The 100,026-nt window shown below is 73.5% G+C and carries 82 protein-coding genes, 2 tRNA genes and 4 pseudogenes; 21 read left to right on the top strand and 67 right to left on the bottom strand.

The genetic code is table 11. From position 1 onward, the window contains the following. Positions 1-271 precede the first annotated feature (271 nt). Positions 272-1,582, top strand: coding sequence for a hypothetical protein (locus Acit_RS06330; protein ID WP_248107041.1), 1,311 nt, complete (start codon positions 272-274; stop codon positions 1,580-1,582). Positions 1,583-1,598: 16 nt separating this feature from the next. On the opposite strand, the gene Acit_RS13590 is transcribed toward Acit_RS06330, so the two are convergent. From Acit_RS13590 to Acit_RS06370, 8 genes are all read right to left on the bottom strand, one after another. Beyond that, positions 1,599-3,035 (bottom strand): sensor histidine kinase, encoded by a 1,437-nt coding sequence (locus tag Acit_RS13590; RefSeq protein WP_248107043.1) that lies wholly within the window; start codon positions 3,033-3,035, stop codon positions 1,599-1,601. A gap of 15 nt (positions 3,036-3,050) precedes the next feature. Next, on the bottom strand, positions 3,051-3,806 hold the full coding sequence (locus tag Acit_RS06340) for a response regulator transcription factor (protein ID WP_248107044.1): 756 nt from the start codon (positions 3,804-3,806) through the stop codon (positions 3,051-3,053). 148 nt (positions 3,807-3,954) lie between these two features. Then, on the bottom strand, positions 3,955-6,633 hold the full coding sequence (locus tag Acit_RS06345; protein ID WP_248107046.1) for a beta strand repeat-containing protein: 2,679 nt from the start codon (positions 6,631-6,633) through the stop codon (positions 3,955-3,957). Positions 6,634-6,771: 138 nt separating this feature from the next. Then, the gene (locus Acit_RS06350) at positions 6,772-9,852 is read right to left on the bottom strand and encodes a beta strand repeat-containing protein (RefSeq protein ID WP_248107048.1); all 3,081 of its coding nucleotides are present in this window, start codon (positions 9,850-9,852) and stop codon (positions 6,772-6,774) included. Between the two features lie 968 nt (positions 9,853-10,820). Continuing rightward, the gene (locus Acit_RS06355; protein ID WP_248107050.1) at positions 10,821-11,174 is read right to left on the bottom strand and encodes a hypothetical protein; all 354 of its coding nucleotides are present in this window, start codon (positions 11,172-11,174) and stop codon (positions 10,821-10,823) included. Between the two features lie 37 nt (positions 11,175-11,211). Next, a complete protein-coding gene (locus Acit_RS12990) occupies positions 11,212-11,703 on the bottom strand; it encodes an RloB family protein (RefSeq protein ID WP_312709957.1) in 492 nt (163 codons plus the stop codon). Positions 11,704-11,872: 169 nt separating this feature from the next. Further along, positions 11,873-13,183 carry an AAA family ATPase gene (locus tag Acit_RS06365; protein WP_248107054.1) on the bottom strand — a complete coding sequence of 437 codons (1,311 nt, stop codon included), beginning with the start codon at positions 13,181-13,183 and terminating at the stop codon, positions 11,873-11,875. Between the two features lie 222 nt (positions 13,184-13,405). Beyond that, a tRNA-Thr gene (locus tag Acit_RS06370) sits at positions 13,406-13,478 on the bottom strand. 187 nt (positions 13,479-13,665) lie between these two features. On the opposite strand from Acit_RS06370, the gene Acit_RS06375 reads away from it, so the two are divergent. Beyond that, a complete protein-coding gene (locus Acit_RS06375) occupies positions 13,666-14,667 on the top strand; it encodes a tyrosine-type recombinase/integrase (RefSeq protein ID WP_248107056.1) in 1,002 nt (333 codons plus the stop codon). A 348-nt stretch (positions 14,668-15,015) separates the two neighbouring features. On the opposite strand, the gene Acit_RS06380 is transcribed toward Acit_RS06375, so the two are convergent. Both Acit_RS06380 and Acit_RS06385 read right to left on the bottom strand, forming a co-directional pair. Beyond that, a complete protein-coding gene (locus Acit_RS06380) occupies positions 15,016-15,330 on the bottom strand; it encodes a plasmid mobilization protein (RefSeq protein WP_248107058.1) in 315 nt (104 codons plus the stop codon). 414 nt (positions 15,331-15,744) lie between these two features. Further along, positions 15,745-17,352, bottom strand: a complete 1,608-nt coding sequence (locus Acit_RS06385; protein WP_248107060.1) for a flavin-containing monooxygenase — start codon at positions 17,350-17,352, stop codon at positions 15,745-15,747. A 188-nt stretch (positions 17,353-17,540) separates the two neighbouring features. Here Acit_RS06385 and Acit_RS06390 point away from each other — a divergent pair, with 188 nt between their 5' ends. Next, positions 17,541-18,008 (top strand): peroxiredoxin, encoded by a 468-nt coding sequence (locus Acit_RS06390; protein WP_248107062.1) that lies wholly within the window; start codon positions 17,541-17,543, stop codon positions 18,006-18,008. A 46-nt stretch (positions 18,009-18,054) separates the two neighbouring features. Here Acit_RS06390 and Acit_RS06395 read toward each other — a convergent pair whose 3' ends face one another. The 22 genes and pseudogenes from Acit_RS06395 to Acit_RS06510 form a co-directional block, all read right to left on the bottom strand. Continuing rightward, the gene (locus tag Acit_RS06395; protein WP_248107072.1) at positions 18,055-19,128 is read right to left on the bottom strand and encodes a DNA polymerase III delta subunit-related protein; all 1,074 of its coding nucleotides are present in this window, start codon (positions 19,126-19,128) and stop codon (positions 18,055-18,057) included. Further along, a complete protein-coding gene (gene tmk / locus Acit_RS06400) occupies positions 19,125-19,802 on the bottom strand; it encodes a dTMP kinase (RefSeq protein WP_248107075.1) in 678 nt (225 codons plus the stop codon). Before tmk ends, Acit_RS06395 begins: the two co-directional genes overlap by 4 nt. A 1-nt stretch (position 19,803) precedes the next feature. Continuing rightward, a complete protein-coding gene (gene topA, locus Acit_RS06410; protein WP_282436446.1) occupies positions 19,804-22,635 on the bottom strand; it encodes a type I DNA topoisomerase in 2,832 nt (943 codons plus the stop codon). Between the two features lie 58 nt (positions 22,636-22,693). Further along, a complete protein-coding gene (locus Acit_RS06415; protein ID WP_248107077.1) occupies positions 22,694-23,632 on the bottom strand; it encodes a LysR family transcriptional regulator in 939 nt (312 codons plus the stop codon). Between the two features lie 125 nt (positions 23,633-23,757). After that, positions 23,758-24,084, bottom strand: a complete 327-nt coding sequence (locus Acit_RS06420) for a DUF190 domain-containing protein (RefSeq protein ID WP_248107078.1) — start codon at positions 24,082-24,084, stop codon at positions 23,758-23,760. Further along, entirely contained in the window at positions 24,081-27,239 is a 3,159-nt protein-coding gene (locus Acit_RS06425; RefSeq protein ID WP_248107087.1) for a DUF2309 domain-containing protein, read from the bottom strand. Before Acit_RS06425 ends, Acit_RS06420 begins: the two co-directional genes overlap by 4 nt. Further along, entirely contained in the window at positions 27,224-28,000 is a 777-nt protein-coding gene (locus Acit_RS06430; RefSeq protein WP_248107089.1) for a hypothetical protein, read from the bottom strand. Before Acit_RS06430 ends, Acit_RS06425 begins: the two co-directional genes overlap by 16 nt. A gap of 3 nt (positions 28,001-28,003) precedes the next feature. After that, on the bottom strand, positions 28,004-29,692 hold the full coding sequence (locus Acit_RS06435; RefSeq protein WP_248107091.1) for a proton-conducting transporter transmembrane domain-containing protein: 1,689 nt from the start codon (positions 29,690-29,692) through the stop codon (positions 28,004-28,006). 25 nt (positions 29,693-29,717) lie between these two features. Further along, on the bottom strand, positions 29,718-32,051 hold the full coding sequence (locus Acit_RS13595; protein ID WP_248107093.1) for a nitric oxide reductase activation protein NorD: 2,334 nt from the start codon (positions 32,049-32,051) through the stop codon (positions 29,718-29,720). 38 nt (positions 32,052-32,089) lie between these two features. Further along, entirely contained in the window at positions 32,090-32,896 is an 807-nt protein-coding gene (locus Acit_RS06445) for a CbbQ/NirQ/NorQ/GpvN family protein (RefSeq protein ID WP_282436461.1), read from the bottom strand. A 308-nt stretch (positions 32,897-33,204) separates the two neighbouring features. Then, the gene (locus Acit_RS06450) at positions 33,205-33,456 is read right to left on the bottom strand and encodes a hypothetical protein (RefSeq protein ID WP_248107094.1); all 252 of its coding nucleotides are present in this window, start codon (positions 33,454-33,456) and stop codon (positions 33,205-33,207) included. Next, complete coding sequence (locus Acit_RS06455; RefSeq protein ID WP_248107095.1) at positions 33,453-33,908, bottom strand: ferritin-like domain-containing protein; 456 nt, start codon at positions 33,906-33,908, stop codon at positions 33,453-33,455. Before Acit_RS06455 ends, Acit_RS06450 begins: the two co-directional genes overlap by 4 nt. A 23-nt stretch (positions 33,909-33,931) precedes the next feature. Further along, positions 33,932-34,249, bottom strand: a complete 318-nt coding sequence (gene csoS1, locus Acit_RS06460) for an alpha-carboxysome major shell protein CsoS1 (RefSeq protein WP_248107096.1) — start codon at positions 34,247-34,249, stop codon at positions 33,932-33,934. A 37-nt stretch (positions 34,250-34,286) separates the two neighbouring features. Continuing rightward, entirely contained in the window at positions 34,287-34,544 is a 258-nt protein-coding gene (locus tag Acit_RS06465; RefSeq protein ID WP_248107098.1) for a carboxysome peptide B, read from the bottom strand. Position 34,545: 1 nt separating this feature from the next. After that, entirely contained in the window at positions 34,546-34,797 is a 252-nt protein-coding gene (gene csoS4 / locus Acit_RS06470) for an alpha-carboxysome shell vertex protein CsoS4 (protein WP_248107100.1), read from the bottom strand. 34 nt (positions 34,798-34,831) lie between these two features. After that, positions 34,832-36,391, bottom strand: a complete 1,560-nt coding sequence (locus Acit_RS06475; RefSeq protein ID WP_248107110.1) for a carboxysome shell carbonic anhydrase — start codon at positions 36,389-36,391, stop codon at positions 34,832-34,834. A gap of 86 nt (positions 36,392-36,477) precedes the next feature. Continuing rightward, complete coding sequence (locus Acit_RS06480) at positions 36,478-37,977, bottom strand: alpha-carboxysome scaffolding protein CsoS2 (protein WP_248107112.1); 1,500 nt, start codon at positions 37,975-37,977, stop codon at positions 36,478-36,480. After that, positions 37,977-38,318, bottom strand: a complete 342-nt coding sequence (locus Acit_RS06485; protein ID WP_248107114.1) for a ribulose bisphosphate carboxylase small subunit — start codon at positions 38,316-38,318, stop codon at positions 37,977-37,979. Before Acit_RS06485 ends, Acit_RS06480 begins: the two co-directional genes overlap by 1 nt. A gap of 102 nt (positions 38,319-38,420) precedes the next feature. Then, on the bottom strand, positions 38,421-39,842 hold the full coding sequence (locus Acit_RS06490) for a form I ribulose bisphosphate carboxylase large subunit (protein ID WP_248107117.1): 1,422 nt from the start codon (positions 39,840-39,842) through the stop codon (positions 38,421-38,423). A 140-nt stretch (positions 39,843-39,982) separates the two neighbouring features. Beyond that, positions 39,983-41,114: pseudogene (locus tag Acit_RS13900) on the bottom strand (phosphoglycerate kinase). Then, on the bottom strand, positions 41,115-43,475 hold the full coding sequence (locus tag Acit_RS06505) for a sodium-translocating pyrophosphatase (RefSeq protein ID WP_248107129.1): 2,361 nt from the start codon (positions 43,473-43,475) through the stop codon (positions 41,115-41,117). 180 nt (positions 43,476-43,655) lie between these two features. Beyond that, a complete protein-coding gene (locus Acit_RS06510) occupies positions 43,656-46,166 on the bottom strand; it encodes an amino acid permease (protein ID WP_248107138.1) in 2,511 nt (836 codons plus the stop codon). Positions 46,167-46,321: 155 nt separating this feature from the next. Between Acit_RS06510 and Acit_RS06515 the strand changes: the two genes are divergently transcribed. From Acit_RS06515 to Acit_RS06525, 3 genes are all read left to right on the top strand, one after another. Next, on the top strand, positions 46,322-46,999 hold the full coding sequence (locus Acit_RS06515; RefSeq protein ID WP_376746019.1) for a potassium channel family protein: 678 nt from the start codon (positions 46,322-46,324) through the stop codon (positions 46,997-46,999). Then, a complete protein-coding gene (locus tag Acit_RS13600; RefSeq protein WP_248107141.1) occupies positions 46,996-47,691 on the top strand; it encodes a potassium channel family protein in 696 nt (231 codons plus the stop codon). The genes Acit_RS06515 and Acit_RS13600 overlap by 4 nt, the downstream gene beginning before the upstream one ends. Before the next feature lie 61 nt (positions 47,692-47,752). Beyond that, positions 47,753-48,655: an HAD family hydrolase gene (locus tag Acit_RS06525; RefSeq protein ID WP_248107143.1), complete on the top strand. Its 903-nt coding sequence runs from the start codon at positions 47,753-47,755 to the stop codon at positions 48,653-48,655. Positions 48,656-48,740: 85 nt separating this feature from the next. Here Acit_RS06525 and Acit_RS06530 read toward each other — a convergent pair whose 3' ends face one another. From Acit_RS06530 to Acit_RS06540, 3 genes are all read right to left on the bottom strand, one after another. Next, the gene (locus Acit_RS06530; protein WP_248107145.1) at positions 48,741-49,679 is read right to left on the bottom strand and encodes a sigma-70 family RNA polymerase sigma factor; all 939 of its coding nucleotides are present in this window, start codon (positions 49,677-49,679) and stop codon (positions 48,741-48,743) included. Between the two features lie 245 nt (positions 49,680-49,924). After that, positions 49,925-50,593: a hypothetical protein gene (locus Acit_RS06535; RefSeq protein WP_248107147.1), complete on the bottom strand. Its 669-nt coding sequence runs from the start codon at positions 50,591-50,593 to the stop codon at positions 49,925-49,927. Further along, on the bottom strand, positions 50,590-52,410 hold the full coding sequence (locus tag Acit_RS06540; RefSeq protein WP_248107149.1) for an NAD+ synthase: 1,821 nt from the start codon (positions 52,408-52,410) through the stop codon (positions 50,590-50,592). Before Acit_RS06540 ends, Acit_RS06535 begins: the two co-directional genes overlap by 4 nt. A 38-nt stretch (positions 52,411-52,448) precedes the next feature. On the opposite strand from Acit_RS06540, the gene Acit_RS06545 reads away from it, so the two are divergent. After that, positions 52,449-55,268 (top strand): bifunctional [glutamine synthetase] adenylyltransferase/[glutamine synthetase]-adenylyl-L-tyrosine phosphorylase, encoded by a 2,820-nt coding sequence (locus tag Acit_RS06545; protein ID WP_248107151.1) that lies wholly within the window; start codon positions 52,449-52,451, stop codon positions 55,266-55,268. Here the strand turns inward: Acit_RS06545 and Acit_RS06550 are convergent. Next, complete coding sequence (locus Acit_RS06550; RefSeq protein WP_248107153.1) at positions 55,241-56,854, bottom strand: MFS transporter; 1,614 nt, start codon at positions 56,852-56,854, stop codon at positions 55,241-55,243. The two genes, Acit_RS06545 and Acit_RS06550, sit on opposite strands and share 28 nt — an antisense overlap. A gap of 216 nt (positions 56,855-57,070) precedes the next feature. Between Acit_RS06550 and Acit_RS06555 the strand changes: the two are divergent. Next, positions 57,071-58,264 (top strand): annotated as a pseudogene (locus tag Acit_RS06555) (TrpB-like pyridoxal phosphate-dependent enzyme); the annotation flags it as partial. 61 nt (positions 58,265-58,325) lie between these two features. Here the strand turns inward: Acit_RS06555 and Acit_RS06560 are convergent. Further along, positions 58,326-58,925 carry a MarC family protein gene (locus Acit_RS06560; RefSeq protein WP_248107155.1) on the bottom strand — a complete coding sequence of 200 codons (600 nt, stop codon included), beginning with the start codon at positions 58,923-58,925 and terminating at the stop codon, positions 58,326-58,328. A gap of 265 nt (positions 58,926-59,190) precedes the next feature. Between Acit_RS06560 and Acit_RS06565 the strand changes: the two genes are divergently transcribed. The 3 genes and pseudogenes from Acit_RS06565 to Acit_RS13905 all read left to right on the top strand — a co-directional run bounded on the left by Acit_RS06565 (position 59,191) and on the right by Acit_RS13905 (position 60,935). After that, complete coding sequence (locus Acit_RS06565; protein ID WP_248107157.1) at positions 59,191-59,457, top strand: hypothetical protein; 267 nt, start codon at positions 59,191-59,193, stop codon at positions 59,455-59,457. 102 nt (positions 59,458-59,559) lie between these two features. After that, a tRNA-Lys gene (locus Acit_RS06570) sits at positions 59,560-59,632 on the top strand. Between the two features lie 917 nt (positions 59,633-60,549). Continuing rightward, a pseudogene (locus Acit_RS13905) lies at positions 60,550-60,935 on the top strand (PIN domain-containing protein). Positions 60,936-61,176: 241 nt separating this feature from the next. On the opposite strand, the gene brnA reads toward Acit_RS13905, so the two are convergent. The 6 genes from brnA to Acit_RS06605 form a co-directional block, all read right to left on the bottom strand. Further along, the gene (gene brnA / locus Acit_RS06580) at positions 61,177-61,413 is read right to left on the bottom strand and encodes a type II toxin-antitoxin system BrnA family antitoxin (RefSeq protein ID WP_376746020.1); all 237 of its coding nucleotides are present in this window, start codon (positions 61,411-61,413) and stop codon (positions 61,177-61,179) included. A 936-nt stretch (positions 61,414-62,349) separates the two neighbouring features. After that, positions 62,350-62,784 carry a PIN domain-containing protein gene (locus Acit_RS06585; RefSeq protein WP_248107163.1) on the bottom strand — a complete coding sequence of 145 codons (435 nt, stop codon included), beginning with the start codon at positions 62,782-62,784 and terminating at the stop codon, positions 62,350-62,352. Next, positions 62,781-63,047 carry a hypothetical protein gene (locus tag Acit_RS06590; protein WP_248107165.1) on the bottom strand — a complete coding sequence of 89 codons (267 nt, stop codon included), beginning with the start codon at positions 63,045-63,047 and terminating at the stop codon, positions 62,781-62,783. Before Acit_RS06590 ends, Acit_RS06585 begins: the two co-directional genes overlap by 4 nt. A gap of 159 nt (positions 63,048-63,206) precedes the next feature. Beyond that, positions 63,207-63,854 carry an LmeA family phospholipid-binding protein gene (locus Acit_RS06595; protein WP_248107166.1) on the bottom strand — a complete coding sequence of 216 codons (648 nt, stop codon included), beginning with the start codon at positions 63,852-63,854 and terminating at the stop codon, positions 63,207-63,209. 103 nt (positions 63,855-63,957) lie between these two features. Next, positions 63,958-65,082, bottom strand: a complete 1,125-nt coding sequence (locus Acit_RS06600) for an MBL fold metallo-hydrolase (protein ID WP_248107167.1) — start codon at positions 65,080-65,082, stop codon at positions 63,958-63,960. A gap of 91 nt (positions 65,083-65,173) precedes the next feature. Continuing rightward, entirely contained in the window at positions 65,174-65,467 is a 294-nt protein-coding gene (locus Acit_RS06605) for a rhodanese-like domain-containing protein (RefSeq protein WP_248107169.1), read from the bottom strand. 223 nt (positions 65,468-65,690) lie between these two features. On the opposite strand from Acit_RS06605, the gene Acit_RS06610 reads away from it, so the two are divergent. Together Acit_RS06610 and Acit_RS06615 are read left to right on the top strand one after the other, a co-directional pair. After that, positions 65,691-66,773, top strand: coding sequence for an NAD(P)/FAD-dependent oxidoreductase (locus Acit_RS06610; RefSeq protein ID WP_248107171.1), 1,083 nt, complete (start codon positions 65,691-65,693; stop codon positions 66,771-66,773). Continuing rightward, positions 66,770-66,907, top strand: a complete 138-nt coding sequence (locus Acit_RS06615; RefSeq protein ID WP_248107173.1) for a hypothetical protein — start codon at positions 66,770-66,772, stop codon at positions 66,905-66,907. Before Acit_RS06610 ends, Acit_RS06615 begins: the two co-directional genes overlap by 4 nt. Positions 66,908-66,939: 32 nt before the next feature. Here Acit_RS06615 and Acit_RS06620 read toward each other — a convergent pair whose 3' ends face one another. The 8 genes and pseudogenes from Acit_RS06620 to Acit_RS06645 all read right to left on the bottom strand — a co-directional run bounded on the left by Acit_RS06620 (position 66,940) and on the right by Acit_RS06645 (position 76,556). Further along, a complete protein-coding gene (locus Acit_RS06620) occupies positions 66,940-68,382 on the bottom strand; it encodes an amino acid adenylation domain-containing protein (RefSeq protein ID WP_248107175.1) in 1,443 nt (480 codons plus the stop codon). Between the two features lie 41 nt (positions 68,383-68,423). Then, on the bottom strand, positions 68,424-70,136 hold the full coding sequence (gene cydC / locus Acit_RS06625; RefSeq protein WP_248107177.1) for a thiol reductant ABC exporter subunit CydC: 1,713 nt from the start codon (positions 70,134-70,136) through the stop codon (positions 68,424-68,426). Continuing rightward, positions 70,133-71,881, bottom strand: a complete 1,749-nt coding sequence (gene cydD / locus Acit_RS06630) for a thiol reductant ABC exporter subunit CydD (RefSeq protein ID WP_248107179.1) — start codon at positions 71,879-71,881, stop codon at positions 70,133-70,135. The genes cydC and cydD overlap by 4 nt, the downstream gene beginning before the upstream one ends. A 79-nt stretch (positions 71,882-71,960) precedes the next feature. Further along, positions 71,961-73,049 (bottom strand): cytochrome d ubiquinol oxidase subunit II, encoded by a 1,089-nt coding sequence (cydB, locus tag Acit_RS06635; RefSeq protein WP_248107181.1) that lies wholly within the window; start codon positions 73,047-73,049, stop codon positions 71,961-71,963. A gap of 81 nt (positions 73,050-73,130) precedes the next feature. Next, positions 73,131-74,543 (bottom strand): cytochrome ubiquinol oxidase subunit I, encoded by a 1,413-nt coding sequence (locus Acit_RS13910; RefSeq protein ID WP_376746021.1) that lies wholly within the window; start codon positions 74,541-74,543, stop codon positions 73,131-73,133. A gap of 109 nt (positions 74,544-74,652) precedes the next feature. Next, positions 74,653-74,793 carry a hypothetical protein gene (locus tag Acit_RS13915; protein ID WP_376746022.1) on the bottom strand — a complete coding sequence of 47 codons (141 nt, stop codon included), beginning with the start codon at positions 74,791-74,793 and terminating at the stop codon, positions 74,653-74,655. 59 nt (positions 74,794-74,852) lie between these two features. Further along, positions 74,853-75,983 (bottom strand): annotated as a pseudogene (locus tag Acit_RS13920) (dihydrolipoyl dehydrogenase); the annotation flags it as partial. Between the two features lie 111 nt (positions 75,984-76,094). Next, positions 76,095-76,556: a hypothetical protein gene (locus Acit_RS06645; protein WP_248107192.1), complete on the bottom strand. Its 462-nt coding sequence runs from the start codon at positions 76,554-76,556 to the stop codon at positions 76,095-76,097. Positions 76,557-76,728: 172 nt separating this feature from the next. Here Acit_RS06645 and Acit_RS06650 point away from each other — a divergent pair, with 172 nt between their 5' ends. Together Acit_RS06650 and Acit_RS06655 are read left to right on the top strand one after the other, a co-directional pair. Next, entirely contained in the window at positions 76,729-76,986 is a 258-nt protein-coding gene (locus tag Acit_RS06650; protein ID WP_248107194.1) for a YgaP family membrane protein, read from the top strand. A gap of 88 nt (positions 76,987-77,074) precedes the next feature. Further along, positions 77,075-77,929, top strand: a complete 855-nt coding sequence (locus tag Acit_RS06655; RefSeq protein WP_248107196.1) for a sigma-70 family RNA polymerase sigma factor — start codon at positions 77,075-77,077, stop codon at positions 77,927-77,929. On the opposite strand, the gene Acit_RS06660 is transcribed toward Acit_RS06655, so the two are convergent. From Acit_RS06660 to Acit_RS06675, 4 genes are all read right to left on the bottom strand, one after another. Continuing rightward, positions 77,907-79,172, bottom strand: coding sequence for an NAD(P)/FAD-dependent oxidoreductase (locus tag Acit_RS06660; protein ID WP_248107198.1), 1,266 nt, complete (start codon positions 79,170-79,172; stop codon positions 77,907-77,909). The two genes, Acit_RS06655 and Acit_RS06660, sit on opposite strands and share 23 nt — an antisense overlap. Positions 79,173-79,217: 45 nt before the next feature. Continuing rightward, positions 79,218-79,571 (bottom strand): DsrE family protein, encoded by a 354-nt coding sequence (locus tag Acit_RS06665; protein ID WP_248107200.1) that lies wholly within the window; start codon positions 79,569-79,571, stop codon positions 79,218-79,220. 103 nt (positions 79,572-79,674) lie between these two features. Then, on the bottom strand, positions 79,675-79,962 hold the full coding sequence (locus Acit_RS06670) for a hypothetical protein (protein ID WP_248107202.1): 288 nt from the start codon (positions 79,960-79,962) through the stop codon (positions 79,675-79,677). A 64-nt stretch (positions 79,963-80,026) separates the two neighbouring features. Beyond that, the gene (locus Acit_RS06675; RefSeq protein WP_312709998.1) at positions 80,027-80,677 is read right to left on the bottom strand and encodes a response regulator; all 651 of its coding nucleotides are present in this window, start codon (positions 80,675-80,677) and stop codon (positions 80,027-80,029) included. An 86-nt stretch (positions 80,678-80,763) separates the two neighbouring features. Here Acit_RS06675 and Acit_RS06680 point away from each other — a divergent pair, with 86 nt between their 5' ends. After that, positions 80,764-81,912, top strand: coding sequence for a GAF domain-containing sensor histidine kinase (locus Acit_RS06680; RefSeq protein ID WP_248107204.1), 1,149 nt, complete (start codon positions 80,764-80,766; stop codon positions 81,910-81,912). Between the two features lie 16 nt (positions 81,913-81,928). Here Acit_RS06680 and Acit_RS06685 read toward each other — a convergent pair whose 3' ends face one another. The 5 genes from Acit_RS06685 to Acit_RS06705 all read right to left on the bottom strand — a co-directional run bounded on the left by Acit_RS06685 (position 81,929) and on the right by Acit_RS06705 (position 85,215). Continuing rightward, positions 81,929-82,357: a hypothetical protein gene (locus Acit_RS06685; protein ID WP_248107206.1), complete on the bottom strand. Its 429-nt coding sequence runs from the start codon at positions 82,355-82,357 to the stop codon at positions 81,929-81,931. Between the two features lie 187 nt (positions 82,358-82,544). Continuing rightward, complete coding sequence (locus Acit_RS06690) at positions 82,545-83,153, bottom strand: hypothetical protein (RefSeq protein WP_248107207.1); 609 nt, start codon at positions 83,151-83,153, stop codon at positions 82,545-82,547. 122 nt (positions 83,154-83,275) lie between these two features. Further along, complete coding sequence (locus tag Acit_RS06695) at positions 83,276-83,803, bottom strand: hypothetical protein (protein WP_248107209.1); 528 nt, start codon at positions 83,801-83,803, stop codon at positions 83,276-83,278. Next, on the bottom strand, positions 83,800-84,237 hold the full coding sequence (locus tag Acit_RS06700; RefSeq protein ID WP_248107211.1) for a universal stress protein: 438 nt from the start codon (positions 84,235-84,237) through the stop codon (positions 83,800-83,802). Before Acit_RS06700 ends, Acit_RS06695 begins: the two co-directional genes overlap by 4 nt. A 96-nt stretch (positions 84,238-84,333) precedes the next feature. Continuing rightward, positions 84,334-85,215 carry a PaaX family transcriptional regulator gene (locus tag Acit_RS06705; RefSeq protein ID WP_248107213.1) on the bottom strand — a complete coding sequence of 294 codons (882 nt, stop codon included), beginning with the start codon at positions 85,213-85,215 and terminating at the stop codon, positions 84,334-84,336. Between the two features lie 81 nt (positions 85,216-85,296). Between Acit_RS06705 and Acit_RS06710 the strand changes: the two genes are divergently transcribed. From Acit_RS06710 to Acit_RS06725, 4 genes are read left to right on the top strand one after another with little or no spacing between them, the layout of a single operon-like run. Next, a complete protein-coding gene (locus Acit_RS06710; protein ID WP_248107215.1) occupies positions 85,297-86,883 on the top strand; it encodes an FAD-dependent monooxygenase in 1,587 nt (528 codons plus the stop codon). Next, complete coding sequence (locus tag Acit_RS06715) at positions 86,880-88,583, top strand: (2,3-dihydroxybenzoyl)adenylate synthase (RefSeq protein WP_248107217.1); 1,704 nt, start codon at positions 86,880-86,882, stop codon at positions 88,581-88,583. Before Acit_RS06710 ends, Acit_RS06715 begins: the two co-directional genes overlap by 4 nt. Further along, a complete protein-coding gene (locus Acit_RS06720; RefSeq protein ID WP_248107219.1) occupies positions 88,580-89,680 on the top strand; it encodes a cupin domain-containing protein in 1,101 nt (366 codons plus the stop codon). The genes Acit_RS06715 and Acit_RS06720 overlap by 4 nt, the downstream gene beginning before the upstream one ends. After that, the gene (locus Acit_RS06725) at positions 89,677-90,381 is read left to right on the top strand and encodes a maleylpyruvate isomerase family mycothiol-dependent enzyme (protein WP_248107225.1); all 705 of its coding nucleotides are present in this window, start codon (positions 89,677-89,679) and stop codon (positions 90,379-90,381) included. Before Acit_RS06720 ends, Acit_RS06725 begins: the two co-directional genes overlap by 4 nt. 28 nt (positions 90,382-90,409) lie before the next feature. Here the strand turns inward: Acit_RS06725 and Acit_RS06730 are convergent, their stop codons facing one another. The 4 genes from Acit_RS06730 to Acit_RS06745 form a co-directional block, all read right to left on the bottom strand. After that, positions 90,410-91,777, bottom strand: a complete 1,368-nt coding sequence (locus Acit_RS06730) for an NAD(P)/FAD-dependent oxidoreductase (protein WP_248107227.1) — start codon at positions 91,775-91,777, stop codon at positions 90,410-90,412. 22 nt (positions 91,778-91,799) lie between these two features. Beyond that, a complete protein-coding gene (locus Acit_RS06735) occupies positions 91,800-92,390 on the bottom strand; it encodes a TetR/AcrR family transcriptional regulator (RefSeq protein ID WP_248107229.1) in 591 nt (196 codons plus the stop codon). A gap of 172 nt (positions 92,391-92,562) precedes the next feature. Beyond that, complete coding sequence (locus Acit_RS06740) at positions 92,563-93,201, bottom strand: TetR/AcrR family transcriptional regulator (protein ID WP_248107232.1); 639 nt, start codon at positions 93,199-93,201, stop codon at positions 92,563-92,565. After that, the gene (locus tag Acit_RS06745; protein WP_248107234.1) at positions 93,188-94,129 is read right to left on the bottom strand and encodes a diiron oxygenase; all 942 of its coding nucleotides are present in this window, start codon (positions 94,127-94,129) and stop codon (positions 93,188-93,190) included. The genes Acit_RS06740 and Acit_RS06745 overlap by 14 nt, the downstream gene beginning before the upstream one ends. A gap of 364 nt (positions 94,130-94,493) precedes the next feature. On the opposite strand from Acit_RS06745, the gene Acit_RS06750 reads away from it, so the two are divergent. Beyond that, positions 94,494-96,419, top strand: a complete 1,926-nt coding sequence (locus tag Acit_RS06750) for a CocE/NonD family hydrolase (RefSeq protein WP_248107243.1) — start codon at positions 94,494-94,496, stop codon at positions 96,417-96,419. A gap of 52 nt (positions 96,420-96,471) precedes the next feature. On the opposite strand, the gene Acit_RS06755 is transcribed toward Acit_RS06750, so the two are convergent. From Acit_RS06755 to Acit_RS06765, 3 genes are read right to left on the bottom strand one after another with little or no spacing between them, the layout of a single operon-like run. Beyond that, positions 96,472-97,431, bottom strand: coding sequence for a D-isomer specific 2-hydroxyacid dehydrogenase family protein (locus Acit_RS06755; RefSeq protein WP_248107245.1), 960 nt, complete (start codon positions 97,429-97,431; stop codon positions 96,472-96,474). 48 nt (positions 97,432-97,479) lie between these two features. Next, positions 97,480-98,799 (bottom strand): hypothetical protein, encoded by a 1,320-nt coding sequence (locus tag Acit_RS06760; RefSeq protein ID WP_248107247.1) that lies wholly within the window; start codon positions 98,797-98,799, stop codon positions 97,480-97,482. A gap of 25 nt (positions 98,800-98,824) precedes the next feature. Beyond that, entirely contained in the window at positions 98,825-99,829 is a 1,005-nt protein-coding gene (locus Acit_RS06765; protein ID WP_248107248.1) for a DUF5666 domain-containing protein, read from the bottom strand. Positions 99,830-100,026 lie beyond the last annotated feature (197 nt).

The following is a 100,026-nucleotide window of genomic DNA, read 5'->3' on the forward strand; positions in this document are numbered from 1 at the left end:
GCCCGGATCCGCTCCAGGGCCTCGGCCCGCTCGACCCCCAGCACGTCCAGCTCCGGCAGGTCCAGCTCGTCGACCCGCCGCACCGTCCCCGACGTCGTCACGCCTCCCACCCCCTCTCGTTCCCCCCGCTCCCACTTCACCACAGCCCGCCCCCGGGCCGCAGCTCGGGACGGAACCCCCGGGGGGTCGTGCGCTTCGGGCCCGTCCTCTGGCATCCTGGCCTCGTGCTCGTCCTGCTCGTGCCCCGCGGCCCCTCGGAGTCGGACCCGGCGTGAGCCCCGCCGACCCCCCGGCCCCGGCCCCGGCCCTGGCGGTCCTCGCCCCGCCCCCCGACGCGCCGCCGACCGCGGGGATCGAGCCGAGCGAGGACGAGGTCGAGGACGAGGGCCCCGAGCCGGCCGGCCCGCCCCCCGGGGACGGCTGGGCCCGGCGGGCCAGCGCTTGGCCCTGGTTCCCCCCCGCCGTCTACCTCGCCAGCCGGGCCCTGCTCCTCGGCCTGGCCGTCGTGGTCACGGCGCTCCGCCACGAGCAGCTCGCCCAGGCCCTCTCGGCCTTCGACGGCGCCTGGTACCTGCGGACCGTCGCCCACTGGTACCCCCACCGGGTGCTCCGCACCCAGTCCACCCTCGGGTTCATGCCGCTCTACCCGGTGGTCATCTGGCTCGTGGCCAAGCTCCTCCTCGTCTCGGCCCTCGTCGCCGCCCTGCTCGTCTCCTCCATCGGGGGCCTCGTGGCCACCTTCCTCGTCTGGCGCCTGGCCGGGCGCTGGTGGGGGCCCGAGGCGGCCGCGAAGGCGGTCCTCGTCTTCTGCCTCTTCCCCGGCTCCATCGTCTTCTCCATGGTCTACGCCGAAGGGGTCCTCGTCCCCCTGGCGGTCGGCTGCCTCTTGGCCCTCGCCACCCGCCGCTGGGTCCTGGCCGGGCTCCTCGCCAGCCTGGCCGCCACCGTCGAGCCGGTCGGCCTCGTCATGATCCCGGTCTGCCTCTGGGCCGCCTGGCGGGAGCTGCGGGGCCCGGGGACCGAGGAGCCCGCCCCGGCGCGCCGGCCCGCCTCCCGCCGGGTGCTCGTCGCCCCGCTGCTCTCGGTCCTCGGCATCGCCGGCTACGCCAGCTTCCTCTGGGCCTGGACCGGCACCCCCCTCGCCACCTACCTCGCCCAGGCCGACGGCTGGCACCAGCGCGGCACCCCCTTCCAGCTCATCGGCCACGCCCTCGTCGTCTTCGTCCGGGAGCTCGAGCGCATCAGCCGCACCCACCACGTCCCCCACCTGGCCTCGCTCAACCTCAACCTCGTGAACGGCCTGGTCGGGGCGGTCTTCCTGGTCCTCGCCCTCGTGGCCCTCCACCGGCACCGCCGCACCCTCACCCCCGGCACCGGGGTCTGGGCCGGGGGCATCGCCCTGCTCACCTTCTGGTCCATCCGCACCCCCCCGAACGCCCGCATGCTCATCGCCGCCTTCCCGGCCGTGCTCATCTGGGCCCGTCACCTGGCCGGCCGCCGCTTCGGCTGGTTCCTCGCCGGGGAGACCGTCCTCTTCGTCGCCATGTCGGCGGCGACCTTCGCCCTGCTCATGCGTCCCTGAGGGGCGCCGCCCGAGCTCAGGGCGCGCCCGGGAACCGCACCACCATCGCCGTGCCCGGGCCCCCCGGCGCCTCGAGCAGCCGGGCCAGCTCGGGGGGAACGGGCGAGCGGGCCTCGATCCGCCCGCCCATGGCGCCCACCAGCTCGGCGCAGATCGCCAGGCCCAGGCCGGTGCCGACCCGCCGGCCGGGGGCCTGGCCGCGGTAGAGGGGCTCGAAGACCCGGGGCAGCTCCGCGGGGGCGATGCCCGGACCGTCGTCGAGCACCGCCACCGCCACCACCCCCGGCGGGGGGCCCGGTTCCCGCCAGGCGGCGAGGGCCACGCTACGCCGGGCGTAGCTGGCGGCGTTCTCGAGGAGGTTGGCGAGCACCTGGCGGGCCCGGTCGGGGTCGAGGACGCTCGCCAAGGGGTCCTGGTCGGGGAGGGCGAGGCGGAGGGTGAGCCCGAGACCCTCGATCGTGGGCCGCAGGGCCTCGGCCGCCGCGGCGGCGAGGGGCCCGAGGCCGAGGCGCTCGGGCCGCAGCGAGAAGCGCTTGGCCCCGAGCCGGGCCAGGTCCAAGAGGTCCTCGACCAGGCGGGCGAGGCGCCGGGCCTCGGCGTCGATCACCGCGGCGGCCTGGGCCGGGTCGGGGGCAACCCCGTCGGCGATGGCCTCGGCGTAGCCCTCGATGGCGGTGAGCGGGGTCCGCAGGTCGTGGGAGACGGCGAGCAGGAACTGGCGCTCCCGGTCTTGGGACTCGGCGAGGGCCGCGGCCAGGGCGTTGATGGAGGATCCGAGGGAGCCGAGCTCCGGGTAGCGCTGATCGGGGGGCAGGCGCACTGAGAGGTCCCCGGCGGCCAGCCGCTCCGTGGCGGCCACGGCGGCGGCGAGGGGCCGGGTGACCCGGCGGCTCAAGAGGGCGGCCACCCCGGCCGCCACGAGCAGCACGGCGGCCGAGACGAGCAGCAGGTAGCCGCCGCCGAGGCCCGCCCCCCGGATGCGGCGCACCGCGGCGACCACCACCACGGCGTTCGGCCCGGCCCGGGCGAAGCGGGGGGCGCCGCTCGTGGCCAGGGCGCTGGCCGGCACCCCGGGGAGGCTGGTGGCGGCGTAGACGTCGCCCTCCAGGCTGCCCGAGACCACCGCCCCGGCGAGCAGCCGCCTGACCGGGAGGTCCGAGAGCCGGAGGGGGGCGGGGAGGTGCCCGGCGACGAGCGCGTCGGGAGGCTGGATGGCGGCGAACTCGACCCCGGCGGCCACCCGCACCGCGGTGCTCAGACGCCGCCGGAGGGCGGGGCGGCGGACGGCGAGGACCACGGGGGCTTCGGCGGCCACCCGCCGGACCTGCTGGGCGAGGACCCGGGCGTCGTCGGTGGCCGCCCCAGCCGAGGCGAGGAGGAAGGTGCCGACCCCGGCGAGGACGAGGGCCCCGAGGACCGTGCCGAGCAGGGCAGCGAAGAGGGCCCGGCGCACCGCTGGCCGACCGGTTCAGCGCCCCGAGGGGCCGGGGGCGGGGGGCTCGTCGAGGCGGTAGCCGACGCCCCGGACGGTGGCGAGGGGGAGGGCGTCGCCGAGCTTGCGCCGGAGCTGGGCGACGTGGACGTCGACGGTCCGCTCGTCCCCCACCCAGGCCGGGCCCCAGCAGGCGTCGAGGAGCTGGCGTCGGCTGAGCACGAGGCCCCGGTTGGCGAGCAGGTGGGCGAGGAGGGCGAGCTCCCGGGTGGTAAGGGCCACCGGGTCGCCCCGCAGCCGAGCCTCGTGGCGCCTGAGGTCGACGGTCAGCTCCCCGAGGCGGAGGACCGCCGGGGCCGGGGCAGCGACCGGGTCGGGCGGGGCGGCTCTCTGCGGTTCGGTCCGGGCGGCCCGGCGGAGGATCGCCTTGCAGCGGGCGACGAGCTCCCGGGGGGAGAAGGGCTTCGTCACGTAGTCGTCGGCTCCGAGCTCCAGGCCGAGGACCCGGTCGGCCTCCTCGTCCCGGGCCGTCAGCAGCAGGCACGGCACTCCGCGCTCCGCCAGCGCCCGGACCACGGCGAACCCGTCGAGCCCCCCGGGCAGGCCGACGTCCACCACCGCCAGGTCCGCCCCGGTGCTCGTCACCAGCTCCAGGCCGGTCTCCCCATCCGTGGCCCGGTGCAGCGCCCAGCCCTCCCGGGTGAGGTAGAGGGCGACGAGGTCGGCGATCGCCGGGTCGTCCTCCACGAGCACCACGGTGGCCCGGGGACGGGGCTGGGCAGCGGGGTCCATGGACGACAAGCGTGGCACGGACCGTGCCCGTGGGGGCGACCGTCCGAGTCGAGAACATCCTGATCGCGATTCGTGGCACGGCACTCCCCGACGAGTGTGAGGAGCGCCGTGCCACGAACTCGGCTGACTCGAAAGGGAGGTCCGGGCCTCAGGGCTCCTCGCCTGTGAGGGTGCCTCCCACGAACACGGTGCCCGGCCCACCAGGCACCGTGTTCGCCCCACCGTGGTACTCCGCGTCCCCGAAACTGAACACCGCACCATCCGCCCCGACCAACCAATACCCCCCACTGGGAGCCGCGGAGGAGGTCTCGTAGGTGAAGGGCAGGGCGTTCGTGGTGTAGCCGGGACCGTGCACGGTCACCGGGACGCTGGCCCCCGGCGTCCCTGCGGGCGCCACCGCCTCGATGGTTCCCGAGGACAGCACCTGGAAGGACGCCGCCGGGGTGGTCCCGAAGGTCACGGCGCTGGCGCCGTTCAGGTTGACCCCGGTGATGGTGACCGTGGTGCCACCCGTCGCGGGACCCTCGTCGGGGCTGAGCGACACGAGGACCGGTCCGACCGCCCCACCGCCAGCGCCGCTCACGACGGTGAGATCGGTCAGGGTGATGTCGTGACCCGAGTCCCCGCCGTCGTAGCTGACCAAGTACTTCTGCCCGAGGATCGTGACCTGTTCTCCCTGGGTCAGTGGAGCGCCGTCGTAGGAGAGCTGCCCCGCAAACGCCGACGAACTCGTATCGCCGAGAATGGTGTAGACCGTGCCGAACGGGGCGCTGGCAGCCCCGAGCACGTCCAGGCTCAGCCCGCTGATCGAACCGCCGTCCGCCACCAACTCGGTCGAGCTGGCCTGCGACGAGCCGAGGCTGATCGCCAGGGTGGAGCCGCTCGTGAAGGAGACCGTTCCCGTGGCCGTCAGGGCCCCAGGGGCGTCGCCTGGCGAGACCGTGCAGGGGTCGCTCGTCGAGCAGCCGATCGTCGAGATCTGCGACACGGTGCCGTTCCCGGCAAGGGTGGCGCCCCCGTCGATGGTCACCCCGGTGCTGGCGTCGCTCGAACCGTTCACCGTGAGCGTCCCGCTCGCCACCGTGGTCGAGCCGGTGTAGGTGTTCTGCCCGGCCAGAACCACCGGGCCGTTCACCGTGAGCGGCTCGCTCCCGCTGATCGCGCCCGTGATCTCGAGGGGAGCGGTGGCCCCTTGGTAGTTCGCCGCGAAGCTCGTGGCGCCGATCAGGTCGATCGGTCCGGACCAGGTCACGGGTTCCGAGCCGGCACCGAAGGTGCAGAGCACCCCGCCGCAGTAACTCGACCCCTCGATCGTGGCAGCGTTCGGCAGGGTGATCCCCGGGGAGAGGAGCAGCGGTCCTTCGTTGGGGTCGTCGACCGGCCCCGTCCCGAGTCCGTCGCTCGCCTGCACCACGAGCGTGCCGCCGCTGGTCACGATCGTGCCGCCGGTGTAGGTGTTCGGGGCAGCGAGGAAGAGCGTGTAGGGGCCGATGGTCTCCAGGCCACCGCTCCCGCTGATCTGACCGGTCAGGTACAGGTTGTCGTCGGTGCCGACGTCGACGATCACGTTGCCCGGCCCGTTCAGCACGATAGGACCCGAGAAAGTGCCGTCCACGTGGTACTCCAGGGTCGACAACGTCGCACCGGCCAGGGCCGTCACCGGGTTCGGGATGGTGACCGACACCGGGTTTCCGTTGGAGCCGCCGCTCTTGTAGAGCTCGACGGTCCCGAGCCGGTCGACGGTGACCTGCCCGCCGGAACCAGGAGTGCTGGTCCCGCCGAGGGCGTTCGTGCTCGAGAGCTCGAGGGGACCGGCCTCGACCGTTGTCGTACCGGCAAAGTTCGGGCTCGGTGCTTCGAGCACGACCGGCTGGCCGCTCAACGACTCGACCTCCAGCGAGCCTGCACCGTCCAGGGCACCGCTGACGACGAACGCCCCGGACGACGACCCGTTCTCGAGAAGCTCGGTCGATCCGCTCGTCAGGGTGATCGGGCCAGCCCAGGTGTCGCCGCCACCGAGGTCCTCGAGGTTGTCCTGGCCGCCATGGCCCGATCCGAGGGTGAGGGGCACGTCCACCGTGATCGGCGTCCCAGAGTTCTCCAACTGGACCGACCCAGCAGCGGCCACCGTCACGCCACTGGTCTGCCCGAAGGACTGGCTGTTCCACGCCACCACGTCGGCACCGTCGTCGATCAGCGTCGACCCGCTGTAGTTGCTCGATCCGGTCAGGCTCAACCGACCGTTCGCAGTCACGGTGAGACCAAGGTTGCCGGCGAGCGCACCCGCGTAGGTGCCGCTCCCTGCGACGGTCAGCACCGGCGTTCCGCTCGTCGCCTCGATCGTCGCTGACGGTGTCCCTCCGTCCAAACCGGCCACGGTCTGGTCGTCCCCGGCGAGGCCGATGGTCGGCGAGCCGTTGACCACGAGGACGGTTGAGGACGGGAGGGCGTCAGCCACCTCGAGGTTCACGCTGAACGACGTGACCTCAGGAGCGATGGTCGTTGATCCCTGGTAGGTGGAGGCAGCATCAAGGTTGACCGTGCCTCCCGCACTGGTGCTGGTGGTGATGCCGAAGGCGAACGACGACGAGCCTCCGGTCAGGGGCACCTCCAGGTCGAGGGTGCCGCCGCCTCCCATCAGGATGCTTGCAACGGTTCCGGCCAGGTCGATCGTGCTCGTGGAGGACGCTCCGCTGATCGTGACCGTCCCCGCGCCCGCGTCGTCGATGGCAGCGTACGGTGACGAGCCGTTGCCGCTGTCGTAGGGGTCCAGCGTAAGGGTGGCGCCGGCGGCGATCGTCAGGGTGTAGGCAGCGTCGAAGCTCACGCTGACGACGCTCTCATCCTGGTCCACGACCGGCGAGCCACCGCCGCTCGGGACCGTCGCGGGGAACACCACGGCGTCGGCGCTGGTCGGTGGCCCATTGCTGGTGCCGGTCCCGCAGTCCCAGTTCGCCGCGGTGCTCTAGTCCTCGTTCCCGCCCGCTGCGGTCCAGGTGCAGGTGGTGATGGCGGTCTGTGCACCCGCGACGCCGCTCGTGAGGAGGCCGATGAGCCCGGCCCCGAACATGCTCGTCATGCCGAGCAGGAGGCCGGTGAGGAGCCGTAGGGCCTGGCGCCGACCCTCCGGTGCACCGGGTCCCCGACGAGCCCACCGTGAGCGTCCTCGAACCCCCAGCATCCCTCGCCCCTCCCCTTCTGCCTGGGGCCCGAGCACCGCCTGTTCGGACCTGACGCCTTCTCGGCCCGAGCCCGGTGACGCGCCCCCGTCCCTGCGTTGTTCTTCCGTTGGAAGCTCACACCGTATCCGTCTGCATCGGTGGATCACCACCGTACTCGGAGGACGCATCCCTTGTAACGAGGGAAAACGCGACAGTGGGCGGGGCCCCGAAGGGCCCCGCCCACTGCGATCGGCGTCGTGCCGGTCGGTGGACCAGCTCAGCCGTTCAGGTCGTTCTCCATCGCCGAGATGGTCGACGGCTGGACGGCCTCGGGGCCACCGAAGACCCCCGACCGTACCCGCACCGTTCAGGAACGTGGTGAGGTACTGGCCGACCGTCGACGGGTTCTCGGTCAGCAGCTGCGGGATCGGCGTGTCCGTCGTCGGTGCGGCACCGTCCACCACACCACCGGTGATCGGCGAGCCGGCGAGGGCGTCGGTGTAGAAGTCGCCCCGGGCGACCGCCACGGTCGCGATCTTTCCGTAGTCCACCGTTGCACCGCTCGCAGAGTTGCCGAGCCCTTCGGCTTCCCCGGCGCTGTTCAACGAGGCGTTCGCCTCGAAGTCCGCGAGCTCAGTGGCGGTCGCCGTGTAGTCCTGGCCGGCGATCCGCAGCACGGACACGCCCGTCGAGGACTCCAGGTCGCTCACGACCGTGTTGCTCACGGCGTCGGGGCCACCGACCACGATCACCTGCTTGATACCGAGGTCGTTGATGGCAGCCTCGAGGTCGTTCATGCCGGTGGTCTGCAGGCTGGCCGGCATGGTGCTCGTCGGGGCCAGCAGGATCGGCAGGTGCTCGGCGTAGGCCAGGCCGGAGGCCGAAATGGCGTCCTGGAACCCGCCGCCCGTCGCCACGATGGCCGTCGGCAGGGCAGCCGTGGTGTTCGGCGCGCTGGTCTCGTTCCCGGCCGGGGTGGTGTTGTTGTACATGCCGTAGGCGCCATCGATCGACAGGCTGCCCACCGCCCCGCTGCCGAAGTACTCAGCGATGTCCTTCGACGTGCCGAACAGGGTCTGCCCGTAGGTCTGGCCCTCGGTCTGGACGACCTTGAGATCCTGCGTCGCACCTGATGCGAGTGTCCGCTCCGACGTTCCACCGCAGGTGTACGACGGTGTGGACTCGAGCTGGTTCACCACTGCCGAGCTCACCGCGTCCGGACCACCGACCACGTACACCGTCGTGATGCCCTCGAGGCGCAGGGCGGTCAGCGCCGAGCTCGAGAGGGTGTTCGTGTCGGTGAGCAGGATGCCGGTGCCCAGGTTCTCGGCCATGTAGCTCGCCACGAGGGCGTCCGAGTAGAACTGCGAGGTCGCGAGGACGGCAGCGCCGGTGGCCGGGCAGTCACCCTTGCCGTAGGGGAAGGCCGTCTCGAACTCCGCGGCGGCCGTGGCGTTCGCGGTCTGCCCGTAGATCTGGGTCGCCTGCCCGACGGTGAACGCCGTCACCGGACCGATCGGCGACGTCGCGGTCGGGGTCCCGCTGCCGGCCGTGAAGGTGACCTTCACGGTGACGGGGCCGGCGCCGGTGCCCGAGGTGTCGACCGCCAGGTTCGACAGGGTGTAGGTCGCCGGGCCGGTGCTCGAGGGCGCCGTCACGGTGAAGCTCAGGGCGTCAGTCCCCGTGCCGGTCACCGTCGTGCCGACAGTGGCCGCGCCGCCGCTCACACTCACCGTCGGCGAGCCCACGAACGTCGGCGTCGTCCCGCTCGTTGCCGCGAGCGTGGCCGTCACCGTCCCGCTACCCACCTGGTCAGCCGCGGACTCCTTGATCTCGATGTTGCTGATCGAGCCGCTCAGGAGGTTCGACGCCAGCACGACCGGCGGGGTGTTCGCCACGAGCGCCACCGGCGAAACATCCGCGTTCGACGGGCCCGTCGTGGCGGCGACCGCCAGGCTCGTCACTGCCACATCCGCGCCGTCAACGACCGTGGTCCCGGTCGAGGTCGCCGTGATCGGCACCAGGCCACCCGGGGTCGCTGTGGTCACGTCGTACTCCACGCCGCTCAGCGTGATCGTGGCCGAGGGGCTCGAGTACGTGGTCGCCGTCGAGTTGGTGAGCGTCCCCGAGTTCGTGAACTTCACGACCAGCTCGTCGTCGTTGCTGGTCCCCGAACACGCCGAGCTCTGGGCCAGCGAAACCGAGACGGTCGGCGTGGTGCTCACGTCGCCGCTGACCGCCGTCACCGACGCCGTCGGCGTGGTCGCGAACCCGACCTCCTGCGGAGCGGTGAACGTCCCGGTGCAGTTCGTGGTGGTCCCCGGCACCTCGGCGGCGATGGTCACGGTCTCACCGGCCGTCCACGATTCGCCGTCGGCACCGTAGAGGCCGAGGTTGAAGTTGCCCGCGGCCTGGTCGTTGACACCCGACGAGATGGTCGGTGTCGAGCCCGCCGTGAGCACGAAGCCGGTCGGCACACCCGGGAAGGTGGCGTTCGCCACGCCGGTCGACGGGCTGAACGTCCCGACGAGGACGCCACTACTGGTACTGGTGTAGAGCCCCGCCACGACGGTCCACGACCCCTCGGCACCGCTGGTGTCGTACACGACGTTCGACAGGTCGATGGTCGCCGATCCGCCCGAGGGCAGCGCCCCGAGGGTGAGGGCCTCCGTCGACGATCCGGCGCCCGTCTCCGCGGTCACGGTGATGCCGTTGGCCGAGACCACCGGGTTCGACGCCCAGTCCACGGTGCCTGCGGAGGTCGTTCCGGGTGTGAGGGTGAGCTCGATGGTGTCGCCGGAGGAGATCGTCGAACCGCTGGCGATGCTCAGGTCGAGGTTGCCGGCTTGGTTCGTCCCCGTCGAGGGCAGCGACGGGGCGCTCACCGCACTGATCGTCGACCCGACCGCCAAGCTGTCTGCCGCGAACGCCACGCCGCTCGCCAACCCGGCGCCGACGACACCTCCGATGGCGCCGATGCCGAGCAGGAGCGCGGTTGCGCCTCAGCGATATCTGGACAATCTGTCTTTCAAGGCTCTGCCTCCTCGGGGGCTTGCTGTTGTCGTCACGGCACCCGCCGACAGCCGCTGCCCGCGCCACGCGCCGACACCGCCTCGACGAGGCACCCTGACCCTACCCCACTCCAACCCTCGGGAGGCCGCTTTCGTGACGCGCGTTCTTCGATCCCGAGCTTTCAGCACCCTCAGTGAGCGGTGGTGGCACGGCAGAGCTGCTTCAGGTCCTCGTCGCCACTGTCCGTTGCTTCGAGGGGAGGAGCTCGATGCCGGGTGGGATCACGCCTGGCCGGGTCCAGGGTCGGGGGGCGCCCCCACGAGCGAGGGACGGCACATCGGTACCCCCCGTCGAGCCGGCCAGACGTCAGGGAGAAAAAACAAGGTGGGTCTCCCTCTCCTGCACGACCCGGGCCCCTGGGGCCTCGCAAGCCGGACCGGAGCTCGGGGGAGGCGGCGGCGCGAAGTCAGGGCCGGGGCCCTCGGCCAGGTGCCTCCCGGGCCCGCTCCACCCCGACCCCGGCACCAAGGACCGTCCCGGGCTCGTCCCCAGCCAGAGTGCGACGGGTCCGGGCCCGGTCGACCTGAGCCGACGCCCGTCGGCACCCTGGGGTCCCGACCCTCGGCGGCCTGGGCAGCCGGCCGACGCCCTCGCCCACCGAACGTGACCTGCAGGTCGGCACCCATCGGGCCCGGGCGACCAGGTATCAGGTCGCCGTCGGGAACCGGGGGGAGGAGGATCCCGAGGTCCTGGTCCTCGCGGTCAAGGAACCCCAGGTGGGTCTCCTGGGGGATGCCCGCCGGGGTCGGGGAGGTGCTCGAGCACGTCGGCCAGCACCACGTCAGCGATCGGCCGGCCCCAGAGCGCATCCTGCAGGAACCCGAGGCGGGCGGGGGCCTCGCCCAGGCCGGTCCGGAGCCTTTCGTGCCCCCGGCATCGGCTGGGGGAGCTGGGCGGCGGCCAGGGCGCCCTGGGCCACGAGCGAAAGCGGCTCGGGCGAGCAGTCCCCGACGCGCACCACCGCCTCCCGCAGCCGCCCCTCGGCCGTCGCCACCTCCAGGGCCTGGGCGAGGGCTGGGGCCCACCGCTCGGCCAGCCACCGGGGGTCCTGGCCGTAGCGGACGGTCTGCACCGCCACCCCGACCGGCCCCGTCAGCCCCTCGTGCCCGCCCGTGGGCGCCGTGGCCTCGCTCACAAGCCCGGCAGCGTAGGCGGCCCGGGCCGAGGGCGGCTCACGACGGCGGGGAAAGCTGCTGGGGGTCGAGCCCGCAGGAGGCGAGAAGCTCGGACATCCCTGAGGACGGGTTGTCCTCCGGGAAGGTCGTCCCGTTGTCCCGGTGCGTCGCCGCTAGGTCGCGGGCTCGCTGCAGCGCCGCCGCGAGCCGCTCGGGCATGGCGTAGCAAGCGGCATCGACCTTCTTCCCGGTCGAGCGGTCCAGCTCGGCCCGAAGGGCAGTCGCCTGCGCGCTCGTGAGGTAGCTGTTGTGGGTCTTGTGGTGAAGGATCAGCCACAGCTCGAAGCACGGGTTCGACACGGCCAGGCAGATCTTCTCTTGGCGCGCACGCTGCACCGCTTCGCGCAGGGTCGGGTGTGGCTCGGGGCACTCGACGTCGAAGACGCACCAGATCTCGTCGTCCTGCCCGTCACCGTCCCGAAGGTTCTCACGGGCGCGTTGGACCATCTCCAGCGGCCCACCGGCCCCGGAATGGCCAGGGGGCACCACCTGAGTGCCACGGCCTGTCGTACCTCGGGCAGGCGTCGGAGCATCGCAAGGTACTGCGGCTCCGTCACGGCTCCCTCGCAGTACACGGTGACGGTCCGACGAGGCTGCCGTCGACCGACGGCGGACCGGCGCAGTTCCGACCGCCCGGGCCCTCGCCTCTGCCGACCGGTCACCGCGGCCCGACGAGGGCTGGCGACTCTCGGAGCTGGGCGAGGACCTCCTCAAACCGGGGGTCGTCGAGGAGGGGCTGGGCCCCGAACCGACCGCGGAGGTAGGCCCGCTCGAGGTCGGTGGAGCGGCGGACCTGGTCGCCGCCGAAGTCGCTCAAGGCCACGAGGCTGGTCGTCCCCTGCGGGGTTCGCTCGGTGAACCAGACCTCGTCCCGATTGAGGCTCCGAAGCAGGCTCGGGTCGTGCGCCGTGCAAAGGAGCTGGGCACCAGCGGGGTTCGTCCTCCGGTCCTGGAAGAGCTGGACGAGCCGCGCCGAGAGGTCCGGGTGCAAGCTGGCGTCCAGCTCGTCGAGGAGAACCACGGCTCCGGACCGGAGCGCTTGGAGGACTGGACCGACGAGGCTGAACCACGTCTGAGTGCCACTCGACTCCTCGAGGAGGTCCAGCTCGACCGTTCGACCCTCGACCTGGTGCACGAGCACCGGGTGCCGGGTCTGCCACCACCGCAAGCCGTCCCGTGGCGGGGCGTGCTCGACGACCGTGGCGTCAGCCACGCCGAGGTCCGCCGCCGTGAGGAACCCGACCACCGCCTGCCGAAATTGCGGTTTCTCCTCGGTCTCAAGGCCGAGGAGCTGGGCCGTGGGGACCCAGGGGGGGTCGAGGACGACGATTCCTTCTGGCGGGAACCCTGCAGGCACCGGTAGCCGTCTCGGCACCCGGTAGGTGAAGCCCTGGAGGGCGCGAGCGACGCCCACCACCGCCGCAGCCTCGGTCCCTGCCGCAGGTTCGGGGAGCTGCAGGACGGCTGAGAGGACCAGGCTCGTCCGCCTGAGCAGGGGTCGAATCCCCGCTGCCAGCTCGCCCAGCCCGCGCCGGAACCGCACCTCGTCCCGGGTCCGCTCGAAGAGGACCCGTCGACGGCGAAGCGGGTAGACAGCAAGGGCTTCTTCCAAGACGCGCTGGTCGTCGACGACGAGCCGGTACGCGCTGTGGACCCCGTCGACCAACAGCTCCACCTCGAAGGTCGACGGCCTCGTCGGCCCATCCCCGAAGCGGCACGGCTCCCGGGGCACGCTCTGCTCCCAGAACCGCAGCGACTCCCCGACCGCCGCCGCAAGCCACACCAGGCCCCGGAGGACGTTGGTCTTCCCCGAGGCGTTCGGCCCGAAGAGCACGGCTGTGGTGAGCACCCGCTCCGACCGGCCGGGCAGCGGCCGGGCAGCGGGTCGGTGCCGGTCGACGGCCACCATGCTGAGCTCCACGCGCTCGAGGACGGAGCGATGGTTCTCCAGCCCGAAGCGGAGTAGCACGGTGTCATCGTAGGCGAAGCGCGTGTTCATGGCCAGATCCGTTGCCTTCTTCCGCAATCTGGGATGAACGTGCGTTTTCGCGACCAGTGGGGCGGCCCCCGAGCACCCCGGGACACTGAAGAAACCCGGCCCTGTGGTCGCGGACGGCTCGCTCGAGGGCCTCGGCAGCGGACGATGGGCGGATCCGAGGCGGGCGCAGAGCGCCGCGCGCCCCCTGGCCCGAGCCTGGGAGGGGACTCGAACCCCTGACCTGCGCATTACGAGTGCGCTGCTCTACCGGCTGAGCTACCCAGGCCTGTCCCGGCCACGCGGCGAAGAGCCCCTTGTCGGGCCGGGCAGCACAACCTAGGGTGCCAGCGGCGGGCATGCAAGAGGCGGCGGGACGAAGCGGCGGGGGCTCCAGGGCCGAGGCGCCTGGGGCGGCGGACCCCGGGGCTGGACCGGGGCACCGGGCGGGAGCCGGGGCCCTGGGTGAGCCGACCATGACCGTCGCCGACCTGCTCTGGGCGTGGCTGGCGTCCCTGGAGGGCCGACGGCGTCCGAGCACCCTGGCGACGCACCGGGGCTACGTGACCAACCGCCTCGTGCCCCGCCTCGGCGCCCTGCGGCTCGGGGAGCTGCGGGCCTTCCACCTCGACGCCGCCTACGGGGCCTGGCTCGCCGAGGGCCTCGCTCCGGGCACGGTGCGGCGGCTCCACGCCATGATCCGGGCGGCCCTGGCCCAGGCGGTCCGCTGGGACCTGCTGGCGACCAACCCGGCGACCCGGGCCTCGCCGCCCTCGGGCCGCCCCCTCCAGACGCCAGGGGTGCCGGACCCGGCCGAGGTGCGGGGCTGGCTGGCAGCCGCTCGGGCCGAGGACCCGGTGCTCGCCTTGGCGGCGTCCCTGGCCGCGCTGAGCGGCGCCCGGCGGGGAGAGCTCTGCGCCCTGCGCTGGTCGGCGGTCGACCGGTCCGGGGGGACGCTGCTGCTCGGCGCCAGCCTCGGCCGGCACGAGGGGCGGCTCGTGGTCGGGCCGACGAAGACCGGCCGGGTCCGCCGGATCGCCCTCGGCCCAGCGGCCCTGCGCCTGGTGGAGGAGCACCAGGCCTGGCAGCGGCGCCGTGCCGCGGCCGCTGGCCTGGCCCTTCCGCCTGACCCCTACCTCCTCAGCTACGCCCCCGACGCCAGCCGGCCGGTGAGCCCCGACACCCTGACGCATCGCTGGCGGACCCTCTGCGGCGGCCGGGCCCGCTTCCACGACCTGCGCCACTTCGCCGCCACCGTCGCCCTCGGGGCCGGGGTCCCGGTCCGGGACGTGGCCGCCCGGCTCGGGCACGCCAGCGCCAGCACCACCCTGGACCGCTACGCCCACGCCCTGCCCGCCGGCGACCAGCGAGCGGCCGCCGCCCTCGAGGCCGCCCTCGAGCCCGACCCGGGCGGGAACGACCAGTCGGCACGACACCGCCGCTCACAAGCCTGGACCCGAAACGGAGGAGCACCGTGATGACAGAGGGCACTGACGAGCGGCCTTGGCGGGCCGGTGCGTCGGCGGAGGTCACGGCGTGGGCGAACCGGGAAGACAACACGGCGGCAGCGCTGCAGGCTCGCCAGGCCAAGCTGCGCTGGCTGCGGGACCATCCATGTCGGCTCCCGGATCCGACCTTGATGCGACGGCGCTCCGCCCCGACCCTCGACCTGATCAATCAGGACAAAGCAGGCCCCGCCGACACTGCCTCGCTTGCGCGCCTTCCTTGCTGCCCGTGCTTCTCCCCGTGCTCCACGGTCCGGTACAGCCGGTGACTGTTCGGAGGGCACGGTCGGGGTGGGCGGCACGCCCTGTCCCCACCCCGCCTCACGCAGGACGCGAGAACACCGCCTGCTCGAGCCGGGCGAGACGCTCCGCCACCGTCCCGGAGCTTCCTTCTTCTTCGGCACGCAGTCGGTCGAGCGCCCAGAGACGGAGAAGGGTCGAAACCGGGAGGTTCGCCCGCGCCGCAGCCGCCTGCAAGGACGCGTGCTCGGCGGCCGACAATCGGACCGAGACCACCGTCGATCGACCCAGGTTGGGCCGACTGACCTTGACGTGTGCCGGCAGCGCATCCGGGACCTCACTGTTCTCGGACGCTGCCCCCTCCTCGGCCAAGATCTCGTCGACGGTCCTGCTCATCGCTCACTCCTCTCTGCCATACAGGCGTCGGTCTCGGGGGCTCGCTACCCAAGCGTTGCTCCCCCACCACTCACCGTCGGGCCGCTCCTCTCCGTCTACCTCAGCGTCGACCAAGATGACGGTGAGCACCTCCCGTGCCGACGACGAGTACCCGATCACCCTCGCCGCGTGTCCACTACGGCTCGCTGGGTCGGGAACGAGCCACACAGCATGAGCATCGTCGACCGCCTCATCTGCCCAGGTCGGTTCCACGCCGTGACGCAAACGCACGTACTCCGCACGCTTGCTCCAGTCCACCCGCACGGGTGGCTACGATATTAGCCTACAAAGCACTACAAGCGCAGGCTCGCCGCGGCACCCCGGCCCTGCATACGGCAGGAGCCACAGCCGCCTCGTCCGCCGGCTCCGGCCTGCTCACGAGCAGCGGAACCCCGGGTACCCGGCATCCGCCTCGGCCCGGCAGGCCGCCAGGTAGCCCGGCAGGCCCCCCGGCCAGTTCAGCATCTCCCGGGGCTTGCCCGGCACGTTCGCCCCCATGTACCACGACTCGGCCCGGGGGAACAGGGTCAGCGCGGCGATGGCCTGCACCTGGGCCCGCCAGGCCTCCTCGGCCGCCTCGGTGGCCTCGATGCGGCCCACCCCCCGTTCGAGGAGGTGGGCGAGCAGCTCGACCACCCAGTCGCCTTGCGCCTCGGCGCAGGTCGGCCCGTTGCAGAACCCCGAGGGGCTCTGGGGACCGTAGAGGAAGAACAGGTTCGGGAAGCCCGAGCAGGCCAGGCCCAGATGCGCCCGCACCCCCCTCGCCCAGTGCTCGGCCAGGGTCCGCCCGTCCCGGCCGACCAGGTCGATGGCGGTCAGGCTGCCGGTCACCGCGTCGAACCCGGTGGCCAGCACCACCAGGTCGAGCTCGACCTCCCTCGCCCGGGTGCGGATCCCCCTTGGGGTGAAGGCCTCGATCGGCTCGGTCCGCAGGTCGACGAGCTCCACGTTCTCCTGGGCGAAGGCCTCGTAGTAGCGCTGCTCGAGGGAGCAGCGCTTCACCCCGAAGGGGTGGGGCGGCTCCGCCGGGGCGAGCAGTTCGGCGAGGCGCGGGTCCGGGATCCGGGGCAGGGTCTTCGACCGCCAGAACTCGTAGGCGAGCCGGTTCGCCCGCTCGTCGACCAGGACATCGGAGAAGTTGCCGGCCCAGAACGCCAGGCCGCCGTGCTCCCAGAGCTCCTCGAAGACCGCCTCGCGCTCGGCGGCCGGCACGGCAAGGGCCGAGTCGCCCCGGTGGGGGAAGTCGAACCCGGCGGCGGTCTGGGTCCGCCGCTCGAAGATCGCCGGGTAGTGGGCCTTGGCCGCTGCCTGCTCCTCCTGGCTGAGGCGGCGCTGGCGCATCGGCAGCGCCAGGTTCGGGGTCCGCTGGAACACCACGAGGCGCTCGGCCAGCGCCGCGGCCTCCTGGATCACCTGGACCCCGCTCGCCCCGGTGCCGATCACCCCGACCTGGCGGCCCGAGAGGTCGACCCCCTCCTGGGGCCACCAGGCGGTGTGGTGCCACGCCCCGCCGAAGCACGCCAGCCCGGGCAGGGCCGGCAGGTAGGGCCGGGCGGCAAAACCCGGGCACAGGACGAGGAAGCGGCAGGTCAGGGGCTGGCCGCCGGCCACGAGCTCCCACCGGCCCCGTCGTTCGTCGAACCGTCCCCCCTCCAGGCGGGTGTCGAACCTGATGGCCGGCCTGAGGCCCCACACCCGGTCCACGTGCTCGAAGTAGGCCCGCATGGCCCGCCAGTCGGGGAACCGCTCCTCCCACCACCAGTCCCGCCAGATCGCCTCGTCGGAGAACTCGTACACCGGGACGTGCGAGTCGACCCGCGCCCCGGGGTAGCAGTTCCACCACCAGATCCCCCCGAGGCCCGAGCCGGCCTCGAGGAGGGTCACCGGCACCCCGAGGGACCGGAGCCGGTGCAGCTGGTAGAGCCCGGCGAAGCCGGCCCCCACCACCACGACCTCGACGTCCACCTCGGTCGATCCGCTCATGCCCCTCCCTCCCCCGGCCCCCGGGGACCGGCTGGTCGGACCGGATCCGGGACGACCCCTGCCCGGCCGCCCCGCTGGCCACACCTGACCGACTGATGCATCAGTCTAGAACGATGAGCCCGAGGGGTCGGTGCGGCCGGTCCTCGCCAGCTCGAGCCCGGTCCCGGTTTCCTCGGTAGGCTCCCGGTGTGCTCGGCCCCGGCGACCTGGTGGAGGACTTCGAGCTGCCCGACCAGCAGGGCCGGCCCTGGCGGCTCAGCCAGGCCCTGGCGAGCGGCCCGGTCGTGGTGTTCTTCTACCCGGCGGCCATGACCTTCGGGTGCACCCGGGAGGCCTGCGCGTTCCGGGACCTGGGCGCCGAGTTCGCTGCCCTCGGGGCCACTCGGGTGGGCATCTCGGCCGACCCGGTCGACAAGCAGCGCCAGTTCACCGAGCGCCACGGCTTCGACTACCCCCTGCTCGCCGACCCCGAGCGCCGTGTGGCCAGGGCGTTCGGGGTGGTGAGCGGCTTCAAGCTCGGGCCGGTGAAGCGGGCCAGCTTCGTGATCGGCCCCGACCGCCGGGTGCTCGCGGCCTTCAGCGCCGAGCTGCGCTTCAGCTCGCATCCCGAGCGGGCCCTCGAGGTCCTGCGCCGGGCCCAGGCCGCCGCCCCCTGAGCCCCCGGGCCGGGTCCCGACCTGCTCGAGAAGGACCCGATGGGGCTCAGCCGAGCGCGGCCAGGCGGGCGAGGAGCGCCTCGAGCCAGACCTGCTCGGCGGGGTTCCGCCGCAGGTCCCTGGCCGCCTCGGCCAGCAGCTCGAGGGCAGCGGCGGCCCGGGTCGCCCCTCGGCCCCGCGGGTCGGCCAGCGCCTGGTCCCTGTAGGCCTGGGCGAGGGCGGCGAGGCCCCGGCGCCACTCCTCGACCCGCCAGCGCCGCTGGGCCCGGTGCTGGCGCTCCTCGATGGCCTTGCGCAGCGGCCCGGTCCGCTCCCCGCTCCCCTCGACCCGGGCGAGCGCGGCGGCCAGCTCCTCGGCCTGCTTCGCGGCCAGGGCCCCGAGGGCCTCCTCGACCCCGCCGGCCAGCTCCCTGGCCAGGGCGGCGAGCACGTGCCCCTCGGGGGCGAGGCGCCCCGGCAGGGAACGCCAGCGGGCCAGCCGGGTCACCAGGCCCTCGTCGGCCGCGAGCAGCCGGGCCGTCCCCGGGCTGCCCCCCGCCGCCTGGGCGGCGGCCCGGGCCCGGTCCTCGGGGACCCCCTGCTCGGCGAGCCAGGCCGCCAGCTCCTCCTCGGGGACCGGTCGCAGCCGCAGGACCACGCAGCGGCTCTGGATGGTGGCGAGGGCGGGGGGGAGACGCTCGGCCAACAGGAGCAGCACGCTGCCCGGCGCCGGCTCCTCGACGGTTTTCAGCAGCATGGGGGCGACCCCCACCCCGAGGTGGAGGTCCGGGACCACGATGACCTGCCGGGGCGCCACTCGGGGCTTGCGCTGGGCGGCCCGGACCGCCTCCCGCACCTCGGCGGCCTGGAGCTGGGGGCCCTCCCGGGTCACCCAGACGAGGTCCGGATGGAAGCCGCCCAGCGCCTCTTCGCAGGCCCGGCACGCCCCGCAGCCCCCCTCGGGGCAGAGCAGGGCGGCGGCCATGCCCCGGGCCAGGGCTGCGGTGCCGGCCCCCTCGGGGCCGATGAGCGCATAGGCATGCACCGGTCGGCGCAGCAGCCGCCGGAGCTGCTCGACGAGGGGCCCCTGGCCGACCGCCTCGGCGAAGAGGGCCGGGACCGGGCGTTCCTCCTCGCTCACCGCCACCCCCCTGGGGGGTCCCCGAGGCGTGCCGCCACCTCGGCCCGGATCGCCCGGGCCACCTCGTCGACCGGGCCCCGCCCGTCGACCACCACGACCCGCTCCGGGTCCTCCTCGGCCAGGGCCAAGAACCCCTGGCGGACCGCTTCGGCGAACGCCGGGCGCTCGGCCTCCAGCCGGTCGGCCAGGACGGGGCCGCCCGGTCCCGGGTCGCCCGGTCCCGGCCCGGCCTCGGCGAGCCGGTGCGCCGCCAGCCGGGCGCGGGCCTCGGGCACGGGCAGGTCGACGACCACCACCAGGTCGGCTGCGAGCCCGCCGGTGGCCGCCTCGGCCAGCTGGTCCAGGAGGGCCCGGGGCACCCCCCGACCAGTCCCCTGGTAGGCGAGGGTGGAGGCCAGGTAGCGGTCGGTCACCACCCACTCGCCGGACGCCAGGGCCGGGCGGAGCACCTCGGCCACGTGCCGGGCCCGATCGGCGCTCACCACCAGGGCCTCGGCCAGGGGTCCGAGGGGGGGCAGGGTCGGGTCCAGGAGCAGCCGCCGCAGCAGGGCTCCCGCTGGGGTGGCGCCGGGCTCGAAGGTGAACCGGGCCCCGGTCGCCGCCGCCAGCAGCTTGGCCTGGGTGGTCTTGCCCGACCCGTCGATGCCCTCCAGGGCGATCAGCCGCCCGGCCACCTCACTCGCCGCTCGCCCGCCGCCGGGTGCTGCCCGTCCCCCGGGACCCGGCGGCCCTCGTGGTCTTGGCGGCCTTCGTCACCTTTGTGGCCTTCGTGGCCTTTGCGGCCTTCGTGGCCCGGGTGCTGCGGCGGGCCGGGGGGCCGGCCGCCCGGCGCTCGGCGAGCAGCTCGGCGGCCCGCTCCAAGGTGACCGTCTCGGGGTCGTCGCCGCGGCGCAGCGAGGCGTTCGTGGTGCCGTCGGTGACGTAGGGGCCGAAACGACCCGAGCGCAGGACGATCGGCTGGCCGGTCTCGGGGTCCTCCCCGAGCTCCCGCAGCGGGGCGGCCGCCTGGCGGCCCCGGCGGGTCTTCGGCTGGGCGAAGAGGGCCAGGGCCTCCTCGAGGCCGATGCCGAGCAGCTGGTCGTCGCGCTCGAGGCTCCGGGTCTCGCTGCCCCGCTTCAGGTAGGGGCCGAAGCGGCCGTTGTGGGCCCAGATCTCCTCGCCGCTCGCCGGGTCCACCCCGACCAGGCGGGGCAGGGCGAGGAGGGCCAGGGCGTCCTCCAGGGTCAGGGTCTCGGGCCGCATGCTGGCAAGCAGCGACGCGGTCCTCGGCTTCTCCCCGCCCTCCTCGGCCTCCCCGAGCTGCACGTAGGGGCCGAAGCGGCCCGAGCGGAGCAGCACCGGTTTGCCGCTCTCCGGGTCCTCGCCGAGGACCCGGTCCCCGCTCGGGGCGGCCAGGAGCTCCCGGGCCCGCTCGACGGTCAGCTCGTCGGGGGGCAGGTCCTCGGGGACCGACGCCCGCTCCTCGCCCCGCTGGAGGTAGGGGCCGTAGCGGCCGACCCGGACCACGATCGGCTCGCCGGTCTCCGGGTCCTCCCCGATGGGGATGGAGTTGATCTCCCGGGCGTCGATGGCCGCCAGGTGCTCGGCCACCAGGCGCCGCAGACCCAGGGCCGAGATCCGCCCGGCCCCGTCCTCCTCGGGCGCCTGGCCCTCGGGAGCCCCGAAGTAGAAGCGGGTCAGCCAGGGCAGGGCCTCGCGCTCCCCCGAGGCGATCCCGTCGAGGTCGTCCTCCATGGCCGCGGTGAACCCGTAGTCCACCAGGTCGGCGAAGTAGCGCTCGAGGAGGCCGACCACGGCGAAGGCGGTGAAGGTCGGCACGAGGGCCGAGCCCTTCTTCCACACGTAGCCCCGGTCGAGGATGGTGGCGATGATCGAGGCGTAGGTGGAGGGCCGGCCCACCCCCTGCTCCTCGAGGGCCTTCACCAGCGAGGCCTCGGTGAAGCGGGCCGGGGGCTGGGTGAGGTGGGAGCGGGCCTCGACCGCCTCGGCCCGCACCACGTCGCCGACCGCCAGGCGGGGCAGCCGGACGTCCCGCTCGGCCAGGTCGGCCTCGGGGTCGTCGGAGCCCTCCACGTAGGCCCGGAGGAACCCCGGGAAGGTGATGACCGAGCCGCTGGCCGCCAGCTCGACCGCCGGCCGGCCCGCCTCGGGGGTCCCGACCAGCCGGACCTGGGCGGTGGTCCCCGTGGCGTCCGCCATCTGCGAGGCCACCGTCCGCTTCCAGATGAGCTCATAGAGTCGAAGCTCGTCGCCCGAGAGGCTGGCGGCGGCCTCCTCGGGGGTCCGGAACCGCTCCCCCGCCGGGCGGATCGCCTCGTGGGCCTCCTGGGCGTTCTTCACCTTCTTCTCGTAGCGCCGGGGGGCGGGGGGCACGTGGTCCGGGCCGTAGAGCTCGGCGGCCTGGGCCCGGGCGGCGGCCAGGGCCTCGTCGGAGAGGGTGGTCGAGTCGGTCCGCATGTAGGTGATCCAGCCCTGCTCGTAGAGCCGCTGGGCCACGGCCATGGTCCGCTGGGCGGAGAAGCGCAGCTTGCGGGCCGCCTCCTGCTGGAGGGTCGAGGTGATGAACGGGGGGGCCGGGCTGCGCCGCAGCGGCCGCTCCTGGACCTGGGTGACCTCGAAGGGCCGGCCGACCAGGGCCTCGGCCAGGGACTGGGCCTCGGGGCCCTCGAGGACCCGGACCCGGGCTCCTGGGGCGAGGGTCCCCTCGGGGCCGAAGTCCCGGCCGTTGGCGAGGGCCTGCCCGTCGACGGCCACGCTCTGGGCCTCGAAGCGCGGCTCGCCCTCCCCCGGGTCCAGGCTGGCCTGGAGATCCCACCATTCGGCCGCCCGGAACCGCATCCGGGCCCGTTCCCGCTCGACGATCATCCGGGTGGCGACGCTCTGGACCCGGCCGGCCGAGAGGCGGGGCATGACCTTCTTCCAGAGCACCGGCGAGACCTCGTAGCCGTAGAGCCGGTCGAGGATCCGCCGGGCCTCCTGGGCGTCGACCAGGCGCCGGTCCAGCTCCCGCCACTCCTGGACCGCCCGCTGGATGGCCTGGGGGGTGATCTCGTGGAACACCATCCGCTTCACCGGCACCCGGGGGTGGAGGACCTCCATGAGGTGCCAGGCGATGGACTCCCCTTCGCGGTCCTCGTCCGTGGCGAGGTAGACCTCGCTGGCCTCCTCCACCAGGCGGGCCAGCTTCTCGACCACCTGCCGCTTCTCGGGGGCCACCACGTAGAGGGGCTTGAAGCCGTTCTCGACGTCGACCCCGAGGCGGGCCCAGGACTCGGCCTTGTACGCCTTCGGGATCTCCTCGGCCCGCCTCGGCAGGTCCCGGATGTGGCCCACCGAGGACTCGACCACGAAGTCCGGGCCGAGCATGGCGGCGATCGTGCGGGCCTTGGCCGGGGACTCCACGATCACCAGGGGCTTGCCGGCGGCCTGGCCCGTCGCGGCGCGGGCGGAGCGCCCCCTCGGCGAGGAGGACCGGTCGGTGCGGGCAGCGGAGCGGGCGGTCGGCATGGCTGGAGGGAGCCTCCAAGAGGCCGGCCCCTCTTGTCAACCCCGGGGCGCGGGGCCCTCAGCCGGTGCGCCGGGGCCGGCGGTCGACCGGCGAGGCCGAGGCCGCCCCCTCGGCCTCCAGGTAGGCGAGGAACGCCCGGGCGATCGGCGAGGGCCGCTTGCCCGCCGGGTGCAGCGCGTACCACCAGCGGACGAGGGGGAAGCCGACGACGTCGAGGACCGCGAGGTCCCCGCAGGCCAGCTCGGGCCCGATGGCGTGCGCCGAGAGCACCGCCAGCCCGAGCTCGCCGGCCACGGCCTGCTTGATCGCCTCGGTGCTCCCCAGGGTCATGCGCACCGTCACGTGGACCTTGTGGCTGGCGAAGAAGCGTTCGGCCGCCAGCCGGGTGCCCGAGCCCGGCTCCCGCATGACGAAGGGCTCCCCGTTGAGCGCGGCGGGGGGCAGGCCGGCCCGGCCAACCAGGGGGTGCGTGACCGGGGCCACCACCACCAGGCGGTTCTCCATGAAGGGGACCGCGACCACCTGCAGGTCCTCTGGGGCGCTGCCCATCACGTAGAGGTCGTCGAGGTTCTGGGCCAGCCGCTCGAGGAGGCCGTGGCGGTTGTCGACCTCCAGGCTCACGTCGATGCCCGGGTGCTGCTTGCAGAACCGCCCGAGGAGCCTCGGGACGAAGTACTTCGCGGTGGTCACCACCGACACCTTGAGCGTGCCCCGCTCGAGCCCCCGGTCCTCCTCGAGCGCCTCGTAGAGGGCCTCGAGACGATCGAGGATGTCCTGCGCGGCGAGCTCCACCTGGCGACCGGCCCCGGTCAGGAACAGCTGCTTGCCCACCTGCTCGTGCAACGGGGCGCCGACGATGGCCGCCAGCTGCTTCACCTGGACCGAGAGGGCGGCGGTCGACATGTGGAGCTCCTTCGCCGCCTGGGTCATGTTGCGGTGCCGGGCCAGCACGGTCATGATCTCGAGCTGGTGGAGCGTCGGGTGCCGACGGGTCACCGGGAGCCCCTCGGACCGGGGCCCGCGCTGCCCGAGCGGTCGCGACCAGCCCGCACCATGGCGGACCCGATGCTACCGACGGCCCGGGGCACCAGTCGAGGGAACCCGAGCGGGGGGAAACCGGCTCACCCGGTGAACTTCGTGAGCCGGCTGACCTGGACGTCCGAGACGAACATGACCCCGGGGTGCTGGTCGAAGAACGGGGTGAGGCCCTCGAGGATCGGGGCCACGAGCTCCTCGGGGACCACCACGACGACCATGATGAGCACGTCGTCCTCGTTGAACATGAGGTGGCTTGGGTACAGGCCGTGGCTGCCCTTGCCCGACACCCCGCCGAGGACCGTGTAGCCCTTCACCCCGGCCCGTTCGAGCAGGTCGGTGGCGAAGTCCCGGTGGGCCCCCTCGAGGACGAGCTCGATCTTCTTCAGCGAGTGCAGCTGGGCGCTGGTCATCGGGCCTCCTCCAGCACGGTCGGGGTGCACGGCTCGGACGTGGGGTCGAGGTGGTCCACGAGGCGGCCGTCCTCGAGGACGAGGACCCGGTAGCCGTCCTCGGGGTCGAGGACGACGACCCGGATCCACTCCCCGAACACGAGGCTGCGCACCTTGGGCAGGCGCTGGACCACGGCCAGGACGAGGCGGACCGGGGCCTCGACCAGGGCGACGAGCCGCATCGGCTCGTGGTAGGGCCGGCGGTCCTTGTAGAGGGTCTGCAGCGGCAGGCCGGTGCGCAGGTCGCTCTGGTTCCCGGTCATGACCCCGAAACGGCCGGCGACGTTGTGGTACACCTTGCTGCCGCTGCCGAAGCGGTGGGGGTCGACGGTGGAGAAGTAGTGCTCGAGGTTGATCCACTCCCCGACCACCACCGGCGCGGAGAGCAGGTTCTCGAGGAAGCGGCCGTCGGGGTCGAAGCGGTGGTCGTAGGAGAGCAGGAAGGCCCGTCCCCCGAGGTCGACCCCCTCGGTGAGGTGACGGCCGCCGACGATCCCGTAGAGGTTCCGGGACAGGCCCCACTCGGGGCGGACCTGGGACCAGTCGTTCGCCTGGCGCCGGGCCGCCTGGGCGGCCGCCTGGGGGCTGCGCTCGGCACGGGACCCGAGCCCGAGGGTCCTGACCCGCTCCGCTGCGCAGCGCCGGCCCGCGGCGGCCAGCCCCGCCTGGAGGCGCTCGAGGTAGAGGAGGTGGCGGCTCGGGAGCTGGTCGAGGTCGGCGAGGGTCACCTCGTCGGTGGTGGTGGTGTGGCTGCCCGGCACGAACCAGGTGTCCTCGGGCACGACGATGCCGAGCTCCCGGAGCCGCAGCCGCACCTCGGGCTTGTTCGCCATGGCGCAGAAGGCCCGGGCGTTGGGCAGCCCGTGGGCGCCCCCGGCCGCCCCGCAGTCGAGGGCCGACTCGTAGGGGTTGTTCCGGCTCAGGCTCTCGTGCCCGACGATGAGCACGAAGCGGGAGAAGTTCGACGTGAGGCCCGTCGAGGTGAGCGCCCGGGCCACGAACTGCACCTGCTCCTCCAGGCTGAAGCCCAGCCGGCCGAGCCGCTCGAGCTGGCGGGCGGCCTCGCGGCGCTCCACCCGGTAGACGGAGCGGAGGGTCTCGACGAACCGGGCCTCGGCCGCCTCGCTGAGACCGAGGCGAGTGGCCAGCGCCGAGGGCCCCTCGGCGTTGCCGAGGGCGATCTCCCGGAGCTCCCGCACCTCGTCGTCGGTCACCTGGTCCCGGGCGACCCGCAGCTCCCGGGCGAGGGCCTGGACGATCATGGCCCGCTGCACCGCCCGCACGATCGAGTCGGCCTGGTCCGCGCTGAGCTTGTCGACGAGCAGGCGGGTCGGGGGCTCGCCCCCGTGGAAGCGGTCCCGGAGCCGGTGGTACCCGACGGGCCAGAGGGTCCTCCCGACGAGTCCCAGGCCGAAGAGGAGGCCGACGGCCTCCACGGCCACGAACGGCGCCATGACCGACTGCTTGAGGCCGTGGGAGACCTCGCTGAGCGCCCCGAAGAGGGGCTCCTCCTCGAGTCGGAGCCCCGCGGGGATCTCGGCCACCAGGTTCTTCGGGGTCATGATGGCCGGGCACAGCGGCTGCTCGCTCCCGTTGCCGTACTCGAGGAACGCCATGGGCACGCCGAAGAACCCGGCGATGCCGAAGGTCTCGTAGTCGCCGAGGGCCTCCAGGTGCCGGCGCAAGGGTTCGGAACGGACGTCGATGCAGAAGAACGCTTGGGCGAAGGGACGCCGGGTGGGTCGGGTCGGGGTGCCGGGCTCGGGGACCCGGACCCGGCGGACCAGGTCGGTGATGGCCCGGGACTCCATGGCCACAAGGAAGGCGTAGCCCTCCTCGCGTTCCCAGGCCCGGAGCGCCCCGAGGAGCCGGTCGAGCTCGTGGGGCCCGAGCTCCTGGAGCACCGTCGGCGCCCCGCCCCCCACCTGCTCGGCGAGGCGTCGCAGCGCCCCCGCCTGCTCGGCCGCCTCGTGGTGGGCTTTCGCCTCGATGTAGCGGGCAGCCAGCCGCTGCCATGCAGCGGGCCGGCGCCGGGCGAGGGCCTGCTCGACCCGCTGGGCCCAGCCGGGGAGCACCGTGCCGCCGTGGAGCTCGGTGCGCAGGTAGGCCCCGGCGGGATCGGCCGCCACCAGCTCGGCGAGGGCCTGGGCGTCGGCCGGGGAGCGGTGGCGGCGGGCCGCCTCGAGGACGAGGATCCGCTCGACGACCAGCCGGACGGCCAGGAAGTCGACGAGATCGGCGGGGAACCGCGCCGCCCAGTAGTACCCGGGGGCCTGCTGGCGGAACCGGACGAAGCCGGCCCAGCCGTGGAGGTGGGTGAGCTCCCGCAGGATGGTGGCCTGCCAGTGCTCCTCGGGGATCCCGAGATCGGCGAGGATGCTGGCCACCACCGCCTCGGGATCGGCCTCCTCGGCGAGCAGGCGGCCCGAGGCCCGGCCGTGGATCAGGAGCCGCAGGTCCCGCCGGGCGACGTCTCGCCAGGCGGGGAAGAAGCCCCGTTCCCGGCCGGGGACCCCCCAGACCGACTGCCCCTCGTCGAAGAAGTCCAGGCACGCCTTGATCACCAGCTCGTCGACGGCCGGTCCGATCCCGGTGCCGAAGAGCGCGTCGACCCGCTCGTGGAACGGCGCGTCGGGTGGAAGGCGCCGCTCGAGGATGGCCAGCAGCCGCGCGTGGCGCTCCTCCTCCGCGACCTCGGGTCGTCGACCTCTGAGCGCGGCGGCCAGGGCCGCGCCGTCGAGCCAGTCGGCCGGGGGACAGAGCTGTGCCAGGTCGGCGTCCACCGCCAGGCACCAGAGCCACCGCTCGAGGTCGACCCCCGGCACCCCCGGGTCGTGGGCCGCGGCGAACGCCCCGATGCGGCGCGCCAGGGCCTCGTCGTCCACCCGGCCCGCTCGCCGGTACTCCTGGTACTGCTGGCGGGTCAGGTACCCCCGAGCGTGGAACAGGCTCGTCCCCTCGGCGACCGCCTCGGGGAAGGGCCGGTGCTCGAGACCGAAGAGGGGGTTGTGGTGGATGAAGGTCCGCATCGGCCAGAAGCGCGCGATCGGCTCGCTCGCCACGTAGACCATGGCCCGGATCTTCAGGCGTTCGCCGAGGCTCAGATCCCGGTCCATCGCCCGCTCCAGAGCACCCCGAGGACCACGAGCCCCGCGAGGACCACGACGCCGAGCGACGCCGGGACGACCGGGAGGTCCGCGACCGGACCGGCCCCGGGCGTGCCGAACAGGAGGTGCCCGAGGAACCGCCCGGTGGCCCACGCCCAGAGGAAGAGCACCCCGAGCACCGCCCACAGTTGCGAGAGGGGGAGCACGTCGACCACGTGGAGGAGGCCGAAGAAGCTCGGGAACAGCGGGGTGGCGACGAGGGCCAGGGCGCTCAGGGCCACCAGCCACGACAGCCGCGGCAGCCGAGCCGCCAGTCCGCCCCGAAGCCCCAGGTACGCGCCCCCAAGGCGCGCCGAGAAGAGCCCGGCCCACACCATGAGCAGGGCGGCGGGCACCGACCAGGCCAGGGCGAACAGCTCGACCGAACGGGCCGGGGCACCGGTCCCGACCAGCAGCCAGTCCAGCGACAGGCCAGAGGTGGCGACCAGCCGGGCCCACAGGGTCACCTCCCGGACGCTCAGGGCCCGCAGCGCGTAGAGCAGCGAGGTGAAGAGCACGAGGGCGACGACCGCCGGGCTGTGCACGACCCCGCGCACCAGGGTGTGCCGGGGCAGTCCCTCGAGGAGGGCGGCGCCGGCCTCGGGGAGGCCGAGCACGGCCAGCGCCCGGGCAGCGGGGTGCCGGACCTGCTCGACCAGCTGGTTGAAGAGCGCGCTGAGCGGGAACACCGGGAGCAGGCAGGCGGCGGCGAGGACCCGGAGGTCGACCATGGCTCAGCTCCACCAGGTCACGAGGTTGAGCCAGCGGGACAGGCGCACCATGGCGTCGGCGACGCGCCCGGCGAGGTCGTTCAGGTAGAGCTCCCGGGTGAGGAGGGCGTAGCCGGCCATGGCCGCCGCGTGCCAGCGCGCCAGAAGCCAGGACCACAGGCGCTCCGTGCCGACCAGCACCGCGAGGGCCCAGCCGGCGGCGAAGAGCAGCGCCAGGACGGCCACCAGGGCGCCGGTGGGGACGAAGCCGAGGCTCGCCGCGCGATAGAGCCGGGTGCTCGCCGCCCCGGGCTCGAGGAAGCTCCCGAAGACGTGGGTCACGAGGGTGTAGCCGACCACCACGAGCACGAAGGAGACCAGGATCCCGCCCATGACCTTCCACGGGTTGGCCCGGCTGAGCCGGTGGGCGCGGAGCAGGGCCTGTCCGCCGGTGACCCACGCGAAGAACAACAGCACGATGACCCCCTGCTCGAACAGCAGGTGCCGGGCCACGGCCGCGTGGGCGAGCGAGAAGACCACCACGGGGACGACGAGGATCAGCGACCCGGCGATCCAAAGGGGCAGGCGGGGGAACCGGGTCGGTCGGCGCGCCACGATGGCGCTGTAGACGAGGTCCGGCGGCACGCCGTCGTGCGCCCGGGCTTCCCCGATGGCGTCCCCGGCGCTGAGGAAGGACGAGGCCTTGAAGAAGCCGTGGGCGATGAGGTGGAACACGGCGAGCGGCAGCGCGCCGAGCCCGCACTCCATCACCATGAAGCCCATCTGCCCCATCGTCGAGTAGCCGAGGGACCGCTTCACGTCGTTCTGGATGAGCATGAGGCTGGAGCCGATCAGCGCGCTCAGCAAGCCGACGACCAGGGCCAGGTGCAGCCCGAGACCGTCGATCTCGAACACCGGCGCGAACCGGTTGAACAGGAAGCCGGCGGCGTTCACGATCCCGGCGTGCATGAGCGCCGACACCGGTGTCGGACCATCCATCGTGTAGGGCAGCCAGCTGTGCAGGAGGATCTGGGCGGAGCGGGCGAACCCCGCCAGGGCCACGAGGATCCCCGTGAGGGCCGGGGCGGACAGCCCGCCGAGGGTGGTGGCGTGCGGATCGGCGCCCATGCGGGCGAAGAGCACCGGCAGGGAGATGCTGTGGTAGGCGCGGAACAGCACGATCGCCGCCAGCCACAGGGGGAGGTCGCCGAGCCGGTAGATCACCTTCGTCCACAGGGCGTAGCGCCCGGCCGCCGGGCGCTCGAGGTCGTGGCCGAGGAGGAAGTAGAGGAACACTCCCACCAGGAACCAGGCCGCCAGCAGGGTGATGAGGTCGGCCGCGGCCACGAGGAACAGGATCGTGGCGGTCATGGCGTTGAGCAGGGCGAAGAACCGGCCGTAGCCGGCCTCTTCGGCCATGGCCCGCACCGAGTAGCGGTGCACGATCACGCTGATCCCCGAGACGAAGGCCCAGAGCACGAGGCTGAGCGGGTCCAGCCAGAGGCTCCCCCAGGACGAGCCGAGGTGGACCACGACCGTGGTCGGCTGGGCGAGGAAGCCCCCGAGGGCCACGAGCGAGCCGACCAGGGCGAGCACCACCCCCGCGACCCCGATGGTGGCCGCCAGGCGTCGCCGGTGGCGGGCGACGAGCACGACGAGCGCCGCGGAGGCTGCCGGCACGAACGGCACGGCCGTGCCCACGTCCCTCAGCATCGATCCCACCTCCGGCTCCTCACGCTCATCGGGTCAACCCCATGTACAGCAGGGGCAGCCGCTCGGGCAGCCGCTCGACCCGGTCGACGATCGCGGCGTTGCGCACCCCGAAGATGCGCGAGACCCACTCGTCGGAGCGGGGGTCGAGGCTGATGCAGTACGGCTGGATCCCGGCGGTCGTCGCCTCCTCGACGGCCTTCTTCGCGTCCACCCGCAGGTACTGCGGGTCGCGCACGTCGTTGTCCGCCGGCTCCCCGTCGGTCACGACGAACAGGAGCTTGCGCTCGTTCGGCTGGCGGCGCAGGAGCGACACGGCGTGCCGGATGGCTGCGCCCATCCTGGTCGAGAGCTGGCCGGTCATCCCGGCCAGGGAGGCCTTGACCCGGTCCCCGTAGGCGACGTCGAAGTCCTTGTACCGGAAGTACTCGACGTCGTGGCGCCCGTTGGAGTGGAAGCCGTGGATGGCGAAGGGGTCACCCAGGCGGTCGAGGGCGTCCGCGAGGAGCACGGTGGCCTCCCGGGCCAGGTCGATCACCCGGAGGTCCGCGCCCTCGACGGGGTCGTTCGTGGACTCAGAGACGTCGACGAGGACCAGCACGGCGAGGTCGCGCTCCCGGCGCAGGGTCCGCTGCATGACCCGGGGATCGGGCTCTCGTCGGAGCCTGAGCTCGGTCATGGCGAAGACCAGGGCGTTCAGGTCGAAGTCGTCCCCCTCCTCCTGCTTGCGGAGCCGCTGGACCCCGACGGGCTGCATGGCCTCGACGATGCGGCGCAGACGGGCGACGAGGGGCCGGTGCTTCTCCAGGATCCGCTCCACCTCCGACGGGTCCCCGGCCGCCGGGCGCGTCTCCAGCACCGAGCACCAGGCCGGGCGGTAGAGCTGCATCTGGTAGTCCCACTCCGGATAGCGGAACACCTCGGCCGGTTGGGCCCGGCCCTCGAGCTGGTTGAAGCTCACCCCCTCGTCCTCGTAGGGGAACAGCTCGGTCGGCAGGACCCAGACCTCCTGGGCGTCGTCCCCGGCGGTCTCCACGTCGAGCTCGTTCACGAACTCCATGAGGCTCACGGTCCGACGGACCTGCTTCTGCACCCAGGGAGCCAGCTCGAAGAACGCCGCGGGGTCGAACTCCTCCCAGAGGTGGCGGTTGTCGTCGCGGTAGGGGGCACGAACGTGGTCGAGGCCCGGCCGGAACTCGACCCCGAGCTCGGCGAGCTCCTGGGCCAGCTCGAGGCCGATCTCCCAGGACAGGGTGCTCGAGCCCAGCTCGGCGCGGGCCTCGGCGAAGCGCTTCCTCGCCACCTCGACCACCCGAGCGTCGTCCTCGTAGTCCGGGTCGACGAGGGACCGGGCGATGCGGCCCAGGTAGTCGCCGACGCTCGTGGCGTCCTGCGGGGTGGCGTCGTGGAGGCGGCGCCAGAGGACGCCGAGCCCAGGGAAGCGGTCGACGGCGAGCTGCTCGACGCGGGCGTCCTCCACCACCCCGATCACCTCCCGCTGCAGCGCGCTCAGGCCCTCGGGGCGCAGGCCCCGGTCCCCGAAGAGGAGGTGCGCCGCCGCGTGGCAGCTGGCCGCCCGGTAGAGGTCCATGCCGCCCACGGTCCGCTCCCCCACCACGTGGTCGTCGTAGGCGTCGGGGAGGTGGACGACGAACCCGGAGATGAAGGGTCGGGGTCCTTCGCCCCGCTCGGGGTCGCCGCTCGTCGGGCGGAGGAAGAAGTCCTGGCCCCACAGGGCCCGCAGGTAGGCCCGGAGGCGCCGCTGGACGTCGACGAAGAGCGTGCCCCGCCGTTCCCGCTGGAACATCGCCCGGGCGTCGGCGCTCTGGAGGCCGAAGTACGCCTCCTGGGCGTCGAAGTCGTTCCGGTGGGCCTGGACCCCCCACGTCGCCCACCGCCGCAGACCGCCGAGGGTCAAGTTGGACAGCAGGACGTCGAGCTTCTCGAGCATCGGCCGGAGTCCCCTCGGGGCCTGGGCGACCAGGGTGTGGAGCAGGCGGAGGTAGTCCTCGAACAGCTCGGGGTCCCCGAGCCGGGCGGCCGCCACCGGACTGGTCGAGAGCACCAGGGCGATCACCGACGCGCTGGTCTTCGAGTACATCGTGATGGCGGTCGAGAGCAGCTGGCCGAGCGCGTCCTCCCCGACCTCCCGGACCACCGCCGGCGCGCTCTGCAGGTACGAGGCGACGAGGTCGGAGCCCCGCTCGAGCAGCTTCAGGTCGAGGGCACCCCGGAGGTAGGTGTCGAGGGCCCGGGGGCTCATGACCCGGGTGGCTTCGGCCCACGAGGACCGGAGCACCTCCTCGAGCTCCGGGCCGAGCTCGGCGAGCACCTCGGGGTGGTCCTCGAGCTCCACGCTCACCGGCCCCGCCCTCCTCGGCGTGCTGGGGCGACCATGGCCTAGAACACCGTGGCGACCGCGGCGTCGAGGGCGTCGCGCATGTCCGGGTCGTCGCTGACGGGTCGCACCAGGGCCATCTGGCAGGCGGCCAGGGGGTCGACCCCCTGGACGATCAGGCTCCCGGCGTAGACGAGCATGCGAGTCGAGATCCCCTCGTCGAGCCCGTGCCCTTTCAGGTTCCGGGCACGCTCGGCGATCGAGACGAGCTTGTCGGCGAGCTGCAGCGACACCCCGCTCTCGTGGGCCACGATCTCGGCCTCGACCCCGTGCTCGGGGTAGTCGAAGTCGAGGGCCCCGAAGCGCTGCTTCGTGGAGGGCTTCAAGTCCTTCATCATCGACTGGTAGCCGGGGTTGTAGGAGATCACGAGCTGGAAGGCCGGATGGGCCCGCACGAGCTCCCCTTTCTTCTCCAGGGGCAGGGCTCGTCGGGTGTCGGTCAGGGGGTGGATGACCACGACGGTGTCCTGGCGGGCCTCGACGATCTCGTCGAGGTAGCAGATGGCGCCGTGGCGGGCGGCGAGGGTGAGCGGGCCGTCCTGCCACCGGGTGCCCTCGGCGTCGAGCAGGAACCGGCCGATGAGGTCCGAGGCGGTCATGTCCTCGTTGCAGGCCACGGTCACCAGCGGCCGGCCGAGCCGCCAGGCCATGTGCTCCACGAAACGGGTCTTGCCGCACCCGGTCGGCCCCTTCAGCATGAGGGGCATCCGGACCGAGTAGGCAGCCTCGTAGAGGGCGATCTCGTTGCCCGTCGCCCGGTAGTAGGGCTCGCTTCGGATCCGGTACTGCTCGATCAGGTCCTCGCCCATCTCCACCTCTCGACCTTCCTCGCGCCCTGGGCGCCGGCAGCCGTGGTCCGCCGGCCTGCCCGGCTCAGTCGGGCCAGACCTCGCAGCCGATCTGGGAGGGGAGCACCCTGACCGACGGGCCGGACGCCGTCGTGCCCCCCGACGGCGCGGTCCGGCGCGGCTCGGGCGCAGGGCGCGCCTCGCCCCCCGAACCGGGCCCGCCGACGGTCGTGCCACGCTGCTCCGGCGCCGACCCTCGCTGGTCCGATGCGGGGACCTGGCTGGTGGCCGGGCGAGTTCCCCGTTCCCGTGTCGGCATCCCGTCTCCTTCAGCGTTCCTCGGCTCGCGCCCGCGCGAGCGCTTCCATGGCCGGGACGAACGGGGAGCCCTGCTCGGCGAGGGTCCGGCCGTCCTCGGGCTCGATCGACACCCGGACGCTCCTCGAGTCGAAGTGCAGGTTCGGGTAGAAGCCGCAGCGCTCGCTCAGCGCCGCGAGGTCAGCCAGGAACGCCCGGACCTGGCCGTAGCTGCCGAGCTCGTAGGTGAACGACGTCCGTTCCTTGACGCTGTCCCCGTTCATGCGCTGCTCCCTTCCGTCACGGTGGCCGAGGGACCCCAGAGGGCCTGTTCGATGCTGGCGAGGTGCTCGAGCTCCTCCCCGAGCAGCTCGAGGAAGAGCGCGGCGCTCGCCTCGTCGCCCACCTGGGCGGCGTGGTGGGCGGCGTCGTCGTAGGTGCGGACCACCTCCTGCTCGAGGGCCCGGTCGATCAGGAGCATCTCCTCGACGGTCCGACCCAGGCGAACCGGTGGCACCGGGCCGCCCCGGGGGACCACGCCGAGGAGGAGCGACCGTCGGGTGAGCCGCTCGAGATGGCCGAGCTCCTCGGCCGCGTCCCGGCGGAACCGTCCCGCGACCTCGTCGAGCCCCCAGAGCTCGGCCAGGCACCCCTGAGCGACGTACTGCTGCGCGGCACCGAGCTCGTGCAGCACCGCCTCCTGCAGGTAGCCCCGCAGCCGGAGGTCGACGGCCACCGTCCCCGCCCTCGACGCCCGGCTCACCGCGGCGCCGCGACGACCTGCTCCGGCCCGGTGGGCAGGATCCCCTCGACCTCGCTGTGCACCCGAGCGATGATGTGGGCCGCGACCAGGCCGTCGCCGACCCGCTCGCACGCATCGGCACCGGCTCGGACCGCGGCGTTCACCGCGCCGGTCTCGCCCCGCACCAGGACGGTGACGTACCCCCCGCCCACGAACTGGCGACCGATGAGGCGGACCTCTGCAGCCTTCGTCATCGCGTCCGCCGCTTCGATCGCCGGCACCAGTCCCCGGGTCTCGATCATCCCGAGGGCGATGCCCGTCACTGTCTCAGCCATTGCTCTTTCTCCTTTTCCTTTCCGGGCCGACGGGGCCTCACGCAGGCTGGCCGTCGTCCCAGGTGTCGATGATTCCGCAGATGGTCAGATCCGTGAGGATCTCGTAGCTCCCGGCCGCGTAGCGGGCGGCCGTGCCGCTCGTGGCGATGACCCATGTGCCTGGCGGGGCCCCGACCGGGTCGCAGGCCACGGAGAGCTTCCCCTTCCGGTCGGCGAGGACCTTGAGCGGCATCGTCCGGAGTCCCTCGATCCGCCGGGTGGCGACCAGGTCCGAGCGCACCTGCAGGACGTCCATGTCACGCCGGGGGCCACTGGTCGATGATCCCCACGATGGTGAGGTCGCTCGGGAAGTCCTTGCTGCCGGCGGCCTCTCGAGCGGCCGAGGATCCCACGCAGATCACCCAGTCCCCCGGGATGCACCCGACGGCGTCCACGGCGACCTGCCCGTCGCCGTCGGGTTTCTCCTTCACGACCAGCAGGGGGCGGTGACCCAGCTCCTTGATGCGGTTGGTCGAGACCAGGGTTCGGTCGACCCGGCAGATCTTCATGCCTCCCTCCAGCCGTCGCAGCGTCCAGGTCCGCTCATCGGACGTCTCCGTCCTGCCCGAGCACAGGGACGTCGGTAGGCTCGACTGCTTCGATAGGGCTCCTTTCCTTGGTGTCCTGCACGGTCATGCCGCACACCAGCAGGCCGCGTCGCTCCAGGTGGGCGTAGCGGGAGCGGATGGCCGAGCGCACCCGCTTGCACTTCAGGATGGTTCGCTCCCGGCTGCCAGGGACCCGGCTGTCGTACCGGAAGTGGACGGCCACGACGATCGGGCGGCCCTCGCTGGCGTGGAGCTTCTCGAAGATGCGGATCCCGACGTCCATGTCGTCCGCGCCCTCCTCGAGGGTCTGGAGGTGCGCGAAGTAGGCCAGGTTGCGCAACTGGAACTCCTCGAAGCCGTCGCCGACGCTGATGAAGCGCTCGTCGTGCCCGATGTCGGGGTACCGCCCGCCCCAGGTCCGGCAGACGTACTCGATCTGGGAGAGGTTGTTGATGAGCAGGGTGGCCACGAGGCGTCGCATCCCGTCGTGCGGGGGCCCCTCCGCCGCTCCCCAGCCCTGACGGGAGCAGGACTCCTCGATCGCCCGGTAGACCGCCATGCGGGCCTCGTCGGCGTCGACGTCGAGGGTCTGGCGGTAGAGCTCGAGGTTGTCGATCGCCCGGTGCAGGCTGAGCTCGCCCCTGCCGTCGGGCACGTGCACCTTGATGGCGTCCGTGTCGGTGTCCACGCCGATGAGCAGCAGGTCCACGCTGGCCCCGCAGCAGAAGCGGTTCTCCACGGCCTGCCGGAGCTCCCGCAGCCGGTCCAGGGCGGCGGCCGCGGCGCGCCGTTGGTTGGAGCCGTGCGCCGCGCACCCCTGGTGCGCCGGGTCGGAGCTGCTCCAGTGGTAGACGGCGATCTTCAGGAAGCGGGTGCCGGCATCGGGCGGGACCGGGTGGTGCTCCCGGTAGCGCTGCAGCTCGGCCTCCATCCAGCGCTGGACGCTCGCCTCCACGTCGAACAGGGCCCCGGCGTAGGCCCGCCGCCAGCGGATGGCGGCCTCCGGGAGGCGCAGGACGTAACGGACCAGGCCCTTCAGCCGACCGTCGGAGCAGGGCGAGATGTCCACCGCGTGGTACCCGCAGTCGAGGAGGAACGACGTCGCTTCCGGCTCCGTTGCGCCGCTCCCCGCCGCCTGGACCTGGTGGATCTCGTTCGCCAGCTGGGTCACCGTCTTGAGCACCACCTGGCCGTAGAGGGCCCGCATGTCGAGGCCGCCGAGCCACGCCCGCTCGAGCAGCTCGGTCGGCGGCTCGATGCCGAGCTCGGCCTGGGCGATGCGGCGCGCCGCCTCGACGAAGCCCTCGGCGCGCTGCTCCCGGGCGATGCGCTGGAGGACGGGCACGATGGCGGCGAAGCGTGCCCGCACCATGCGCTCGTGCTCGCCCAGCACCTGGTTCGCCTCGACGTCGGTGAGGGGATGCGGGCAGGACCGTTCCCCGACCGCGCTGCAGGCGAGGTTCTCCGCTCGACTCGCGCTCCCGCCGATCGCCGCGAGGCGCCGGGCCGCCGGCGTCGAGGGGTGGCGGCGTTCGGCTGGGACGGGACGTCGCAAGGCTCGCTGGCGAGTGTTCAGCGCTCCTCCTCTCCGAGGTCGGCAGGCACTGCGTCGGGTTCGGCTCGTGGCGGTCACCGGGTCACCTAGCCCCTCGCACCGCCCGAGTAGGTGATGACCGCGCCGCCCGGCGTGTTGCCACTGCTGCCCGTGATCCTGCTGAGCGGGATCTCGGGTCGCTCCCGCTCCCGGTTCGCGTGGGCACCGGGCATGGCACCGCGGGGCCCTGGACCCCGCAGCGTCGGGTTCCGCCGGGTGGAGAAGCCCTCGGTGCCGGTGACCGCCCGAGCAGGCCGCCAGGCGGCGGCGCCGGTGACCGGCACCCCGTCCTCGGCGCCCTCCCCGGTGATCGGGCTGCTTCGCCGGACCTCGCCCGGCACTGCGCCGGCGAGAACCTCCCGGGCGCGGAACTCCGGCGTGCCCGACACCAGGCCCTCCGCACGCCCGACCGGTCCGGTGATGGCCGGCCCGCCGTACGCGGTGCCCGTGATCCGCACCGCCCGGCGCGTCCGCGCCAGGGCCGCCGGGGAGTGGACGCTGAACCCTCCCCGTCCGGGCGCCAGGGGGACGGGGGACTCGCCGTGGTCATCCATCGTCGGGCCGGCCAGACGGCCGGGCAGCTCGGGGCGCCGGGCCGAGAGGACCGTGGCGTAGGGCGTGCCGCTCACCACCACGTCCTCCCCCCGGTGCACCCCGGTGAGACGCTCGCCCCCGTCGGCTCTGGTGCCGCTCGGCACGATGCCCTGCCCCGGCTCCCGGACCCACTGGCGTTGCGCCGTCTCCTCCAGGTCCGCCGGGTCGCACGCCTCGTACTGGTCGGGCCCCACGTACTGGTCGCCGGAGACCGGCTGGCACTCGCCCCGCTCCGCGCCGGTCACCTTCGGGTTCGGTTCGAGCACCGTCCCGGTCACCGGTCGGCCCCGGACCGTGCTCATGACGCTCACCTTGTGGGGCGTGCCGCCCCCGCAGAGGTGCTCGGGCAGGTCACTGGTCACGTACTGGGTCCCGGTGATCCGGGCGCACGCCCCGGGCTCGTCCCCGGTGACCTTGGGGCTGCGGCCGACCTCGGTGCCGGTCACTTCCTGCCCGGCCGCCGTGGTTGCCGCCCCGACCTTCGGGGCAGCCGCAGGGGGCACCTCGCCGCAGAGCTCCTCGTACTGCTCGGCCCCTGCGTACTCGGTCCCGGTCACCACCTGGCACACGCCCGCCTCGCTCCCGGTGACCACGGCCGTGGGATCGACGGCGGTTCCCGTCACCGGAGCCCCGGCCAGGGTCGTCCCGATCGCCACCTTGGGCGGGGCCGGCCGGGGGGTGCGGCTCCGGCCGCGGGGCCGGCAGGCGGGCGCCTCCCCTCGACCGCGCTCGCAGCGCTCCCGGCGGCGCTCCATGGCCCGCAGACGTCCCTCGGGCACGGTGCTGGTCCCGTTGGTGCCCTGGGCCTCGCCACGGTCGTCGCCGTGGATGCAGCCGCACCCCTCGCCCGGCGGATCCGGCACGGCGACCACCGCGGCCGAGCCGTTGCGGGCCAGCGCCCGGCGGCGCTCGAGGGCCAGCTCCCGCCCTGCGAGTGCTCGCCGCGTGGCCATCACGCCTCTCTCCCCCGGTAGACGACGAAGGCGCTGCCTTGGCTCTGGGTGTAGTTGTCGTAGCCGATCAGCCGGACGAGGTGGGTCGGGTGCGCCCGACGACAGGCCTCCAGTTCGTCGAGGACCACGTGCACGTCGGTCTCCCCGAACAGCGGGAGCTTCCACATGTACCAGAAGTGGCTGAAGGCCCGCTTGGTCGGTTCGACGTGCTCGACGGCGAGGTTCCAGCCCTGGGCGATCATGTACTCGACCTGGCGCCGGACCTGCTCGGCGTCCATGGCCGGGAGGTACGAGAAGGTCTCGTAGCGACGCCCGCCTTGGTAATCCTGGATGTCACTCATGCCTGTCTCCTGCCCTTCGGCCCGCCAGCGACCCAGCGGGCCGCTCGGCGGGGCCCCGACGAGGGCCCGGGCCGGGAACCGCGACCCGACCAGCGAGCGGGGTCATCGGTTCACGACGTCGAGCCTGTCGACGGTGTCGAACTCGAACTTGATCTCCTTCCAGGTCTCCATGGCGGCGCGCAGCTCGGGCGAGTGGGCCGCGGCCCTGGTGAGGATCTCTTTGCCTTCCCGCTCCACGTCCCGACCCTCGTTGCGGGCCTGCACGCAGGCCTCGAGGGCGGTGCGGTTGGCAGCCGCCCCCGCCGCGTTGCCCCAGGGGTGCCCGAGGGTGCCGCCACCGAACTGGAACACGGCGTCGTCCCCGAAGATGCTGAGGAGCGCCGGCATGTGCCAGACGTGGATCCCCCCCGAGGCCACCGGGAAGACCCCGGGCATGTACCCCCAGTCCTGGTCGAACATGATGCCCCGGCCCCGGTTCTCCGGGATGAAGGACTCGCGCATGATGTCGATCCAGCCCAGGGTCGCCTCGCGGTCGCCCTCCAGCTTGCCCACCACCGTCCCGCTGTGGAGGTGGTCGCCGCCCGAGAGCCGCAGGGCCTTGGCGAGGACCCGGAAGTGGATGCCGTGCATGGGGTTGCGGTCGATGACCGCGTGCATGGCCCGGTGGATGTGGAGCAGCAGGCCGTTGCGCCGGCACCAGCGGGCCAGGCCGGTGTTGGCGCAGAACCCCCCGGTCAAGAAGTCGTGCATGATGATCGGCGCACCGAGCTCCTTGGCGAACTCCGCCCGCTCGTACATCTCCTCAGGAGACGGAGCCGTCACGTTCAGGTAGTGCCCCTTGCGCTCGCCGGTCTCCTCCTCGGCCAGCTTCACCGCTTCCATGACGAACAGGAACCGGTCCCGCCAGCGCATGAACGGCTGGCTGTTCACGTTCTCGTCGTCCTTCGTGAAGTCCAGCCCGCCCCGGAGGCACTCGTAGACCGCTCGTCCGTAGTTCTTCGCCGACAGGCCGAGCTTGGGCTTGATGGTGCAGCCGAGCAGGGGACGGCCGTACTTGTTCATCTTGTCCCGCTCCACCTGGATGCCGTGGGGCGGCCCGTTGCAGGTGGTCACGAAGGCGAGGGGGAACCGCACGTCCTCGAGTCGAAGCGACCGCACCGCCTTGAAGCCGAAGACGTTGCCCACCAGCGAGGTGAACACGTTGACCACCGAGCTCTCCTCGAAGAGGTCGAGCGGATAGGCGACGAAGGCGTAGAACGCCTGGTCGTTGCCGGGCACGTCCTCGATCCGATAGGCGCGGCCCTTGTAGTAGTCGAGGTCGGTGAGCAGGTCGGTCCACACCGTGGTCCAGGTCCCGGTGGAGGATTCGGCGGCGACTGCGGCCGCCGCTTCCTCGCGGTCCACGCCGGGCTGCGGCACCACCTTGAAGCACGCCAGGATGTCGGAGTCGAGCGGGACGTAGTCGGGCGCCCAATAGGTCTTTCGGTACTCCTTGACCCCCGCTTCGTACTTCTTCACAGCCATTCGACCTCTCCTGACATGGTCGGCCCGGTCGGACCCGGGTGGCAATCGCTGCGGTCAGTGTACGAACGGGAAAAACAGAAGTGAATCGAAACTTTTCGAACGAGACGTTAAAGCTTCGTTGAAGGTCCGGGTTCGCCGGGTCAGCGACGAAGGGGGGCCCAGCGCCGCAGCGCGGCGAGGCCGGGCAGGTCGCCCTTCTCGAGGAGCTCGAGGGTCGCCCCGCCGCCGCTGGAGAGGTGGTCGACCCGCTCGGCGAGCCCGAAGGCGGCCATGGCGGCCGCGCTGTCCCCCCCGCCGACCACGGTGAAGGCCGGGCTGGCGGCCATCGCCTCCGCCACCAGCCGCGTCCCGGCCGCGAACCGGGGGTCCTCGTACGCGCCGAGCGGCCCGTTCCACAGGACGGTCCCGGCCGACTCGATCAGTGTCGCGAACCGTTCGCCGGTGCGCTCCCCGATGTCCATGCCCCGCCAGCCCGAGGGGAGGTCGGGACCGCTCGTGGCGAGCTCCTCGGGGCGGTCGCTGCGCTGGGCGACCAGGTCGACGGGCAGCTCGATCCGCCGGCCCGACTCGAGCAGGGCCCGGCACTCCTCCAGGGCGTCCTCCTCGACCGGGGAGTCCCCGACCTCGCGCCCGGCTGCCCGCAGGAACGTGAAGCAGAGCGCCCCCCCCGACGGCGAGGGTGTCGACCTGGTCGAGCAGCGCTCGAAGCAGCGGCAGCTTCTCCTTGGCCTTGGCCCCCCCGACCACGACCACCAGGGGCGGCTCGGCCCGTTCGACCAGCCGGGAGAGCACGGCCACCTCACGGGCGAGGAGCCGGCCGGCCGCGCTCGGGAGGGTGGCGGGGGGACCGACGATCGAGGCGTGAGCCCGGTGCGCGGCGCCGAACGCGTCGTTCACGTAGAGGTCGTGCCCGGCCACCAGGCGGGCGACGAAGGCCGGGTCGTTGGCCTCCTCCCCGGGGTCGAACCGGAGGTTCTCGAGCACCTCCACCGGGCCGTCGCCGAGCAGCTCACGGAGCCGGTCCCGCACCGGTGCCACCGAGAGCCGCGGGTCGGGGCGGCCGGCCGGGCGGCCGAGGTGGGTGCAGAGGGTGACCCGGGCTCCCCGCTCGATCAGCCACTGCACCGTCGGGAGGCTGGCCCGGAGACGGAAGTCGTCGGCGACCGTCAGCCGGCCCGCGGCGTCCTCGACCAGGGGCACGTTGAGATCCGCGCGGACCAGGACGGAGCGCCCTGCGACCTCGGGCAGGTCCTCGAGGGCGGGCAGGCGCACTCAGGCCTCCGGCGACCCCCCGGTCCCGGCGGCAGCTGGCGCGGCGGCCGGCTCCCCGGCGGCCAGGGGCTCGGGGGTGGGCTGCTCCCCGAAGCCCTCGGTCTTGCGCTTCGAGAAGGCGATGGCCGCCATGAGGACCACGAAGGCGGCAGCGGCGATGCCGTAGCGGGCGTCGTTGTGCCGAAGGTCGATGACCGCCGGGAGGATCAGCAACGAGACCAGGTTCATGACCTTCAGCATGGGGTTGAGGGCCGGGCCGGCGGTGTCCTTGAACGGGTCGCCCACGGTGTCCCCGATGACCGCCGCCTTGTGGGCCTCGGAGCCCTTGCCGCCGTGGTGGCCGTCCTCGATGTACTTCTTCGCGTTGTCCCAGGCCCCCCCGGCATTCGACAGGAACACCGCCATGAGCTGACCGGTCAGGATGACGGCCGCGAGGAACGCCCCGAGGGCCAGGTAGTTGATGCCGAAGCCCACGATCACCGGGGTCAAGATGGCCAGGAGGGCCGGGGTGGCCAGCTCCCGCTGGGCGGCCGCGGTGCAGATGGCGATGACCCGCCCGTACTCGGGCTTCTCGCTGTAGTCCATGATCCCCGGGTGCTCCCGGAACTGCCGGCGGACCTCCTGGACCACCGTGCCGGCGGACCGGCCCACCGCCCGGATGGCCAGGGACGAGAACATGAAGGCCACCGACCCTCCGATGAGCAGGCCGATGAAGATGGTCGGGTTCGCCACGTCCAGCTGGGTCAGGGGGTTCTGGAACAGGCCGGCGCTGGCCAGGTGGAGTCTCGAGCCGACGGTCTCGACGAAGGCGGCGAAGAGCGAGACCGAGGCGATGACCGCCGATCCGATCGCCACCCCCTTCGTGATGGCCTTCGTGGTGTTCCCCACGGCGTCCAGGGAGACCATGATCCGCTCGGCCGGACCGGTGAACTCCCCGGACATCTCGGCCACCCCTGCGGCGTTGTCCGAGACCGGCCCGAAGGAGTCCTCCGAGACCACCATGCCGGCGGTCGAGAGCAGCCCGATCCCGGTGAGGGACACCAGCCAGAGGGCCAGTTCGACGTTCCCGTGGGCCATGCCGACCGAGATGGCCACGGCCACGGCGATGCAGAGGATCGCCCAGACCGAGGACTCCAGGCCAACCGAGATCCCGGCCAGGGTCAAGGTGGCCGGGCCGGTCCGGGCCGACTCGGCGATCTCTTGGACCGGGGCCCGCTCGGTCGAGGTGAAGTGCTCGGTGAGCAGGCTGGCGGCCAGGGCCAGGGCCACCCCGGTGAGCACGGCGTAGAAGGCGTCGAGGTAGTGGAGGTAGAGCCCGGCGACCAGGCCGGCGGCCAGGACGGTCAAGGTGGCCGCCGACCAGAAGCCGCGGTTGATCGGGGCCATGGCCGTCCGGTCCTTCTCCCGGGCCCGGACCAGCATTACCCCGATGGCCGAGGCCACGATCCCGAAGGCCGGCACGATGAGCGGGAAGATCACTGCCCGGGCCGAGTGGGCCGCGTGGCTGCCGCCCAGGGACCGGAAGGCGTCGTAGCCGAGGATGATGGCGGCGATGATGGTGATGACGTAGGACTCGAAGAGGTCCGCCGCCATCCCGGCGCAGTCCCCGACGTTGTCCCCGACGTTGTCGGCGATGGTGGCCGCGTTGCGAGGGTCGTCCTCGGGGATCCCGGCCTCCACCTTGCCCACCAGGTCGGCCCCCACGTCCGCGGCCTTCGTGAAGATGCCCCCGCCGACCCGCATGAACAGGGCCAGCAGCGAGGCCCCGAACCCGAAGCCGGTCAGGACCGCGGTGGCGGTGTTCTGGAAGGTGAAGACGATGACCGTGGCCCCGAGCAGCCCGAGGCCCACGCAGAGCATGCCGGTGATGGCGCCGGTGCGGAAGGCCACCCGTAGCGCCCCGGCCAGCTTCCCGCCCCGGGCCGCGGCCGCCGTCCGGACGTTGCCCCGGACGGCCAGGCTCATGCCGATGAATCCGGTCAGCCCCGAGAGGACCGCCCCGAAGAGGAAGCAGAGCACCCGGAAGCCCCCCGCCGCCCCGAAGGACAGGGCCACCGACCCGTTCGCCCGGGTCACCTTCGTGGCAGTGAAGAAGATGAGGACCGCCAGGGGCACGACGATGATCCCGATGGCCTTGAACTGCCGGGCCAAGAAGGCCTCCGCGCCCTCCTGGATGGCCCGGGCGATGTCCCGCATGGAGGGGGTCCCCTGATCCGCTCGGAGGACCCCGCGCATGAGCACGAAGCCGGTCCCGATGCCGAAGAGGGCAGCGACCAGGCAGATCACCAACCAGACCTTCTCCGCCGAGGTCAGCACGAAGCCCTGGTATCCGCCCTGTGCTGCGGCAAGCAGGTGGATCATGGTCCACTGCTCCTTCCCAGCCCCTCCCCCAAGGACCCGCCGGTCGGGGACGGCGAGCTGGGCCCCCACCCAGCCGCCCCGACGGGCCGCCCGCACGATACCGACCAGGCCCCCCGTCGGCAACCATTCCCCCGAGCCCGGCCCCAGCCGGCCCGCCCCCTGGCGCAGGCCGGGTCCGGCTCAGTCCCCGCCGTCGTCCTCGCCCTCGGGCTCGGCCACCAGCTCGTAGACCGGGTTCACGATGGCCAGCCGGCGGTCCCGCTGCCCGACCATGCCCTCGGCCACGAGCCGGGTCCCCGGCCGGATCCCCGGCACCCGCCGGCGGCCTTGGAAGACGAGGAGGATCCCCCCGGTGTCGTCGGTCAGCACGCACTCCACCGAGGCCACCCCGGCCCGGGGCTGGACCCGGACGGAGGAGACCCGGCCGGCCACCTTCGCCCGGCGCCGCCAGGTCACCGACCCGATGGGCACGGTCCCGACGGCCAGGGGCGAGCCGGCCACCGAGCGGTCGGGCCGGCCCTGGGCCGCCTTGTCCTGGTCCTTCTCCGAGACCTTGCGGCCGGCGGCCTCCTCGGCGGCGACCCGCCCCTCGAGGGCCTCCTGCTCGGCCCGCCGGCGGGCCTCGGCGGCCTGGGCCCGGGCCTTCGGGGGCTTCGGCACGTGGAAGGGCACCAGGGTGGCGTTCACGTGGGCCAGCCGGCCGAGGGCCGAGACGATGCGGTCGGCGGTGCGGTCGTGGAGGATCCGGGCCCAGCGGCTCGTGTAGGCCCGGCGGGGCAGGAGGACGGTGAGCTCGGTGTCCCCGTCGGCCACCGCCTGGGCGGCCAGCTCGAGCGCGGCCCGCCCGAGGCGCCGGTCGGGACACTCCACGAGATCCAGGGGGAAGCGGCTGAGCCCGAGCTGGGTCCAGCGGTCCTCGAGGTAGGCGGCCCGGCGGGAGTCGACCACGAGGTGGACGGCCCGCAGCTCGTCGGGCATGAGCGTCCGGGCGTACTGCATGGCCCGGGCGGTGGCCAGGTCGAGACGCTCCACCATGACGATGACCGCGTGGCGCCGCAGGATCGGGGCCTCGCAGGCCTGGGCTGCGCCGGCCTCGAGGAGGGCCGCCTCGTAGCGGTACTGGCGGTTCAGGCGGATGAGGAGCAGGTAGAGCAGGGGGCCGGCGACGGCCACGAGCCAGGCCCCCTGGGTGAACTTCACGGTGAGGAAGATGAGGACGACGGCGAGGGAGAGGGCCCCGGCGAAGCCGTTGATGACCTGTCGCCACTGCCAGCCCGGTTCCCTCAGGGTCCGGTGGTGCTTCACCATGCCGAACCCGGCCATGGTGAAGCCGGTGAAGACCCCGATGGCGTAGAGGGCCACCAGGCTGTTGAGGTTGGCGTCGGTGCCCACCACGAGGGCCAGGGCCACGATGGTGAGGACGATGATGCCGTTGGAGAAGGCCAGCCGGTGGCCCCGACGGGTCAGCTGGCGGGGCAGGAAGGCGTCCTGGGCGACGAAGCTCGTCAGGTAGGGGAAGCCGTTGAAGCTCGTGTTGCCCCCGGTGAAGAGGATGAGCATGGTGAAGACCACCACCAGGTCGGCCACCACCTTGCCGGCAGTGGTCGACCCCCAGACCCAGCCGGCGACCTGGGCCACCACCGTCGGGGTCTCGTCCACGTAGGGGGTGGCGTGACTGAAGTGGGCGAGGACCGTCACCCCGAGGACCAAGAAGCCCAGCACGCAGCTCATGGCCACGAGGGTCCGTCGGGCGTTGCGGGCCTGGGGCTGGCGGAAGCTGGCCACCCCGTTCGAGATGGCCTCGAGGCCGGTGAGCGACGACCCGCCGTTGGCGAAGGCCTTCAGCAAGGTGAGGATGGCGGCGAACTCGATGAGGCCGCTGTGGTGCCCGAAGGCGACCATGCCGTGATGGAAGTGGAGGGGGGCGGCGGCCGTGCCGGTGGCCACCCGGGCGTAGCCCACCACGACGGTGATGCCCAGGCTGACGACGAAGAGGTAGGTGGGCAGGGCGAAGATCTTCGCCCCCTCCCGGATCCCCCGCAGGTTGCCGTAGCACATGAAGAGGATCACCCCGACGGTGATGGGCAGGGTGTAGGGGGTGAGCGAGGGGACGATGGAGGTCAGGGCCTCGGTGCCCGCGGTGCACTGGACCGCCACCGTCACCGTGTAGTCGATGAGCAGGGCCACCGCCGCGATCTGGGCCACCCTCAGGCCGAAGTTGTCCCGGGCCACCACGTAGGAGCCCCCGGCCTTCGTGTAGGCGGCGATGACCTCCCGGTACGAGAGGGTCACGAAGAACAGCACGGCCAGGATGGCCAGGGTGACCGGAACCACGAGCATGAAGGCGGCCGCCCCGAAGAACGGCACGAGCTGAGTCAGCATCTCCTCGGTGCCGTACGCCGAGGAGGAGATGCAGTCCGGGGAGAGCACCCCGAGGGCGGCGATCTTCCCGAGGCGCTCCGAGGCCAGCTTGTCGGTGGTGAGGGGAGGCCCGAGCAGCTTGTTCTTGATGCGGTACGACAGGGGCTCGGGCAGGTCGAAGGACTCAGGCGTCGGGATGACCGGCGGCGGGGTGGCGAAGGCCGGCCGGTCCTCGCCGGCAGCCGCCCCGTTGCGGGGGGCTGGGGCGGCCAGCGCCGCGCCGGCTGCTGCGGGCCGGTCGGCGGGGGCGGGGTCAGCGGGCGAGGGCACCGGTCGGGGACCTCCGGCTCGTGCGCAGGGTCACAGGCCCCTATTCAACTCGCCTGGGCCGCTCCCCGGCGAACCCTCCCCCGAGGGATCGGCCGGTGGTCGGACCACCGGGCCTCAGCTTGTCCACGGCGCCCCGAGCGGCTTCGATGGTGGGGGTGCACGTGATCGTGGTGGGTTGCGGCCGGGTCGGCTCCGGGCTGGCCGTGAGCTTGGTGGCGCAGGGCCACAGCGTGGCCATCGTGGACAAGCAGGCCGCGGCGTTCCGGCGCCTGCCCGAGGACTGGCCGGGGACGACCGTGGTCGGTTCGGGCTTCGACCGCAGCGACCTGGAGGCCGCCGGGGCGAATAGGGCCGGGGCGCTGGCTGCGGTGACGAGCGGGGACAACTCGAACATCCTGACCGCTCGGATCGCCCGGGAGACCTACGGCATCCCGAACGTCGTGGCCCGGATCTACGACCCCCGCCGGGCCGAGATCTACCAGCGCCTGGGCATCCCGACGGTGGCCACGGTGCCCTGGACCATCGACCAGGTCACCCGGCGCCTGCTGCCCGAGGCGGCCATCGGGGAGTGGACCGACCCGAGCGGCCAGCTGCTGCTGCTCGAGCGCAGCCTGCCCGAGGTCTGGGCCGGGCGGCGCCTGGCCGCCCTGACCGAGCCCGGGGCCATCAGCCTGGCGGCGGTCAGCCGGGCCGGGGTGCCCCGCCTCGACGTGGACGAGCTGATCGGCCAGGAGGGTGACGTGCTGCACGTGCTGGCCCGCAAGGACGCGGTGGAGCTCCTCGAGCAGCGCCTGGCCGCCGGCCCGGCCCAGGCGACCGGGAGCGCCCGGTGAGGGTGGCGGTGGCAGGAGCCGGGTCGGTCGGGACGGCCATCGCCAAGGAGCTCTCGGCGAACGGCCACGACGTGGTGCTCTTCGAGAAGGACCCCGAGGTGGTGGCCCGCCTGCGGCCCCACTTGCCGGTCCGCTGGGTGACCGCCGACGCCTGCGAGGTGAGCTCCCTGGACGCCGCGGGCCTCGCCGAGGTGGACGTGGTGGTGGCGGCCACCGGGGACGACGAGGACAACCTCGTGGTCTCCCTGCTCGCCAAGCAGGAGTTCGCCGTCCCCCGGGTGGTGGCCCGGGTGAACCACCCGGCCAACCAGTGGATGTTCACCGAGGCCTGGGGGGTCGACGTCTCGGTCTCCACCCCCCAGCTCATCACCGCCCTCGTCGAGGAGGCGGTGTCGGTCGGGTCCCTGGTCCGCCTCCTGCAGTTCCAGGGCGGCGAGGCCCACCTGGTCGAGGTGACCCTGGCCGAGGACTCGCCGGCCGCGGGTCGGTCCATCGCCGACCTGGGCATCCCCCGGGACGCCACGGTCGTGGCGGTGGTCCGGGAGGAGCGGGTGGTGGTGCCCCGGGGCGACACCACCCTCTGCGCCGGCGACGAGGTCCTCCTGCTGGTCATGGGCAGCGCCGAGCCCGAGGTCCAGCGCCTCCTCGTCGGGGCCCAGGCCCCTGGCCCGGCCCACCCGGCTGCGCCCTGAGCCGCGGTTCCGCCTCGCCCGGTCCCCGGCGGGCCACGTGGGGGTCGGTAGGCTGCGCCCGGTGGAGGCCGCCTTCTTCGACCTGGACAAGACGGTCATCGCCCGGGCCTCGGTCGCGGCCCTCGGCCGTCCCCTGTACCGCCACGGCCTGGTCCGCCGCCGGACCCTGGTCCGGGCCCTCGTCAGCCAGTTCGTCTACCTCCACCTGGGCGCCAGCGAGGACCGCTTGGAGCGCATCCGGGACTCGGTGCTCTCCCTGGCCCGGGGCTGGGAGCAGGCCCAGGTGGCCCGCCTGGTGGAGGAGAGCCTGGCGGAGGTGGTCGAGCCCCTCATCTACGCCGAGGCCCTCGAGCTCTTCGCCGAGCACCGGGCAGCCGGCCGGCGGGTCTACCTCGTCTCGGCGTCCCCCGAGGAGATCGTCCGGCCACTCGCCGCCCGCCTCGGGGCCGACGGGGCCCTCGCCAGCCGGGCGGTGGTGGACGCCGACGGCCGCTACACCGGAGCCCTGGCCTTCTACTGCGCAGGGCCCTACAAGGCCCAGGCCCTCCTCCGCTTGGCCGAGACCGAGGGGATCGACCTGGCCCGCAGCTTCGCCTACAGCGACTCGCTGAGCGACCTGCCCATGCTGGAGCTGGTCGGCCGGCCGGTGGCGGTGAACCCCGAGCGGGCCCTGGCGAAGCTGGCGGCGCAGCGGGGCTGGCCGATCCGGCGCTTCACCCAGCCGGTCCGGCTCCGGGACCGCCTCCCGGTGCCGAGCGGCCAGCAGGCTGCGCTGGCCGGTGCCGCGGCCGCCGGGGTGGTCGCCGCGGTGCTGCTCTGGCGGACCCAGCGGGTCCGGGGATGGCTCCCCGGGGCCCAGGCCGGGCTCCAAACCCTCGGGGCCTGGACGGCGCTGGCCTGGGGCTCCGGCTGGAGTTGGCTCAGGCCTGCCGGAGCCGCTTGGCGGCGAGCAGACCGAGGCTGACGAGAACGGCGACGATGAGCAGCTTCTTCATGGGGGGGATCCTAGGGGGCGGCCCGGGCCGAGGCCAGGCCGCGTCGAGCGAGCCCTAGACCGTGAGGAGGTCCCGGGCCCCGGTGTCCGAGGAGGGGTGCCGCAGCTTCGACATGGCCCGGGCCTCGATCTGCCGGATCCGCTCCCGGGTCAGGTTGAAGTACTCCCCGACCTCCTCCAGGGTCCGGGGCTCGCCCCGGTCCAGGCCGAACCGGAGCCGCAGGATCTCCCGCTCCCGCTCGTCGAGCGGGGAGAGCAGCCGGTTGATCTCCTCGGGCAGCAAGGCGGTGGCGGCCACCTCGAAGGGGGACTCGGCCGAGCGGTCCTCGACCACGTCCCCGAGCTCGGCGTCCCCGTCTTCCCGCAGCGGTTCGGAGAGCGAGAGGGGCTCGGCCCGGAACCGCAGGGCCTCGACCAGCTTGTCCTCGGGCATCTCCACCTCGGCCCCCAGCTCGGCCAGGGTGGCCGGCCGGCCGAGCTTCAGCTCCAGACGGGCCTGGGCCTTTTGCACCCGGGCCAGGGTGTCCCCGGCGTGGACCGGCAGCCGGATCGTCCGGCCGGTGTTCGCGATCCCCCGGGTGATGGCCTGGCGGATCCACCAGGTGGCGTAGGTGGAGAACTTGAAGCCCTTGCGCCAGTCGAACTTCTCGACGGCGTGCATGAGGCCCAGGTTGCCCTCCTGGATGAGGTCCAACAGGGGCAGGCCCGAGGCCTGGTACTTCTTGGCGATCGAGACCACGAGCCGCAGGTTGGACTGCACGAAGGTCTGCTGGGCCTGCTCGCCCTCGGCCACCTTGCGCTTCAGCTCCCGCCGCTTCGCCGCCGAGAGGTCCTTGCCCTTCTTCGCCAGCTCGGCCTCGGCTTCCCGACCGGCCTCGATCTGCTGGGCGAGGCGGACCTCGTCGTCCTTCGTGAGCAGCGGGTACTGCCCGATGTCGGTCAGGTACAGCCGGACGAGGTCTTCCTCGTCCCGCTCGACGCGCTCCTTGGCCAACGTCCCAACCCTTCGTCCCGGAGACGCCAGGCGGGCTCCGCCTGGCGCGACTGCCAGCTCATCTCGCCCATCGCGGGTGCCCGCCCCGCCGGTCGCCGTCCGTCCCGTCCCCGGGGATCGACCAGTGCCGGTCGGAACCTGTCGGCCTCCAGGCAGCGGACCCGGCCCTCGGCCCCGTGCCGGCCCCTCGAAGCGGACCGCCCGGCTCCCTGCGATGTGCTCGTGCACTGATTCTACCGGCCCCGTCAAGCGCCCCCGCTGGCCCCTGGCAGGAAGCCAGCCTCGACCCGGGCCTGGGCCCCGGCCGCCACCTCGGCGCTGGCCCGGTCGAGCTGGTGCCGCTGGCAGAGGGCTTCGAAGACGAGGTGGGCGGGGTCCAGGTCGACCAGGACGTGGCGCAGGGCCCGGACCAGGGGGCCGTCGGCCCCGGCTGCCCCGAGCGCCCAGGCCAGCTCGACCCGCAGACGAGGCAGGACCCCTCGGGCCAGCCCGGCCAGGCGGGCCACGGCCGGCGCCGGGGGCAGGGCGGCGAGGCCGTCGAGGGCCACAGCCCAGCGGGGGTCGGGAACCAGAAGGTCGGCCGGGTCGAGGGTGGCCAGGACGGGCAGGCGCTCGAGGAGCAGCTGGGCGTGCCAGGCCAGCTCTCGGGCCAGGGCGGCGTAGGCCACGGCGGTCTCGTCGCAGACCGGGTCGGCAGCGAACGCCCCGACGACCTGGAAGAGCCGGTCGAGGGTCCAAGCGGTCCTCCCCACGAAGCGGGCCTGCTCGGCGAGGGGCCAGGTGCCGGTCGGCTGGGCGTCCCCCGGGTGCAGGCCCCCGACCAGCCAGGGCGGGCCGGGCCGGTGGGGACAGGCGGGGGTCGGGGGGTCCGGGAGGCTCGGGGGACGCTGCGGCGGGGTGGTCTCGGGGCTCACCGGCGGCTCTCCTCCGGGAGGGGTTCGCGGTAGCGGTGGGTGATGGGGACCCGACGGTCCTTGCCGAAGGCCCGGGCGGTGATCCGGATGCCCACCGGGGACTGGCGCCGCTTGTACTCGGCCTGGTCGACCAGCCGGGCCACCTCCTGGACCACCGCCGGGTCGTAGCCGGCGGCCACGATCTCCTCCAGGCTCCGGTCCTCCTCGACGAGCATCGCCAGGATGGGGTCGAGGACCTCGTAGGGGGGCAGCCGGTCGTCGTCCCGCTGGCCGGGGCGCAGCTCCGCCGACGGGGGCTTCTCGAGAACGCTGCGGGGCACCAGGTCGGTGCCGGCCAGGCGGTTCCGGAAGGCGCAGAGCCGGTAGACGAGGGTCTTCGGCACGTCCCGGATCACCGCGAAGCCCCCGGCGCTGTCCCCGTAGAGGGTGGAGTAGCCGGTGGCCAGCTCGCTCTTGTTGCCGGTGGTGAGGACCAGCCAGCCCCGGGCGTTCGACGCCGCCATGAGCAGGACCCCCCGGATGCGGGACTGGAGGTTCTCGTCGGTGGTGCCCTCGCAGGGCACCTGGGCGGCGGCCAGGGTGGCGGCGAGGGCCTGGTGGGCCGGCTCGATGGGCACCACCTGGAGGTCGATCCCGAGCCCCTCGGCCAGGGCCCGGGCGTCCGCGAGCGACCCCTCGCTCGAGTAGCGCGACGGCATGGCCCAGCCGTGGACCGCCTCGGGCCCGAGGGCGTCGACCGCCACCGTGGCCACCAGCGAGGAGTCGACCCCGCCGGAGAGCCCCACCACGACCTCCCGGAAACCGTTCTTCCCGAGGTAGTCCCGGGTGCCGAGGACCAGGGCGGCGTAGACCTCCTCGACGGCCGGGTCCTCCACCAAGGGCTGGTCCGCCGACCCGTCGGTGGCGCCGAGGGGGCCCCGCAGCCCGACCGCCCGGCTCGGCGAGGGGGGCCGCCCGCCGGCGGCAGCCGGAGGGGGGCCGGTAGGCCCCGGCTCGAGGGACAGGTCGCAGAGGACCAGGGCCTCGGCGAAGCGGGGTGCGGCGGCCAGGACCCGGCCCTCGGGGTCGACGACCATGGAGCCCCCGTCGAAGACCAGCTCGTCCTGGCCCCCGACCTGGTTCACGTAGCAGATCGGGCAGCCGGCCTCGGCGGCGCGGGTCCGCAGCACCGCCAGGCGGTCGGCCTGGCGGCCCACGGAGAACGGGGAGGCGTTCACGTTGCAGACCAGCCGGGCACCCAGCCGGCCGAGGGCCGGGACCGGCCCCTCGGGGAACCAGAGGTCCTCGCAGATCGACGCCCCGACCGGCACCCCGGCCACCGCCAGCAGCTCGAGGGGGCCGCTGCCCGGCCCGAACCAGCGCTCCTCGTCGAAGACCCCGTAGTTGGGCAGCAGGCGCTTGTGGACCACCCCCTGGACCCGGCCCTCGGCGCAGAGGGCCACGGCGTTGCGCAGCCGCCGGGCCCCGCCCCGGAGGGCCTGCTCCCGGGCCACCCGGCCGAGGCCGAGGCCGAGGGACCCCTCGGCCTGGTCCTCGGGGGGCACGAGGTCGACGAAGCCCACGAGCAGCGCGCAGCGGCCGGTCCGGGCGGCCAGCTCGCCGAGGGCCTCGAGGTTGGCGGCCACGAAGCCCGGCTTGAGGAGCAGGTCCTCGGGGGGGTACCCGGTGAGGGCCAGCTCGGGGGTCACGAGCAGGTCGGCCCCGGCCGCCTCGGCCTCCTCGAGGGCCCGGGCCACCCGGGCCAGGTTGCCCGGCAGGTCGCCCACGGTGGTGTCGAGTTGGCCGAGGGCCAGGCGCAGGCGGGCGGGGGGAGCCACGGCGGTCAGCCTAGGGCCTGGCCTGGCAAGCTCCTCGTGTGGCGCGCCTCCCCGCCCGGCTGGACCGGCTCGTCCAGCGCTCCGCCGACCCGGCGGCCACCGGGCCGGTCCTCGAGCGGCTCCTCGAGGCCGACCCGACGCGCCTCTCGCTCCTGGTGGACGGGCAGGAGCCAAGCCCCCTGGCCGAGGCCCTGGTCACGGTGGTGGCCGCGAGCAGCGTGCTGGCCGGCATCCTGCTCCGGGACACCCCGGCCCTCGGGCTCGTGGCCGAGCTCCTCGCCGGGCCGCCCGGGGGCCCGCTCCCGGGCCTCCTCGAGGCGCTGGCCGCCGCCCCCTCCCCCGAGGCGCTCGACACCCTGGCCGACCGGGCCCTGCTGGTCGTGGCGGCCGACGACCTGCTGCGCCGCTCGACCCTGGAGACCGTGGGGGCCGCGGTGGCCGACCGGGCCGGCGCCCTGCTCCAAGGAGCCCTCGGCCTCGCCGGGGGACCCTCGGGCCTGGCGGTCATCGGCATGGGCAAGCTGGGCGGGGCCGAGCTGAACTACGCCTCGGACGTCGACCTGCTGCTGGTCGGGGAGGACGAGCGCCGGGCCCGCCAGGTCCTGGAGCTGGCCCGGCGGCGCCTGCGGGTGGACCTGGACCTCCGGCCCGAGGGCCGCTCGGGGGCGCTGCTGCGCTCGCTCGACGGCTACCGGGCCTACTGGCGGCGCTGGGTCCGGGCCTGGGAGCGCCAGGCACTTTTGAAGGCCCGGCCGGTGGCCGGGGACCCCGAGCTCGGCCAGGCCTTCGCCGAGGCGGCCGCCGACGTGGTCTGGGGCCAGCCCTTCAGCGCCGACGACCTGGCCGAGGTCCGGGCGATGAAAGCCCGGACCGAGACCCTGGTGGGCCGCCAGGGCCTCGGCCTGCGGGACCTCAAGCGGGCCCCGGGGGGGATCCGGGACGTGGAGTTCTCGGTCCAGCTCCTCCAGCTGGTCCACGGCCGCCTGGACCCGACCATCCGCTCCCCGGGCACCCTGCCCGCCCTGGCCGCCCTGGCCGAGGCGGGCTACGTGGCCCCCGAGGACGCCGTGGTCCTCGCCGAGGGGTACCGCTTCCTGCGGACCGTCGAGCACCGGCTCCAGCTCCGCCAGGGCGAGCAGGTCCACGCCCTGCCGAGGGACCCCGCGGGCCTCCAGCGCCTGGCCCGGGTCCTGGGCTTCGCCGACAGCCCGGCCCAGGGTGCCGCCGACGCGTTCCTGGAGGCGCTGCGCCGGGAGCGCTCGGCGGTCCGCCAGGTCCACGAGCGCCTCTACTTCCGACCCCTCCTCGAGGCCTTCGCCGCGGTCGGCGAGGACGCCTCGGGGGACCGCCGGGTGCTGCCGGCCGAGGCGGTGGCCGAGCGCCTGGAGGCCTTCGGGTTCCCCGACGCCGACCGGACCCGACAGCAGGTGCAGAGCCTGGCCCGGGGACTGACCCGGAGCTCCCGGCTCATGGGCCAGCTGCTCCCGCTGCTCCTCGACTGGCTCTCGGCCTCCCCCGACCCTGACCTCGGCCTCGGCCAGCTCCGGGACCTCGTGGCCCGGCCCCACCACCGGGGCCTGCTCGTCCGGGCCTTCCGGGACTCCCCCGAGCAGGCCCGGCGGCTCTGCCTGGTGCTCGGCACCAGCCGCTTCCTCGGCGAGCTGCTGCGCCGCCAGCCCCAGCTCCTGCCCGAGCTCGGCGCCGCGCCCCCCGGGCCCGGCCCGGAGCCGGCCCACTGGGCCGAGGACCTGGCCCGCCGGCTCGAGCGCCTCGGGGACCCCGGGGCCCAGCGGGAGCTGCTGGCCGGGGTGCTGGCCGCCGAGCTGCTCGAGACCGCCACCGCGGACCTCCTCGGGCAGCTCGACCCCGAAGGGGTGGCCCGGGCCCTGACCCGGGTCGCCGAGGCGGTCCTCGGGGCGGCCATGGCGGTGGCCGGGCCGGGGCTGCGCTGGGCCGCCATCGGCCTCGGGCGCTTCGGGGGCGCCGAGCTGTCCTACGCCAGCGACCTGGACCTCGTGCTGGTGGCCGACGACCGGGCCGACCCCGAGGAGGCCCGGCGGGCCGGCGAGCGGCTCCTCGGGCTGCTCCACGGCCGGGCCCCGGTGGAGCGGGTCGTGCGCCTCGACCTGGCGCTTCGCCCCGAGGGCGGCCAGGGCCCGGTGGTGCGCAGCCGCGCCAGCCTGGCCGGGTACCTGGCGCGCTGGGGCCAGACCTGGGAACGCCAGGCCATGCTGCGGGCCCGGCCGGTGGCCGGGGACCCCGAGCTCGGGGCGGACCTCGCCGCCCTGCTCGCCGACTTCGCCTTCGAGCCGCCCCTCGGACCCACCGAGGAGGCGGCCATCCGCCGCATGAAGGCCCGGGTGGAGCGGGAGCGGGTGCCCCCCCACGAGGACCCCGAGTTCCACCTCAAGCTCGGCCCCGGCGCCCTGGCCGACGTGGAGTGGACCGTCCAGCTCCTCCAGCTGCGCCACCAGGTGGCGTCCCCGGGCACCATGGCGGCCCTCGAGCGCCTGGAGGCCGTCGGCCACCTCCCGGCGGCCGACGCCGCCGCTCTCCGGGCCGCCTACCGGTTCTGCGAACGGACCCGCAACCGCTGGTTCCTCGTCGGGGCCCTGCCCGGGGGCGAGCCGCCCGGCGACGCCTTGCCCAGCCGGCCCGAGCAGCTCCGGGCCCTGGCCCGCAGCCTGGGGACCACCCCCCGGGACCTGCGGGAGGACTACCGCCGGGTGACCCGCCGGGCCCGGGCGGTCGTGACCCGCCGCTTCTACGGCATGACCGAGCCCCTCGCCTTCCCTTTCGCCCCGAGCCCGCCGACCCGCCGCCCCCGAGGTCAGCCCGAGCGCCCGCCGGGGTGGTGAACCGCCGAGGCACCCTCGGCCACGAGGGTCGCTGGCTGACGCCCCGGCGCTGGCTTTCGGTCCCCCCGGAGGAGGGTCACCGCCAGCAGGAAGGCCAGCGCACCGCCCAACGCCCCGGTCCGGAACGCCGTGTCGTAGCCTTGCACGGTCGCGCTGAGCAGCAGCGGGTGCAGATGCGACCCGGCGACCGACAAGGCGCCCTGCGCCGCCTGGACGGGGCCCTTGAGCGTCCCTGGGCCCCGCAGGAGGTGGCTGCGGGTGGCGCTGGCCGCCACCGTCACCAACGCGGCCAGGCCGAGCGAGCCGCCGACCTGCTGGCTGGTGTTCAGCAGGGCTGAGGCCAGGCCCTGCTGGTGGCTCTGGACGGAGGAGACGGCGTTCAAGGTGAGGGGAACGAACGCGAGGCCCATGCCCACCCCGACGCTCACCAGCGGGCCGAAGACGTCGAGGTAGGTGGCCGTGGCGTTGATCTGGGACAGCCACAGCAGGCCGCCGCCGACGAGCAGCGGGCCGACGATCACGAAGGGCCGGACGCCGTGGCGGCGGACCAGGCGGGAGACGACCGCGCTGGTGAGGGCCACGCTGACCGGGATGGGCAAGTAGGCGACCCCGGCGAGCACGGGACTGTAGTGGAGCACGTCCTGGAGGAACTGGGTGAGGAAGTAGATCAGCGAGAGCATCGAGGCCCCGAGCAGCAGCATGACGCCGTAGCCGGCGGCCCGCCGACGGTGGCGGAGGAACCGAAGCGGGATCAAGGGCTCTGCAGTCGCCTGCTCGATCAGCACGAACGCGGTGAGGACCACCGCCGCGCCGACGAAGGCGCCGATGGTCCCGGGGGAGCCCCAGCCGGCGCTCGGTGCCCGGACCAGGCCGTAGACCAGGAGGGCCATGCCCCCCGAGATGGTCAGGGCCCCGGGCAGGTCCAGGCGCCTGGCCCCAACGGCCGGGCGGAGGCTGCGGGGGATGGCGCGCGGGGTGAGGGCCAAGACCAGGGTGGCGATGGGCACGTTCACGAAGAGAACCCATCGCCAGGAAGCCAGCTCGACCAGCAGACCCCCGAGGAGCAGGCCCAGGGCCCCGCCGGCGGCCGACATGGCGGCGTAGACGGCCATGGCCCGGTTCCGCTCATGACCCTCCTCGAAGGTGCTGGCGACGAGGGCCAGGGCGGTGGGCGAGGCGATGGCGGCCCCGATGCCCTGGACGGCCCGGGCGCTGATCAGCCAGGCCTGGTCGGTGGCCAACCCCCCGAGCAGGGAGGCGGTGGCGAAGGCGGCGACGCCGACGGCGAACATGCGCCGGCGGCCGAAGAGGTCCCCCGTCCGACCGCCGAGCAGGAGCAGTCCGCCGAAGACCAGGACGTAGGCGTTGATCACCCAGGTCAGGTCGGTGCTGGAGAAGTGCAGGGCCCGCTGCATGGCCGGCAGTGCCACGTTCACGATGGTCAGGTCCAGCATGACCATGAGCTGGGCGGCGGCGATCACGACCAGCGCCAGCCGGTGGGGCCGCTCTGACCCGGCCGCCGTGGTCTTCTGCTCGGACGCCAGGGATCCTCGGGACGGGATCTCCAGCGGGTTGGATCGGCTCATCGGGTCTGCGCTCCTTCGCCAGGGTCAAGGCCCGCCGCCTATCGGTGGCAGGCCCGCTGCCCATCAAACCGTAGACTTGCCTACGGTATTCCGGGGTGGTCGCCAGGGACCCGGGCCGGTCCCGTCGCGACCCGGGACAGGACGAGCCGAGTCCTCTAGGGTGAGCGGCCAAGCGCAGGCGCCCGGACCCCGGGCCCGAGCACCCAGGAGCAGCCCATGCGGATCGTCCTTCCCCCCGAGGCGGTACCGAGCGCCTGGTACAACGTGGTGCCGGACCTCCCGGCCCCCCTCGAGCCCCCCTTGCACCCCGGCACGAGGCAGCCGGTGGGACCCGAGGACCTCGCCCCGCTGTTCCCCGAGGCCCTGATCCTCCAGGAGGTGACGAGCGACCCCTGGGTGGAGATCCCCGGGCCGGTCCTCGACGTGCTGCGCCTGTGGCGGCCCACGCCCCTGGTCCGGGCCCGGCGCCTCGAGGCGGCCCTCGGCACCCCGGCCCGGATCTACTACAAGGACGAGTCGGTCTCCCCCGCCGGGTCCCACAAGCCGAACACGGCGGTGGCCCAGGCCTTCTACAACCAGCAGGCCGGCACCACCCGGCTCACCACCGAGACGGGGGCCGGCCAGTGGGGCTCGGCCCTGGCCTTCGCCTCGGCCCTCTTCGGGCTGGAGTGCAAGGTCTACATGGTCCGGGCCTCGTTCCAGCAGAAGCCCTACCGCCGGGTCCTCATGGAGACCTGGGGGGCCTCGGTCGTGCCCTCGCCGGTGGCCGACCCCGAGCACCCCGGCTCCCTGGGCACGGCCATCTCCGACGCCGTGGCCGACGCCGCCGGCCGGGCCGACACCCACTACGCCCTGGGCTCGGTCCTCAACCACGTCCTGCTCCACCAGACGGTCATCGGCCTGGAGGCCAAGGAGCAGCTGGCCAAGGCCGGGGAGGCCCGACCGGACCTCGTCATCGGGTCCTGCGGAGGCGGCTCGAACCTCGGCGGCCTGGCCCTGCCCTTCGTGCCCGACCCCGAGGTGGCGCTCCTGGCGGTCGAACCGGCCTCCTGCCCGACCCTGACCGCCGGCCGCTTCGACTACGACTTCGGGGACACCGCGGGCCTCACCCCCCTGCTCAGCATGTACACCCTGGGGCACGACTTCGTGCCGCCCGCCATCCACGCCGGCGGCCTGCGCTACCACGGCGACGCGCCGATCATCTCGAACCTGGTCCGGCACGGCCGCATGGGGGCCGTCGCCTACCCCCAGGGCAAGGTCTTCGAGGCCGCAGTGCTCTTCGCCCGGACCCAGGGCTCCGTGCCCGCCCCCGAGACCGCCCACGCGATTCGGGCGGCGATCGACGAGGCCCTGCGCTGCAAGGAGACCGGTGAGGAGCGGGTCATCCTGTTCTCCTACTCGGGCCACGGCCCGCCTGCCCGACGCCTAGGCCGCCCGGTCCCCCAGCCGGGAGCGTGCGAGCCGGGTCGGCTCAGACCCCGTGCTGGGCCCAGTAGAGGGCGCCGGTGGCCGTCATCTGCACGGCGATGGCCGCGAGCAGCAGCCCGACGATGCGGGAGAGCAGCTCGATCCCGTTGTCGCCCAGCAGCCGCCCGACCCCATGGGCGAAGCGGAGGGCCAGGTAGACCGCCACGAGAACAGCCAGGACGGCGAGGAGCACCTCGGCCACCTGGCCCGCCCCTCGGGCCCGTTGGACGTAGACCATGGTGGCGGCGATGGCCCCCGGCCCCGCCAGCAGGGGCGTGCCGAGGGGGACCAGGGCCACGTTCACCCCGTCGGCCTCCGGGGCGTGCCCCTGGCCCCGAGGCTGGAGGAGCTCCAAGGCGGCGAGGACCAAGATGAAGCCCCCGGCGACCTCCAAGGAGGCCACCGAGATCCCAAGGGCCCGCAGGATGGCCTGGCCGAAGAGGGCGAAGGCGTAGATGACCACGCCGGCCACCGCCGAGGCCTGCCAGGCGGCCTGCCGGCGGGTCTCGGGTCGGCGGCGGGTCAGGGCCAAGAAGACCGGCACGTTCCCCACCGGGTCGGTCACGACCAGCAAGGTGACCAGGGCCTCGGCGAAGAGCTCCACGCCGGGCAGTCTACGGACGCCCCTCAGCAGCCTCAGGGAACCAGGCGTCGTCGACCGGAGGGCCGAGCTGCCAGCAACTTCGAAGGCCCGTCACAGGGCCGCCTCAAGGCCACCCGGTTGGATGGGCCGTGGCCACCCCAGATGGGTGGCCCCTCGCAGGGCCGGGACCGCCGGCGCCTCCCGACCCCATCGTCCGGCGGCCCCACCCTGCGAGGCGGTCCACGACCCAAACCGCCCACGACCCGAAAAAAGAAGGGAGCAGCCCATGCGTCTTCGACCCACCCACCTGCTCAGCAGCCTCGCCGTCGCCGGCGCCCTCGCCGGCGGCATCGTGGCCGGCGCCCAGAGCGCGCCGGCCGCCGCCACCGCGTCCCAGGTCCTCTCGACCAGCTCGGGCACGACCTCCAGCGGGACGAGCAGCACCGGCTCGAGCACCTCGAGCGCCGGTTCCAGCGGCTCGAGTTCCTCCAGCTCAGGCTCCTCGAACTCGGGTTCCTCGACCACTCCGTGTTCGCAGCACACCGCCAGCTGACCCAGCTGGCTCGACCGGTGGGGCCGGCGCCGGGGACCCGGGCGCGGCGCCGGCCCGCCGGCAGGGTTCGACCCCTGCCGGGCGGCTCGCTAGCGTGACGCCGGGCCGCTAGCTCATCCGGTAGAGCAGGGGACTTTTAATCCCAAGGTGCGGGGTTCGAGGCCCCGGCGGCCCACGGGTGAAAGCCCAGGTGAGCGGCTCGGAGGAAGTGTGTCGCCCTTTGGGCGTAGGGTGGGATCCAACACCAAACCCAACAACCTTGGGGGCGGGGGTGCCAGGGAGCCTGCGCCAGCGACAGGCGGGCGTGTGGGAGCTGCGGGTCTCCCTCGGACGGGACGCCAGTGGCCGGGTGCGGCACGTCGCTGGGGGCCTACCACGACGGTGAACGACGCCCTGGCAGGCTGGGTGCTTGACGCACCGAGCCGGCGACCGGGCCGTGGGGTTCCACCCGTCTGCCGAACACCGGTTTACGGGAGGAAGTCCGAGCCGTCCTCCGGAGGCTGCTGGACGAGCTCGAGGACGAGCTCGGTCCGCCGGACCCCACCATGGTGGACGAGGTGGAGGCCATGCTGGCGAACCTGGAGCAGCGGGCCCGCCGCGCTCCGAAGCCCCGTGCCGCGGGATGAGCCGCCGGTCGGTCCGGTAGCCGCCCTCGACGCCGAGGCGGTCGCGGTGCTCGCCAGCCCGATGGAGCGCGGCTCCGCGTCTCGGCGGACACGGGCCGTCCTCCAGGCCATCGAGCGTCGGGGGGCGTCGCCGTCGTGCCGGCGGCCGCAACACAAACGGCCGCAGCGGTAATCCTCAGCGGGGACGCCCACGACCTCGGTCGCTTGTCGTCCAGCTTCACGAACGTGGCCATACGAGGGCTCCGAGAGCATCGGAACACGCTCGACGGGGGCATCGGCTTTCGCTCGTTCATGAAAGAGCTCGAAACCACGACCCCGGCCAGGCGGTTCGTGGGGACGTGTACTTCTCCTTGGCCGCCTTCAAGCGGAACCGGAACCGGCCGGGGACAACGGCGGACCTCCAGGCGGGCCGGGGCTGGACCACCCTGACGCCGCTGCCGGAGGTTCCCTCTCGCGGCGCCGACCGATGGCAGCGACCGACGTGAACTCGTCCGCACTCGTGAAGCTCGCCGTCCGTGAGCCGCAGTTCGACGCGCTCTGGAAACATCTCCGCCGGCGGCGACCACTGGTTTCGAGCGCCCTGGCACGCACGGGAGCGCTGCCAGCCCTCCTGCCCGGCGGCGGGCCTGCCGTGGCGGCCGAGTCCTCGCTCGGGTGAGCCTCGTGCGGATCAACGACCGGATCCCCAAGCTGGCTGCGACGCTCCTTTCTCTCGACCGGCGTTCCCTCGATGCCATCCACCTGGCCAGCGCCACCCGCCTCGGCACCGATCTCGGCGACATCGAGACCGACGACGAGCGGCTGGCTCCCGCGGCCCAGTCCACGGGGTACACGGCGTCCTCATCACACTGACTGGCTTCTCCGGCACGAGGGGCTGACAGGATGCCCCGACACGCTGGCGGGACACTCGTCGAGCCCGGGCACGGGGACCGCCCCCGGCGACTGGAAGAAGGCCGGACGCAGCACGCATCTCGGCGATCTCCGTCCAGGGTCCTGGCCTGCACACAAACCCCGGTCACCGACCACGGTTTCGCTCGATGGGCGGGTGCCGCTTCGCCATCCCGAGCGCGGGAGACTGACCGACGACCCCCGGTCACGTCGCGGTCCCGCTCCGATGCCCGAGCCGCTCAGCGATCCAGACCTTGATGACCGACTGACGGGTCAGCCCGAGGCGCTTCGCCTCTCGGTCGAGCTTCTCAACCATCCACGCGGGGAAGTCGACATCCACCCGCCGTTGCTCCAAACCGGCGCGCCGCGCGGCGGGAAGGTCGAGGACCGGCGTCACGTCGTCGCCTGCATCGAAACGCTCGTCGAACTCCTCGGTGCTCATCTTCTTCATCGATCTTCACCTCTTCGCTCCGTGAGCGCCGCACCGAGATGATCCGGACTCGGGTCCCGCGGTAGGCGACCACCGGACCTCGATCCACCGCGGAGCCGCGTGCTGATCGGGGTCGTGCATCCAGCAAAAAGGGCCCCGTGTCCAGTTGGGGGGATAGCTGTGTTCTCGGAAGCGTTTCCCACGAACAGAGGGGCGCTTTCTGTGAGGTCAGTATCGCGCGGGTTCGGTCGGCTGGCGGCGACCTTCGACGAACCGAACCTGGTGGCCAACGCCGTCCTGCTGCCAGCAGCTTCTCGGTCAAGATCGCACCGACGGACCCGGTGGCGTCGATGACGACCACTGTCGTCGCGGCGGCAACGACCGCGAAGTTGTGGGTGGCGGGTTGGTATCCGCACCAATGACGAACTCCAACTCGTCTGACACGGTAAGACTGATCGCAACCACTCCTTCTTGAGGGGGACGTCGTGATCGGCGTCGACCCGGGAAGCTCACCTCGAGGCAGGCCTGGAGCGGGCCACGACTCCAAGCCACGTGCCGGGCAAGCTTCTCATCAAGCCAGCGAGGTGGACAACCGGGTCGATTCCGTCAACTACGCACCTGGCGACGCCGCACCCTGTCGCAGCCAGCCCCAGGCCGGCCACCACCAGACTCACAGGCGATGCAATCAATGCGTCAATCAGCCCTATGGACAACCACGTGGGGATGCGACGGACGGCATGCATGCCCAGGACGGTCAGCCCGAAAGGCGCGAAGATCCGAAGCTTGCGGTGGAGGTGACATCGTGTGTTCGAGCGGCTCCGCTCCACAGATCCGGCGTTTGTCCTGGTCAAGGGCTCTGCGGGGGGCCGTGCATGGGGGCACGCGCCTACTCAGGTGCTGCACTCTGGCGATACTCGCTACGTCCTCCCGTCAGGGGGGTTACGACGCTCACCGTGGTCCCAGCTCGGCCAAAAGCGTCTCGACCGTCCAGGTCGGGCAGCCACAGCCCAAGAAGTCATGGTCGCCGGTCAGGATCCCAATGCCAAGCGCAAGGGCTAGGGCGACCGGTGCCCAGTCCGCGGGGTCGCGTGGGACACGGCGCCGGGCGGTGGCCTCCATGTGCTCGTAGAACCGGCGCGCCACGATCTCGATGGCGTCACCTTCGACGAATGCACGAACCACACCCGGCAGCTCCTCTCCCTGGACGTCGGTCAGCCGGCCTTGGTCGACGATCACCGCGACGCGCTTTTCGATCTCGTGGCGCGCTTTGTCCCACTGGTCTTCGGCCACCAGGCAGTGCAACTCTGGCCGAGCGAAGAGCTCGCGGCCTCGACGGCGGAGTAATTCGGCCACGAGCACGCTGGCATCGACGACGACGATCACCCCGGGAGTGCCCGACGCAGATCGAAGAGCGCGGACAGCTCGTCTTCGGTCATGCCCGTCTGGGCGAGAATCGCTTCGACTGAGCGCCCGAGCTGCTCGAGGGCTCGCGTCGCCTGTTCCCTGTCGGCTTCGACGGGGATGTAGAAACCGATCACCTGGCCGTGCTTGCTCACCGCCACCGGATCGGGTCCCGAAAGGTACATGGTGGCGTGATCCCGGAACTCCCGGACGCCGACGTTCTTCAACTTCGCCACTGTGGTCACCTCGTGGTCACATGATAGCGTGCGCCGGGTGCTCCGAGCCATGTCGTCGCCCGTGCCCCACCCATGGCCTTCTTCGTCGGGGACGCCTCGCCGGAGCTGTGAACCACCCTGGGCCTGGTGGAGGCTCCGAGCTCCCAGGAAAGACGGGCAGACGACCCCCTACGACGCGAGCGCCGCCACGACCCCGGCGGGCACCGGGTCCATGGCGCAGGTGGCCACGACCTGGCCGACTTGGACGCTGAGGCCCAGCTGGCAGGCCGAGAGGAACGGGTCGATCCCCAGGTCCACCCGGAGCAGGGGCAGGACCGGGGTCTGGAGCACCAGCTGATCCCCGTCCTCGACCGCCACCTGGACGGCGACCGGCACCCCGAGCACGTCGGTCTCCGCGACCCCCCGCCCGGGGAGCTCCACCGGGTGGCCGAGGGCGGCGCTCAGCTCGTCTTGGGTGACCACGGCCCTGGCGTCGGCCGACCCGATGGCCTCGATGGAGAGCCGGTGGTCCTCCAGGAGCTGTCGGCGCCCGATCCGGACGTCGTGGAGCTGCACGGTGACCTGCTCGAGGGTCAGGCCGTGGACCGGCACGTCCTCGAGCGTCGCCCGCACCTCGGGCACCTCGCCCTGGACGAGCAGGTGGCCGAGCACCGGGAACCCCCCGAGGTCGACCGTCGCCCGGGCTGCCCCCGTCGCCTGCTCAGCCCGGCGAGCGAGGACCTGGTCAGCCAGGTGGGTAGCCACGGCGTTTCCGGCGACCAGCAGCCCGCCGAGCAGCACGACGACGAGGACCAGCCGGCGCAGCAGGCGGCTCACGGCCGTCCGGCCGGTCCGGGGCCGACGGGCGCCGGGACCGTGGGCACCGGGTCAGTGTGCCACGGCCCCCAGGGAGCGCCGGGGCGCCGCCCGAAGAAGTCGGTCAGGCCGCGCAGCGGTTCGGTCCGGCCTCGAGCTGCCGGAGCGCGTCCTCGGCGAGGGCCAGGCGGCCCATGTTCGCCTGGACGATCCGGACGTAGTTCGGCGGCCGGGGGGTGGTCCGGGCGGCGGCCCAGGCCACGAACTCGTCCTCGGGGAGGCCCAGGGCCTCGAGGCGCTGGCGCAGTTCCCCGAGGGTCGCCCCGACGGGCTGCTCGGGGTGGACCCGGACCTGCTCGGAGTAGTGGGCGGGCAGCACCAGGGCGTCCTCGGGGAGGCTCAGGACCCGCTGCTGCAGGGACCGGTGGAGGTTCCGGGCGAACTCCTCGGCCCGCTCGGCCAGGTCCGGCCGCCCGACCCCGTCGACGAAGAGGGTGTCCCCCGTCAGGACCACCTGGTCGCCCAGCAGGTAGAGCGTCGACCCCTCGGTGTGCCCGGGGGTGTGGATGGCCGCCACCGACAGGCTGGCCCCACCGGGCAGCTCGAAGCGCTGGCCGTCGGCCAACGGCTCGAAGGGGAACTCGAAGGCGTCCGCCGGGTTCAGGTGCAAGGTCGCCCCGGTCTCCTCGGCCAGGCGCCGGGCCCCCGAGAGGTGGTCGGCGTGGAGATGGGTGTCGAAGACGTCGCTGATCCGCCAGCCCTCCTCGGCCGCCAGGTCCTCGTAGACCCAGGTGTCCAAGGAGGGGTCGATGACGAACGCCCGGTCACCGGCGCCCACGAGGTAGGACAAGCAGCCCTTGCCCCGCCGGCGGACCTGGATCACCCGGGCCCCGGCCCGCTCCAGGGCCACGGCGTCGTAGACCTGGCCCCAGGCGCCCATGCCCCCGGCCAGGCTGGCCGCCTCGACCCCTACCGAGCGCAACCACTCGGCCGCCACCGTCGAGCGGCCCCCGGCCGCGCAGATGGTCACGACCGGCCGGTCCCGGGGCACCTCCTGGTGCCGGGCCGGCAGTTCCCCCAAGGGGATGTGGACCACCCCGGGGATCGCCCAGGCCTCGACCTCCTCGGCCTCTCGCACGTCCAGCAGGAACGGTTCTCCCTCCGTGCCCAGCAGGCGGGCCAGTTCGTCGGCGCTGATCTCGGGGACCCCTCGGGTCCCACCGGGCCAACCACCGAACCGCTCGGCCATGGCCCCTCCCTTCCTCTTGTCGGCCGTCATCGGCTCATCTCTCATGGTCCTCGTTCGTCGGGCGCTGCCCTACCGGTGGCCCGCGCCTGCCTCAGGCCCGGCGGGCCGCGGCCAAGCCTCCCGCCACGCTGAACACCCGCCGGAACCCCCGCTGCACCAGGAGCTCCGCCGCCTGGGCGCTGCGGGACCCGCTCTCGCAGATCACCGCCACCGGCCGGTGCGGGTGCAGTTCGTGGAGGCGTCTCGGCAGCTCACCCAAGGGGATCGACACGGCGTCGGGGTGCCGACCCGCGGCGTACTCGTGGGGCTCCCGCACGTCGACCAGCTGCACGCCTCGGGCCACCAGCTCGCTCACCCGGGCAGCCGGGAACGTCTCGTAGCGCATCACCATCACCTCCAGCCGTCAGTATACCCCTAGGGGTACGTGGACGCGCCGATGTCGGCCCCCGGCCCGTCGTCGCAGGTCGTCGCCGTGGGCGGTTCGGGACCTTCGACCCTTCTCACCACTCGACCCGCTCCGGAGCATGGACCATGGGTGGGAAGCCACCCATGGTCACATTGCTCGGCTCCATGGCGGGGCTCGACAGGCGGAGCAGAGGGAGGCGAACATGGCAACGGTCGTGGTCCTCGGTGGCAACTTCGCAGGTTGTACGAGTGCCCTGGAGGCCAGACGGCACCTTCGCAAGCTCGATCCCGGCGGATCTCACGAGATCATCGTCGTCAGTCGCAGCCAGGACTTCCTGTTCGTGCCGTCGCTGACCTGGGTGCCCTTCCGAGAGCGGGAGATCGCCGACATCTCCTTCCCCGTCGGGCCGGTGCTCGAGGCACACGGGGTGCAGTTCGTCCACGACACGGCCGAGCGGGTCGACCTGGACGAACAGGTCGTGACGACCGCTGCAGGTCGGCACCTCCCCTACGACTTCCTGGTCGTGGCCACCGGGCCCAAGCTCGACTGGTCCATCCCCGGCTTGGGCCCGAGCGGCTTCACGAGCTGCATCTGCACCCCGCCCGATGCCCTGGCGGCCCGGGAGGCGTTCGAGCGGCTCGTCGACGAGCCGGGACCGGTGGTCGTGGGAGCCACTCAGCGGGCCGGTTGCATCGGAGCGGCCTACGAGTTCCTCCTCAACCTTGAGTTCCAGCTCCGCCAGCACGGGGTTCGGGACCGTGTCGAGCTGACCTGGGTCACACCGGAGCCCTTCCTCGGCCACTTCGGGATCGGTGGGCTGCCCCACGCCCAGAGCCTCATGGAACGCTTCTTCGAGCACCTCGGGATCCGCTGGCGAACGGACACCACCATCGACCACGCCGAGGAGGGCACCTTGGTGCTCGGCGACGGCAGCCACCTCGAGTTCGCGTTCGCCATGATCGTGCCACCCTTCGTCGGCCAGGACGTCGTCGCCGCCTCGCCCGGGCTCGGCAACGACCACGCGCTGGTCCCGGTCCGCGACACCTACCAACACCGCGCGCACCCCAACGTCTTCGGCGCCGGGGTGGCCATCGACGTCCCCTCCCCGTTCAGCACCCCGGTCGCCGTGGGCGTCCCCAAGACCGGTTACCCGGCTGATGTCGAAGGGAAGGTGGTCGGCGAGAACATCGCCCGGCTCGTTGCTTCGCGAGTGGACCTCCGGAGCGTCCCTTCAGCCAGATCCCCGGCCTCTGCGTCCTCGACGCCGGCCACAAGGAGGTCGTGATCGTCGCCAACCACCTCTTCCCGCCACGGGACCACGCCATGATGATCCCGAACCCCCTCTACGACGAAGGCAAGCGGCTCTTCGAGCACTACTACCTCTGGAAGGCCCGACACGGCTACTCCTGGCTGCCCTGAGCGCAGCCGGGCCGTGGCCGATGGCCGGATCGTCACCCCTCGGTGCGGCGCTCCTGCGGGGGCTCGGCCTGGGACGAACCGTCGGTGGGAGGGCGGCCCGGTGCCGAGCCGCCCTCCGGCACCGCCTCGCCGCTGGTACCGGGCTTGACGGGGACCAGCGGGGCGTCGCGGTAGGGGGCGGGGGGCCGTTGGGGTGCCAGCCAGCGCTGCACGGGGGTGTCCGCCCAGAAGTCCTGCCACTGGTCGACGAAGTGGAAGACCCTCCGCAGGACCCGGCTCTGGGGGTACCGGGCCAGGAGGGGATGGACTCGGGTGGGGGCGCCCTCGGCCCACAGGGCCATGCGCAGGGCCAGGACCGAAGGGCCTTCGCTGTGCCAGGGCCAGGCCACGTCCGCCAGCGGGGAGGTGAGCGTCCGGTACTCCTCGGGCCCGAGGCGGGACAGCACCGCCCCGACGTCATCGCCTTCGGTCGCCTCGTGGACCTCGAAGCTCGCGGCCAGTTGGGCCACCAGATCCTCCAGCTCGCTGCGGACCGCGTCGTCGGGTGTCTTCGAGCTGCCGAGCAGCCGCTCGACCCGTGCCAAGAGCTCGGCCCGGGCGTCGCAGCCCTGGCGGAGCTCCGCGGCGGCCCGCTCGGCCCCGGGAAGGGAGGTCAGCAGCGGGCAGAGCACCCCGGCGAGCACCGAGTCGTGCACGGTGATGGCCGCCGCCATGCGACGGGCCGCGTCGACCAGGCCGGCAACCGCCCGGTCGTAGCCGGCCAGCAGGTCCCGCACCGTCGGCTGGTCGCTGCCGGCGGCGGCCCGCAAGGTCTCGCTCTGCAGTCCCCGGGGGGTGGGGCGCTGGCGCCAGGGGTCGAACCAGCCGTGGTGGGCGTCGACCCAGTCCGCGACCTGGTCCCGGAGCCGCCGGAGCCTGCCGAACGCCCCGGATCCGGCCCCTGGGTGGGCCCGGGTCGGGGCCCGGCGCGCCTCGATGGCCATCTTCGCCGCCAGGACCGCGGGGTCCACGCTCGCCCCGGCCCGCTCCAGGAGGTCACCGACCTCTCGGGTCTCCTCCTCGACGTGCCGGGCCACGCTCTCCTCGAGAGCCTCCACCAGCGTCTCGATCTCCTGGCCGGACGCGGCGTAGACGTTGCGAGGCGCCACCCCGCGCACCAGGTGGTCGAAGCGGCCGAGCAGCTCCCCTCGCGCCGCCACCCCTTCCCGCAGCCGGGCTGCCAGGGCAGCGCCGTCGGGCAGCTCCTCGAGCAGGGGGCAAAGGGCGTGGGCCACGATGGCGTCGTGGACCGCGAGGACCCGCTGGGCCTGGAGCAGGGCCCGGACCCGCTCTTCCCCGCTCGTGGCCCCGTCGACCGCCGCCAGGGCCTCGTCCACCTCCCGGTCGTAGGCGGCGAGCACCTCCCGCAGCGATATCGATCCGGGACCCGTCCCGGCGTCGGTGTCGCTGCCCGGGACCTGCGCTGGCACGCTCATCTCGCCACCTCCTCGCTCGTGGCCCTGGTGGCACTCCCACGCTACTGGGGACCGGCCCAGAGGGCGCCGGCCAACCGCTGCACCTCGGGGGCCGGACTGCACCGGCCGTCCTCCAAGGCGATCACCTCGTCGAAGGCGTCCAGCCCGGCCAGCTGGTGGGTGATCCAGACGAGACTGGCGCCTCGGGTGGCTTCGAGCACCGTGGCCCGCACGACGTCCTCGGTCCGGTCGTCGAGGTGGGCCGTGGGCTCGTCGAGGACCACGAGGGGACGGCGGGCGAGCAGCGCCCGGGCGATCCCGAGGCGCTGGCGCTCCCCGCCCGAGACCCTGACCCCCCGTTCGCCGAGCTCGCTCGCGAGCCCCGCGGGCAACCGCTCGAACCAGGGGCCGAGCCCGAGGGACACGAGGACCGCCAGGAGTTCCTCGTCGCTGGCCTCGGGACGGGCCAGCCGAAGGTTGGCGGCCAGGGAACCCCGGAAGACGTGGGGGTCCTGGGGGGCGTAGGCCACCCGTTGGCGGACCGCCTCGGGGTCGAGCCGAGCCGCGTCGATCCCCCCGACCACGAGCCGGCCCGCCTCGGGTTCGACGAAGCGCAGCAGCACGAGTGCGAGGGTGCTCTTGCCGGCCCCGCTCGGGCCGACCACCGCCAGCCGCCGACCAGGGGGCAGGGCGAGGCTGACCTCCTGGAGGGCGGGGCTGCGCCGACCCGGGTAGCGGACAGTCACGGCGTCGAGCTCGACGCTCAGGGGCCCCGGGGGGAGGGGCACCGGCTCGGCGGGCGGGTGCACCGGGGGCTCGAGGTCGGCCAGGGCCCGCAGGCGAGCCGCCGAGCCCGCTTCGGCCCCGGCCCTCGCCAGGGCGTCGGGCAGGGGAGCCAGGGCGTCGAAGGCCGCCAGGGTCGTGAAGGCGAGCACCGCGAGGCCCACACCGCTCAGTCCCGCCCCGCCGTCGGGGCTCCGCACCGCCCCAAGACCCAGGGCGAGGACCCCGGCGAGGGTGCCCCCGGCAGCGAACGCCCAGCCGGCGAACCCCCCGCCCCGCACCAGGGCCTGGCGCCGCAGGGCCTGGGCGCTCCTCGCCTCGGTGTCGTTCAGGGAGCGGGCCACTTGGGCAGCCGCCCCGAAGGCCAGCAGGTCCGGGGCGCCGGCCAGGGTCTCGACCACCCGGGCCGTCACCTCGGCCCGTGCCGCCCCGAGCGTCCCCGCGACCCGCCGACCCGCCACCAGTGTCCCGACGCTCACCAGGACGCCGCCGAGGAGCAGACCGCCGGCCACCACCGGCGCCGCCGCCGGCAGCACCAGCCCGGCGAGGGCCACGGCCAGGGCGGCGCTCACCACCCCGGTCACGCTCGGCACCAGCACCCCGACCAGCAGGTCCAAGACAGCGTCGACGTCCCCGACCACTCGGACCAGCACGTCCCCTTCCCGCACCCCTCCCAGCCCGCCGGGCACGAGGGGTTCGAGGTGCCGGTAGACCCAGACCCGGAGGCGGGCCAGCACCCGCAGGGCCGCGTCGTGCCCTGCCAGGCGCTCCCCATACCGACCCAGGCCCCGCGCCAAGGCGAAGAACCGCACCGCGGCGATGGCCACGCTCAGGGTGAGGATCGGGGGGCGCAGCGACGCACGGGTCAACAGCCACGCCGAGGTGGCCAGCAGACCGAGGGCGCTCACCTGGCCGGCCAACCCCACGCCCACCGCCAGCGCGCCCCGACCGAGCTCCCCCCGCCAGCGGCCCGCCGCGTCGGCGGCCCTCATCGGACCGTCCTCTCGCCGACGGGAGCCACGACGGTCGTGGCCGACGCGGCACAAGGAGCATCGACCAGCTCGGCCGTGACCGGGGCCGGACGGACCTGCCCGTCGGCCACGACCAGAACCCGCCCCACCAGGGTCAGGACCTCGGGACGGTGGGTCGCCACCAGCAGGGCCCGCTCGCCCAACCAGCCGTCGAGGGCGTCGAGGAGCCTCGCCTCGGTGGCCCGGTCCAGGTGGGCGGTCGGCTCGTCCAGGACCACCAGGCTGGCCGACCCTCGGCAGAGGGCTCGAGCCAGCGCGACCCGCTGGCGCTCCCCGGCGCTCAGCCGCGCCCCGCCCTCCCCGATCGGCCCGTCCCACCCTCCAAGGGCCACTGCCACCTCGTCGAGCTGGGCCACGCGGATCGCCGCCGCCACGAGGTCTTCCGGCAGCCCGCCGGGCGGGGCCCCCAGTTCGAGGTTGTCCCGCAGACTGCCGCTGAAGAGCTGGGGTCGCTGGGGGAGGTAGGCCACCTGGTCCGCCCACCAGCCCGGCGGCGCCTCGGCCTGGGGCACCCCGTGGAGGGAGAGCTCGCCGGCGCTCGGCGGGAGCAGCCCGACCACTGCCTCGAGCAGACTGGACTTGCCCGCGCCGCTCGGCCCGACGAGCGCCACCCGCTCCCCCGGCCGGAGCGCCAGGGCGACCTCGCGGAGCACGGGCGCGTCCCGACCGAGTCGATGGACGGTCAGGCCCCGCGCCACGAGGCCCTCGGTGCGTCGAGCTGCCGGCGCCGCGACCGGCGTCGGCGCGGGGCCTGCGCCGACCCCGCCAGGGGGCGCCCCGGGCTCGCGGGCGTCGGCGGCGTCCACCACGTCCAGGACCCGCTTCGCCGCCGCCAGGCCCTCGCTCGAGGCGTGGAAGTCCGCCGAGGCCCGCCGGATCGGCGCGAAGACCTCGGGGGTCAGGACCAAGACCGCGAGCGAGGGGGCCAGCAACGCCCGGCCGTCGAGCAGCTCGAGCCCCAGGGGAACGGCCACGAGCGCGGTGCCCACCGCGGCCATGGTCTCGAGCACCAGACCAGAGAGGAACGCCTGGCGGAGCACCGAGAGGGTCGCTCGGCGCAGCTCGTCGCTCACCCGGGCCAGCTCCCCTTCCTGCCGGGCCGCCCGCCCGAAGGCCCGGAGGGTCGCCAGACCCTCGAGTACGTCCAGGAAGTGCGCCCCGAGGCGCCCCAGGGCGTCGCTGCGCCGCCGCACCCGTGCGGCACTCAACCGCCCCACCAGACCCAAGAAGAGGGGGACGATGGCCAGGACCACCACCACGGTCACCATCGAGAGCCAGTTCAGCCAGCCGATCGCCCCGAGCAGCACCAGCGGGGAGGCCACGGCCAGCACCGCGCGGGGCAAGGCGTCGGCCACGGCCGTGTCGAGGGCGTCCAGGCCCGGGCCGAGCCGCACCGCCAGCTCGCCCCGGCGTTCCTCGGCCAGCCACCCCGGCCCGAGGCGCAGGGCGGCCAGCAGGCCGTCGCGTCGCAACCCGACCCGGACCCCCTCGGCTGCCCGGGCCCCCCACCAGGGGCCGAGCACCCCGAGCCCTGCCCGCAGCGCCGAGACGCCGACCAGGGCCACGAGGGCCGGGGCGAGGTGACCCACCGCCTCGGGGCCCCGGAAGGCCTGGGCGACCAGGTCCCCGAGGAGGACGGCCTGGGCGACCAGGCAGGCGGTCTGGCCCAGCCCAGCAGCCACGGCGACGGCCAGGGGGCCCCGCACCGACGCCACCCGAGCGCGCAGCCGGGGATCACCCCAGCCGGACCGGTCGGCCCCAGACCCGCGCACCGGTGACACGGGCTCAGTGCCCGAGGACCGACCCCGAGCCGCCACCGCCGGCTCCTCGGGGCGTGGGCGGCGCGGCGAGGGGTGGGCGCTGGAGCCGCTGGCGGAACACCCAGTAGCTCCAGGCCTGGTAGGCGAGGACGAAGGGGGTGAAGATGGCCGCCACGACGGTCATGACCAGCAGCGTCTCGTGGGCGGAGGCGGCGTTCCAGATGGTCAGGCTCCGACCCGGGAGGGTCGAGACCATGACCCGCGGGAACAGCAAGGTGAAAACCGCCCCCGTGGCCGCCAGGATGGCCAGGGCGCTCACCCCGAACCCCAGGCCCTCGCGGCCCGCCACGAGGCTGACGCCGACCAGGACGACCCCGAGCACGCTGAGGGCCAGGAGGGCCGCGGGGACCGCGCCCGGCAGCGACCCGGGCCGCGGCGTCCCGGCCACCGCCACCCCGACCCAGCCACCCACCCCGGCCAGGAGCAGGGCGCTCGGGGCGACCAGCCACCGGGCGGCCCGCTTCGCTCGCTGCTGCAGCGCACCGGTGGTCTTGAGCGCCAAGAAGACCGCCCCGTGGAGGCAGAACAGCACGAGGCCAGCCAACCCGCCGACGATGGCCACCGGCTGGAGCAGGCCGCCGAAGCCACCCAGGTAGTGGCCCTCGGCCCCGATCCGCAGGCCCCGGACGAGGTCGACGAAGGCCACCCCCCAGAGGAGCGCGGGGACCAGGCTGCCGAGCGCGTGCGCCGCCCCCCAGGTCCGTCGCCAGCTGGCCGAGGCTCGCTTGGCCCGGAACTCGAAGGCCACGCCCCGGACGATGAGCCCGACCAGGATGAGGAACAAGGCGAGGTAGAACCCGCTGAACATCGTGGCGTACCACTGGGGGAACGCTGCGAAGGTCGCGCCGCCGGCCACGATGACCCAGACCTCGTTCGCGTCCCAGAACGGCCCGATGCTGTTCAAGGTAATCCGCCGGTCCACGTCGTCCCGGGAGAGGAGCGGCGAGAGGATCCCGACACCGAAGTCGAAGCCCTCCAGCACGAAGTACCCGGCCCACAGCACCCCGATGAGGGCGAACCAGACCGTATTGAGGCTCGCCACCGGCCCGTTCACCGCACCACCACCTCCTCCTCGTCCACGCTCGCCTCGGTGGGCCCGGTCACCGCCTCGGACACGGCGGTCCTCCTCGAGGGGTCAGTAGACAAGGCCGACGACCTCGTTCGCCGACCCGGGCCCGCCCTCGGTGCCACCCTCTTCGCCCGCCCCCTCGTCGAGGGACTGCCGGGCCGCTCGGCGCATGAGGACGACGTCCACCACGCCGAGCACGGTGTAGAGCACGGTGAACCCGGCGAAGGTCCCGAGGACCGCCCCGGTGCTCACCGTCGGGGAGATGGCCTCGGAGGTCTTCATCAGGCCGTACACGATCCAGGGCTGGCGGCCCATCTCGGTGAACAGCCACCCGCAGGTGTTGGCGAGGAACGGGGCGGCCATCATGGCGACCAGCACCCAGAGGGTCCGCCGGCTGTCCTCCAGCCGCCAGCGGGACCGCTTCAAGGAGAGCCACCACGCCCAGGCGACCGCGGCCAGCATCAAGAAGCCGAGGCCCACCATGAGTCGGAAGCTCCAGTAGGTCACCCAGATCACCGGCACGTAGCTCCCCGGGCCGTAGCGCTTGGCCTCTTGGCGCTGGATCTCGTCGATGCCCTGGACCTTGCCGTCGTAGGAGAGGTCCGCGATGAGGCTCAGCAGGTGGGGGACCCGGATCTGGAAGATCGGCTGGCCCGAGAGGTTGCCGATGGTGAGCAGCGAGAAGCTCGCTCCGTCCGCGCTGCGGTAGAGCGCTTCGGCGGCTGCCATCTTCATGGGCTGCTGCTCGTCCATCAGGCGGGCTTGGAGGTCCCCGGTGGTGATGGTGGCGAGCAGGCACACCGCCCCGAAGCCCGCGGCCAGGCGAGCTGCTCGGCCGAAGGCCGGCACGTGGCGGCGCTTCAGCATCTGCCACGCCGACACCCCGAGCACCACCATGGCCGCGGTCACGAAGGCCGCCAGCACCGTGTGGGAGAACTCGGCCCACAAGGTGGAGTTGGCGAAGACCGCCCAGATGTCGGTCAGCAGCGCCTTGTGGTCCACGATCCGGTAGCCCACGGGGTGCTGCATCCAGGCGTTGGCTGCCAGGATGAAGAGGGCGGAGACCGTGCTGCCGAAGGCCACCAGCCAGATGCTCGCCAGGTGGACCCGCTTGGAGAGCCGGCCGCGGCCGAAGACCCACACCCCGAGGAAGGTCGACTCCAAGAAGAACGCCAGGAGCCCCTCCATGGCCAGGGGCGCCCCGAAGATGTTGCCGACGAAGACCGAGTAGTTCGACCAGTTCATGCCGAACTGGAACTCCTGGACGATGCCGGTGACCACCCCCATGGCGAAGTTGATGAGGAACAGCCGCCCGAAGAACCGGGCCAGGCGGTCCCACTCCGGGTCGTCGCGCCGGTAGGCCAGGGTCTGCATCCAGGCCACCAGCACCCCGAGGCCGATGGTGAGGGGGACGAAGAGGAAGTGGTAGACGATGGTGACCCCGAACTGCCAGCGGTCCAAGAGCTCCCTCACCGCCACCTCCTCGCTCGTCGCTCCCGTCGTGGAACGGACCTCCCGTGGATCGACCGGACGAGCACGGCCCGAGCCCCCCTGGCCACCGGCCCGCTGCGGGCCCTTGGAGGCCGGCTCACGCCCATCGGGCCCGGGCGGCCGCGCCGATGGTCTCGGTGGCCATGGGGTGGGGGAAGGCCACCTTGGCCAGGTCCTCGGCCCCAAGGCCCCGCTGCACCGCGACGGCCAGGGGGGCGATGAGCTGGGCGGCGTCCACCCCCAGGATCTGCGCTCCGACCGGGCCCGGGCGTCGAGCTCGAAGGGGGCCCGCGTCACGACCGCTGCGTCCCCGAGCTCCGCCCGGGCGGCCGCCGGCCCGAGGCCCACCTGCGCGAGCTCCGGCTCGCTGAACACGGTCATGGGCACCGCGTCGAAGGCCATGGCGTCCACCGGCTGCCCACCGGCCGCGATCACGTGGGCGGCGACGAGGCTCTGGCGAACAGCGGCATGGAATAGCGGGGTCCGGCCGTTCACGTCGCCCGGAGCGTAGACCCGCGGGTTCGTCGTCCGCAGCTGGGCGTCCACCGCCAAGGGACCCTGCTCGGGGAGCCCCAGGTGCCCGAGGCCCTCGGGCAGAACCGGGTGGCGCCCGGTGGCCATCACCGCCAGGTCCCCGCGCAGCTCGAAGCGGTGATCGACGCTGTGGCACTCGACCACCACCTCGCCGCCCTCCTGGCGCAGCCCGGTCACCCGGACCCCCAGGTGCACCCCGACCCGCCCGGCCAGGGCGTCGGCCAGCTGGCCGGCCAGGGAGACGTCGAACCCGGGGAGCAGCTGGTCCTCCACCTCGAGGATCACTGGCCGGGACCCCAGGTGCTCGAGCATCGAGGCCACCTCCACGCCGATGTAGCCGCCGCCGATGACCACCGGTCGCTCGGGGAACGGCAGGTCGGCGCCCAGACGGAACAGGTCGTGGGAGGTGACCGCCAGCTCAGCACCCGGCACCGGCAACCGGCTGGGGGCGGAGCCGGTCGCCACCACGAGGTCCCCGAAGCGATACCGCCGGAGCTCGCCCTCGGCTTCCTCGACCTCCACCAGGTCGGGCCCGACCACCCGGGCCACCCCCCGATGCATGCGGATCCCCGAGCGGACCAGCTCGGCCTCGTGCTGCGCGTACCGCCGGCGCTGCACCCGGTCCTTGTGCCCCAGCACGCCTTTCCAGTCGACCTCGGGTGCTGGACCGTGCAGGCCGAAGAAGCCCTGCCGACGAGCCCGGGCGCGGGCCAAGGCGACCTCCCGGACCGCCTTGGAGGGCACGCAGCCCTCCGCCAAGCAGTCCCCACCGAGGTTGCCCACCGGGTCCACCAGCACCACCCGCCGACCCGCTCGGTCCAAGAAGAACGCCCCGGGGTACCCGCCACCCCCGGCGCCGATCACCACGACGTCCGCGTCCTCGACCTGCGTCATCGGGACCACCTCCTCGCCAGCCCTGTGCCCCGCGGTGATCCTGGCCCGCCGTCGCCAGGGGGACCAGGGTCGAAGGTCCCGTCCCTGGCTCCGCCGGGGTCGGGACGACGATCAGGTGGTGGGCTGCAGGAAGCCCTGTGCCCAGGCCAGGACGGCCTCGTCGGGGGCGTCGGCGAACTGGTCGCTCACCCAGCGCCCCACCGGCTCGCCCCCCAGGTGGCGAACCTGGCCCTGCTCGTCGGTGAGCACCTGGGCCAGCAGGCCGTGGGCCGCCAGCACGCCGAAGGGATCGGGGTCGTAGCTCCCGGCGTCGATCACCGCCCGGATCTCCGGAACACCCAAGGGGCTCTCCACCCACCGGGCGACGCAGTCCGCCACCTCGTCGGGCCGCAAGCCCCCGGCCAGGAACGCCATGCGGTCGTGGTCCTCGGCGACGATCTGCAGCACGTCCCAGACCCGCCCGCTCCAGGGGCCCTGGGCTCCGAGCAGCGCCAGCACCTGGGCCGGCACCGTCCCGTCGAACCCCGCGTGGGCCCGGAGGCCTTGACGGAGGTCCTCGAGGGTCATCTCCATGGCCGCTCCCTTCCCTCGCCGCGCCCCGATCCGGGACCGAGCCGCAGCGTACCCCGAGCCACTCTCCCCGCCTAGGGCCTAAGGACCCGGTCGCTCGGCACCCGGTATCCATCCGAGCCCCTCGCACGTCCATGAAGTGTTCGAGAGAAGGAAGCGAGCGAAGGAGGCAGCGATGAGGAAGAACATGGGAACCTGGGACCGGGTGGCCCGAGGGGTGCTCGGCGCTGCGGCCCTCGCCGGCAGCGGCCTCGTGGGCTTCACCAGCCCAGGGGGCATCGTGCTCCTGGTGGTGACCGCCCTCATGGGCACGACGGCCGCCAGCGGGGTCTGCCCGCTCTACAGCGCACTGCACGTCCAGACCACCCGCCGCGCCACCACGAGCGGCACGCCCGCTGCCCGCTCGAAGCTCCACCTGCACCGGGCGGCCTAAGGCAGCCCGACCGGGGCCGAGCGAGTCTGGAGGGTCCGGCGATCCTCGCTCCTGCACGGCTTCCACTGCTCCCCTACCCTTGGGGGCAGTGGAAGCCACCCGCGTCGGCACCGAGGACCGCCCGAGCAGGTTCGAGGACCAGGTCGCCGCCGAGGTCCCGGGCTTGCTCCGCTACGCGCGTTCCCTCACGAACGACCCCGTGCTGGCCGAGGACCTCGTCTCGGAGACCGTCCTGCGGGCCCTGGAGCGACGCCGGCAGTTCCGCGGCGAGGCGTCGCTGCGGACCTGGCTGCACCGGATCCTCCACAACGTCGCGATCGACCAGCACCGCCACGAGGGCCGCAGCGAACCGGTCGCCGAGCCCCGGGTCCCGCGCCCCACCGTCGTGGCCGACGATCCCGCCGAGCGGGCGCTTCGAGCGCTCGACGCCGAGGAGGTCCGCCAGGCCCTCGAGCACGTGCCCTTCGCCACCCGCAGCGCCCTGCTCCTCCACGACGCCGAACGGTTCAGCGACCCCGAGGTGGCCCGGATCCTCGGCATCTCCCTGCCCGCTGCCAAGCAGCGCATCCGGCGCGGTCGTCTCCAGCTCCTCGAGGCCCTCGCCGCCGAGCCCCGCCGCCGCCAGGCCAACCGGGGCGTGCCGCTCTCGTGCGCCGATGCTCGCCAGAAGATCCCCGACCTGCTCGAGGGCGGCCTCGACGCCACCGACCAGGGCCTCCTCGAGGCCCACCTCGCCCACTGCGTCAGCTGTCCCCCGCTCTACCGGGCCCTCACCGGCCTCCCCGCTACGCTGAGCGAACTGCACGACCCCGACACGGTCGTCCCGCCCGCCCTCGCCGAGCGCCTCCGGCTCCTCCTCGCAACCCACGCTCCGGCGGCGCACCGGCTCGGGAGCGGGGAAGCCGCCGGCGGCTCCGCCCTCAGCCCGGGAGGTGGTCCATGAGGAGATGGGTGGCCGGCACCCCGAAGGCCGGCGGCTTGCCCCCGGTGCGGAAGTACATCTCCTTGAACGCGAGCTTCATGGCGTAGGGCGCGTAGCCCATCTTGAACACGGCGGTCCGCCCGCCGTACCAGAGGTCGGAGTGGATGTAGAAGCCCTGGTGGCCGCCGATGTCGCCGAAGCAGAGGATCTCGGGCCGGTACTCGGCGGGGGCCCCGTCGTCGGGCTCGACGCCGAGTTCTCTCGCCAGCTGCCGGGCGACGATCTCGGCCTGCTGATGGCCCAGCGCGCCGAGCTTGGGCACGGTCAGCGCGGCGGCGTCGCCGACCGCGAAGACCTCGGGATGCCCCGGGTTGCGCATCGACCGGTCGGTCACCACGAACCCGCGCTCGTCGCTGATCGGCAGGTCGGCGAGGAAGGCGTGGGGCACCCAGTCAGGCAGGACGATCTTGATCTCGGCCTCCACGCTCGCCCCGCTCTCGAACTCCACCCCCTCAGCGGTCAGCCGGGCGACGTCCACCGTGTCGTTCAGGTACCCGAAGCCTTTCTCCTTGGCCATGGCCAGGAACTGCTCGACGATGGGTTCGCCGGCGTCCTCGGCGATGAGGTGCGCCGGGGTGAACAAGGTGACCTTGTGGGCGTCGCCCAGCCGGTGCTCCTCGAGCCAGTGCGCCATGGCCAGGCCCAGTTCGAGTGGCGGGCCCTCGCAGGCCGCGAGGCCGACCGGCAGCCAGTCCGGCTTCTGGTCGGTTCCCTGGTGGAACCGTGCCGAGCCGATGGCGATCGGTCCCCCGCGGTACTCGGCGAGCCGGCGCCGCAGTCGGTTGCCGTAGTAGCCGCTCGAGACCGTGTCCCCGTGCTCCCCGAACCCTTCGATGCGGTCGTAGGCCAGCCGATTGCCCAGGGCGACGACCAGGTAGTCGTAGCCGATGGCCTCCACCGCCCCGCCCGGCCGGTCGCTCGGGACGACCTCGACCCGCCTGGCCTCGGGGTCGACGGCCAGGACCTCGGCCTGCAAGAAGGTGTTGCCGTCCTTGGCGTGGATCCGGGGCGTCTCGAGCAGCATCGACTCCAGGGGGTCCCGGTCCGCGAGGACCTCCATCTGGATGTTTGGCACGAAGGTCAAGGTGGCGTTGCGGTCGACGACCACGATCTCGACACGTTCCCCCAGCCTTGCCCGGAGGAAGCGAGCTGTCGTCAACCCGGCGAAGCTGCTCCCGAGCACCACCACTCTCGGCGTTGCCACCGCCCTCTCCCCTCGACAGCCTCGGGCCCGGGACGAGGACTGTCCTCAGAACGTGAGGACGTCCCAGCCCTCGGCGATCCTCGTCGCCACCTCGACCCCACCTTGCACGACCGTGGCCGGCAGCATCTGGTCCTCGGTCAGGCCGAGGTTCTCGAGCGAGTTCCGGCACGCGGCCACCTGCACCCCGGCCCGGCGCAACCCGTCGAGCTGCTCGGCGAACTGTGGCGAGTTCCGCTGGTTGGCCCGCAAGACCTCGATGCCCGGCCCGAGGAAGAGCAGCTCGACCTGCCCGGTTCCGTGCTGCTGCAGCGCCCCGGTGAGCTGGAGCACGGCGTTCGCCCGGACGAGCGCCTCCTTGCCCGTGGTGAGCACCACGAGGATGGAACGACCCTCTGGCATCGGCGCACCTCCTCGGCGGGGCAGCTCGGGATTCGCCCGGGCTGCTGCCTCCAGAAGGGAGCCTAGCGAGGTCGTCGCTCCACCGGCGCTCCTCGCCCCCGGTTCAGCGCCCGAGCACCTCGAGGATGAAGCGCCGCTCGTCGCTGCCCTCGACGAAGAAGCTGGCCACCGGGTGGTAGGTGTCGGCAGCGGTCACGATCCGGGCGGCCACCGCCAGCCGGGCGAGAAGGACAGGCAGGCCGAGGGCGTCGAGGAGGGCGGGCGCCAGCCGCTCGGGGTCCTCGACCCCGGCGTCGCGGAGCACCTGGGTGGCCTTGACGGCGAGATCCTCGAGGGACCGGGGCGGGCCGGCTGGCCCCTGGCCCGGGGGGTCGGGGGATGGTTCGGTCATCGTCCCCTATGGTCGACGAGGGAACCGGCGGTGCCCAGGGCCGAAGGTCCCCGGCTCACCGGGCTCAGGGCTTTGGGAGGCGGGGCTCGACGAGGCGGGCGGCGAGGGCCGCGGCCTGGGAACGCCGGGCGAGGCCGAGCTTCGCGAGCACCACCGAGACCTGGTTCTTCACGGTCTTCTCTGCCAGGTAGAGCTCGGCGGCGATCTCCTTGTTCGTCTTGCCCTCGGCGATCCCCGCGAGGATGCTCCGCTCCCTCGGGGTCAAGCGCTCGAGGGCCGAGCGGGCCGCCGCCAGCTCCTCCAAGCGGGCAAGGGCGGCCGTGGCGGTCGCCTGGTCGATCAGGCGGTGGCCCTTGGCCGCGGCCCGGATGGTGCCGAGCAGGTCGCTGCCGTGGACCTGCTTCAAGAGGTACGCGCTCGCCCCCGCCAGGACCGCTTGGGCGAGGGCCTCGTCGTCGGCGTACGAGGTCAGGATCACGCAGGCCACCTCGGGGTGCGCGGCCCGGATCTCCCGGCAGACCTCCACCCCGTTGCCATCGGGGAGCCGCACGTCGACCACCGCCACCGCTGGCCGGCAGGCCGCCACCGCGTCGAGGGCCTCGGCGGCGCTGGCCGCTTCGCCCACGACCTCGAACTCCCCGCCGGCCTCGAGGAGGCGCCGGAGGCCCTGGCGGACCACCTCGTGGTCGTCGAGCAGGAACACCCGGATCCCCACCCCGCCAGTCTGCCAGACCGGACCTGCTCCCGGCCCGGTGCTCCCGGTCCGTGCCTCCCGGCCGGCCGGGGTGGCCGGATGGCAAGATGGGCCCGGTGGCGTACTACGACATCGACGATGCCAGCACGCTGCACGCGCTGTTGGACGCCGTGCTGCTGGTCGGGTCGGGGCTCGAGCTCGAGGGGGTCCTGCGACGGATCGTCGAGGCCGGCTGCTTCCTGACCGGGGCCCGCTACGGGGCGCTCGGGGTGCTGGACCCCTCCCACGAGCACCTCGAACGCTTCGTCCACGTCGGCCTCGACGAAGAGACCGTGGCCCGCATCGGCGAGCTCCCCGAGGGCCGGGGCGTGCTCGGCCAGCTCATCGTCGAGGCCAAACCACTGCGCCTGGAGGACCTCACCACCCACCCGGGCTCGGTCGGGTTCCCCGAGGGGCACCCCCCGATGCGGAGCTTCCTCGGGGTGCCCCTGTTGGTCCACGGCGAGGTCTACGGCAACCTCTACCTGACCGAGAAACGCGGCGGGAAGGCTTTCACCGAGCTCGACGAGGCCCTCGTTGTCGCCCTGGCGGGCGCGGCGGGCATCGCCGTGGAGAACGCTCGGCTCCACGCCCGTCTCGCCGAGCTCGCCCTGATCGACGAGCGCGAGCGCATCGCCCGGGACCTCCACGACACGGTCATCCAGCGGCTCTTCGGGGTCGGGCTCCAGCTCCAATCCGTCCTGCCGGTCGTCCAGCTCGAGGAGGTGAAGGACCGCATCACCGACGCGGTGGGCGAGCTCGACGAGATCATCCGCCAGGTCCGCACCACCATCTTCGCCCTCGACATCCCCCCGCCGGCCCGCGGCGGACTGCGGGCCCAGGTCCTCGAGGTCTGCGCCCAGGCCACCCGCAGCCTCGGCTTCGACCCCGAGGTCCGCTTCCAAGGCCCGGTGGACCGCCTCGTGCCCCCAGCCCTCGCCCCCGAAGTCCTCGCTGCGTTGCGCGAGGCCCTGGCGAACGCCGCCCGGCACGCCCGGGCCAGCCGGGTCCAGGTCGAGCTCAGCGCGGACGACGAGCTCCGCCTCGTGGTCACCGACGACGGGGTCGGGCCGAGCGCCCAGCCCCAGCGGCCACTCGGCCGGGGCCTGGCGAACCTCGCCAGCCGGGCCGCCGCCTACGGCGGCAGCTTCCAGCTGACCCGGCACCCCGACGGCGGGGCGGTCGCCACCTGGCGGGTCCCCCTCCCGAGCCCCTGAGGCGGCCCGACTCGGCTCAGCTCGTGCCAGCCAGCAGCAGGTCCCGCCACGACGGCTCGGGCCCGTCAAAGGCCACGAACCCCACGTGCCGCCGGTGCCCGGCGAGCTGGCGCTCGATGCTCATCCCGCGCCGCTCCAGCGCGTACCACCAGGTGCCCTCGGCGATCTCGCCGGCCTCGGCCTCGGCCAGCACGGCACCAGGCGGCTCCACCCGGCGCAGCCCGTAGCCTGCCACCCCGACGATCCCCGGGGCGCTCGCCCCGGCACACTGGGGGTCCACCCGATGCCAGACCCGGCCCTCCTCGAGCGCCGACAGGACCCGGTCCACCCCGTCGCGTTGCACCAGGGCCCACAGAGCCCGGCCGAGGCCCTCGGGATCGCCGTCCTCCTCCACGACCACCGGCAGGCGTGGCTGGTCGGCCTCGTCATCAGCGCTCCAGATCACCAGGGCGCTCGGTGGACGGCTCGGGGGCCGTTCGCTGGCACCGTTCCCGCTCCCGACCGGCGCAGCGCCGGTGCCCCGGTCGTCTCCGTTCGCGGCAGGGCCGGGCTCCGTGGAGCCCGGCCCTCCCGCTTCGTGACTCACGATCTCGTCGGTCATCTGGCTCGCACCCCGTCCTCGCTCGCTTGCCCTACACCTGGGCCAACACCCGGTGGGGTTCCAGGATTTCCTCGGTGTCCGGGGTGCGCCGGGCGTGCCACAACCCGAGGCCGACGAGCACTGCCATGACGAAGGCCAGCACGAAGGCGGCGATCCCGGCCCAGAAGGCGATCTCCCCGAAGACGCTGAAGGCGTAGGCCTCGAGGAGCAGGCCCCGCAAGGTGGTGCCCTGGAAGGACGTCTGCTCCAAGGACGCGAGCTCCTTGGCCTGCGGGCTGCCCGGGGCGGCCTCACGAGCCTTCGTGGAGATCACCGCGTAGACGCCGTGGTAGGGCATCTCCGAGAGGTGCACGGCGATGAAGTCGTTCGCGTACACCTCGGCCTGCTGCCCGGTGAGCAGCTGCTGCCCCGCGTACTGCGACACCGTGGGGATCATGCTTGGGGTGATCTCGGTGCCGGGCTTCGCGTGCTCGAACGCCGACTTCGGGGGGAAGAAGATCTCCTGCTTCGCCAACTGGTTGTGCACCTCGTTGTTGGCGAAGCTCGCCCCCCACATGAGCAGCGCGCCGGCCACCACCAGCACCACCACCATCACGGCGCCACCAGCGCTCGCCAAGAGGTCGAAGACCTTGCGTCGCATGGCTGCTCCCTTCTCCCGATCGGGGATCCGCTCCCCGCTTCACTCTCAGCCTGCGCCTCGCGCCGGGTGCCCTCTAGGGCCGAAGGTCCCAAGATCCCTCCGGGGAACCTCGTGCCTCCGGCTTAGGGACAGGGCACCAGCGATTGCTGCGCCACGGGAGGGTCCATCGCCTGGATGCCCCGGGCCATCCCGCGCACTACGGCCCGCAGGGTCCGCTCGCCGACCCGGTGGAGACCCAAGCGGTCCAGGGACCGACCCAGACTCCCCCCCGGGGGGTGATAGGCGCCGCAGAGCCGCAGCTCGCTCGACGCCACCCCCAGGGAAGCCAGCACCACTTCGGCCTCCAGGCTGGGCAGCACCTGAGGGGCCCGAGCAGGGCGCCACCGCAGCCCGAGCACCACCCGGTCGCCGAGGTCCTGGCTTCCGAGGACCTCGGCCCACACCGGCTGGGCACCGGGCCCGGCGGGGCCGAAGGGCCCCACCCGACCGGTCAGCGCCGGGTCGGTGTCCTTCGGGGCGGCACCGAGCGCGCCGGCCACGATGGCTTCGCGGTGCTCGAGCAGCCGGGCGCGAGCGACCTCGAAGGGCACCTCGACGGTGGCCGCCACCTCGATGAGCACCGCGGCAGGGCGCTCGACGCCCGGGCTCACCCGGGGCGCCCCGCCGGGACCACCACGACAGGACACGGCGCGTGGTGGACGACCTGGGCGCTGGTCGAGCCGAGCAGCAGCCCGGCGAACCCGCCATGCCCCCGCGAACCGACCACCAGCAGGATCGCACCGCCTGCTTCGTCCACCAGCACCTTGGCCGGGGGACCCTCGACCACGCGCTCGTCCACCGGGATCCCGGGTTCCTCTCCGAGGACCTCGGCCACCTGGCTCCGAAGCAGCCGCTCGGTCTGCGGCGCCACCTCGGCGTAGAGCTCGGCCGGGTAGGGCACCGGGGCGTAGGCCCCCACCGGCACCGTCCACGCCCGCAGGACCCGCAGCACCGCACCCCGCAACCGGGCTTCCTCGGCCGCGAACCGCAACGCTGCCGAGGACCCCGGCGACCCGTCGACTCCGACCACCACCACATCGGCCATGACAACCACCTCCACCACCGAGGATCGCCGGAGCGGGCGGGGCCGACCAGGGCCGAATGGCCCCTTTTCGGGTTGGGCGGCCTTCTCCGGCTGCCCTCAGCCCACCTGCTCGGCAAGCACCTGGGCCACGAAGTGGCCCGCGGGGCCAGCCAGCGCGTCGTGGGCCTCGCGAAACGCCCGGTGCGCGGCGGCGCCAGGCCAGTCCTCGGGGAGGAGCTCAGCGGGGAGATTCGGGTCCCGGAAGGGGAACTGACGGTAGTGGGCCACCAGGTCGATCTGGAGCCGCAGGGCGTCTGCCCCCGCGAGGCGCTCGAGACGGGCGGGGGGCGGAAGGTGGTCCAGCCGGGCGAGGAAACCCCGGTAGTCCTGCGCCAGGCCCCGCAGGTCCCAACACCGTTCGACCAGGTCCCGATCGGCGCCGGGCCCGGCGGTGGTCCCGGTGAAGAGATCGACCCGGGCGGCAGCGGCCCGCTCGGCCAGCGCCGCGGCCACCTCCTCGAGCCGGTCGTGGGGGCTGATCCAGGTCCCACCGGCAAGGGGCCCGAACCCGAACCAGGCCAGGATCCGTCGTACCCGGTGCCGCTGCTCCCGGTCCCGCTCGGGCACATGGAAGATCACCATCCGCCAACACCCGTCCCAGACCGGCGTCCGCCACTCGAAGATGCGTTCCCGGCCCTCGTCCAGGAGGGCAACGGCCCGTGGAGTGAGGGCCCACTGCACGGTCCTCCCGGCCCGTGCGCTCGCCAGCCAACCCTCCCTGCGCATGCGGACCAGGGCGCTGCGGGCACTGGCCTCGGGGATCCCGAGGACACCGAGCAAGGCGACCAGGGTCGGCGTGCCCACCCGACCGCCGTGGTGGCGCAGGTGGTCACCGAAGAGGTCGAACAGCACCGCCCGGGGGCGCCGGGGGCCGGCAGAGATCTCGTGCTCGACGGGTTCCGGGGGCGCCTTGGCGCGATCCAGCACGAGGTTCGACACCACCCCCAAGCTATGTCAGAATTCAGGCGGTCGTCATCTCGGCGCCACACTTGGTCTGGGCCGGCGCCGGAGGGGGTGGGTATGCGCCTCGGGGTGCTCGGGGGAGGACCCGGCGGGTTGTTCTTCGCCACGCTGGCCAAGCGGTCGCAACCGGGACGAGAGGTGCACGTCTTCGAGCGGCACGAGCCGGCTCGGACCTTCGGGTTTGGCGTCGTGTTCTCGGATCGGACGCTCGCCGGCCTGGAGGCGGTCGACCCCGGCCTGCACGAGGCCATGGTGGCGGAGGGCACGCACTGGGAGCAGATCGAGGTCCGGCTCCGGGGCGAGCGCTACGGCTGTGGCGGGAACGGGATGGGCGCCCTGCGTCGCAGCACCTTGCTGGGACTCCTTGAGCGCTCGGCGACCGAGGCGGGGGTGGTACTGCACTCGGGGAGGACCGTCCGCCCCGAGGACGTCCTCGAGGACGGGTTCGACCTGGTCGTCGGCGCGGACGGCACCCACTCGGCGCTCCGAGGACGCTTCGCGTCGGCCTTCGGCGCCGAGGTGGCGACCGCCCGGGCCCGGTTCGTCTGGCTGGGCACGACCTGCCCGTTCCCTGGCCTGACGTTCCTCCACGAGCAGGATCCCGCCGGGGTGTTCGCGGTCCACGCCTACCCGGTCGGTGGAGGCCTCTCGACGTTCATCGTGGAGACCGACGAGGCCGCCTGGGAAGCGGCCGGTCTGGACCAGGACGGGGTCGAGGACGGAGAGGGTGCGCTACCCCGGACGCTCCCGTTCCTTGAGCACCTCTTCGCCGAGCACCTCGGGGGCCACCGGCTGCTCGTGAACCGTTCCCGCTGGTCGAGCTTCGTGACCCGCCGGGCGGCGCGCTGGTGGGTGGTGGCGGGGCGGGTGCCGGTGGTGCTCCTCGGGGACGCGGCGCACACCGCCCACTTCTCGGTCGGCTCGGGCACGAAGATGGCCATGGAGGACGCCGTGGCCCTGGTCGAGGCCCTGGATCAGCACCCGGGTGACCTCGAGGCGGCGCTCCGGGCCTACGAGGCCGTCCGGCGGCCCGAGGTGGAGCGGATCCAGGCGGCCGCCCGGCCGAGCCTGGCCTGGTGGGAGCACTTCGGCCGCGCCTATCGGGCCCTGCCGCCCTGGCAGTTCGCGTACCACTTCTTCACCCGCTCCCTGCCCGAGTCCCGGCTGCGACGCCGGGACTCGGGGTTCGTGGACGCCACCCACGCCCGCTGGCGGGCGGTCCACGGGGCCCGGCCGCTGGCCAGCTCGCTACGCCTCGGCGACCGGCGGGTGCCGGGTCGACTGGTCGAGGTGCGAGGCGACGCCGTGGTGCTCCCCGACGGGCTGCTCCCCTTGCGGAACCGTCCCGCGCCGGGCAGGGGACCCTGGGGCCTGGTCCTCGACGCGCCGTCCGGCGAGGAGGGGCTCGGGGAGGCGCAGGCGGTGCTGGCCAAGGGTGTTGCGGAGCACCCGGTGTTGGTGGCGGTGCGGGGCGGCACCCCGCTCACCCGCCGGCTGCTCGGCGAGGCGGCCCGCCTGGAGGAGGGTTCCACGACCCTGGTGGTCGAGGAGGCCGAGGGGCCCGAGCTCGAGGACCTGGCGGTCACTGCGGTGCTCTCGGGTCGCTGCGACCTGGTGGGGGTCCCCGAGGGGGCCCAGCGATGACGACCCGGGCGACACCCCGCCCCCTGGAGGAGGGCCTGGTGCCCTGGCCGGAGGAGTTCGCCCGCCGCTACGTCGCCGAGGGGTACTGGATCGGGCAGCCGCTCGGTGCGGTGCTGCGTCGAGCGGGCCTCCGGACCCCCGAGGCGCTGGCCCTCGTCGACGGGACGACCCGCTTGACCTTCCGGTCCCTGCTGGCCCGGGCAGATGGGCTCGCCGTCGCGCTCCTCGAGGACCTCGGGCTGCAGCCCGGAGACCGGCTGCTGGTCCAGCTCCCGAACTGCTGGCAGTTCGTCGTGCTGACCCTGGCCTGCCTGCGCGCCGGGGTCGTGCCGGTGATGGCCCTGCCCGCCCACCGGGAACGGGAGCTCGGCGAGCTGGCGGCCCACAGCGACGCCGTGGCCATCGCCGTCCCCGAGGTCCATCGAGGGGTGGATCACCTGGCCATCGCCGAGGCCATCACCCGGGCCCCCGGGTCGACGCTGCGGTCGGTGCTCGCCGTCGGGGAACCCCGGGGCCCCGGCCAAGTCGACCTGACCGCCTGGTGCGCCGAGCCGCCGGACCCGGAGGCGAGCGCGGCCCGGCTCGACGCGCAGGCCCCCTCGGGTCGCCAGGTGGCCCTCTTTCTGCTCTCAGGGGGCACCACCGGCACGCCGAAGCTCATCCCCCGGACCCACGACGACTACGGGTACAACGCCCGGGCCAGCGCCGAGCTCTGCCGGCTGGGCCCGGGGGACGCCTACCTGGTCGCCCTGCCCGGGGGCCACAACTTCCCCCTGGCCTGCCCGGGGATCCTCGGCACCGTGCTCCGTGGCGGGCGGGTGGTGATGCTCGACTCCCCCGAGCCCGAGCGGGCCTTCGCCACCATCGCCGCCGAGCGGGTGACCGTCACCGCCGTCGTGCCGGCCGTCGCCCAGCGGTGGCTGACCCACGCCGAGGCCCACGGGGCCGACCAGCTCGAGAGCCTCCGGCTCCTCCAGGTTGGCGGGGCCCGGCTGGCCGAGGAGGTGGCCAGGCGGGTCGAAGCGGTCCTCGGGGTGACGCTGCAGCAAGTCTTCGGGATGGCCGAGGGCCTGGTGAACTACACCCGCCTCGATGACCCGAAGGAGGTCCGGTGCGCGACCCAGGGCCGGCCGCTCAGCCCCGGGGACGAGATCCGGGTGGTCGACGAGGCGGGGCGGGACGTGCCCCCCGGGGTCGCGGGGTTGCTGCTCACCCGCGGGCCGTACACGATCCGGGGCTACTACCGGGCACCTGAGCACAACGCCCGGAGCTTCGATCCGGACGGCTGGTACCGCACGGGGGACGTCGTGGTCCGCCGGGACGACGGCAACCTGGTGGTCGAGGGCCGGGAGAAGGACATCGTGAACCGGGGCGGCGAGAAGATCAGCGCCGAGGAGGTCGAGAACCTCGCCTACCGTCTCTCCGGGGTCCGCCAGTGCGCTGCCGTGGCGGTGCCCGACCCGGAGCTCGGCGAACGAGTCTGCCTCTTCGCCGTCCTCGCCCCCGGGACCACCCTGACCCTCGCCGGCCTGCGGGCCGCGCTAGCGCCCACGGGGGTCTCCCCGCTGCTCCTGCCCGAACGCCTCGAGCTCGTGGACCAGCTCCCGACGACCGCGGTGGGCAAGATCGACAAAGCGGCCCTCCGGGCCGAGGCGGCCCGGCGGGCCGCAGCGGAGGACCGAGAAAGGAGGCCGAGATGACTCGCACCAGCCCGGAGCCGGTGGCCGAGGAGGCCGAGCTGGCCGAGCTCTACGAGGACCTGGCCCGCCAGGGCTTGGTGCCGTTGTGGACCATCCGGGAAGGCCTCATGCCCACCGAACCGACACCCCGCGCGCAGCCGGCCCTCTGGCGCTGGGACGAGCTCCTCCCCCTGGCAGCCCGAGCCGCCGAGCTCGTCCCGGTCGGCCGGGGCGGGGAGCGGCGAGCCATCAGCCTGGCGAACCCCGGGCTCGGCGGGGCGCCCTACGCAACGCCGACCCTCTGGGCCGCCATCCAGTACCTCGGCCCACGGGAAGCGGCACCCTCGCACCGCCACAGCCAGTCGGCGTTCCGCTTCGTCCTGGAGGGCGAGGGGGTCTGGACGGTGGTCGACGGGGACCCGGTCGCCATGCGCGCCGGGGACCTGCTCCTCACCCCGGGCTGGTGCTTCCACGGGCACCGCAACGTGACCGACCGGCCCATGGCGTGGCTCGACGGCCTGGACATCCCCTTCGTCGCCCAGATGGACCAGGGGTTCTTCGAGTACGGGCCGGCCGAGCCCGAGGACGCGGGGACCCCTGCCCGAAGCCGCAGCGAACGGCTCTGGGGCCAGCCCGGCCTCGCCCCCGTCGCCGCCCTCGGCGCGCCGGCACCGCTCGCCTCCCCCCTCGTCGCCTACCGCGCCGAGCGCATCGACGAGGCCCTGGCCGCCCAGCTGGCCCTCGAGGACGAGGGCCATCCCGGTGTGCTCGAACCGGGGCACGCCGCGGTGCGGGTCACCAACCCGGCCACCGGCGCCGACGCCCTGCCGACCATCCGCCTCGAGTTCCACCGGCTCCGGCCCGGGGCCAGCACCCCCTGGCACCGGAGCAGCGAGTCGGCGGTCTGGCAGGTCACCGCGGGTTCGGGGACCGCCGAGGTCGCCTCGGGCTCGATGACCCTCGGGCGAGGCGACCTGCTGGCCGTGCCCTCCTGGGCCGAGCTGCGGTTCCTGGCCGGGACGGGCGGCCTGGACCTCTTCTGCTTCTCCGACGCCCCGGTCTTCGAGCGGCTCGGTCTCCTCCGCCACGGGACCCGGGCCGGGGGGAGCGCCCGGTGAGCGCCTCGCCGTCCCCGTCCCCCGAGGTCCTCGCCTGGTGGGAGGCCGGGGAGGCGCACCTGCGGACCCTCCTCGACACGCTCGGCCCGGAGGACCTCGACGGGCCCTCCCTGCTGCCGGGCTGGCCCCGGCGGATGGTGGTCGCCCACGTGGCCCGCAACGCGGACGCCCTCGGCAACCTCCTTCACTGGGCTCGGACCGGCCAGCCCACCCCGATGTACCCCTCCCGGGAAGCCCGGGACGCGGCCATCGCCGAGAGCGCCGCCCAGGACCCTTCGGCCCTGGTCGCCGACTGCGAGGAGGCAGCCGGCCGGTTCGCCGAGGCCCTCCGGTCCCTGCCGCCGGCGGCCTGGGGGGCCGAGGTGACCACCGCCCAGGGCCGCTCGGTCCCCGCCTCGACGGTCCCCTGGCTGCGCTGCCGAGAGGTCTGGGTCCACGCCGTCGACCTCGCCGCCGGCACGGGCTTCTCGGACCTGCCCGAGGCACTGCTCCTCGCCCTCCTCGAAGACGTCACGGCGGCCTGGCAGCGCGCCGGGCGGGACCCGGGCCTGTGCTTCGTGGTCGGCGACCGGCGCATCGGTTCGGGGCCCCGGGCCCTCCGGGGAGACCTGCCTGCCCTCGTGGGCTGGGCGACCGGCCGCCTCGACGCCAGTGAGCTCGAGAGCGACGAGCCGATCCCCCCACCCCCGCCCTGGCCCTGACCGACCCAGCCCCAGGGGCAGTGCCCGCTCACTCGAGGGCGGCGAGGGCCAGGCGGGCCAGGGCCGGCCGGTCGTCCTGGCGGTCGTCCACCTCTTGGAGGATCCGCTGGGCGCCGCCCACCAGCCAGCGCCCGAGGGGCTCGGGGGGCAGGGGAACGGGTGCCTTCGTGACGAGGGGCAGCTCGCACCGCTCGGTCCGCTGCTCGAGGAGCAGGTCCCGGACGATGAGGCCGGCCAGCCGGGACTGGGCGACCCCGTGGCCGGCATAGCCGAGGGCGTAGCAGATCCGCTGGCGCCGGCCCAGGAAACCGACCGTGGCGAAGCAGTTCACCGTGCCGCACACCGGGCCGCCCCAGCCGCCGGCGATGGCCACGTCGGCGAGCTGGGGGAAGGCCCAGCGGAAGCTCTCCTCGAGGCGCCAGAACACCCGGGGGTCCCGGTCCCGGCGAGGGTCGGGAGGACCGAAGGCGATGGGGGCGTCCCGCCCGCCCCAGAGGATCCGGCCGTCGGGGGTCGGGCGGTGGAAGTGGGGCATGATCCGCTTGTCCTCCACCCCCACCCCCGTCGACCACCCGACCCGGTCCCACTGGGCCGGGTCCAGCGGCTCGCTCACCACGATGTAGGCGTAGACGGTGAACAGGAACCGCCGGAGGGCGGGCACGGCCGCGGCGTAGGCGTTCGTGGCCAGGACCGCTCGGTCGGCGTGGACCTCGCCGCCGGGGGTGCGGGCCCGCACCCCCGTGGGGGTCTCGGCTAAGGACAGCACCGGGCTCGCCTCGTGCACCGTCACCCCGCGGCGCCTGGCCGCCTCCCTGAGCCCTAGGCAGAGCGCGGCCGGGTCGACCAGGAGGCAGTCCCGCTCGAAGTGGCCCAGACGGATCCGAGGGCTGTCGACCAGGGCCCGGCACTGGGTCCCCGAGCGCTCCTCGAGGTCGTCGAGGCCGAGGCGCTCCGCCGCCTGGAGGTCCTGGCGGATCCGGTGGTCCTGTTCGGGGCCGTTCGACACGGTGAGGAGCCCCGGTGCCCGCAGGTCGCAGGCGATCCCCTCCCGCTCGCAGAAGGCTCGGATCTCGCGCAGCTGCTCCCGCATGGCGAGGTGGGTGGCCCGGGCCCGGGTGGGCCCGACCTTGCGGAGCAGGTCGTGGAGGTTCCGACCCACCATGGTCATAGCGAAGCCCCCGTTGCGCCCGCTCGCGCCGTAGCCGGCGGCCTTGGCCTCCAGCACCGCCACGTCCAGCGCCGGATCGGCCTCGACGAGGGCCAGAGCGGCCCACAGGCCGGTGAAGCCGGCACCCACGACCACCACGTCGGCCACCCGCGTGCCCCGGAGCGGCTCGAGCTCGCCCGGGCTCCCTGCTCGACTGGTCCAGAGGCTGCGGGTCCTCCAGCTCCCCACCCAGTCCTCCTCCCGACCGTGCTCAGCCGACCCCGGCCCGCTGGTCCCCCCGTGCCCGGCGCGCCGGCCCGGCGGCACGAGGCGCCGGCTCCACGAGGGCGTCGACCACCCGGTCCAGCACCGCCAGGGTCGGCTCCACCTCCCCGACCGTCAGGACGTGGAGCACCCCCTCGGCGAAGGCCCCGAGAAGGACCTTCGTCGCCGCCGTCGCCTCCACGGTCAGCTCCCCTCGCGCCTGGGCCTCCGCGAGGAGCGAGCCGAGCAGCGACCCGGCCTCCTCCTGGTCGACCCGGCCGGCCACCTCCACCGACGGGAGCACCCAGGCGTCCCGCAGGAAGAACCGGGCCTCCCCCAGCCCCGAGAGGGCGTCCAGCATGGCCCGCAGGCTCCGCTTCAGGTTCTCGGCCAGCCCGAGGTCCTCCCGCAAGGACCCCGCCGCGGCGTCCGCCAAGCGCCGCCACGACCGGCGCCAGAGGTCGGTCGCCAGGTCCTCCTTGTCGGCGAAGTAGTAGTAGAAGGCGCCTTTCGTCACCCCGGCCGCCTGGACGATGTCGTCCACCGTCACCGCGTGGTAGCCGCGTTCGCAGAACAGGGCGAGGGCGGCCTCTGCCACCTCTTCCTTGGTCCGGCGCGCTGCTGGTTCCCGACGTGCCATCACCCGACCACGACGAATGCGACCAATGCAATGGTTTTCGTACCATTGGTATGGTCGTCATGCAAGTCGTCTGGCATGGAATCGCGGTGTGGTTCGGGTGGTCCACGATCGTCGCCGGGGCCACACCCCGCTAGGACGTGGTCTCCTCCTCGACGACCCGAGCCCACCGGGCCTGCCAGGAGGCGAGGAAAGTGCCGAGGGACACCCCGAGGGGAGGGGAACCGAAGGTCCGCTCGTGCTCGAGGTAGTGCGCCAGCTCCCCGAGGGCGGCCACGCCGAGGGCGGCTGCCCGGCCGGGCGCCACCCCGGCCCGCTCGAACACGTCGGCGAAGGCCCCATGGGCCTCGTCCCAGGCCTGCCCGATCACCAGCCGGGCCCGTGCCGGCAGGGCGGCGAGCTCGGCGCCGATCCGGACCACGGCGCGCTCGTCGGCGAGGAACGCCACGAGGGCCAGGCAGACCCGCTCCAGCTGGGTCGCCACGGCATCGTCGGCGGGCAGCGCCGCCAGGGTCTGGCGGACGAGGGAGAGCCGGTCGCGGTACCCCTCGACGACGGCGACCAGCAGGGCCTCCTTGGAGGCGAAGTGCCGGTAGAGGCCCCCGGCCCCGGGCCGCAGGCCGACGGCCTGCTCGATCTCGGCCACGCTGGTGGCGGCGTAGCCCTTCTCGGCGAACCGCTCGGCCGCAGCCGCAAGGAGCCGCCGTCGGGTGTCCCGGCGACGCCGGTCCCCGCCGGGCGCGTCGCCCGGGGCCGGCTCACTCGAAGGCACCGGCGTCCTCCCAGCGCCGGACGGTCTCGGCCCGCACGACCCGGTGCTCCTCGAAGAACGCCAGGAGCTTGCGGAGCTGGCGCAGCAGGGCCTTCGACGCCGGGGTGGCCTGCCTGGCGGCCTCGAACTCCTCCTTCGAGAGGTAAGGCGCCAGTTGCCTCGAGTACCGCACCGGCAGGAACTGGCGCCGCTCGACCACCATCCCGGCGCCGAGCTCGGCCAAGCGCTGGACCTCCGCCACCTCGTCGTCGCCGAGCCTGGCCATGCCCTCCTCGAGCCACCTGCGGGCGTACGCGATGTGCCGGGCCTCCTCCGAGGTGTGCGCCACGCCCATCTGCACCAGGATCGGGTGGAGCGGTCGACCGTCGTCCCCGACCGGGTTCGACCGGGTGGCCTGGTTGGCCTCGTCGCCCACGAACTCGAAGAGCAGCACGTTCACCCAGAACGCCTCGGGGAGGCGGACAGCGAGGTCCATGGTGAACGCCGCCATGGTCTTGGCCCACTGCTCCTCGCCCATGTCCCGGGTCGCGATGTCGGCGTTCAAGCGGACCCAGTGGTTGAACATGGCCATGTGCTGGCACTCCTCGGCCACCTCGTGCAGCAGGTAGCGGAAGCTGGGGTCGTAGGGGTCGACGTGCCAGAGGAGCGCCAGGATCCCCTGGTTGAGCAGATGCTCCCCGTGGGCCACGTTCCGCATGGTCTGGGTGACCTCCCAGCGCTCCACGAAGCTGCGGTCCTCGGGGGCCAAGCGGTCGAGGACCCCCGACGCGGAGAAGATCGAGTGGCCTGCGGCCACGTAGGCCCAGGAACCATCCAGGGGGACCGACCAGTCGATCACGTCCGCCTCGAACGGGTACCACCGACGCTGCACGCTGGCAACGTTCAGCCGCTCGGCCACCTGCCTGGGCACCGCCACCTCGACCGGCATCCCTGCTCCCCTCCCCGACCCGACGCATCGACCCGGGCCGCGACGCTGCGGACCCCGTTCGCTCATACGTCGGTATACACTTACTTCTGCTTTCATCCTCGCCCGAGCAGGGACGATCGTCAAGACCCCAGGGCAACCGCAAGGTCGACCGCTCGAACCGGTTCCCATTTCGGGGACTCGACCGGGAGCGACGGGGAGGGGTGCGAGAGCCATGCAACGACGCAGCGAGCGTCCACGGTCGTCAGCGTCCGCGAGGGAGGTTCGGGCCTCGGTCCTCGCCGCGCTCGGGGTCCTGGCTGGCCTGCTGGCCTGGTCGTCGCCGGCGGCCGCCACGGTCCCCGCGCCCCCACCGGGCTCTCCCGCGGTGGAGTCGGCACCGGCGAGCCTGGTGGGGCTCGACCCGACGGTGCCGGCCAGCGTCCTGGCGGCCAGCTCGGCACCGGGCAGCCACTGGGCACCCCAGCCCGCCGTCTACGGCACGGCCTCGATCAACGACATCCCCGTGCGCGGGGCCGGGGGCACCACGATCCGGGTCGACGAGATCTACCCGACCCTGGCCGACGGCGCCCCGGCACCAGGACCGTTCCCGGTGCTGCTCACCATGACCCCCTACGGCAAGGGGCAAGGAGGGAGCTCGGCACCGGGCTCGGCCGCCGAACCCTCCAATGGCAGCCCGACCGGCGGTCCGAACGACTACCTGGTCGAACGGGGGTTCATCGACGTCGTGATGGACGTCCGGGGCACCGGGGACTCCGGGGGCCAGTGGGGCCTCTTCGACCCGATCCAGCAGGCGGACGCCATCAAGGTGGTCGACTGGTGCGCCCACCTGCCCCACGCCGACGGCAAGGTCGGGACCTACGGGCCGTCGTATCTCGGCATCGACCAGCTGCTGCTGGCCGGGGCGATCGGGCCCCACTCGCCGCTCAAGGCGATCTTCCCGATGGTGGCCGCCAACGACATCTACCGGGACACCGCGTTCATGGGCGGCCTCGTCGACTTCGAGTTCAGTGAGCTCTACCTGGGGCTGACCGGCGCGCTGAACGAGGCCAACCCGGTGGTGGACACGGCGAGCGACCCGGCCCTCCTCGCGGACCTCGCCGGGATCGAGCTCGACCACACCTCGGGCCTCGCGTCCTACCACGCCGCCACCGAGGCCAACGTGCTCGGCGGCAGGAGCGAGGCCTACGACGGGACCTACTGGCAGCTCCGCAACCCGGCGAACGTCCTGGCAAGGATCGTGGCCAACGGCATCCCTGCCTATCTCGTGGGGGGCGAGTTCGACCTGTTCCAGAACGGCGAGCCGCTCAACTACGCCGGCCTGCAGAACGCCTACGACCACCGGCCCGTCGGCGCCCCGATGCTGCCCAACCAGCCCGTCACCGGTCGCTACCAGCTCCTCGACGGCCCCTGGGAGCACCTGAACGGCTCCTCCCTCGACGTCGACGAGCTCGAGCTGGAGTGGTTCGACACCTGGCTGAAGGGGGAGCACACCGGTATGGCCGAGACCCCCACGCCGCTGCACTACTACGACCTCGGCACCGGCACCTGGGACGAGACCACCACCTATCCCTTCGCCGGAGCCCACCCGACCACCTTCACCTTCCGGCCCGGCGGCGTCCTGGCGCCAGGTCGGCCACCGGTGCACGCTACGCCCCGACGGATCGTCTGGAGCCCGAGCGGCTCGCCGTGTGGCCGTCCCATCGACCAGTGGGCGATGGGCGGGATCTCCGTCCCGGCCCAGACCATCGGCGTGCTGCCCCCGTGCGCCGACGCGGACAACACCACCCAGATCGGTCCCTGGGCGGCGACCTGGACGACGCCGCCCCTCACCTCGCCCCTGACCATCGCCGGGCCCATCGAGGCCACCGTGGTCGCCGCGGCCACGACACCCGAGACCGAGCTGGTCGCCGAGGTCGAGGAGGTCACGCCGAACGGCACGTCCTTCCCCCTGACCGAAGGGGCCCTCCTCGGTTCGCTCCGGGCCGTGAACCCCCAGCGCTCCTGGGTGCTGGGCGGCACGATGCTGTACCCCTACCACCCCTCCACCGAAGCCTCGGCGAGACCGGTGGTCCCCGGAAAGCTCACGACCTACGACATCCAGATCTTCCCCACCTTCGTGACCATCGCCCGGGGTGATCGGCTGCGGGTCACCATCGCGACCACCGACACCCCCCATCTCGTGCCCCTCCTGGAGCAACTCCCCGAGCTCGCCGGCGGCGTCTACGCCATCTCGCAGGACGCCGCGGCCCCCTCCTCGCTCAGCGTCGACGTCCTGCCGCACGCCCCCTGAGGGCGCTGGCCCCTCGGCGCTCCGCCAGTCGGGGACCGGGGCGCGAGCCGGCTCAGTAGCCGGCGCTCGGGTCGACCTCCCCGACGAGGGGCTCGCCTCGGGCGAAGCGGGCCACGTTCTCCTGGACCCGGCGGGCGAGGAGGGGCTGGATCATCTCCCAGGTGTCCGCGGTGTGCGGGGTGATGAGGCAGGTGGGCAGCTGCCAGAGGGGGTGGCCCTCGGGAAGGGGCTCGGGGTCGGTCACGTCGAGGGCCGCCCCGCCGATCCAGCCTTCCTGCAGGGCGCGCACGAGGTCGTCGGTGACGACGTGGCCGCCCCGGGCCACGTTCACCAGCCAGGCGTCGGATCGCATCGCCCGGAGGACCGAGGCGTCGACCATGCCGCGGGTCTCGGGGGTGAGGGCCACGCAGAGGACCACCACCAGGGCGTCGGCCACCGCTTCGGCGAGCCGGTCGGGCCCGAGGACCCGCTCGGCGCCCGGCACCGGGTCCAGCCGGCGCCGGACCACGGTGGCCCGGGCACGGAACGGCGCGAGCAGGCCCAGGAGGGCCTGGGCGATCCCTCCGCCGCCCACGATGCAGACCGGCTGGTCGTAGAGGCTGATGCCTCCTTGCTCACCCCAACTGCTGGCCCGGGCCCGCCGGGGCAGCTGCCGCAGCCCGGCCAGGGCGAGGGCCAACGCGTGCTCTGCCACCGGCTCGGCGTAGGCACCCTTGGCGCAGCTCCAGCGGCGACCAGGGTCGATGAGACCGGCTTCGACCGCCCGCTCCACCCCGGCGAAGGGCAGCTGGACCCACCGGACCGTGGGGAGCTCCCGGAGGAGAGCCGAGAGACCGGCCATGTCCCGAGGGTCGAGCCAGACGACGGCCTCGGGCTCCTCGTCGGCGCTCACCACCTGGCCACCGCCGGCCGCCACGGCGTCGGTGGCGAAGCGAGCCGGCCGGGGCCCGACCAGGACCCGAGGAGCGGTCGGGCCCGGGGCGTGGGTCGAGGGGAGGGACGCTGCAGCCATGGGCCGATCCTGTCATGCCAGGACCGTGACGGCACGGGAGCGAGCCGATCAGATGAAGCGGACGAGCTGAACGAAGACCCCGAGCCAGACCAGGCCACACCCGAAAGCGAGGAGGCCCGGCACCCAGCCCGGTCCCTGCGGGCCCCCTTCGAGGGCCCGGCGGAGCCGGCCGGGCCTGGCCGCCGTCTGCTCCCGGGTGCCGGGCAGGCCGAGGAGGACAAGCCAGCTCAAGAGGTAGAGGTCGTCGAAGCTCCGCAGGCCGACGTTGCCCAGCCAGATGCCCTTGGCCACGCAGAGCACCAGCACCGCCGACCCGGCCCACAGCAGCTTCTCCCACAGCGGCACCCGGCTCCGGCGCAGGGCGGTGGCAGCAGCCAGGCTCACCAGCCCGAGGGCCAGCACCTCGACCGTCCAGATATCGGCGGCAGGTTTGGGCAGCTCCGGCAGGTAGTGGGCCAAGCCGTGCACGAGGCCCACGAACGGCGCGGCGAGGTTGGCCGAGCCCGAACGCTGCAAGGGCGACCGGCCGGTGACCGTCAGCACCGTCAGCTGCCACCCCAGGAAGACGAGGGCCGGGAGGACCCAGGCACCGAGGCCAACCGGCTCGTCGGGCACCCCCAGGCGTGCCAGCAGGGCTCGGAGGCGCTGGCGGGCCGGGCCCGCCGTCGCGGCCCCCAGACCGCCCACGCCACGCCACCGTCGCCAGCGGCTGGCCAGGTCCACGAGGGCCACGCAGCCGGCGGCCAGGAGCTCGGTTTCCCGGCCGAGGGCTGCCACCGCGAGCAGGATCCCAGCCAGCCAGGGGCGGCCAGCCCGCAGGGCCAAGAGACCCGCGAGGAGGAACGCCGCCGCGGTCAGCTCCGTCAGGTCGCGCCCGAGGGTCCAGAGGAAACCGAAGTAGCCGGAAACCGCCAGGCCCCACAGGGGTGAGCGCCCCGAGCGTCGGGCCAGCTCGGCGGCCACCCCGGCGACCACCCCGAGGCAGCAGACGTTCACCACCACGAGGGCCACCGGCACGAAGCTCCAGTGGCCGAAGCTGAAGAGCCAGACGAGCACCGGGTAGGCGATGCGACCGGGCCGCTCCAAGCTGTCGAAGGTGATGCCGAAGGCCGTCCGGGAGAGGTCCAGGGGATCAAGGGCGAGGCGGTAGTAGAACTGGCCGTCGTAGCCCGAACCGGCGACCGTGGGGATGCCGGGCCGCAGCCGGGCCGGGTTCCCGTAGATCCGGCCGACCACGATGAGCCGGGCGATGGTGCCCCGACCGGCGACCTCGGTGCGCAGGACGGCGAAGACCGCGCCGATCAGGGCTGCGGCGAGACCGACGACGGCGGGATGCGGCCGGGCAGCGCCGCGACCGCCGCTCCCCACTGCCGTCCCCGTCTCGCCGCTCGGCTCAGGCCGACGCTTGGCCGCTGCCCGTGCTGCTCCCTCGGGCGCCGAAGCGACCGACGCCGGCGAAGCACCCCGAAGAGCCCGGCTGGCTGATGGCCACCGTCCGGGCGGTCACCGCCCCGGTGCTGCTCGAGGGACCGATGGCCGTCACGCACTGGCCGACGGCCAGAGCGCTGGGAGTCGACGGCCCGGTCTGGCGGTAGCTCGTGGTCCCGGTCACCTGCACCGTCACCGCGATGGTGGGCAGGCTGCTCCCCGTGCTGGTGGACCGCCGGCCTGCGAACTGCCGGGAGGAACCGGTCGGCCGCCTGCCCGGCGTGATGGTGAAGCTCCGGCTGAACCCCTGCACGACGATCGTGTTACCAGAGACCGACTGCACGGTGCCATCGACGCTGGCCACCGTCCTGGGCGTGGAGTTGGTCCTCGAGGACCGGGCGGCCCCGCCGCCGAAGGCAGCGAAGCCCCCGGCGAACCCGGCGAACCCGCCCGGTGCCCCACCGCTCGTGGTCGACCGGCTGGTGCAGCTCCCACCCGATGGTGGCGCGGTGATAGTCACCAGCTGGGCGTCGACCGTGGTCGGAGTCGAGCTGGTGCCCCCCGCCGGCGTCCCGCTCACCGCCACGCAGTCGCCGGCCCGCACCGCGCCGAGGGTGGCCGAGACGGTCTGAACGAACCTGGTGCTGGCCGTCCAGCTCACCGTGGTCTGCCCCGTCTCGGGGTTCTGGACCTCCATGGACGAGCTTCCGGCGTTCACGGCGGCCACCGTGCCCGAGACGCCCGGCGGGGCCTTCGGGGTCCCTCCACCCCCGCCGGTGCCGGTCGCGCCGGCCGGGGTCGCCTGGTCGGCGGCGGCCGTGCCCCTCGCGCTCGAGGCGCTGCTGCAGGCGGCCAGCGCCAGCCCGCCGCCCGCCAGGAGCCCGCAGAGCACCCACCAGCCCGGGCGCCGCGACCCGCCTCCGGGATCCGCTCCCCGTGCCCTGCGCTTGGACCCTCGCCACTGCTCCATCGAGCCTCCCTTCGTCTCCCGCCACCTGCGACCCGACCGGCGCTCAGAGCGTGTTCGCCCCGCCCCGGTACGGCGCCTGCCCGAAGCTGAACACCGCCCCCGCCGCGGTCACCTCCCAATACCCCTCACCAGACGGCAACGCCCCCGCCCCCACCACCGCCGAACCCGGCCCACCCGGCACCGTGTTCGCCCCACCC

Source organism: Aciditerrimonas ferrireducens (assembly GCF_023130475.1).
GTDB classification, from domain to species: Bacteria; Actinomycetota; Acidimicrobiia; order Acidimicrobiales; family UBA8190; genus Aciditerrimonas; species Aciditerrimonas ferrireducens.

Bases quoted from the DNA above. Each gene is read 5' to 3' on its own strand.
- Acit_RS06505 (WP_248107129.1), bottom strand. From the start codon at position 43,475: ATGATCCACCTGCTTGCCGCAGCACAGGGCGGATACCAGGGCTTCGTG.
- Acit_RS06385 (WP_248107060.1), bottom strand. From the start codon at position 17,352: ATGAGCGGATCGACCGAGGTGGACGTCGAGGTCGTGGTGGTGGGGGCC.
- Acit_RS06680 (WP_248107204.1), top strand. From the start codon at position 80,764: ATGGGCCCGGTGGCGTACTACGACATCGACGATGCCAGCACGCTGCAC.
- Acit_RS06690 (WP_248107207.1), bottom strand. From the start codon at position 83,153: ATGCGACGCAAGGTCTTCGACCTCTTGGCGAGCGCTGGTGGCGCCGTG.
- Acit_RS06340 (WP_248107044.1), bottom strand. From the start codon at position 3,806: ATGGACCCCGCTGCCCAGCCCCGTCCCCGGGCCACCGTGGTGCTCGTG.
- brnA (WP_376746020.1), bottom strand. From the start codon at position 61,413: ATGAGCACCGAGGAGTTCGACGAGCGTTTCGATGCAGGCGACGACGTG.
- Acit_RS06565 (WP_248107157.1), top strand. From the start codon at position 59,191: ATGCGTCTTCGACCCACCCACCTGCTCAGCAGCCTCGCCGTCGCCGGC.
- Acit_RS06665 (WP_248107200.1), bottom strand. From the start codon at position 79,571: ATGCCAGAGGGTCGTTCCATCCTCGTGGTGCTCACCACGGGCAAGGAG.
- Acit_RS06485 (WP_248107114.1), bottom strand. From the start codon at position 38,318: ATGAGTGACATCCAGGATTACCAAGGCGGGCGTCGCTACGAGACCTTC.
- Acit_RS06600 (WP_248107167.1), bottom strand. From the start codon at position 65,082: ATGGCCGAGCGGTTCGGTGGTTGGCCCGGTGGGACCCGAGGGGTCCCC.
- Acit_RS06650 (WP_248107194.1), top strand. From the start codon at position 76,729: ATGAGGAAGAACATGGGAACCTGGGACCGGGTGGCCCGAGGGGTGCTC.
- Acit_RS06550 (WP_248107153.1), bottom strand. From the start codon at position 56,854: ATGAGCCGATCCAACCCGCTGGAGATCCCGTCCCGAGGATCCCTGGCG.
- Acit_RS06380 (WP_248107058.1), bottom strand. From the start codon at position 15,330: ATGAGCAGGACCGTCGACGAGATCTTGGCCGAGGAGGGGGCAGCGTCC.
- Acit_RS06490 (WP_248107117.1), bottom strand. From the start codon at position 39,842: ATGGCTGTGAAGAAGTACGAAGCGGGGGTCAAGGAGTACCGAAAGACC.
- Acit_RS06445 (WP_282436461.1), bottom strand. From the start codon at position 32,896: ATGGGCGAGGACCTGATCGAGCAGTACCGGATCCGAAGCGAGCCCTAC.
- Acit_RS06450 (WP_248107094.1), bottom strand. From the start codon at position 33,456: ATGAACGGGGACAGCGTCAAGGAACGGACGTCGTTCACCTACGAGCTC.
- Acit_RS06480 (WP_248107112.1), bottom strand. From the start codon at position 37,977: ATGGCCACGCGGCGAGCACTCGCAGGGCGGGAGCTGGCCCTCGAGCGC.
- Acit_RS06420 (WP_248107078.1), bottom strand. From the start codon at position 24,084: ATGACCAGCGCCCAGCTGCACTCGCTGAAGAAGATCGAGCTCGTCCTC.
- topA (WP_282436446.1), bottom strand. From the start codon at position 22,635: ATGCCGACCGCCCGCTCCGCTGCCCGCACCGACCGGTCCTCCTCGCCG.
- Acit_RS06645 (WP_248107192.1), bottom strand. From the start codon at position 76,556: ATGGAGATGACCCTCGAGGACCTCCGTCAAGGCCTCCGGGCCCACGCG.
- Acit_RS06715 (WP_248107217.1), top strand. From the start codon at position 86,880: ATGACGACCCGGGCGACACCCCGCCCCCTGGAGGAGGGCCTGGTGCCC.
- Acit_RS06610 (WP_248107171.1), top strand. From the start codon at position 65,691: ATGGCAACGGTCGTGGTCCTCGGTGGCAACTTCGCAGGTTGTACGAGT.
- Acit_RS06710 (WP_248107215.1), top strand. From the start codon at position 85,297: ATGCGCCTCGGGGTGCTCGGGGGAGGACCCGGCGGGTTGTTCTTCGCC.
- Acit_RS06465 (WP_248107098.1), bottom strand. From the start codon at position 34,544: ATGGACGTCCTGCAGGTGCGCTCGGACCTGGTCGCCACCCGGCGGATC.
- Acit_RS06720 (WP_248107219.1), top strand. From the start codon at position 88,580: ATGACTCGCACCAGCCCGGAGCCGGTGGCCGAGGAGGCCGAGCTGGCC.
- Acit_RS06670 (WP_248107202.1), bottom strand. From the start codon at position 79,962: ATGACCGAACCATCCCCCGACCCCCCGGGCCAGGGGCCAGCCGGCCCG.
- csoS4 (WP_248107100.1), bottom strand. From the start codon at position 34,797: ATGAAGATCTGCCGGGTCGACCGAACCCTGGTCTCGACCAACCGCATC.
- Acit_RS06425 (WP_248107087.1), bottom strand. From the start codon at position 27,239: ATGGACCGGGATCTGAGCCTCGGCGAACGCCTGAAGATCCGGGCCATG.
- Acit_RS06745 (WP_248107234.1), bottom strand. From the start codon at position 94,129: ATGCCGGTCGAGGTGGCGGTGCCCAGGCAGGTGGCCGAGCGGCTGAAC.
- Acit_RS06605 (WP_248107169.1), bottom strand. From the start codon at position 65,467: ATGCGCTACGAGACGTTCCCGGCTGCCCGGGTGAGCGAGCTGGTGGCC.
- Acit_RS06620 (WP_248107175.1), bottom strand. From the start codon at position 68,382: ATGAGCGTGCCAGCGCAGGTCCCGGGCAGCGACACCGACGCCGGGACG.
- Acit_RS06375 (WP_248107056.1), top strand. From the start codon at position 13,666: ATGACCGTCGCCGACCTGCTCTGGGCGTGGCTGGCGTCCCTGGAGGGC.
- Acit_RS06700 (WP_248107211.1), bottom strand. From the start codon at position 84,237: ATGGCCGATGTGGTGGTGGTCGGAGTCGACGGGTCGCCGGGGTCCTCG.
- Acit_RS06435 (WP_248107091.1), bottom strand. From the start codon at position 29,692: ATGCTGAGGGACGTGGGCACGGCCGTGCCGTTCGTGCCGGCAGCCTCC.
- cydC (WP_248107177.1), bottom strand. From the start codon at position 70,136: ATGAGGGCCGCCGACGCGGCGGGCCGCTGGCGGGGGGAGCTCGGTCGG.
- Acit_RS06765 (WP_248107248.1), bottom strand. From the start codon at position 99,829: ATGGAGCAGTGGCGAGGGTCCAAGCGCAGGGCACGGGGAGCGGATCCC.
- Acit_RS06430 (WP_248107089.1), bottom strand. From the start codon at position 28,000: ATGGTCGACCTCCGGGTCCTCGCCGCCGCCTGCCTGCTCCCGGTGTTC.
- Acit_RS06755 (WP_248107245.1), bottom strand. From the start codon at position 97,431: ATGGCTGCAGCGTCCCTCCCCTCGACCCACGCCCCGGGCCCGACCGCT.
- csoS1 (WP_248107096.1), bottom strand. From the start codon at position 34,249: ATGGCTGAGACAGTGACGGGCATCGCCCTCGGGATGATCGAGACCCGG.